Here is a 109036-nt window from a genome sequence, read left to right as displayed (position 1 = left end):
GCGCTCGTAAATATCTCGTCGCCCGATTGAAAGGTCGTGCACAGCTTGGGCGTGCCTGCTCGACCAGCTCGTGCACGACGCTTGCGAGGGGGTAGGGACGAGAGGAGGGCTGCCGCACCGGAGTTACGTACGGTGGCAATAAGCCATTGAAATTTGACCAACTATACGTTGTAAATGCTCATCTCTCACACGTCACGGTCAGGTTCGGGGGCCTGAGTCGAAATCAAAGTCCAAGCCGAAAGCGGGCATGAGGAGGACCATCTGATGAGCGACAGCAAGGCAACCACGGGATCGGCGAGCAATACCGGCAGGAAGGCATATCTGGTCGGCAGCGGCATCGCCTCGTTGGCGGCGGCCGCCTATCTCGTGAAGGAAGGCGGGCTTGCGGGCGAAAGCATTATTATCTTCGAGCAGGAAGAAAATTACGGCGGCAGCCTAGACGCGCGCGGCAATCCGCAGGATGGCTATTCGATGCGCGGCGGCCGCATGTTCGAAGAGAAGTTCAACTGCACCTACGACCTGCTGTCGTTCATTCCGGCCATCAGCGATCCCAAGAAATCCGCCAAGGACGAGCTGATGGAGTTCCATCAGGAGTTCTTCTGGAACGACAAGGCCAGGCTCGTTTCGGGCGGCGAAATCGTCGACGTTGCGGATCTGGGCTTCAGGGAGCGCGACCGGCTTGATCTCGTGGAGCTTTGCGCCACGCCCGAAGCGGTGCTCGGGACACGGACGATCGAGGAGTGGTTCAAGCCGGAATTCTTCGAAAGCAATTTCTGGTTCATCTGGTGCACCACCTTCGCCTTCGAACCATGGCACAGCGCGGTGGAGTTCAAGCGCTATTGCCTGCGCTTCACCCATCTGTTCTCGACCATCGACACGATGGCCGGCATCTACCGCACCCAGTTCAACCAGTATGACGCGATGGTGCGGCCCATCGTCGGCTGGCTGAAGGAGCACGGCGTCGTCTTTCGGGCAGGGGCCGAGGTCACCGATATCGACGTTGCGATCGACGGCAAGGAAAAGGTCGCTACCCGAATCCGCTATCTCGCCGACGGCAAGGAAGGTGACATCGATCTGTCACCGGACGATCTCGTCTTCGTCACCAATGGCAGCATGACCGCCGACACGACCTACGGTTCCTCGACCACCGTCCCGGCTTTGCAGACGGAAAAGCACGGCGGCGCCTGGAAACTGTGGCAGCGCCTCGCGGCGAAATCGCCGGACTTCGGACATCCGGCGGCTTTCTGCACGGATATTGCGAAGACCAAGTGGGAATCGATCACCGTCACGGCTCACGATTCGGCTTTCTTCGACCTGCTCGAGGCGTTTTCAGGTAGCGAGGCCGGCAAGGGCGGGCTCGTCACCATCAAGGATTCAAACTGGTTGCTGACCGTGGTGCTCAACCACCAGCCGCACTATTTCGAGCAGCCAAAGGGCACCTGGGTCTGGTGGGGCTATGGCCTGTTTCCCGACAAGGTCGGCAATTTCGTCCAGAAGAAAATGTCCGAGTGCACAGGACGCGAGATTCTCGAGGAAATCCTGCTTCACCTCCGCTTCGCGGAGAAGATGGAGCATATCCGCGACACTTCGATCGTCATTCCGGCGATGATGCCATACATCACCAGCCAGTTCATGCCACGCACCGGCACCGATAGGCCACAAGTGATCCCGGCCGGTTCGAAGAATCTGGCCTTCATCGGCCAGTATGCGGAAATCCCCGACGACGTGGTGTTCACCGTCGAATATTCGGTGCGTTCGGCGCAGACCGCCGTCTTCGGCCTGCTCGGTCTGGAGCGAAAGGTCTCACCTTTCTACAAGGGCCAGCATGATCCGCGCATCCTGTTCGACGCGCTCAAGATGCTCCATCGCGCGTAACGTTCCGCTTCGGCAGCTATCGGTCGTCGGAATGGACGCTTTTTGGGCTGGAAATAGGCGCTTGGCCGCCTATTTCGAAAGAGGGCGGATGCGAACAAGGCCGAAATCCTGGCTTCAAAGCGAGAGGAACACCGCAAATGGCAATCGCAAAGAACACGATTTGCGTCTGGTACGACAAGGACGCCGAGGCTGCCGCCCGTTTCTATGCCGAAACCTTTCCGGACAGCGCGGTGAATGCCGTGCATCGCGCACCCGGTAACTATCCATCCGGCAAGGAGGGCGATGTGTTGACGGTCGATTTCACGGTTGCAGGCATTCCTTGTATCGGCCTCAACGGAGGCCCCGTGTTCAAGCATAACGAAGCCTTCTCGTTCCAGATCGCCACCGACGATCAGGAGGAGACCGACCGCTACTGGAATGCCATTGTCGGCAATGGCGGCCAGGAGAGCGAGTGCGGCTGGTGCAAGGACAAGTGGGGAATTTCCTGGCAGATCACGCCACGCGTGCTGACTGACGCGATGGCGGCTGGCGGCGCCGAAGCAAAGCGCGCGTTTGATGCGATGATGACCATGAAGAAAATCGACGTGGCGAAGATTGAAGCGGCGCGGCGCGGCTGAAGCTCCGTGGCGTCTTGCGACATTCCCATCCGCACTGCGATCGCGTAGTTTCACCGCATGGCTGAAGTTCTCTTTTACCACCTGACCGAATCGACGCTGGAAGACGCGCTGCCCGGCCTGCTCGAAAAGAGCGTGCAGCGCGGCTGGCGGGCGGTCGTGCAGACCGGCACTGAGGAAAGGCGTGATGCGCTCGACGCGCATCTGTGGACGTTCCGCGACGATGCCTTTCTCGCCCACGCCACCGACCGCGAGGCTTTCCCGGAAGAGCAGCCGGTTCTGCTGACGACCGAACTCGACAACCGCAACGATTCAAAAATCCGCTTTCTGGTCGATGGCGCGTCACCGCCGGACATCACGCCTTACGAGCGTGCCGTGTTCATGTTCGACGGCCATGACGCAGCCCAGCTCGAGACCGCACGCGAGCATTGGAAGACGATGAAGGCTGCCGGCCACGCCGTCACCTACTGGCAGCAGACGCCCGACCGGCGCTGGGAGCGCAAGGCTTGAGCGTGCAGGCATCGGAAGCAAAGGACGATTTTCCGGGGATCATCGTCATTACCGGCGGCATGGGCGCGGGCAAGTCGACGGTTGCGCAGGCGCTGGCCGAAAGATTGCCCAAAAGCGTACATCTGCGCGGCGACCTTTTTCGCAGGCTGATCATCAAGGGGCGCGTCGAAATGAGCCCCGACCCGGTGCCGGAAGCGGTGAAACAGCTGCGGCTGCGCTACGACCTCGCCTGGGACGTCGCTGCAAAATACGCGGAGGCCGGTTTTACTGTCGTCTATCAGGACGTGATTCTGGGCGAATTCCTCGGCTGGACGGTGGAGCGGCTTCAGGCCTATCGCCCGGCAGTGATCGTGCTTGATCCGTCGGCCGAGACGCTGACCGCTCGCGACAAGGGGCGTACGAAGAACATCTATGGCGATCCCGTCCACGGATCGTGGACAGCCGAAATGATGCGGCAGGTGCTGCATGAGCAGACGCCGCGCGTCGGCCGGTGGATCGACACCTCCGCGCAGAGCGTGGACGAGACGGTGGATGCGATTCTAGCGGGATTTAAGGGAGCGGGCGCGGAACGAAGCGCCGGCTGATCGTTGAAGGCGTCCGGTTACCGCCGATCCGCATGGACAGCCGGCCCCGCCGCGTGGCAGAGAATGCCCGATTAGAGCATCGGACCGAAAAGTGGGTACCGGTTTTCGGAATTCCGATGCTCATTCAAAATGCTAGATCGTTCTTTGTGCGTTCGAATGGGCGCACGGCGATCTAGGGAGTTTTCGATGCGCTTCTTTTTTCTGCTTGTCCTGCTGGCCGGTGCGGCTCTTGGCGTCGTCTATCCCTGGGCGGTCAAGAATTTTTCCGGCCATGAGATCGGCACCTGGCGCGTCTATGAGCGCGCCTCCGGCTTCAAGACGGTCGACGTGACGCTTGCCGCGACCGATGCGCCGGTGCGCGTGCTGGTCGACATGACGGCAGTGGGCGGGGCGAGAACGGCGGGCAGGCAGGCGGTGCTGACCCTGACTGCGGCCACCGGCGGGCGCACCGTGCTGACGGATGTCCTCAACTTCGCCGACGGCGCCGTGCGGGAAAACGCGCCGCAGACCAGCCAGAAGATCTATCGCGACGATGGCGGCCTTCTCGATGACATTGCGGCTGGAACCTACACATTCACCGTCGGGCAGGGCGATGCCGAAGGCATCGACATCCAGACGGTCGATCTTATCCTGCGCAGCGATGCGGGCGCAACGGACGAGCGGGCGCAGCCGCTAGGTCTTTCGCTGCTGGCGATCGGCTTTATCGGGCTGGTCATTGCCTTGCGCCGCGGTGGAGGCGGTCGCCCCGGCAACCCGAATTCGCAGCCGCCAGCACCACGCTGGGGCAGGGGCGGCGAGAACCGCTGACGTGAACTATCGCCACGCCTACCACGCAGGAAACTTTGCCGATGTCGTCAAGCACGCCGTGCTGGCGCGGCTGGTCGAATATCTGAAGCAGAAGGACAAGGCGTTCCGGGTGATCGACACCCATGCCGGCATCGGCCTCTACGACCTTTCGTCCGAGGAAGCGCAGAAGACCGGCGAATGGCACGGCGGCATAGGCCGTCTGCTCGATGCGAAGATCGAGCCGAAGGCGGCAAAGCTGCTGGCGCCTTATCTCGATGCGGTGCGCTCCGCCGATCCCGATGGCGAATTTTTGGCCTATCCGGGCTCGCCGCTGATCGTGCGGCGGCTGCTGCGCAAGCAGGACCGGCTGTCGGCGATAGAGCTGCACCCGGCGGATTTCCAGCTATTGAAGGCGTTGTTCGCGGACGATTTCCAGGTGCGGGTGAACGAGCTCGACGGCTGGCTGGCGCTCGGCGCGCATCTGCCGCCAAAGGAAAAGCGCGGGCTGGTGCTGGTCGATCCGCCTTTCGAGCAGGAAGGCGAGTTCGAGCGGCTGGTCGATGGCCTGCAGCGTGCGCACAAGCGCTGGCCGGGCGGCATCTATGCTTTGTGGTATCCCATCAAGGACCGGCAGGCCGTGGCGGATTTCCGCGAGGCGCTGGCCGGTTGCGGCATCCCCAAGATACTCGACATCCGCTTTGAACTGAGAAAGCCATCGCGCGAGCCCCGGCTCGACGGCACCGGAATGATCGTGGTCAACCCGCCCTACACGCTGGAGGCGGAATTGCAGGCGATGCTGACGGCTTTGCATGCCCTGCTGGCGGAGGAGAAGGGCGCGCAGTGGTCGGTGGACTGGCTGGCGGGGGAAGACGAACGCCGGGGCGAGATATGACGCCTCAGCGCGCAAACCCGCTTCATCTCCTCGCCGCATTCGGCTCGGGCGGCCTCCTGACGCTGATGATCCACTTCAACGGCGAACTGGCGCGCTACGGCAACGCCTTGTTCGCTTCGTGGACCGCGCATGGTACAGGAACGGTCGCGGCCCTGATCTTTCTTGCGGTTCTTCGCCGCCGCGCGCCTGCCGGCGATGTCGCGAAAGCCCGCACCCCATTCTGGGCCTATCTTGGCGGCCTGTCCGGTGCGGCGACCGTCATGTTGGCGTCGGCTGCGGTCAATTCGCCGCTTGCGCTTTCCGGCACGCTTGCGCTCGGCCTCGTCGGCCAGATGATCTTCAGCCTTGCCGCTGACCGCTGGGGCCTGTTCGGCCTGCCGATGCGTCGTCCCGGTGCTCGCGATTTCGCCGCCCTCGGGCTGGTTCTGGCGGGCAGCGCCATCATAATCCTGTTCGGCAAAGGTGCCGCATGACGCTGTGGATCGTGCTGGCCAGCGTGGCGGGTGTGCTGGTGGGCGTCAGCCGGCAGATCAACGGGCGGCTCAGCCTCTCGACATCTCCGCTGCAAGCCTCGTTCTGGAACCATGCCGTTGGTTTCGGCGCGCTGACCGCGCTTGGCCTCGTTATCGGCGGATTGATCCCCGCCGGCGCTAGCGATGTACCGTGGCATGTCTATATCGGCGGGCCCATCGGGGTGGTTTTCGTTGCCGCCGGCAGCTGGCTCATCGCCCGCATCGGCGCCGTCAACACCGCGCTTCTGGTGATCGGCGGCCAGATGGTTTCGGGCGTCGCGCTGGACCTGTTGAGCGCCGCATCGCCGGCCATCTGGGCAAGCGCCCTTGGCGTGGCGCTGATCCTCGCGGGCATGGCGCTCACCCAGCGGCGGCGGTGATCGGCTTGCGGCGACCAGTGCGGGCACACGGCTTCTGAAGCGCCCGCACGGTCGATTGCTCTCTATGCTGCCCGACGCTTTACGCCGGGGTTCACGTTCTGGTTCATGCGGAAAAGGTTGAGCGGATCGTAGCGCTGCTTCGTCGCGACAAGCCGTTGATAGTTGCTTCCGTAAGCCGCTTCGATGCGGTCCACTTCGTCTTCAGGCATGAAGTTTATGTAGGCCGTTCCTGCGGCATGAGGTTTGATCGCCTCGAAGAGATTGCGCGCCCAGCCAATGCATGACTGGTCCATTTCCGGTTCGCGCCAGCGGGCGTGAACATTCATGACAAAATGCGAGCTTCTCTGCGGAAACGCGGTCGCTTCGACCCCGATCCGCCCGGCGGCGCCGCCGACATGGCCGAGAAATATCTCGCATTCCGGCCCAGGAAGCTCACGAACCGCTTTGAGCAGGATTTCGACCGTCGCATCCGAGAGCTTGGTGAGGTCATGGCTCTTCCAGTAATTGCGCGCGCCGGGAGTAAGCAGCGGATCGAATGCCTGCTGCCAGCCCGCGAATGGATTGGGACCGACGACGTCGGCGATCGGATTTCCAATCCCGCGCAGACGCGCTGTCGCCTTTTCTCCTTCCTGGATATCGCCGCAATAGCACATGGCAAGAACGAGCACTTCCTTGCCGTGCCACTCGACAGGCAGGAATGGAAGTGCCGGCGCCTGCCGCATGACCGCCCAGCAGGTGAGTTCATCCGGCGCTGTTTCGAGGGCTTCTCGATATCCTTTGAGAACTGCCTCGGCATCCGTGAACGGATGAACGACGAGCCCTGACAAGACCTGCGGCCCGAGGTCATGAAGCTGGAACTCGAAGGCCGTGACAACTCCGAAGTTTCCGCCGCCGCCGCGCAATGCCCAGAACAGGTCAGGGTTTTCCGTAAGACTTGCCCGCACCAGCTCGCCATCAGCGGTGACAACATCTGCCGAGACGAGATTGTCTATCGTCAAGCCGAATTTGCGCGTGGTCCAGCCGAAGCCGCCGCCAAGCGTAAGGCCAGCTATGCCGGTTGTAGAGTTTATGCCTGTTGGCACCACGAGGCCGAATGCCTGCGTTTCCTTGTCGACATCGGCAAGTGTCGCTCCCGGCTCGACCCAGGCTCGCTTCGCCGCTGCATCGACGCGCACCGACTTCATAGGGGACAGATCGATCATCATGCCGCCGTCGCAGACCGCGCTGCCGGCAATATTGTGCCCGCCGCCACGCACGGCAACGAGTAGCCTGTTGTCCCGCGCAAAGCGCACCGCGCTGATGACATCGGAAGCCCCGGCACATCGCACGATGAGGCCCGGCTTGCGGTCAATCATCGCATTCCAGATCGTTCGAGCTTCGTCATAAGATGCGTCTTTCTCAACAAGCAGGCTGCCGCGCAGTTGCGCCCTGAGCGCTTCAACGGTCTCGGCGCTGACCGTCGTCTTTCCTGATTCAAGGCCGGTGAGGCTTATGTCGTCCATGATATTTCTCCCGATTTGAGGTTGGACTTCCCTCCGCGAATAGAGGAGCCTGCGCTTGTGTATGAGGGTCAACAAGTTCAGAAACTGAACCTGCATATTCTTGGCTGTAATGGAAATGTACTTAAATCGGATGAGTAAAAATTGATCAACAACCATGGATTGAAATATGTTTATTGTTTTTCGGTAAGGTCATTCAAAAAGACGTACTTCAATGTGCTGGCATTCGGCCTGAGACCGCCCGTCGGCATGCGTGGGAGCAACGGAACGGCGGGCTGCATCCGTCGTGAAAAATCAAACCGAAACGCCGCCCGAAATTCCTCCCGCTTGACCGTTTCGCGGCCATTGCGCACAATCAACGCTCAAGCTTCGCCTTCGGCGATGATTCATGAGGTTTTTTGCTATGTCCCGTATTGCTCATTTCGTGATGGCCGCAGCCGTCGCCGCCGGTTCGCTGCTAACGGGGCCAAATCTTTCCTATGCCGCCGACGTGGTCGCGCGACAGGAAGAGGGCACCAGCCTCTGCTCTGACCAGCGCTATCTCAACAAGATCATTCATCGCTTCGGCTATCAGGTTAAGCACGTACCGAACCTGCCGGATGTGGCGATCACCGATTTCCAGAACATCTATCCGAAGCGTTACGAGCCGGTTGACGAGCGCCATCCGATCGCGCGGCTCTATTGCGGCGCGACCGCCAGCCTTTCCGATGGGCGCCAGCATGAAGTCTTTTATCTGATCGAGGGCCGCATGGGCTTTGCCGGCATCGGCGACAATGTCGAGTTCTGCGTGCCGGGCTTCGACCGCTGGATGGTCTATAACGGCCGCTGCCGCGTGCTGCGTTAATTCCGGGCAAACACATGTCTTGGGCGAGGGAGTGTCGCTGGCGTTTTGGTGCGGCGGTGCTCGGCCTTGCCGCGCTTGTTGCCGTTGCCGGCTGCAAGCCTTCCGGCGACAGCCAGCAGGCGGCGAACGCCCCGGCCTCAACGGCGACACCTACGACTTCCCAGCCAGCAGTCGCGCTGGGCAAGGGTTTCGATTTTTATGTTTTGTCGCTGTCATGGTCGCCGAGCTACTGCGAGGCGGAGGGCGGCGAGGCCAATCGCCAGCAATGCGCGATGGGCAGGCCCTACGCCTTCGTCGTCCACGGTCTTTGGCCGCAATATGAGCGCGGCTATCCGCAGGATTGCCGCACGAACCAACGCGATGTTCCCAACGACACGCTGCGCACCCTCTACGACATCATGCCGGCGTCGGGCCTCATCCGCCACGAATGGCGCAAGCACGGTTCTTGTGCCGGTCTATCTCAGGACAACTACTTCAAGGTTTTGCGGCAGGCGCGCGAGCGGGTGAAGATACCGGCCGAGTTCAACCGGCTCGATGGCTATCGCACGCTCGACCCGGACGATGCCGAGCGCGCCTTCCTGCAGGCCAACCAGAGCCTGCCGGCAGACGGCATCGCGGTGACCTGCGACCGGCGCTATCTGCGCGAGGTGCGCATCTGCATGAACAAGGACCTGTCTTTCCGCTCCTGCGACGAGGTCGATCGGGACTCGTGCCGCCGCGACAAGGTGGTGATGCCGCCGGTGCGTGGCGGATAGTTTTTTCGCGGCTGGTTGTTGCTTCGCCGGCTCGTCAAAACTACGGTCTCGCGCATTATCCAGGAGACACCGCCTTCATGCCGAAAATTCTTTATGCCCCTGCTTCGCCCTACAGTGCAAAGGTCAGGATGGCCGCAGCCTATGCCGGGATTGCGCTGGAAGGCGTGCTGACCGACACCAACGCCGAGCCCGCCGAACTGATCGCTGCAAACCCGCTTGGCAAGATACCTGCGCTGCTCACCGACGACGGCGAAGCCGTGTTCGACAGCCGGGCGATCACCCAGTATCTGAACCGCGTGTCGGGCAATGCGCTTTTCCCGCGCAATCCGGCCAAGCGCCTGGAGGCCGAACGGCTGGAAGCGTTGGCCGACGGCATGTGCGACTGCCTGCTTGCCCATGTCTATGAACGCCGCTTCCGGCCGGAGGAAAAGGTGCATGCGCCATGGCTCGACAAGCAGTGGTCGAAAGTCGTCCGCTCGCTCGATCTCCTGAACGCCAATCCGCCGAAGCTGCCCAAGAAGATCACCGCCGGGCAGATCGCGCTGCGGGCAACACTCGGCTATCTGGATCTTCGCTTTGGCGGAAAATGGGAGCGCGGCCATGCCAGGCTCAAGCGCTGGGCAGCACGCTTCGACGAGAAGTTTCCGGAATTGAAGCCGTATCTGTCGTCCTGAGTCAGGATGCAAAAAAGCCGGGCCTCTTTCGAGGCCCGGCTTTTGTCTAACTGCCTGTTGCGGCGAATTAGAACTTCATACCGACACCGAACTGGATACGATGATCCGTGGCATCGACATCGCGGGTACCGCTACCCGTGGTGAATTCCTTGCTGCCGTAGTCGGTGTAACGATATTCGACGCGGGCAAACACGTTGTCGGTGACCTTCATGTCGGCGCCGACGCCAGCGGTCCAGCCGAGCATCGTGTTCTTGTCGGAAATGCCGCCTTCGGTGAGCTTGACGCTCTGGGCTGCACCACCAGCGGTGATGTAAGGCAGGATATCCGGGGTGACGGCATAACCGAGACGGGCGCGAAGCGAGCCGCCGAGGCCGCCCTTCACTTCCGTACCGGCGTTGTCGCCCTTGAGACCGCCATAACCGATGTCGCCTTCGACGCCGGCCACCACGTTGTCGATCTGGTAGTTGTAACCGGCAAAGCCGCCACCGATGAAGCCATCAGTGTTGACGGTGTTGCCCGGCTCCTTGACACGGCCCGAGAAGCCGTAGCCCAGCGTCACACCGGCATAGGGGCCGGACCACGTGTTGAGCGGGGGCTGCTCCATCGGAGCTGCAGGTGCCGGCGGCTCTTCCTGAACGACGTCGGCTGCATTGGCAACGCCAGCGAAGGCCAACAGGCCGAACACAGCTGCCAAAGGCCGCGCGAATTTCAATTTGGCTTCCATTTTCTTACTCCTTAGCCACAGCACACAATGTTCTTCTGTGGGAGGCGCCCAGGCCGTCTGGGGGGAATAACGGCTCGGGTACCTGACAGTTCCCAATGTCGTGCCGAAATGCGGCTGCACCACACCCGAAATTGGGTCTTTGCCCGGCGCCAATAAGGCGGAAGAATGACGTTGCATCGCTGCAACAACATTGTCAGGAGAGTTCGGGTCGGAAGGCAAAAAGTGCCTTGGTTCAAGGGGTTGCGGACCCTATATTGAATCAGTTTCCGAACGTTCTCACTAAATTAGGCGGTTTGCATGAGGGCTTCGCCACAATGCCGCCAAAGGAACGAACGCGAATTAACCTGTGAGACGCCAAAATCGGCCAAACAGCCATTTGCGGTCGAAAAATTAGGGGTGGACAATGCGGAAATCGGGCAGGACGGCGCTGGTGACGGGTGGCGCCAGACGCATCGGCAGGGCCATCGTCGAGGACCTTGCAGCCCACGGATTCGCCGTCGCCATCCATTGCAACCGCTCGCGCAGAGAGGCCGAGGAATTGGCTGCAACAGTGGCCGCCAATGGCGGCGAGGCTGCGATCGTGACTGCCGATCTGACCGACATGCGCGCCGTCGACGGGCTGATTTCGCAGGCAGGCAAGGCGGTCGGCCCGATCTCGCTGCTGGTCAACAATGCCTCGCTCTTCGTCGACGATGATGTGACCGATTTCGAGTGGGCGACCTGGGATCGGCATTTCGCCGTTCATGTGAAGACGCCGGTTCTTCTGGCGCGCCGTTTCGCCGAAGCCCTGCCGGCCGGCAGCGAGGGCCTGGTCGTCAACATGATAGACCAGCGTGTCTGGAAGCCGACGCCGCGCTATTTCTCCTACGCGCTGTCGAAATCGGCGCTCTGGACGGCGACGCAGACCATGGCGCAGGCGCTGGCTCCCAGAATTCGCGTCAACGCGATCGGGCCGGGGCCGACGCTGGCCAACCCGAAACAGCAACCCGAGGATTTCGCCGCGCAGGTCGACGGGGTGATCCTGAAGCGGGGGCCTGATCTTTTGGAATTCGGCGCAACGATCCGCTATTTATGGGAGGCGCGCTCGGTCACCGGGCAGATGATCGCGCTCGATGGCGGCCAGCACCTTGCGTGGCAGACGCCGGATGTGACAGGCATGGTGGAATGAGTCCCAACGATCCGAACCTCAAATCGCTCCATCGGCCGCAGGCCGGCAGGGCCAGCGACGATGTCGCCGGCTACATGCCGGGCCATGAGGTCGAGGAAGATGAGGGGACGGAGGCCGAGGTGTTGCCGGCGGTGGCTGACGCCTCCTTCACCGCCATAGACTGGACCCCCCACGCTGGTGATGCCGACGGCATGGTCGGCGCTGAGGTGATCCAGACGCTGGTCAAGCGCCTGCCCAATGCGCCGGGTGTCTACCGCATGATGAATGCGGCGGGCGATGTGCTCTATGTCGGCAAGGCGCGCAGCCTGAAGAAGCGCGTGACCAACTACGCACAAGGGCGTTTCCACACCAATCGCATCGGCCGCATGGTGCGCGAGACGTCGACGATGGAGTTCGTCGTCACCCGCACCGAGATCGAAGCGCTACTGCTCGAAGCCAATCTTATCAAGCGCTTGCGGCCGCGATTCAACGTGCTTCTGCGCGATGACAAGTCATTTCCCTATATCATGCTGACCGGCGATCATCCGTCGCCGGGGATTTTCAAGCATCGCGGCGCGCGCTCGCGCAAGGGCGACTATTTCGGGCCGTTCGCCTCGGCGGGCGCGGTCGATCGCACCATCAATTCGCTGCAGCGCGCCTTCCTGCTGCGAAGCTGCACGGATTCGGTCTTCGAAAGCCGCACGCGGCCCTGCCTGCTCTATCAGATCAAGCGGTGCTCCGGCCCGTGCACGGGTGAGGTTTCGGCCGACGACTATGCCGAGCTGGTCTTCGAGGCCAAGGACTTCCTGTCGGGCCGCAGCCAGAAGGTGAAGACCGACATCTCCTCGGCCATGCAGAATGCCGCCGAGGAGCTCGATTTCGAGCGCGCCGCCATCTATCGCGACAGGCTGGCCGCGCTCTCGCACGTCCAGAGCCATCAGGGCATCAACCCGCAATCGGTCGAGGAAGCGGACGTTTTCGCCATCCATCAGGAAGGCGGGCAGGTCTGCATCCAGGTGTTCTTCTTCCGCACCGGGCAGAATTGGGGCAACCGCGCCTATTTCCCCAAGGCCGATCCGGCGCTCGAGGCGAAGGAAGTGCTCGGGTCTTTCCTGGCGCAGTTCTACGACGACAAGCCGTGCCCGAGGCTGCTTCTGCTTTCCAGTGAAGTGCCGGAACAGGAATTGCTGGGTGCGGCCCTTTCCACGCGCGCCGGTTACAAGGTGACGATCACTGCGCCGCAGCGCGGCGAGAAGAAGGATCTGGTCGACAACGCGGTCCAGAACGCCCGCGAGGCGCTGGGCCGGCGGCTGGCGGAAACCTCGACGCAGGCGCGGCTGCTGGCCGGCATGGTCGAGACGTTCGGGCTGGAAAAACCGCCGGTACGCATCGAGGTCTACGACAACTCGCACATCATGGGCACGAATGCCGTCGGCGCGATGATCGTCGCTGGACCGGAAGGCTTCGTGAAGAACCAGTACCGCAAGTTCAACATCCGCTCGACCGACATCACCCCGGGCGACGACTTCGGCATGATGCGCGAGGTGATGGAGCGGCGTTTTTCGCGGCTCATCAAGGAGCACGCCGCGCCGGAGGCGGGTGACGCGCGATCCGGCGAGGACGACGAAGCGGTTGGCTCGTCCTTTCCGGCCTGGCCCGACGTCATCCTGATCGACGGCGGTCAGGGACAGATGTCGGTTGTGCGCAAGATGCTGGCCGATCTCGGCATCGAGGACAAGGTGGCGGCGATCGGCGTCGCCAAGGGGCAGGACCGCGATGCAGGCCGCGAACGTTTTTTCGTCAAGGGCCGCGAATCTTTCTCGCTGCCGGTGCGTGACCCCGTGCTCTATTTCGTGCAAAGGCTGCGCGACGAGGCACACCGCTTTGCCATCGGCTCCCATCGCGCGCGGCGCAAGAAGGAAATGGTAAAGAACCCGCTGGACGAGATCAGCGGCATCGGGCCGGGACGCAAGCGCGCGCTGCTCTTGCATTTCGGCACGGCCAAGGCGGTGAGCCGCGCAGCGATGGAGGATTTGATGGTGGTTGATGGAATTTCGGAGTCGATTGCCAAGATCGTCTACAACCATTTTCACGAGAATTAATCATTTGCGGGCTAAATGTATCCTTGGGCCATCGATTTCCCGCAATTGACCCCCCACATCCGCATCTGATTTGAGTACGAAAGCTGAAAGAAATAACGGATTAGAGATGGCCAGGCGCGCATTCAACCTTCCAAACATGCTTACCTACGCGCGCATCCTTGCCGTGCCGCTGGTTGTCCTATGCTTTTTTCTCGAAGGAAGATTGCAGTCGAGCGACTTCGCGCGCTGGGCGGCGCTGATCATCTTCATCCTCGCCAGCGTCACCGATTATCTCGACGGCTACCTTGCCCGCGCATGGCAGCAGACTTCGAATATCGGCCGCATGCTCGATCCTATCGCCGACAAGCTTCTGGTCGCGACCTGCCTGCTGCTGCTTGCCGCCGATACCGATCAGCGCGGCGGCATTGCCGGCTGGTCGCTGTGGGCGGCGATCATCATCCTGTGCCGCGAAATACTGGTTTCGGGCCTGCGCGAATATCTGGCGGCGCTGAAGGTCAGTGTGCCGGTGACCCAGCTTGCCAAATGGAAGACGGCCATCCAGATGGTCGCCATCGCCTTCCTGCTTCTGGGGCCGACCGGAGACAAGATCGTGCCCTACTGGACGCAGATCGGCCTGACGCTGCTCTGGATTGCAGCCCTTGTTACGCTTTATACCGGTTATGACTATTTCCGGGCCGGCGTGAAGCATATCATCGACGAATGACACAGCATCCGACCAAACTCGTCTATTTCGCCTGGGTGCGCGAGCGCATCGGCCTGGCCGAAGAGGATGTGGCGCTTCCCGCAGAGGTGGAGACGGTGTCCGATCTTCTGCAATGGCTGAAGGGCCGCGGCGAGGAATATGAAAACGCGCTGCAATATCCCGACGTGATCCGCGTCGCCATCAACCACGAGCATGTCGAGCATCGGGAAAAGCTGGCTGGCGCGCGCGAAATCGCGCTGTTTCCGCCGATGACCGGAGGCTGAACGGCGATGCCGGCGAGCTTCAAACCCGATATCCGCATTCAGCGGGAGGATTTCGACGTCAACGCCGAGATCGCCCGGCTCTCGAAGGGGCGAGCCGACATCGGTGCGGTCGTGACGTTCTCCGGACTCTGCCGCGACGAGGCCGGCGCGCTTTCCGCCCTTGAACTCGAGCACTATCCCGGCATGGCCGAGGCCGAGATTACGCGCATCGCCACTGAGGCGATCGAGCGATGGCCGCTGCTCGGCCTGACCGCGATCCACCGCTTCGGCAAGATCGCTCCGGGCGAAAATATTGTCCTCGTCGCTGCCGCATCGGCACATCGACAGGCGGCATTTGAAGCGGCGAATTTCCTGATGGACTATCTGAAGTCGCGCGCGCCCTTCTGGAAGAAGGAGCATCGGGTCGATGGCTCGACCGGCGGCTGGGTCGACGCCAAGGAGACCGACGACCAGGCCGCCGCGCGCTGGAAAAGCCGGCAAACATAAGTATTGCGGCCTGAAATTTTCCGTCATCCTGTCACGGAACAACCGTATTCCTTCGCTCTAAAGGCAATGGTCGATAGAGGAGGTTTGATCATGCTGGACAGGCTCGCCGAATTTTTCGTTTTCGGTTTTGCTCCCCTGGTGATCGGCACTCTCATGATGCCGCTGCAATCATTTGCGCAGGAAAAGTCCGTCACCGGCGAGATTCTTTATCGCGAACGGATTGCCCTGCCGCCGAACGCGGTCGTCAAGGTTTGGCTGTCGGATGTGTCGCTGGCCGATGCTCCCGCAAAAATCGTCGGCGAGCAGACATTCAAGGAACCCGGCCAGGTGCCGATCAAGTTCGAGATCCGCTTCGATCCGGCGGTGATCCAGCCAAAACACACCTATTCCCTTCAGGCCCGTATCACGGTCGACGATACGATCTGGTTCATCAATGACGTGCGCTATCGCCTCGATCCGCTGAAGGCGGAGCCGCAATCCATGGTGCTGAGGATGGTCAAGCGCTCGATGGAAACCGAACCACCACCGATCTTCCGCACGACCTGGCTGGCCGAGGACATCGAGGGCGGCGGCGTGATCGACGATGCGCAGTCGACGCTGAAGTTCGATCCCGGCGGCAAGATCAGCGGGCGCGGCGCCTGCAACAGCTATTTCGGCAAGGCGACAATCGAAGGCAGCACGATCAAGCTCGGCGATATAGGCTCGACCTTCATGGCCTGCGCCCCGGCGATCATGGATCAGGAGAAGAAGCTTTTTGCGGCACTGAGCAAGGCATCCTCCTATCGCATCGACGCAGACGGCAAGCTGTTTCTGGTCGACGCGGAAGGGCGCGATGTGATCCGGTTTGCAAGTGCTGAGTGAACTCCTAGCGGGCGATAAACTCGTGCCCTTGTCAGCTTAACTCCTGCGTATTAACTTGTAATACAGTTTAATACGTAGGAGAAAAAGATGGCCACGCCACTTTCCGATCCGATTGCCGTCAGGTTGCCCGCCGATGTTCTTGAGGGAATTGACGAGGTGGCGGCGATTCTTGATCGCAAGCGAAGCTGGATCATTGTTCGCGCGCTGAAGAATTATCTCGCCGGCGAAGGCCAGTATCTTCGCGATCTCGCCGCAGCGCGGAAGGAAGCAGGGACGGGGAATGTCGTCGAGGGCGACCAACTGCTCAATGAACTCACGGATGGTCTGCCGCTCTACGGCACGATCGGCAGATGACGAAATTCACACCGACCGCAGCCGCATTCATTCGCAAGGAACGCAGTTATCTGATCGGAAACAGCCGAGCAGCGGCTCGACGTTTCGTTGAGGACATAGGCAGCGTGGTTCGCATGCTTAACGAATATCCGCAGGCCGGAGCGGAACTCGATTTACTGAAAGGCACGCCTTTGCAAGGTGTGCGGCGTTGGGTCAAAGGCAACTACACATTCGACTATGAACTCGACGCTGAAGGTGAGGCGGTCGTGATCCTTGTTCGGCATCACGCGCAGGATGATCCTTTTTTGACTTACGAGCCGGACGATAACGAGGATTGCGACCCGTAGAACAAACAAAAAAGCCGGGGCAAAACCCCGGCTTTTTCATTGCAATCAGGCAGTTATGCCCGAAAACTGAATCAGAAACTCAGCCGACGATCTCGGTGTCGGAGAACCAGTACCTGATTTCCTGGGCGGCGGTTTCCGGGGCGTCGGAGCCGTGGACGGAGTTTTCGCCGATCGACAGGGCGTGAACCTTGCGGATGGTGCCTTCATCGGCGTTGGCCGGGTTGGTGGCGCCCATCACTTCGCGGTTCTTGGCGATGGCGTTCTCGCCTTCCAGAACCTGCACGACGGTCGGAGCCGACGACATGAATTCGACCAGTTCGCCGAAGAAGGGGCGATCCTTGTGGACGGCGTAGAAGCCTTCCGCGTCGCGGCGGCTCATCCAGACGCGGCGCGATGCGACGACGCGCAGGCCGGCGTCTTCCAGCATCTTGGTGATGGCGCCGGTGAGGTTGCGGCGGGTCGCGTCGGGCTTGATCATCGAAAACGTGCGTTCGATCGCCATGGTATATCCTTTTGAGAATGGGGAAGGGCAGATGTGGCGGTCCCTATACAAGCCGTCCGCCGCATTGCCAAGGCCCCTGAGGCGTTTGCTAACTCTACCCTGCCGACCATCTGACGCAATTTTCTGCGCTTCCGGTGCTCATGGACTTGAATGTCCACTCCGCTCGTCGCCTGTGGCGACCCCGAAAACCACGCCATATGACCCGGCAGGACGAGTTATCAAACGCCTCAGGCCTAGCCCCGCTTCAGGCCGCGGCATCCACCGTGCGGCCTATGCCGTCGTGGAGGTCGAGGCAGCGCTCGAACCAGGCGCCTACCGGATCGTCGGCAGCAAGATACTGGAATGGCGACGTGACACGGACCCACTGCAAGGCGCCGAAGACGATGTAGTCGGGATAGAGCGGCGCATCGCCGCCGATGAAAGGCTGGTAAGTGAGCATGTTGCGCAATGGCTCAAGCGATGCGCGAAAGGCGGCGAGGCCGCTCTCGCGAACGGATGCGACATCCTCGAGCGACTTTCCGAAACGGGCTTCCCGGCTTTCGCGGAAATAGGCCTTGTTGGCTTCGTTCTGGCGTCCGTAGATATCCATCAGTGCGGCTGCACCCAGATAGGGATGAAGCGTCATCTGCGACCAGCGCTCGATGAAGCGGGCCATCGCCTCGCCGCCTTCGCCGCCGAAGAGGGTCGGACGTTCCGGATAGGCCTGATCGAGATAGAGCGCGATCTGGAAGGAGTCCGCCACGACGGCATTGCCGTCGCGGATCACCGGAATGGTCTTCGAAACGCCGCCCTCGACTGCCGGAACCTCGAGGAATGTGGTCGGCACGGTCTCGAAGTCGAGGCCCTTGTGCGCCAGCGACATCGCCGTCTTCCAGCAATGCGGGCTGTAGGGGCGCGTTTGATCGTGTCCGACAAGGTCGTAAAGCAGAATGGTCATTGGCGTGTCTCTTGCCGCGCGTTAGGAGTGGCGGACATATTCCTTGCTTTGCATGTCAAAAGGAAGTCCATGAGACAGCATTTCATGATGTTGGCCGCCTATAACGCTTGGGCCAATGGGCGCATTTACGACGTCGCCGCAACGTTCACCGAGGAGGAATTCTGCCGCGATACAGGCGCTTTCTTCAAGTCGATGATGGGCACGCTGAACCATCTTGTGGCCGCAGATCGCATCTGGATGAAGCGCTTCACAGGCCAGGGCGATGCGCCGGCAGCGCTCGACACGATCATCCATGCCAATTTCACCAAACTGCGTGCCGCCCGCGAAACCGAGGACAAGCGCATCTTCACCTGGATCGACGGGCTCGACGCGAAGGCTCTGGCCGGCCGCTTCAGCTACATGACCGTCAGCGACATGCGTACGATCTCGCAGCGTCTGGCACCGGCGCTCGACCATCTGTTCAACCACCAGACGCATCATCGCGGCCAGGCCCATATGATCCTGACCGTGCTCGGCAAACCATCCGTGCAACTGGATTTGATCGCCTTCCAGAGGACGGAAGAGGGGCGAGCCTACGCATGAATTGCGGGTTGCTGAAAATTTCCTTTGAAAATTATGGGTTAGTCGAGACTATCTAAACATCTAGTATAATTCGATCTATATCGAAGTAGATCAGAAACTATATTCATAGCTCTTTGAAACTAATCTCTCTGCTATTCGTAGTTGCATTGTTAGTCGGCGCGATTGTCGGCTGGCTCATGTCAACCACAGGAGAGAGTTATGGCTTCGATCATACGTAAAGTCGCCAAGACCTTGGCGAGTGGTGCAATCATTCTAGCATTCTGCATGCCGGTTCTGGCGCAGGACGCTCGCGGTGGCCTCGGTGGCTTAAGCAGCGTGAGCAACGGCCTTGGCCTCGGCGGCTCCAAGGGCGGCCTGAATGTCGGCGGCGCCAACGGCATCAGCGTCGGCGGCAGCAAGAACGGTGCCCTGGGCGTTGGCGTCAGTGTCGGCGGCGCCGGAGGCATCAACGCGGATGTCGGCGCGACTGTTGGCGGCAGCAAAGGGCTTGCGAATGTCGGCGTTGGCGCGACCGTAGGCGGCGCCAATGGCATTAACGCGAAAAGCAACACGTCGGTCGCCGGTCGCACCGGCCTGGTCGATTCCCGTACGGGTGCCACTATCGGCGGCGCCAACGGCGTGAGAGCCGGCGTCAACGCCAATGTCGGCGGCACGACGGGACTGGCGAGCGTCGGCATCGGTATCGGCATTGGCGGTGGAGCGTTGACACCCGGCAATCCTGGAACTCCGGGAAATCCTGGCACGCCTGGCAATCCCGGTACGCCCGGTAATCCCGGTACCCCTGGCAAGCCTGGCACTCCCGGCAATCCGGGCGTTACCCCCGGAACCCCCGGTGCTTCGGGCGTGGTTGCCGGCATGAGCTCCAAGGAATTGGCCCGCTACAAGCGCCGCTGCATCGAAATCCTGGGAAGCCCGTCCAGCTATGACGGCGACCTCGTAGCACTTTGCCGCTCAGTCCAGATGGCTGCGCGCTAACAGAGAACAGACGAGGAAAATGCCTCTAGAGATGTCGTGACATCCTGGAGCCCGTCATAGGCAAGAGAAAAGCGGCCCGCCACTGGCGGGCCGTTTTTCGTCCAGCTTCGATTTGCCCTACGGCGGAGGCCTTGCGAACTTCCGGCGTCCAGTGCAAAAGCCCGCAATGCTTATTATAAACGACCTTTCCCTCCGCATTGCCGGACGCCTGCTTCTCGACCACGCCTCGCTCACGCTGCCGGCGGGAACGAAGGCCGGGCTTGTCGGCCGCAACGGCACCGGCAAGACGACGCTGTTCAAGGCGATCACCGGCGACATGTCGGCCGAGACCGGCTCCGTCAGCCTGCCCAAGAACCTGCGCATCGGCCAGGTGGCGCAGGAAGCGCCGGGCACCGAGGAGCCGCTGATCGAGATCGTGCTAAAGGCCGATCTCGAGCGCGCAGCCCTTCTCGAAGAGGAGAAGACGGCGACCGACCCGCATCGCATCGCGGAAATCCACATAAGGCTGGCCGATATCGACGCGCATTCGGCCGAAGCGCGCGCCGCGACCATCCTTGCCGGCCTCGGTTTCGATGACGCGGCACAGAGGCGGCCGGCCTCGTCCTTCTCCGGCGGCTGGCGTATGCGCGTGGCGCTTGCGGCGGTGCTGTTTTCCGAGCCCGACCTGCTGCTGCTGGACGAACCGACCAACTATCTCGATCTTGAAGGCACGCTGTGGCTCGAAACCTATGTTTCGAAATACCCGCACACCGTGCTGCTGATCAGCCACGATCGCGACCTGCTCAACCGCGCCGTCAACTCGATCGTCCATCTCGACCAGAAGAAGCTGACCTTCTGGCGCGGCGGCTACGACCAGTTCGAGCGCCAGCTTTCCGAGCAGCGCGAATTGCAGGAGAAGGGCCGCGTCAAGCAGGAAGCGGCGCGCAAGCATCTGCAATCCTTCGTCGACCGCTTCCGCGCCAAGGCCTCGAAGGCGCGTCAGGCCCAGTCGCGCATCAAGGCGCTGGAGAAGATGAAGCCGATATCGGCCCTGCTGGAAGACAGGGTGCGGCCGTTCCATTTCCCCGAGCCGGTGAAGACGGTTGCCTCGCCGATCGTGGCGCTGGACGGTGTCGATGTCGGCTACCAGCCCGGCAGCCCGATCCTGAAAAAGATGACGCTGCGCATCGACGCGGACGACCGCATCGCGCTGCTTGGCGCCAACGGCAACGGCAAGTCGACCTTCGCCAAGCTGCTCGCTGGCCGGCTGAAGCAGGAAAAGGGCTCGATGACCATCGCGCCCGGCCTGAAGGTGTCGATCTTTGCACAGCATCAGCTCGACGATCTGCGGCCGGAGGAAAACGCCTACGAGCATGTGCGCCGGATGATGCCGGAAGCGCCGGAATCGAAGGTGAGGGCGCGTGTCGCCCAGTTCGGCCTTGCGACGGAAAAGATGAACACGCCGGCCAAGGATCTGTCCGGCGGCGAGAAGGCGCGTCTGCTGATGGGGCTGTCGGCCTTCGAGGGGCCAAACCTGCTCATCCTCGACGAACCGACCAACCATCTCGATATCGACAGCCGCGAGGCACTGATCCACGCGCTGAACGAGTTTCCGGGCGCGGTAATCCTGATCTCGCATGATCGCCATCTGCTTGAGGCCACCGCCGACCGGCTGTGGCTGGTCAAGGACGGGCATGTGAACCCCTATGACGGCGATCTCGACGATTACCGCCAGCAGGTCACCGGCGTCTCGGCCAACAGCCGCGAGAAGCGCGAAGCGGATAAGGCGTCCAAAGCCGACCGTCGCCGTGAGTCAGCGGCGCGTCGCGCCGCCATGGAACCGATCGCCAAGGAAATCCGCGCCACGGAAGCGCTGATGGACCGCATCCGCAAGCGCATCGACAGCATTGAGGACGAACTCGCCAACCCGGCAGTTTACGAGAAAGACCCCTCGACGGCGACGCAGCTCGCCAAGGAACGCTCGCAATTGAACGCCACGCTCAACGGCCACGAGGAGAAGTGGCTGAAGCTTTCGGCGGAATATGAGGAAGGCACGGCGGAGTAAGGTTTCTCTCTTCCTTCTTCCCGTTCATGGCCCTCGGGGAGATGGCTATAGAGTTCGACCCCCACTCCGTCTCGGCTTCGCCGAGCCACCTCTCCCCCGATCGACGGGGGAGAGGAAACGCCTCCATCGCCGCCGCGCCCTTCCTCTCCCCCGTCGAACGGGGGAGAGGTGTCACGCGAAGCGTGACGGAGTGGGGGTCGACCTGCGGCAATGGGCGATTGTCCTGCCATGCAACATTGCTACGAACAAAGAAAACCGCGCAATCCTGGCCCTACACCTTGCTTTCAAAACCCTGTAGTTTCGCCGCATGAACCAGCACGCCAAGCTCAGAATCGGCCATTCCGCCTGTCCGCATGACTGCCCGTCGACCTGCGCGTTGAATGTCGAGATCCTCGACGGCAACCGCATCGGCCGCCTGCATGGCGCCAAGGACAACAGCTACACGGCGGGCGTGATCTGCGCCAAGGTCGCGCGCTATGCCGACCGCATCCATCATCCCAACCGGCTTATGAAGCCGCTGGTGCGTGCGGGCGCCAAGGGCGAGGGCAGCTGGAAAGATTCGAGCTGGGAAGCCGCCCTCGATCTCGTGGCCGAAAAATTCATTCGCGCCGAGGAAAAGCTCGGCAGCGAGACGGTCTGGCCTTACTTCTATGCCGGCACCATGGGGCTGGTGCAGCGCGACGGCATCGACCGGCTGCGCCATGCGAAAAAATATTCGGGCTTCTTCGCCTCTATCTGCACCAATCTCGCCTGGACCGGCTATGTGCTGGGCACGGGCGCGCTGCGCGGCTCGGACCCGCGCGAGATCGCCAAGTCCGACTGCGTCGTGATCTGGGGCACCAATGCGGTGGTAACCCAGGTCAATGTGATGACCCATGCGGTGAAGGCCCGCAAGGAGCGCGGCACGAAGATCGTCGTGATCGACATCTACGAGACGGCGACGATGAAGCAGGCCGACATGGCGCTGGTGCTGAAACCGGGCACGGATGGCGCGCTGGCCTGCGCGGTGATGCATGTGCTGTTTCGCGACGGCTTCGCCGACCGCGACTATCTCGAAAAATACACCGACGATCCGAAGGGGCTGGAGGCGCATCTCGCCAGCCGCACGCCGCAATGGGCCGCCGCGATCACTGGCCTTTCCGTCGAGGAGATCGAAGACTTTGCCAGACTGGTCGGCACGACGAAGAAAACCTTCTTCCGCCTCGGCTACGGCTTCGCGCGCCAGCGCAACGGCTCGGTCAACATGCATGCGGCGCTGTCGATCCCGGCGGTCACCGGTGCCTGGCAGTATGAGGGCGGCGGCGCCTTCCACTCCAATTCCGGCATCTTCAAGCTCAACGGCGAATTGCTGGAAGGTACGAAGCTGCGCGACCCCAAAATCCGCTATCTTGATCACTCCCGCATCGGGCCGGTGCTGACCAATGCGGAGGACGCGCTTTACGGCGGCCCGCCGGTGACGGCGATGCTGATCCAGAACACCAACCCGGTGAATGTCGCGCCCGAGCAGCGGCTGGTGACGCAGGGTTTTCTGCGCGACGACCTGTTCACCTGCGTGCACGAGCAGTTCATGACCGACACGGCAAAGCTCGCCGATGTCGTGCTGCCGGCGACGATGTTTCTGGAGCATGACGACATCTACAAGGGCGGCGGCAACCAGCATATCACGCTTGGGCCGAAGCTGGTCGAACCGCCGGAAGGCCCGCGCACCAACCACTATGTCATCGAGGAACTGGCCAAGCGGCTGGGCGTCTCGCATTTGCCGGGCTTCGGGATGACCGAACGCGAGCATATCGACCACATGCTCTCAAAGCGCGGTTTAGGCGATTTTGATAGCCTCGAAGCCAGCCGCTGGGTCGACATGCAGCCCGAGTTCGAGGATGCGCATTTCCTGAATGGTTTTGGGCATCCCGACGGCAAGTTCCGTTTCAAGCCGCAATGGAACGGCGGCGCCGCACCCAACAGGCCGCCCAAGAGCATGGGCGTCTTCGGCCCGGTCGAGCAGCTTCCCGAATTCCCCGACCATGTCGACCTGATCGAGGTGGCCGACGCCGAGCATCCTTTCCGGCTGGCGACATCGCCGGCGCGCAATTTCCTCAACTCGACGTTTGCCGAAACGCCGGTGTCGCGCGAGAAGGAAGGGCGGCCGGAACTGCTGATCCACCCTGAGGACGCCACAGCACTCGGCGTTGCCACGGGCGACCGCGTCGAGATCGGCAACCCGCGCGGCGAGGTGGTCCTGCATGCCAGGCTGTTCGAGACGATCCGGCGCGGCGTGGTCATCGCGGAAGGCATCTGGCCGAACTCCGCTCACGAGCGCGGCGAGGGCATCAACGTCCTGACCGGCGCCGACGCGCCAGCACCCTATGGCGGTGCGGCCGTGCATGACAACAAGGTCTGGGTGCGGGTGGCGGGTAGCCTATAGCAATGCCGTCAAATCGCGTGCGCCGTGCACCACTCGGACGATCTCGATATGCGTTCCTATATGCCGGTACAGCACCAGATAGTTTCCGATTGTCAGCGCTCGCGCGTCAGGCGCGATGTCTGGCCTGAGCGGGCCAGACTCCGGAAACGTTGCAAGCTGTTTGATCTTGACAGCGATGCTGTCCAGAAAGCGGTCGGCCGCCGCGGGACTGTCCAGCGCAATCTCGCACCATATGTCGATGAGATCGTCTTCAGCCGCAGGACTTCGGACGATTCTTAACTCAGCCATTGCGCGATGGGCTCGAATTCTTCTCGAAGCGGCCCCGTGCTCGCTGCTTGATCTCTTCGATATCGAAAGGCTGGGCTTCGCCGCTGGCCATGCCGTCCGTCCAGGCCTTTCGTAGCCGCTCGACCTCCACCTGCCTCAAAGGCTGACGCAGCTTCCAGTCTCGCAGCGCTTCGCGTATCACTTCGCTCGCCGAGGCGTATTCTCCGGTCGCGACGGCCTTTTTGACCATTTCGAGCAGGTCCGACGAAATCGCGACGCTTACTTTTTCCACCGTAGGCATGAGAGAACTCCTTCGGTGAAATGGTAGCAAGAATTGCCACCACGGACAACAGGCGCATCGTGCGCGACGGCGTTGCCGGATTTTGTGGCCTTCCCATTTTTCCGGCATTTCCGCATTATGCAGGCGCGACGGACCATCGAGGAGCATGCCATGAGCGGCGATCATAACCATGGCGACATGCAGAACACGCCGGTGTCGCGGCTGTGGATGGCGTTGGGGCTGACCGGCGCCTTCATGGTGGCGGAGGTCATCGGCGGCGTTTTCACCGGCAGCCTGGCGCTGATTTCCGATGCCATGCACATGCTGACCGACACGATGGCGCTGGCGATCGCATTGCTGGCGATCCATGTCGGGCGCCGGCAGGCGGACCTGCTGCGCACCTATGGCTATGCCCGTTTCGAAATACTGGCCGCCGCCTTCAACGCGTTGCTGCTGCTTGGTGTCGCTTTCTACATTCTCTACGAGGCCTGGAAGCGGCTGTTCGAACCGCAGGATATCGCCTCGCTGGGCATGCTGGGCATTGCGGTCGTGGGGCTTGCCGTCAACTTCCTGTCGATGCGGCTCCTGAGCGGCCACAAGGACAACAGTCTCAATGTGAAGGGCGCCTATCTCGAGGTCTGGGCCGATATGCTGGGTTCGCTCGGCGTCATGGCGGGTGCAGCAATCATCTGGGTGACCGGCTGGCAGTGGGTCGATTCGCTGATTGCTGTCGGCATCGGCTTCATGGTTTTCCCGCGCACCTGGGTGCTGCTCAAGGAATGCGTCAACATCCTGCTGGAGGGCGTGCCGCCGGGCATGAAGATCGATGAGGTCGAGAGCGCTATTGCGGCAGTGCCCGGCGTGGCCTCGGTGCACGATCTGCATCTTTGGGCGATCACCCAGAGCAAGCCGTCGCTGACCGCGCATGCCGTGCTATCCGATGGCGCGGATGCAGAAACGGTGCGCCTCGCCATCGAGGCGCGCCTTCAGGCGGATTTCGACCTGCATCACACGACGCTGCAGATGGAACGGGTGCCGTGCAAACCCGTCGAACGGATTCACTGAGAGGTTCGTGCAGTCAGTCGAGATCTTTTGGCCGCAGGAAATGGCTGAGCCGCGCTGCTCCGGCACGCAGTTCGTCCCATCGGCCATCGAATTCCAGCCGTGCCAATCCGGCGGTCGGGAACTTCTTGCGCAGTTGCTGCATAGCGGTTTCGTCGGAACCTTCGCCGGCAATCAGCGTGGCGAAATCCTGCATGCCCGGATTGTGCCCGAGCAAAATGAGGGAGGTGATCTCCTCCGGCGCGTGGCGCACCTCGGCCAGCAACTGGCCCGCCGAGGCTTCGTAAAGCGTGTCGCGGAAGGTTGGCTCGATGAAGCGCGGCGATTGAGCGGCGACGATCCGCCAGGTTTCCCGCGTGCGGACCGACGGCGAAACCAGCGCCATCTGAGGCAGCCAGTTGCGCGCTGCAATTGCCTTGCCCATCAGCGGGGCGGCATCCAGGCCGCGGGGCGACAGCGGCCGATCGAAATCGTCGAGATCGGGGTCGCCCCAGCTCGACTTGGCGTGACGCAGGAGAAGCAGTTCCTTCATCGTGCGGCTCCAGCCAGTGGCTCTTGGCGGCTTACGGAGTGAAGCGCGCCAGCGCCTCGAGATCGACCGCCTCGCGAACAGCACTCGGCGAAGAGACAAACGCCGTTGCGATCTGCTCGACATGCTCGATGTCGGAAAACACCGTCTTGCCGTCCTGCATCGCGGCCTTGCCTTCGCAGACCATGCGCAGTGCCAGCGGGAAAAGGTGATGCTCGGCCTTCAGCACGCGCGTGGACAGCGTCTTTTCGTCATCGCCGATCAGAACGGGAACCGCAGACTGCGCGATGATCGGGCCGTCATCCATCTCCGGCGTCACGAAATGCACCGTGCAGCCATGGATGCGCGTGCCGGCGTCGAGAGCGCGCTGATGCGTGTCGAGCCCCTTGAAGGCGGGCAGCAGGGCAGGGTGGATGTTGATCATCTTTCCCTGCCATTTCGCGACGAAACCAGGCGTCAGAAGCCGCATATAGCCGGCGAGGCAGACGAGCTCGGCGCCGAAGCCCGCGAGTTCGTTGTCGATCGCCGCATCATGCGCGTCCTTGCTGGCGAAATCGCCGCGCGTAACGACGCGTGTCGGGATGCCCTTGGATGTTGCCAGTTGCAGCCCGCGCGCGTCCGCCTTGTCGGAGACCACGCCGACGATCTCGGCCGGAAAGGCGCGGTCGTCGGAGGCTTCGATCAGCGCGGCCATGTTGGAGCCGCGCCCGGAGATCATGATGACGATGCGTTTGCGGGTCATAGGGCGATGGCACCTCGATAGATGACGCCGCTATCGCGGCGCGGCACGATGCGGCCGATCGGCGAAACGGTTTCGCCGGCTTCCTGTAGCACGGCGGCGACCTGTGCCGCCTGTCCCGATGCGACGACCATGATCATGCCGACGCCGCAGTTGAAGGTGCGCATCATCTCGTTTGCAGCCACGCCGCCCGTCTTGGCAAGCCAGGAGAAGACCGGCGGCACTTCGATGGCGTCGAGGTCGAGTTCGGCGGAAAAATCCTGCGGCAGCACGCGCGGAATGTTTTCGGGGAAGCCGCCGCCGGTGATGTGCGCCAGCGCCTTGATGCCATGCGTGCCGCGGATCGCCTTGAGTACGGACTTCACATAGATGCGGGTCGGCTCGAGCAGCGCTTCGGCCAGCGTGCGGTCGTCGGCGAAGGGGGCAGGATCGTTCCAGTCGAGGCCGCTTGTCGCGACGATGCGGCGGACCAGCGAAAAGCCGTTGGAATGGATGCCCGACGAGGCGAGGCCAAGCAGCACGTCGCCTTCGACGATATCGTCGGTCGGCAGCAACTGGCCGCGTTCGGCCGCACCCACGGCGAAACCGGCGAGGTCGTAGTCCTTTTCCTGGTACATGCCGGGCATTTCGGCCGTCTCGCCGCCGATCAGCGCGCAGCCGGCCTGCCGGCAGCCTTCGGCGATGCCGCCGACGATGGAGGCGCCCTGTTCGGGGTCGAGTTTGCCGGTGGCGAAATAGTCGAGGAAGAACAGCGGTTCGGCACCCTGTACGACGATGTCGTTGACGCACATGGCGACGAGGTCGACGCCGATCGTGTCGTGCTTGCCGGCCTCGATGGCAATCTTCAGCTTGGTGCCGACGCCGTCATTGGCCGCGACCAGCACCGGATCGGAAAAGCCTGCGGCCTTCAGGTCGAACAGTCCGCCGAAGCCGCCGATCTCGCCATCGGCGCCGGGGCGGCGCGTCGAGCGCACCAGCGGCTTGATCTTCTCGACCATGAGGTTGCCGGCATCGATGTCGACGCCTGCCTGCGCATAGGTGAGCCCGTTCTTCTGGCCGCTCATGGCTGTTCCTTTGACTGTCGACGGTTCAAGGGCGGCTCTTCGCATGAACCGCCCCGCCCTGCAAGAAGTGGGGCAAAAGCGATGCGACTTTAGGCGGCAAAAATCGTGGACAGAAGTCTGTCGCGGTCTGGTATCTTGCAGGCAGAGTCGGGCTTGACCATGTATCAGGCTCGAGGTGTTGGGAGATCGCGGGGAGGTAATGACGTCGTGACCGTCGCGAATATGATCACGATTCTGCGGTTCGTGCTGGTGCCGGGCGTTATCTACGCGCTTTTGAGCAACCGAACCGACTGGGCCCTTGCCGGATTTGTCATCGCCGGCGTTTCGGACGGCGTCGACGGTTTTGTCGCGCGTCATTTCAACCAGCGCACGGAACTGGGCGCCTATCTCGACCCGATGGCCGATAAGCTGCTTCTCGTCAGCGTCTTTGTCATGCTCGGCTTCATGGGCGAACTGCCGCTCTGGCTGGTGGTGGCGGCGGTTTCGCGCGACGCGCTGATCATCTGCGCGGTCGTTCTGTCGACCGTGATGGCAAATCCCGTGGCGATGAAGCCGCTGATGGTTTCGAAGGCCAATACGGCAGTGCAGATCGTTCTTGCCGCCTTCGTGTTAGGCGAGCTTGCCTTTGGAACGAATTACGACCTCATTCGGTTCGGCCTGATATTCCTGTCCGGGCTCTTGACCGTCGCTTCGGCAGCGGCCTATCTCGTGGACTGGCTGAGGCACATGAATGGTTATGGCGAAAGCGAAAATCCAAACGGTTGAGGTGACTCAGGAGGATCCGTCGGCAGCGGCGTTCCGCCGGCAGATCCGTTTCTGGATCATTACGGCGCTCGTGCTCGCGCTGCTGATCTATCTGTTCAGCGACGTTCTGCTGCCTTTCGTGGCCGGCATGGTGCTGGCCTATTTCCTCGATCCGGTGGCCGACCGCCTGCAGCGGCTCGGATTGTCGCGCCTCATGGCGACGATCCTGATCCTGATCACGTTTCTCATTATCGTGGTGATTGGGCTCGTCATCCTGATACCGATACTGGCCTCGCAGCTTTCGGATTTCATCACCAAGCTGCCGGAATATCTGACGCAGTTGCAGGGCCTCATCACCAGCTTCGACCCGCAATGGATCGAGCAGCGCTTCGGCGTCAACGCCAACGATCTGCGCGAAGGGCTGAATTCGCTGGCGACCACCGGTTTCGGCTTCTTGACGACGGTGTTCAAGTCGATCTGGAGCTCCAGCATGGCGCTCTTTTCCATCGCCAGCCTGTTCGTGGTGACGCCGGTCGTCGCCTTCTACATGCTGCTCGACTGGGACCGGATGGTCGCAACCGTCGATCGCTGGGTGCCGCGCGACCACGTCAAGACCGTTCGCCAGATCGCAACCGACATCAATTCCGCCACCGCCGGCTTCGTGCGCGGGCAGGGCACACTGTGCCTCGTGCTCGGGCTTATGTATGCCGCCGGCTTGACGCTGACCGGCTTGAAATTCGGCGCGCTGATCGGCCTGTTTGCCGGCCTTATCAGCTTCATTCCCTATGTCGGCTCGCTGGTCGGGCTGGTGCTGTCGGTTGGCCTTGCCTTCGTGCAGTTCTGGCCGGACTGGATCATGGTGGTGGCCGTTGCCTGCGTGTTCTTCGCCGGCCAGTTCATCGAGGGCAACATCCTCCAGCCCCGGCTCGTCGGCAAAAGTGTCGGGCTGCACCCGGTCTGGCTGATGTTTGCGCTGTTCGCCTTCGGCGCGCTGTTCGGCTTCGTCGGCCTGCTTATCGCCGTGCCGGCGGCGGCAGCGATCGGCGTTCTGGTGCGCTTTGCGATATCGCAATATCTCGAGTCGCCGCTCTACAAGGGCCATCCCGAGATTGCCGAGGCAAAACCGGCCCGCACAGCCAGAGCTCCGCGCGCCGATGGCTAGGTTGTGATCTGCCATGCGTGAGCCGGAAAAACCGCGCCAGCTGCCGCTCGATCTCGGCCATACGCCGGGCTATTCGCGCGACGATCTCGTGGTGTCGCAGGCCAACGCACAGGCCGTTTCGCTGGTAGACCGGTGGCCGGACTGGCCATCGCCGGTGGTGGTTCTCGCGGGGCCGGCAGGCTCGGGAAAGTCGCATCTCGCGGCGATCTGGCGCGATGCTTCGCATGCGCTGCCCCTCAAGGCTTCCGATATCGAGAAGCACGTCGCTGAAATCGACGGCACGCGGCCGGTGGTGATCGATGATGCCGACGACCGGTTTCTCGACGAGAATGGCCTGTTTCACCTCATCAACCAGGTTCGCGCGACCGGCACGCAACTGCTTCTGACGTCCCGTCGCTTTCCAGCCGCATGGGGCGTGACCTTGCCGGACCTGGCATCGCGGCTGAAGGCTGCGGCGACCATCGAGATCGACGAGCCGGACGACTTGCTTCTGGCCGGCGTCATCACCAAGCTCTTCGCCGACCGCCAGATAGAGGTCGATCAGAATGTCGTGCAGTTTCTGGTCAGGCGCATAGAGCGCTCACTGTCCACCGCGATCCGCGTTGTCGACAGGCTCGACCGCGCCGCACTCGAACAGAAGACGCGCATCACCCGTGCGCTGGCCGCCGAAACGCTGAATGCGCTCGACCAGGGACAGGCAGAGTTCGAGATTTAAGGCTGCTTCAGCGGGCGAGGCGGCGATAGACCTGCTGCGCCGCCAGGAGCACTGCAAGAATCGTGGCGTTCGAAAACAGGCCGACAGCAATCGCGGTCACGGTATCCTGACCCTCCTTCGCGCCGAAGCTCGTCGGAATGAGCACAGCCACGAAGACCAGCCCGAGCGCGATCGGTATCCAGCGATTCAGCGCCTGGGCGGTATTGGCTGCGGTGAGCAAGAGCGCAATCAGCAGACCGATCCTGAAAATGTCGGTCAACTGGGCGAGATAGATATCGATAATTGGCATGCGTCCTCCCTGACTGCGCGCGATAATGTGCAGGCTGCAGCGCTATGTCGAGAGGCCTTGGCGCTCTTGTAGTGGCGCTTGCCGGTGAGCGCCATTTCTGGTCACCTTTGATTTTTAAAGGGGCAGGGATTCGGGCATGACCAACAACGGACTCCTACTCAAAGTCTTGGCTGCTGTGATCGGGTGTTTTGCCGGCGCTTACATTGGCCAGGAACTGCTGGGCGGCGCAGCGCTTGGATGGACCGTAACCGGCGCCATCGTGGCGGTATTCTGCTATCCGCTGTTCAAGACCTTGATGGAACGGCGCGCCCGTCCATAAGGGAGCGCTATATCGGGAGGCGTTGGCTCTTATCGCCTGCGCGTCAGTTTTCCTGAACCGATACGCCTGATTCATCGATCCGCAGTTCGACGCCGGACGGCTTCGATTCTTCGCGATAGACGTAGATGCCGAGCGCGATGACCGCGACGACGAGCGCACCGATTATGAGATAAAGTCTGTTTTGCTGCATGAAAGTGCCCCGTTCTTAACGTTCTGGAATAGGAAAAAGGCCGGTAAATCCGGCCTTTTGTTTTCGATCGAGACGATCAATACCAGCGACGGCGAGGTTCGCTGCTTGCCTGCCCGACGGCTATGCCAAGCAGGAAGCCGACAATGCCCACGAAGCCGAGCACAGCCGTCGTGGTTCCCGGATTCTCGCGGGCCACCTCGGAAACGGCCTGGGCCTGCGTGCGCAACTGCTGCGTTGCCTTGGACGCGCGATCCGATGCGCTTTCGTAAAAGCTGGATGCCTGATCGCGGGCGTCATCCATCAGTTCGGCGCTGCGTGCCGAGACGGTCTTGTTGATCTTCGTGATCTCCTTGCGAAGATCGGCGATCTGCTTTTCGAGCGCCTTCTGAATATCTTCTGAGCTGGGTGTGTCGGCCATAAAGGATTTCCTTGTATAGGGGAGGTTCAGGAACGGCCTTCGAGCCGGATCGTTCCCGAACTATTTTGTCGAAAACGTTTCCCGCGATCAAAACACTGCGAGATACTTCAGCAGCGAGATGATGCCGATGACGATGACGATAAGCTGGACGATCTGGCGCATGCGGCCGTCGATCGGAAGTCGCTGAACGAGATAGAGCACCAGTATGATTACAAGAAACGTAATCAGGATGCCGATGAGAACCGATGAAGCCATAACCCCTTCTCCATGATTGACGGCGTGGCCGTCGTCTGAACTAGGCATAAACTATGCACCGACTAACGCCCGGACACCGTACGGGTTCCATTCGAGATCATTCTTGAGACGCCAAATCGGGATTTTGTGTTTTCCGGGCTTGCCTTCCAAACCGGCAAACCCTATGGACTGCATCGTTCGGAGTGTAGCGCAGTCTGGTAGCGCATCTGGTTTGGGACCAGAGGGTCGGGAGTTCGAATCTCTCCACTCCGACCAAAACGATGAGGGAAACATGTCTGCGCGCATCTTCAGCCCCGCCAAGACGGCGATGCAGTCGGGTAAGGCCAAGACTGGTCTCTGGGTTCTCGAATTCGATCCGGCCATGCCGCGAAAGATCGACCCGCTGATGGGCTACACCACCTCGCGCGACATGAAGAGCCAGATTCGCCTCACCTTCGGCTCGAAGGAAGAGGCGGTCGCCTATGCCGAGAAGCATGGCCTCGATTTTCGCGTTCAGGAACCGAAGGAAGCCAAGCGGCGCCAGATTTCCTATGCGGAGAATTTCCGCTTCGACCGCAAGATTCCCTGGACACACTGAACCGCGCACGAGCCGGTTTGTGTGCTGAGGGGCGCGCGGTCCCGTAGCTCAGCTGGATAGAGCACCGGCCTTCTAAGCCGATGGTCACAGGTTCGAATCCTGTCGGGATCGCCAATAATTTCAATGGCTTAGGTTTCTGCCTTTCCTTTTGGATTTTTAAGTCGAGGTGGCAGGATTCATGCCGCTTTGTCGGCCGATTCGATGGTCATGTGCAGACCGAGCGCGCTCATCACTTTCATGATGGTGGCGAACTCCGGGTTTCCATCGACGCTGAGCGCCTTATACAGGCTTTCGCGGGAGACACCGGCGGTCTTGGCGATCTGGGTCATGCCATGTGAGCGGGCTACGTCACCAAGGGCTTTGGCGAAGAAAGCCGCGTCGTTCTCTTCGAGTGCGGCATCAAGGTAGGCGACGACATCCTCCCTGGTGTTGAGGAAGTTGACAACGTCCCATTTCTTCGTCTGCAGAGCCATTTATCCAACTCCTTTTGCCAGTTCCTTTGCGCGCTCGACATCGCGACTTTGAGAAGTCTTGTCGCCTCCGCACAGGAGGATCACGACCTTGTCGCCTTGTCGAACAAAATACACCCGGTAGCCGGGGCCGAAGACCAAACGTAGTTCGCCGATCCCGTCGAAGAATTTGTGGTCACCGAGATTGCCTTCTTTGACGCGCTCGATGCGCACCATAATTCGGCTTCGCGCCTGCCTGTCTCGTAAGCTATCCAGCCATTCCTCAAACTCGGTCGTATAGTGAACGGCAGTCACCAAAATAGTATCCTACAGGCTACAAAGCAACAAGATGCTATTTCATTCTAGCTAGGTGCCTCTGTTTCGTGAAGGATGCGTGTAGCCTGTTGTCGGGTTCTGCGCCCGTTGCAGAACTCTCGCGGCGAAATAGCGGACATATTACATCGGCAGGAAACGCTCATGACCTCGACGGATTCCGACCTTCCCATCGCTCACTGGTCCGATATCGAAAATCCTGACGGCGAGACGTTCAAGGGCACGGACGAGCAGCGCAGTATCAACGCTGCCTTCGGCGCGCATTTCGGCCTCGAGCGGCTCGGCATTCATCATGAGCGCTTGCTGCCGGGCCGGCGCACATCCTTTCCGCATGCCGAAAGCGCGGAAGAAGAATTCGTCTATGTGCTGGAAGGCGAACCCGATGTCTGGCTGGATGGCCGGCTGCATCGGCTCAAGCCGGGCGATGGCGTCGGCTTTCCGGCAGGCACGGGGCTCGCCCACAGTTTCCTGAACAACACCGAGACGGAAGTCCGGCTGCTGGTCGTGGGCGAGACGGCCAAGGCGGAGAACCGAATCGTCTACCCGGTCAACCTCGAACGCAAAGCGATGCGCGACGACTGGTGGGACGATCACCCCAGGCGCCCATTGGGCGACCACGATGGATTGCCCGACAGGGTGCGGGCATCAAGGGCGAAGTAGGGGAGAGGCGTTGCCGCCTCAATCCTCCACCGCCGCTGCGGCTGCCAGTCCCTTGGCGATATCGGCCTTGATGTCCTCTACGTTCTCCAGCCCGATCTGCAGCCGGAGGATCGGTCCTTCATACGGCCCCTTGGCGACGACGCGGTCGCCGAGGAAGACGTGCACCGCAAGGCTTTCATAGCCGCCCCAGGAATAGCCGAGGCCGAAGATTTCGAGCGCATCGAGGAAGGCATGCGCCTGCTTCTGGCCGCCACCGGCCAGCACGACCGAAAAGATGCCGCTGGAGCCTGAAAAGTCGCGCTTCCAGATGGCGTGGCCGGGGTGGCTCTCAAGGCCGGGGTGAAGGACGCGGGCGACGCCGGGCTGCTTTTCCAGCCAGCGGGCGATTTCAAGCGCGCTTTCCTGATGGCGCTCCAGCCGCACGCCCATGGTGCGCAGGCCGCGCAGCACCTGATAGACATCGTCGGGTGCCGCACAGCAGCCGAGCGTCAGGAAACCCTGATGCAGCCTTTCCCATGATGCGGCGTTGGCCGAGACGGTTCCCAGGAGAACGTCGGAATGCCCGGCGGGGTACTTGGTTGCTGCGTGGATCGAGACATCGACGCCGTGGTCGAGCGGCTTGAAATAGAGCGGCGTCGCCCAGGTATTGTCCATCATCACCACGGCGCCGCGTTCATGAGCCGCTTTGGCGATTGCTGGAATGTCCTGCATCTCGAACGTGTTGGAGGCCGGCGATTCGGTGAACACGACCTTGGTGTTCGGCTTCATCAGCTCGGCAATGCCCGCGCCGACATGGGGATCGTAATAGTCGACCTCGATGCCCAGCCGCTTCAGCATGGTGTCGGCGAAATTGCGGGTCGGATGGTAGACCGAATCGACGATCAGCACGTGGTCGCCGGCCGACAGGAAGGCAAGCAGCGGCACCGTGACGGCGGCCAGCCCCGACGGCACGAGGATGGTGCCGGCCGAGCCTTCCAGCTCGTCGATGGCGTTTGCGAGTGCGTCTGTGGTCGGGGTGCCGCGCGTGCCATAGGTGTATTTTTGCGCGCGGGCCGCCAGAGTGGCGGCGTTCGGAAACAGGACCGTGGAAGCATGCACGACCGGTGGGTTCACGAAGCCGAAATAGTCGCGCGGATCGTTGCCCGCATGCGCCAGGCGCGTGTTGATGCCCATGTCTGTGTAGTCTCGCTTGGCCATGTCTTCCCCGCTTCGATAAGAGGCTGACAGGCATAAAGCGGCGGGCCGAACGGCGCAACCGAGACGGGGCGTGGCCAGCCTCGAACTTTGTTGCTCCAGCGAAGTTCACGCGGCGGAAAAAGACCTGCCGCAAGGGCAATTCAAAGGCGGAAAATACCCTCTAAATGTCGGTTTTGGGCATATGGTTTTCAATTTCCCCTTCATCCGGTCATTGTGCTTGACCTCACGGACATAATCGCTTTCGATGCAGTTCGTGATTGTGATTGCTGCGAGCGCATCCTCTGCGATGCCGCGTTTCGGAAATGGGCCGGAATGCCAACGCTGCTTCCGCACGGGAAAAAAACGGGGCAAGTTCCCGAACAACAACAGAAAAGGGTCTGTGGGTTATGAAAAACTCCGTAAAAATCATTTTGGGCGCTGCCGCATTGGGGCTGCTGGCTTCGGCCGCATCTGCTGCAACGCTCGATGATGTCAAGAAGAAGGGCTTCGTGCAGTGCGGTGTCAGCACCGGACTGGCCGGCTTCTCCGCGCCGAACGACAAGGGCGACTGGACCGGCATCGATGCCGATTTCTGCCGCGCCGTGGCGGCTGCGGTCTTCGGTGACGGCACCAAGGTCAAGTTCACGCCGCTCAGCGCCAAGGAACGCTTCACCGCGCTCCAGTCGGGCGAAATCGACGTCCTGTCGCGCAACACGACCTGGACCATCAACCGCGATACCGCACTCGGCCTGAACTTCGCTGGCGTCACCTACTATGACGGCCAGGGCTTCATGATCAACGCCAAGAAGCTGCCGGGCGTGAATTCCGCGCTCCAGCTTTCGGGCGCTGCCGTCTGCGTGCAATCGGGCACGACCACCGAACTCAATCTCGCAGACTACTTCAAGGCGAACAAGATGGAGTACAACCCGGTCGTCTTCGAGAAGCTCGAAGAGGTCAATGCCGCTTATGACGCGGGCCGTTGCGACGCCTACACGACCGACCAGTCGGGCCTCTATGGCATCCGCCTGACGCTCGGCGCGCCGGACGATCACGTCGTTCTGCCCGAGATCATCTCGAAGGAGCCGCTTGGACCCGCCGTCCGCCAGGGCGACGACCAGTGGTACCACATCGTCAAGTGGACCTATTTCGCGCTGCTGTCGGCTGAAGAGCTCGGCATCACCCAGGCCAATGTCGACGAGATGAAGAACTCCGGCAGCCCCGAGATCAAGCGCGTGCTTGGCACCGAGGCAGACACCAAGATCGGCACCGATCTCGGTGTGTCGAACGACTGGGTCGTCAACATCGTCAAGGCAGTCGGCAACTACGGCGAAATGTTCGAGAAGAACGTTGGCGCCGGCAGCCCGCTGAAGATCGCGCGCGGCATCAACGCGCTGTGGACCAAGGGCGGCCTGCAGTACGCTCCGCCGATCCGCTGATCGAGAACTATCCGGAGGGCGGATTCTCCGCCTTCCGGTTTCTCACATCAGGGGACGGTTAAATGGCATCCCAGGAAATACTTGGCCGGGACGCAGGCAGCCGCGTCTCGCTTATGAACGATCCTAAAATCCGCGGCATATTCTTCCAGATTGTCGTGGTGGCCCTCCTTGCGGCAGCGATCTACTGGATCGTCGGCAACACCGTCGAAAACCTGCGTCGCGCCAACATCGCATCCGGCTTCAGCTTCCTGCGCGGGCGCGCCGGCTTCGACATCAGCGACAGCCTGATCGCGTATTCGTCCGATTCCACCTACGGCCGCGCGATCATCGTAGGTCTTCTGAACACCATCGTGGTCGCCGTCGCCGGCATCATCACGGCCTCCATTCTCGGCTTTCTGATCGGTATCGGCCGGTTGTCGCGGAACTGGCTGATCCGCAAGATCTCGACCGTCTATGTCGAAGTGTTCCGCAACATTCCGCCGCTGCTGGTCATCTTCTTCTGGTATTTCGGTGTGCTTTCGGTTCTGCCGCCGCCGCGCGACAGCATTCACTTGCCGTTCGGATCGTTTCTCAACGGCCGTGGCTTTTACTTTCCGAAGGCAATCTGGGGCGAGGGCTCCTGGCTGATACTGGTGGCCTTCCTGCTTGCGATCGCCATGTCATGGTTCGTCGCGCGCAAGGCCCGTCAGCGCCAGATGGCGACGGGACAACCGTTTCCGATCCTGTGGACTTCCATCGGCTTGATCGTCGGCCTGCCTCTGCTGGCATTCATCTTCAGCGGTTTTCCGCTGACCTTTGATTTTCCGAAGCAATCCACGTTCAATCTGACCGGTGGTTTCCAGGTGAAGCCGGAGTTTCTGGCGCTTTATCTTGCCCTGTCCTTCTACACGGCAGCCTTCATCGGCGAGATCGTTCGCGCCGGCATCATGGGGGTGAACAAGGGGCAGAGCGAGGCGTCCTTTGCTCTTGGCTTGCGGCCCGCGCAGACGCTGAGGCAGGTGGTGGTGCCGCAGGCCATGCGCATCGTCATACCGCCGCTCACCAGCCAGTATCTGAACCTGACCAAGAACTCGTCGCTTGCCATCGCGATCGGCTATCCCGATCTCGTTGCAACGGGCGGAACGGTGCTGAACCAGACCGGCCAGGCCATTGAAGTCGTGGTGATCTGGATGGTCGTCTATCTCGGCCTCAGCCTGGTGACGTCGGCCTTCATGAACTGGTTCAATGCCAAGATGGCTTTGGTGGAGAGGTAAGGTCATGCAAGAACACGATCTTTCCTATGTCCGCGCCGAAATGGCGGTATCCGAGCCGGCGCCGGCGGGTGTGAGCGGGCTTGGCGCATGGGTTCGCAAGAACCTGTTCGCCACGCCCTTCGATTCCGCGCTGACGCTCGTCGGATTGCTGGTGGTGGCCTACATCATCCCGCCGCTCATCAACTGGGCGTTCATCAGCGCCCAGTGGACCGGCACCGACCGTACTTTCTGCGCGACGGTGGCCCAGGGCGGTGTGCAACCCGACGGCTGGTCCGGCGCTTGCTGGGCCTTCGTCAACGCGAAGTTCGGACAGTTCATGTTCGGCCGGTATCCGGTCGAAGAGCACTGGCGCGTCATCCTCGTAGCCATCATGTTCGTGGTGCTGCTGGTGCCGATGATGGTTCCTCGCATTCCTCGCAAGGGCCTGAACGCGATCCTGCTTTTTGCCGTGTTTCCCATCGTCGCCTACTTCCTGCTCACCGGCGGCTGGTTCGGCCTGACGCATGTCGAGACCCCGCTGTGGGGTGGCCTGCTGGTGACGCTGGTTCTGTCCTTTGTCGGCATTGCCGTTTCGCTGCCGCTTGGCATCGTGCTTGCGCTCGGGCGGCGCTCGAAGATGCCGGTCGTCAAGATGATCTGCGTGATCTTCATCGAGGCGGTTCGCGGCGTTCCGCTGGTGACGGTGCTGTTCATGGCCAGTGTCATGTTCCCGCTGTTCCTGCCGGCCGGCATGACCTTCGACAAGCTGTTGCGGGCGCTTATCGGCGTTGCGCTGTTTGCTTCGGCCTATATGGCCGAAGTGGTGCGCGGCGGTCTGCAGGCGATCCCGAAAGGGCAGTATGAAGGTGCCGATTCGCTGGGCCTGAGCTATTGGCAGAAAACGGGACTGATCGTGCTGCCGCAGGCGCTCAAGCTGGTCATTCCAGGCATCGTCAATACCTTCATCGGCCTCTTCAAGGATACGAGCCTGGTCTACATCATCGGCATGTTCGATCTGCTCGGCGTGGTGCGCCAGAACTTTTCGGACGCCGCCTGGGCCTCACCGCAGACGCCGATTTCGGGGCTGGTCTTTGCCGGTTTCGTTTTCTGGCTGTTCTGTTTCGGCATGTCGCGCTATTCCATTTACATGGAACGACGCCTCGATACCGGCCACAAAAGATAAATAAAGGGGAAGGCCAATGGCCATAGAAAACGCAGTCAGCGCCGAGGAGATCAAGGTCGATCTCGGCAAGATGCAGATCTCGGATACCGACGTCGCCATCGATATCGTCAACATGCACAAATGGTATGGCGATTTCCACGTCCTGAAGGACATCAATCTCCGGGTCATGCGTGGCGAGCGCATCGTCATTTGCGGACCTTCCGGGTCCGGCAAATCGACGATGATCCGCTGCATCAACCGTCTGGAAGAGCACCAGAAGGGCAAGATCATCGTCGACGGCAAGGAACTGACCAACGATCTGAAGAAGATCGACGAGGTCCGCCGCGAAGTCGGCATGGTGTTCCAGCACTTCAACCTGTTTCCGCATCTGACGATCCTGGAAAACTGCACGCTGGCGCCGATCTGGGTGCGCAAGACGCCGAAGAAGCAGGCCGAAGAAATCGCCATGCACTTCCTGAAGCGCGTGAAGATCCCTGAGCAGGCCAACAAATATCCCGGCCAGCTCTCCGGCGGCCAGCAGCAGCGCGTGGCGATTGCCCGCTCGCTGTGCATGAATCCGCGCATCATGCTGTTCGATGAGCCGACCTCGGCGCTCGATCCGGAAATGATCAAGGAAGTGCTGGAAACCATGGTGGGCCTTGCCGAGGAAGGCATGACCATGCTGTGCGTGACCCACGAGATGGGTTTTGCGCGGAAAGTCGCCAACCGCGTGATCTTCATGGATCAGGGCCAGATCGTCGAACAGAATACCCCGGCGGAGTTCTTCGATCACCCGCAGCATGAACGTACCAAGCTGTTCCTGTCGCAAATCCTGCATTGATCTTTTGGTACGCGCATTCGGTGCGTGCGCTCTCGATCATGAAAGAAGCCCGGCTGAAACTCGGCCGGGCTTCTTTGCGTAAGCAAGTGCAATGGCCATCGAGGTCGCGCTCAGGATCGGTTCGGCTTCAATGAAACGACTTATTCGCTTCGCCGGTCTGGTGCTGCTCGCGGTTATCGTTGCGGTGGCCTTGGGAACACTGGTGCCGCGACCGCTGTTTCAATCCGGCGAGGCAGGGCAGGGGCCGCTCCGCCGCATCCTCGTGCTGACCAACCCGATCCACACCGACATCGCCGTTCCGATCGACGATGATTTGCTGGAACGCTTCGCCTTTTTGCGCGAGGCGGGTCTGCCCGTCGATCTGTCTGAAGCGCGCTATCTCATCTTCGGCTGGGGCAGCCGGGCTTTCTACATCGGCACGCCGGCCTGGTCGGAGCTTCGCGCCGGGCCGGTGTTCCGCGCGCTGACGCTCGACAATTCGGCCATGCATGTCGAAGTCGCCGGCGACATTCCGGAACCAAACCCGGCCGTTGCCGCCTATGAAATCGGTGAAGCTGGTTTCCAGCGCCTGCTGGCTTTTATTGAGCAGGGCTTTCGGCAGGGAGCGAACGGCCCCGAACTGATCGAAGGGGCGGCCTATGGCGACTACGACGCCTTCTTTGAAGCCAATGGCTATTTCAACGCTGTGGTGGGCTGCAACACCTGGACGGCGGGAGCATTGCGGGCGGGCGGCTTGCAGACGGGTTGGTGGAACCCACTGCCGGTCACGCTTGGTTACTCGCTTCGGCTGCACAATTGAGAGCTATCGACCGGACGGTTTCCAGCCATAGAGCCAGTCCATGTCGGCGGCGAGCTTTTCGGGCGGGCGCGTCTTCAGAACCAGATTGCGGGCCAGCGCGACCGGCCCTCTCGCATGCCAGGCGAAATGGTTGAAAGCGCCGCGGCGGGCGACCTTTTCGATCCGCGGGCGGCGCGATGCTTCCCAGGCGGCGAGGGCGCTCGACCAATCTTCCGGTGTGGCGGCCACGTATGCGGCAAGGGTTTCGGCGTCTTCGATGGCCATCGCCGCCCCTTGCGCCGCAAAAGGCGTCATCGCGTGCGCTGCGTCGCCGATGAGGGCGAGACCGGGAGCGATCCATGGCGCATTCGGGTCGACGGTGTGGATTGGCCATGCTGTCCATGGGCCGGCGTTTTCGGCCAATTGCGCAAGCGCTGGCGCTGTGTTGCGCATCGCCTGTTTCAGGATGGAAATGTCGGCCTTGCCCGACCATCCCTCAGCAATGCCTTTTCCCGGCGTGAAGGCGACGAGATTGAACGCGGCCCCGCTGCGTACCGGATAGGCGATGAGGTGAAAGCCCGAATGCAGGAAGGCCATCACCGAATCCGTCGAACCGATTTCGGCAAAGGCACGGCCTTGCGGGCTTTGGCTGTCGATCATCGTGCGCCAGGCGAGTTCGCCGGTAAAACGGCTCTTTGCATTCGCCCCACCGCGCAGCGCCGACCAGACGCCATCCGCGCCAACGACGAGGCGGGCGTCTGCCGGCTCGCTTTTTCCGGACTGATCGACTGAGACGGAAGCACCACCGTCACCCACAGTCACGCTGCGGACGGTAGCGCCTTTGACAAGCTGTATCGCCGGCTGCCGGGATATGGCTTCCAGCAATGCGCCTTGCAGATCGGCGCGATGCGCAACGACATAGGGGGCACCCCAGCGTTTCTGAGCCATTGCGCCAAGCGGTACGCGGGCGAGTTCTCTCAGGGTTTTGGCGTCGCGCAGGATGACTGCTTCAGGCTGCACCGCCTTGGGAAGCAAAAATTGCAGCACACCGAGATCATCGAGGATGCGGGTGGCGTTGGGCGAAAGCTGGATGCCCGCGCCGGCTTCCTCGAGCTTTTCCGAGCGCTCGAAGATTTCCACGGCAAAGCCGCGGCTGGCAAAGGCGAGAGCCGCCGTCAGCCCGGCAATGCCGGCGCCCGCGATGACGATCTTTCCGGGGTGAGAAATATCCACCGGATCAATCGCCGCAAGCAGCGCCGGTCAGGCGGCGCGAACGACGTAGAGGCAGTTTTCCGGACGCGTCTCGCTGGCCTTCAGCGTGCCGTTGAACCGGTACAGCGTCGAGCAATAGGGGCAGACCTTTTCCGAGTCGGCGCCCATGTCGAGAAAGACATGCGGATGGTCGAAGGGCGGGTTTGCGCCCACGCACATGAATTCCTTCACGCCGATTTCAATCACGGCATGACCTGCATCGTTCTGGAAGTGGGGAATGGAACCGCCAGCCATGGCTTTCTCCTGTCGATTACATCTCGCTCTTAGCAAGCGTTTGAAGCATAGCCAACCTCTTTGCAAGCCATGTGAAATCAAACTGTCGCAAAACCCTGTCAGGAGATAAGCTGAGCCGAATAAGCGGCTGTGGTCGCATAAAGGATAAAGAGGGACATGAACGAGCTAAGACCGGTCCAGGCCGAATTCACCACCGTCAGCACCGCCGACGGCGATGCGTCCGCAGGCAATCCGGACCGTTTCGTCAATCGTGAGTTCTCATGGCTCCAGTTCAACCGCCGCGTTCTTGAGGAATCGCAGAACCCGAACCATCCGCTGCTGGAGCGCGTTCGCTTCCTGTCGATATCGGCCGCCAATCTCGACGAATTCTTCATGGTGCGCGTTGCCGGCCTTGCCGGGCAGATACGCGAAAACATCTCCATCAAAAGCCCCGACGGGCGCACGCCCGAGCAGCAGCTCGAACAGCTTCTTGTCGAGGTCGGCCGTCTGCAGGAAGACCAGCAGACGAGCCTTTCCGGCCTGATCGGTTTGCTCAAGAAGGAAGGTATCGAGAGCATCACCGGTGATGCGCTGACCAAGGATGAGAAGACCTGGCTCGAAAACCACTTTCAGGAGCAGGTTTTCCCCGTCCTGACGCCGCTATCCATCGACCCGGCGCATCCATTCCCATTTATTCCCAATCTGGGCTTCTCGATTGCGCTGCAATTGCGTCACCGCAAGAACGGCGAGGAAATGACGGCGCTGCTGCGCCTGCCGACCGCGCTGAGGCGGTATATCCGTCTGCCGGATCGCAAGAACTGCGTGCGCTTTATCCCGATCGAAGAGACGGTGAACATCTTCATCGGCAAGCTTTTCCCCGGTTACGAAGTCAAAGGCTCCGGCACGTTCCGGATCATCCGAGACAGCGATATCGAGGTCGAGGAAGAGGCCGAAGATCTGGTGCGGCTGTTCGAGACGGCGCTGAAGCGCCGGCGTCGCGGTTCGGTGATCCGCATCGAGTTCGACGGTCAGATGCCGGATGAATTGCGGGAATTCGTTGCCACGGAACTTGGCGTATCCTCCTCGCGCATCAGCGTGCTGACCGGGCCGTTGGCGCTGAACCAGATTTCCGAACTTGTCGCCGTGCCGCGCGACGACCTGAAATTCACGCCCTACAATCCGCGCTTTCCCGAGCGCGTCCGCGACCATCGCGGCGATTGCTTCGCCGCCATCCGCGAAAAGGATTTCATCGTCCACCACCCTTACGAATCCTTCGACGTGGTGGTGCAGTTCCTGCGCCAGGCTGCTGCCGATCCCGATGTCGTGGCGATCAAGCAGACGCTCTACCGCACCTCGAACGACAGCCCGATCGTGCGCGCGCTGGTCGATGCGGCGGAGGCCGGCAAGTCGGTCACGGCGCTGGTCGAGTTGAAGGCGCGCTTCGACGAGGAGGCCAATATCCGCTGGGCGCGCGATCTGGAGCGTGCCGGCGTGCAGGTCGTGTTCGGCTTCATCGAGCTGAAAACGCACGCCAAGATGTCGCTGGTGGTGCGCCGTGAGGACAACCGCCTGCGCAATTATGTCCATCTCGGCACCGGCAATTATCATCCGATCACCGCCCGCATCTACACCGATCTGTCCTTCTTCACGACCGATTCGCACATCGCCCACGATGTCGCGCAGCTTTTCAACTTCATTACCGGTTATGCCGAACCGGCCGACGAGATGCATCTGGCGATGTCGCCGCTGACGCTGCGCAGCCGGATTCTGAAACACATTTCCGATGAGGTTTCTCACGCCCTGGAAGGCCGGCCGGCGCAGATCTGGCTGAAGATGAATTCGCTGGTCGATCCGATGATCATCGATGCGCTCTACGACGCCAGCAGGGCGGGGGTGGAGATCGACCTGGTCGTGCGCGGCATATGCTGCCTAAGGCCGCAGGTTCCGGGACTTTCTGAAAACATCCGGGTGAAATCGATCATCGGCCGCTTCCTCGAACACAGCCGGATTTATTGCTTCGGCAACGGCCATGGCCTGCCTTCGGACGACGCCATCGTCTACATCAGTTCGGCCGATTTGATGCCGCGCAACCTCGACCGCCGCGTCGAAACCATGGTTCCGATCACCAATCCAACTGTGCATGAACAGGTGCTTGGCCAGATCATGCTCGGAAACATCATGGACAACCAGCAAAGTTTCGAAGTATTGGCTGACGGTACCTCGCGGCGCATAGTGCTGGACGAGGGGGAAGAGCCGTTCAACGCGCAGGAATATTTCATGACGAATCCGAGCCTGTCTGGGCGGGGAGATGCACTGAAATCGCATGCGCCCAAGCGCATCGCGCAGTTCAAGCGGCGCAAGAAGTCCAGCGCAACCGGTAGCTGATGATTGCACAATCCCAGGGTCGGCTTCAGGATCGCCGACCGATTTCCATCATCGACATTGGGTCGAACTCGATCCGTCTTGTCGTGTATGAAGGCATATCCCGTTCTCCGACGGTTCTGTTCAACGAAAAGATGCTGGCCGGCCTTGGTCGCGGCATCGTTTCGACGGGCAAGCTCGATCCGGAGGGCGTAACCCGCGCCGTGGAGGAGTTCCGGCGGTTTCGCGCCCTGTCCGATCAGGCAGGCGCGGAGGAGTTGCACGTGATCGCCACGGCTGCGGCGCGTGAGGCCGAGAACGGACCGGACTTCATTCACCGGGCGCAACAGATTCTCGGCACCGAAATACGGGTGCTCACCGGGCGCGAGGAAGCACATTACTCGGCGCTGGGGGTTATTTCAGGCTTCCATCCCGCAAACGGCATCGCCGGCGACCTTGGCGGCGGCAGCCTGGAACTGGTCGGCGTCGATGGCGAAAAGATCGGTCAGGGCATAACGCTGCCACTCGGTGGCCTGCGTCTGCAGGATATGTCGAAGAATTCGCCGGTGGCCGCAGCCAAGATCGCGCGGGACGAACTTGCGCGTGCCAAGCTTCTGAAAGCCGGGCAGGGCCAGGTTTTCTATGCCGTGGGCGGCACGTGGCGAAATCTCGCCCGCCTCCACATGAACACGATCAACTATCCGCTCAACGTGATGCACCATTACGAGATGGGCATCGAAAGCTCGCTACCGTTCCTGCGGCAGGTCGCCAAGGGCGACATCGACAAGATGAAGGGCATCGAGGGTATTTCGAAGAACCGTCGCGCACTGCTGCCCTATGGCGCGGCGGTGCTGCTCGAGATCATCGCGGCGATGAAGCCGTCGAAGATCGTGGTATCTGCGCTCGGCGTGCGGGAAGGTTTCCTCTATTCGTTGCTGTCGCGTAGCGAACAGCGCACGGACCCGCTCATTTCGGCCTCCGAGGAACTGGCGCGGCTACGCGCACGGTCGGTCATGCATGCGCATGAGCTGGTGCAATGGACCGGCCAGTCCTTCGCGGCCTTTGGCATCGACGAGACCGAGGACGAGGTGCGTTATCGCCATGCCGCCTGCCTTCTCGCCGATATCGGCTGGCGAGCGCATCCCGAATATCGCGGCAAGCAGTCGCTGAACATCATTGCGCATGCCTCCTTCATCGGCGTCGACCATCCCGGCCGCGTGTTCCTGGCGCTGGCCAATCTTTACCGGCATGAAGGCATCTTCAACGATGGAGCGGCAGCCGAACTGCTTGCGCTGGTGCCGCCGCGCTACATCGAGCGTGCGAGGCTGCTCGGCGCGATGCTGCGCGTCGTCTATCTGTTCTCGGCTTCCATGCCGGGCGTGATCCCGCAGCTTCGATGGGAAAATCGCGACAATGGCGCGCTGGCGCTGGTCATTCCGAAGTCGCATGCCGGCCTGACCGGCGAACGGCCGGCCGGGCGTCTGGCGCAGCTTGCCCGGCTTACGGGACGCAGGCTGGAACTGATGATCGAGGGCGAGCAGCCCTTCGTTCCGGTGAAGTAGCCCGGGGCAATTCCAGGAAAAGTGTGCAGCGGTTTTCCGTCCGGAATTGCGTCAAAACAAAACGCTTTTCAGCCGCGTTTGGCATCGATCGAAAATGCGCCGGCGCCTGCAACCGAGAGCGCCAGAAAGCCGCCGGCTATGGCGATATCCTTCATCAGCGCCTGCGAATGCATGAAGGCGAGCGCCGGATCGCCGCCACCCTGGCCGTAATGGCCGATTATGCCGGCAGCCGCTGAAAAGGCTGCAAGCAGCAGTGATACCGGGCGGGTCTGGAAGCCGACGAGGATCAGCAGGCCGGCGATGAGCTCGAAAAGCCCGACACCCCAGGCAACGAGGGTGGGCAGGGGAAAGCCAAGCCCGCCGAAATAGCTGGCCGTGCCTGCGATGTTAGCGAGTGCGCCATAGCCGCCCGGGATAAACAGGGCAGCAAGCAAAAGCCTGGCGATTAGCAATACGATATTGGTCGGCATGGGCCTGTCCGCGTCGATTGCCAAGAATGCGCTCAGACGCGAAAAATGTCACCCAATGATGCCGCGAAAGAAAAAGGCCCGGATCGCTCCGGGCCTTTGGCAGTTCAGGAAGCCGGTTTAGCGGCCACGTCCGTCGATCGAATAAGCGCCGGCACCGATGACGGCGAGGAAAAGAAAGCCGCCGACGAGGCCGAGGTTCTTCTGCAGCATCAGCGCGTTGCCGGCCTGCGAGAAGTCGAGATGGGCAACGGCAGTTGCGCCCAGCGTGAAGACGGCGAGCAGGATCGCGGCGATACGGGTCTTGAAGCCGACCAGAACGGCGAGGCCGCCGAAGAATTCGACGAGACCGACGACGACGGCAGTAACCGTCGGCATCGGCAGGCCGAGGCTTTCGAAGAAGCCGGCAGTGCCGCCGATCGCAGTCAACTTGCCGAAGCCGGCGAGGATGAACAGGATGGATATCAGCACACGCCCAACCAGAATGGCGGCCGAGGCGTTAGCAGCAATGCCGGAGTCGGCAGCGGAAGAGTTGGTGGACATGGGAGTCTCCATAAGGGTTTATGCCCTTAAGATAGACGATCCCGGCTGTTCACCAAAGCCTCGAATTTGTCGACACATCGTTCACGATAGGAAAGATTTTGCGCTCTATCCCGGCCGCGTCATGTCTTCCGGCCGCACCAGGCGGTCGAAGTCGGCATCGCTGACATAACCGCCGCCGACGGCTTCCTCGCGCAGCGTGGTGCCGTTCTTGTGCGCGGTCTTGGCGATCTTGGCGGCGTTGTCGTAGCCGATCGTCGGGGCAAGTGCCGTCACCAGCATCAGCGACCGGTCGAGTGCCGCCTTGATGTTCTCCTCGCGCGCTTCGATGCCGACGACGCAGTTGTCGGTAAACGAGATCGCCGCATCGGCCATGAGCTGGACGGACTGCAGGAAGTTGTAGGCCATCAAAGGATTGTAGACGTTGAGCTCAAAATGGCCCTGGCTGCCGGCGAAGGTCAGGGCGGCGTTGTTACCGAACACCTGCACGCAGACCTGCGTTAGCGCCTCGGACTGTGTCGGATTGACCTTGCCCGGCATAATCGACGAGCCGGGCTCGTTCTCTGGCAGCGACAGTTCGCCGAGACCAGAGCGCGGGCCTGAACCGAGGAAGCGGATGTCATTGGCGATCTTGAACAGGGCCGCAGCCGCCGAATTGATGGCGCCGTGCGAGAACACCATCGAGTCATGGGCTGCCAGCGCCTCGAATTTGTTGGGAGCGGTGACAAAGTCGATGCCGGTGATCGCGGCGATGCGCTCGGCAACCTTTTCGGCAAAGCCGACCGGGGCGTTGAGCCCGGTGCCGACCGCCGTGCCGCCCTGGGCCAGTTCGCACAGGCCCGGCAGGGTCAATTCGATGCGCTTGATCGAGGAGGCGACCTGCGCGGCATAGCCGCCGAACTCCTGGCCGAGCGTCAGCGGGGTTGCATCCTGCGTGTGCGTGCGGCCGATCTTGATGATGTGGTCGAATTCCTTCGCCTTGGCGTCGAGTGCGGCATGAAGGTGCTTCAGCGCCGGCAGCAGGTCGTGAACGATGCGCTCGGCGCAGGCGATGTGCATGGCCGTGGGGTAGGTGTCGTTCGACGACTGGCTCATATTGACGTGGTCGTTGGGATGGACCGGCTTCTTTGAGCCCATCACGCCGCCCAGCATCTCGATGGCGCGGTTGGAGATCACCTCATTGGCGTTCATGTTCGACTGGGTGCCCGAGCCGGTCTGCCAGACGACGAGCGGGAAGTGATCGTTGAGCTTGCCGTCGATGACTTCCTGCGCTGCCTTGACGATCGTCTCGCCGACCGCGGGGTCGAGGCGCTTCAGATCCATATTGGCTTCGGCGGCTGCCCGCTTGACGATGCCGAGCGCACGCACGACGGAAAGCGGCTGCTTTTCCCAGCCGATCTTGAAGTTGCCGAGCGAGCGCTGGGCCTGCGCGCCCCAGTAGCGATCGCTCGCCACTTCGATCGGTCCGAACGTGTCGGTTTCGGTTCTTGTCTTGCCTGCGCTCACGGACCAGTCTCCCGGAAATTTTTCAATGCCGGCAACGGCCTACCGCTTTGCACAATGGGCTTCAAGTGAAGAATGGAGGCAAGGCCAATCCTAATCGGTTCAAAGCAGCGAACGCTCGGTCGGCACGAGGCGAAGCCGTTGTACAGGTCCGGAAAAATGACCCAGAAGCCGGGGCAGCAGGCTATCAGCCCATGATGGGTCTGAATTCAATGCAGCCTCATAAAGAGCATGCGCTTTCGCGCTCTCGAAAATCTGGAAAGCGATGAAGACGTTCTCGCTGCTCCTGACCGGCAGGCGTGGAAAGGTGTTTTCAGCATGCTCCGTGACAAACCCGGCAAGGAGCGGAGCGCCAAGACGAGCGAGGAGAGGGATCGTTTCGCTTTCGAACAGTGCAATGAACTCGGCTTCGGATGCCGGCGTGATGTGGCAGATCGTGGCAGTGATCAATGTTTCCGCTTGCGCCTTTCCAGGCAGATCGCGCACCTTGCCCGAGAGATCGAAGCCGCTGGCCGGCCACGCCGGCTTGAGCAGCAGCACATCGTCGGAATCGATCATGGTGGCGTTGGCTGCATCCTTGTGAGCAGCCCAGACGGGGCCGCCATAAAAGGCCTCGAGCGCCGCCTTGCGAGCGGCCATCTCTTCGAACCCGCGCAACCAGACGAAATGGTCGGGCCGGTCGAGATCGCGGAACTGAGCGATGACCTTCATGCCGGTCGCTTCCTGGGTTTCGACCAGATGCGTGTCGAAAAGGTCGATCAATTCGTCACGCCTGCCCGGATGCAGCATGTATTGCCGCAGTTCGACGACTGGCGAGAATAGTTCGCTGGCGGTTGCGAGCGTTACGCTTGGGTGCTCGGACATCTTTCCCTCTTTAAAACAGACCGGTTGACCTGTTTTAATAACAAACCGGTTGCCCGGTTTTGTCAATCTGGTATTTTGCAGCCGGTTTCCCGTGGCCAGAGAAAGTCGAATGGCAAAAGCTGTACGAACCAGAACCCGCACCAACGACCCCGAAGGCATGCGCCAGAAGGTGCTGGATGTTGCGGAAGAAGCGTTTCAGGCGCGTGGCTACAACGCAACGAGCCTGGGCGACCTGATACAGGCGGCAGGCGTGTCGGGCGGGGCACTGCATCACCATTTCCCAACCAAGAAGGCGCTCGGGCTGGCCGTGATCAACGAAAGGGTTGCGACGGCGGTTGCGGAAACCTGGATCGGGCCGGTCGAGGCGGCGAACACGGCGCGGGAAGGGGTACGGCAGGTTTTTGTCGCAGTGGCGGGGGAACTTGAGCAGCAGGGTTTCGTGCGCGGCTGCCCGCTCAACAATCTTGCGCATGAATTGTCGCTGGCCGATCCGGAATTTCGCGCGGCACTGGCGAAAATTTTCGACGCATGGCAGCAGGCCATCGCCGAAAAGATCAAGCGCGACCAGCAAAGCGGCGTGGAAGACCGGCAAACCGATCCAGAGCGCTTTGCTGCTTTCACTGTTGCTTCTTATTCCGGCGCCATGTCGATGGCCAAGGCGGCGCAGAATGCAGGCGTGTTGAAGCTGTGTATGGAAGGTTTTGAACTGATGCAGTGAGGCGCTTGGAGGTACTGTTGTTCAAGCGCGATGACGTCCTCCATTGGCCCGGCATCACTTTACCAAGCGAGCCCCAGACGTGGAAAAGGCGGCGCTGGGCGCCGCCTTTTCCCAAAGGGCGCTCGTGAAGGAGATCAGAGCGCGCCCTTGATCTTTTCCTTTGCGTCGCCGTAGCCCTTCTGGACCTTGCCGGCGATTTTTTCAGCCGTGCCTTCGGCCTGGGTCTTCTTGTTGCCGGTTACCTTGCCGGCGGCTTCCTTGACGGCGCCGCTGGCCTGTTTGGCAACGCCCTTGATCTGATCCTTGTTCACCATGGCCGCATCTCCTGTTTAGGGTTTGTTTGCCCTCGACAACGAGACTGTTCCGGATTGGTTGCGAAAAAATCGAAAAATTACATGAAATCAAAATGATGGCGGAAAACAAAAACGCTCCCCGCATCTCGTTTGAGGATGGGGGAGCGCTTTTTTGTCTTGGCTTTTCCTTGTGGATTTCTCCATTTTGGATAGCTTTCGACACCCGTAAAATGCACGGCCGCAAAGATGGTTCCATCGGTTGCGAATTTTTTTGAATCTTTTTTCCAAAGCAAAAAGGGCGCCCGAGGGCGCCCTTTCCGTAGATGTTGCCTGAGAAACAGGTGCTTTATGGACTTCTTAGAAGTCCATGCCGCCACTCAAGCCCGCTTGCGGGCTTGAGCAGTGTTAGCTCATGGGCGTGCTTTATGGACTTCTTAGAAGTCCATGCCGCCCATGCCGCCCATGCCGCCGCCAGGCATACCGCCCGGCATGCCGCCAGCGGATTCCTTCTTCGGAGCTTCGGCGATCATGGCTTCGGTGGTGACCAGAAGGCCGGCAACCGAGGCAGCGTCCTGCAGAGCCGTGCGAACGACCTTGACCGGATCGACGATACCCATGGCGATCATGTCGCCATATTCGCCGGTCTGGGCGTTGTAGCCGTAGGTCGCGCCCTTGTTGTCGAGGATTTTGCCTGCAACGATCGAAGCTTCAGCACCGGCGTTCGTGGCGATCTGGCGGGCCGGAGCCTGCAGAGCGCGACGGACGATGTTGATGCCAGCCTGCTGATCGGCGTTGACGCCGGTAGCCTTGATGGCGAGCGAAGCACGCAGCAGCGCAACGCCACCGCCAGGAACGATGCCTTCTTCAACGGCTGCACGCGTTGCGTTCAGCGCGTCGTCGACGCGGTCCTTCTTTTCCTTCACTTCCACTTCGGTCGCACCGCCGACGCGGATGACGGCAACGCCGCCTGCCAGCTTGGCGAGACGTTCCTGCAGCTTTTCCTTGTCGTAGTCCGAGGTGGTTTCCTCGATCTGCTGCTTGATCTGGGCAACGCGGCCCTGGATCTCGGCCTTCTTGCCGGCGCCGTCGACGATCGTGGTGTTTTCCTTGGAGATCGACACCTTCTTGGCGCGGCCGAGCATGTTCAGGCCGACGTTTTCGAGCTTGATGCCGAGGTCTTCGGAGATGACCTGGCCGCCCGTGAGGATGGCGATGTCTTCCAGCATGGCCTTGCGGCGATCACCGAAGCCCGGAGCCTTGACGGCAGCGATCTTCAGGCCGCCACGCAGCTTGTTGACGACGAGCGTGGCCAGAGCCTCGCCTTCGACGTCTTCCGAGATGATGACGAGCGGCTTGGAGGTCTGCACGACGGCTTCGAGAACCGGCAGCATGGCCTGGAGGTTGGAGAGCTTCTTCTCGTGGAGAAGGATGTAGGCGTCTTCCAGCTCGGCAACCATCTTGTCCGGGTTGGTGACGAAGTAGGGCGAGAGGTAACCGCGGTCGAACTGCATGCCTTCGACGACTTCGAGTTCGGTCTCGGCGGTCTTGGCTTCCTCGACGGTGATAACACCCTCGTTGCCGACCTTCTGCATGGCTTCGGCGATCATCGAGCCGATTTCCGTCTCGCCGTTAGCCGAGATGGTGCCGACCTGGGCAACTTCTTCCGAGGTCTTGATCTTCTTCGACGACTTGACGAGGTGGGTGACGACTTCAGCCACGGCCAGATCGATGCCGCGCTTCAGGTCCATCGGGTTCATGCCGGCGGCAACGGCCTTGTGGCCTTCCTGAACGATCGACTGTGCGAGAACGGTCGCGGTCGTGGTGCCGTCGCCGGCGATGTCGTTGGTCTTCGAAGCAACTTCGCGGACCATCTGGGCGCCCATGTTCTCGAACTTGTCTTCAAGTTCGATTTCCTTGGCGACGGTGACGCCGTCCTTGGTGATGCGCGGTGCGCCGAACGACTTGTCGATGACGACATTGCGGCCCTTGGGGCCGAGCGTGACCTTCACCGCGTCGGCGAGGATGTTGACGCCGCGGAGCATACGCTCGCGGGCATCACGGGAGAATTTTACTTCTTTAGCAGCCATTTTTGTGCTCCTGGGCCTTCAGCCCGTAATTCTGAGTGGATGGTGCGGTTACCGGGAAATCAGCCGATGATGCCCATGATGTCGGATTCCTTCATGATCAGAAGGTCTTCGCCATTGAGCTTCACTTCGGTGCCGGACCACTTGCCGAACAGCACGCGGTCGCCAGCCTTGACGTCCAGCGGAACCAGCTTGCCAGCTTCGTCGCGAGCGCCCGAACCGACGGCGACGATTTCGCCTTCCTGCGGCTTTTCCTTGGCCGTATCGGGGATGATGATCCCGCCGGCGGTCTTTGCTTCGGATTCGACGCGGCGAACGACCACTCGGTCATGCAGCGGCCGGAATTTCGACTTTGCCATTTTGAATATCCTTGGTGCGGATGTTGAAACTAGTCCTCCGTCCGGATCACCGGACCGTAGTTAGCACTCATCTTGGGTGAGTGCTAACGTGCCGGTGAGATAGGCCCGCATGGTTTTGGAGTCAAGGAGTTGGGGAGGGCAGATGCGGCAAAAATTTGCTTTGGTTGCCGGTGGACCGTTGGAACCTCATGCCAATAGACGAGGGTGGTTAAGCAAATGTCGCCATCGTACCCTTCAATCTTCCCTTCGCCGACAGACCGCCGGCTCAATCGTCGTCATAGGTCTTGATGTCGCCGAAGGCATAGCCGCGCTGGCGCAGAAGCCGGATCAGGGTTCGCAAATTGCTGTCGCCCTGAAAGACGTCCTGGAACATCTGGTCGTGCATCAGGAGCACCAATTTGTTCTTCTTGACCAAGCGGCCATAGCCGAAGAGGTGATCTATTTCGCTGACGAGACTGGTGACGCTCTGAACCGGCTTGCCGTCATTATAATGGACCCATTCATGGTCCCAGCCGTAGAGATAGTAGCCATAGGCAGAGACGAATTCGAAGCTCACCATCTCCCGGTCTTCCTCGTCCGAACGGATGGCGACGTCGTTGCGCGAGACTTCAGGCAGGCGAAAAACGTCGCGGCCGGGCAGGCGGGCATAGATCGGCGGACCTTTCAGGCCCAGCACCTTGTCGGCGCGCGCCAGATCTTCGAGCACCTGGTCGGTATTCGAATAGAAATGCCGGTAGTGGTTGTTGGCGTGGCTGTAGCTGTGGTTGCCGACCGTCACCAGCGGCAGTGATTTTGCCTTGGCGACCAGCGCGCCGCGCTCTGGGGTGAGTTCGGCATGGGAGCCGACCATGAAAAGTGTGGCGGGGACAGCTTCGTCCGTGAGCACCTTGAGGATCGTTTCCGTGCCGGGCAGGGGGCCGTCGTCGAAGGTCAGATAGACGGTGCGCTGGGCAGCCATGGCCGAAGCGATGGTGAAGATCAGCCCGGCGGCCATGCACATTAGCGTGAGCGCCAGCGCTTTCCTCATGACATCCCCTCCAAATGCCGAATTTCGATGGCAGCGTAGGGTTGAACTGGATCGAGTCAAGCCAGGGCGGCGGCATGTTGACAGCACTCTGTCAGGATCATTGTGCACTGCATCACAAATTTGCGAGGACGGTGGTTTGCCACCTTGAATCATGAGCATGCTCATAATATATCCCGCTCATGATTTTGGACGGCACAGAAAAACTCGGCTTCCTCATCCATGATGCAGCACGGCTTATGCGCAAGCGTTTCGAAACGCTCGGCAGAGGCCTTGGGCTCTCGGCGGCGCAATGGCGTCTGCTGGTAAGGGTGGTGAAAAGCGAAGGAATTGCGCAGGCGCGCCTGGCTGAACTGCTCGAAATCGAGCCGATCAGCGTTTCGCGTCTGCTCGACCGCATGGAAGAGAGTGGCTGGATTGAACGCCGCCCGGACGCAGCAGACCGGCGCGTCCGCATGATCTTCCCGACCGAAAAGAGCCGGGAGGCTTTCGGGGCGGTCAAAGGAGTTGCCGGTGAAGTTTTCGAGCAGGCCCTCGAGGGCCTCTCGCAGGAAGAGCGCCAGACCTTGGTTCACGGCCTGACGACGGTTGTAAGTAATCTCTCGGACGACGAAGGGTCGTGCGAGACTATGCCAAAGGGTGCAGCAGCATGAACGCCGTGTCTAAAGTTAAAGACAAAGAAGAAGTGACGGAGATCGAGGCCGAAAAGCTCACCCCGCCCGTAACCATTCCCCAGACGCTGAACGTCGAGCCGGTGCCTGCGCCGGCTCGCAAGAAGCGCCGTTTCGGCCGCCTGTTCCTTATGGCGGCCCTGCCGCTGGTGCTCGTCGTCGGCGGTGGCTACGTCTGGGTCACCGGTGGCCGTTATCAGGAAACTGAGAACGCCAATCTGCGCCAGGCCAAGGTGACGATCGCTTCCGAGATCGCCGGCCGCATCGTCGGGGTCGACGTTTCCGACAACCAGCTGGTCAAGGCAGGCGACACTCTGTTCGTGGTCGATCCGGAGCCTTACAGGATAAAGCTCGCGCAGGCCGACGCAGCCCTTGCTGCCGCCCGCCTCGATGTCGAGCGGCTTCGCGCCTCTTACAGCCAGGCCCTGTCGCAGGAACGTGTGACGGCAAACGATATCGTCTTCCTGCAGTCGCAGTTCGACCGCGCTGCCGATCTCTCCAAGAAGGGCATCAACGCCAAATCTTCGCTGGACGAGGCGCGCCGCGACCTGACCAAGGCGCAGGACGAGCATGCGGCTGCCGTTCAGGGCATTGCCAGTGCGCGTGCAGCGCTTGGTGGTGATCCGGATATCCAGACCGACAAGCACCCGACCGTGCTTTCGGCAATCGCTGCCCGCGATCAGGCTGCCTATTCGCTGGCCCAGACCACGGTCCGCGCTCCGGCAGACGGCATCGTTGCGCAGGCTTCGTCCTTCAAGCTCGGCCAGTTCGTTGGCGCCGGCACGGCGCTGTTCAGCCTGGTCGAGACGGGTGACACCTGGGTAGACGCCAATTTCAAGGAAACGCAGCTGACCAACATGAAGCCGGGCCAGGAAGCCGACATCACGCTCGACACCTATCCGGGCCGTCCGCTGAAGGCGACCGTGCAGGCGATCGGCGCGGGCACCGGTGCCGAGTTCTCGCTGCTGCCCGCCCAGAACGCCACCGGCAACTGGGTCAAGGTCACGCAGCGCATTCCCGTCCGGCTGAAGGTCAACACCGATGGCCTCGACGTCGCGCTGCGCACCGGCATGAGCGCCTCGGTTTCGGTCGACACCGGCGTCAGCCGCGGCTTTGCCGGCCTGTTGCCGACCGCGCACGCGGCCGACGGCAAGGCACAGTAAATATCACGGCGGGAAATCCGCCGGCCTAACCACATTCTCCGCGTCCGCTCTCCGGCGGACGCGTGACATTCAGGTCCACGTCCAATGAGTGCGACATCCCACACCGAAGTCCCGCATCGCGGGCTGATTACGGTGTCGATCATGCTGGCCACGGTGATGCAGGTGCTCGACACCACCATCGCCAACGTCGCGTTGCCGTCAATGACCGGCGATCTCGGCGCTTCGGCCGACACGATCAACTGGGTTCTCACGTCCTATATCGTCGCCGCCGCCATCATGACGCCGGTGACCGGCTGGGTCGCGGATCGCGTCGGCCGCAAGGAACTGTTCCTCGCATCGGTTGTCGGCTTCACCATTTCGTCCATGCTCTGCGGCATCGCCTGGAGTCTGGAAAGCATGGTGCTGTTCCGCCTGATGCAGGGCGTTTTCGGCGCGGCCATCGTGCCGTTGTCGCAAACCTTTCTGCTCGACATCAACCCGAAGGAACGCCACGGCCAGGCCATGGCACTCTGGGGCGCCGGCATCATGGTTGGCCCGATCATCGGCCCGACGCTCGGCGGCTGGCTTACCGACAGCTTCAACTGGCGTTGGGTGTTCTTCATCAACCTGCCGGTCGGCATCATCGCTTTTCTCGGTTCGGCCGCCTATCTGCCGTCCATCGCCAAGCGCCTGCGCGGCTTTGATTTCTTCGGCTTCGCCATGCTTTCGCTCGGCGTCGGTGCGCTCCAGCTCATGCTCGACCGCGGCGCCGAGGTCGACTGGTTCTCTTCCATCGAGATCTGGATCGAGCTCGGACTGTCGCTCGTCGGCTTCTGGGTGTTCATCATTCACCTGACGACCGGCAGGGATACCTTCATCGATCCCAAGATATTCGCCGACCGCAACTTCGCGATCGGCCTGGTCTTCATCTTTTTCGTTGGTGTCATCCTGCTGGCCTCGATGGCGCTGCTGCCGCCCATGCTGTCCAACATCTTCGGCTATCCGACGGTGACGACGGGGCTTGTGATGGCGCCGCGCGGTGTCGGCACGATGATCTCGATGATTCTCGTCGGTCGTCTGGTGCGGCTGGTCGATGCCCGGATTCTGGTCGTCGCCGGGCTGCTGCTGGTCGCGCAGTCGCTTTACACCATGTCCGGTTTCACGCCGCAGATGGACAATTACCTGATCATCGAATCCGGTGTCATCCAGGGCCTCGGCCTCGGGCTGGTGTTCGTGCCGCTGTCGACGGTGGCCTTCGCAACGCTCGCTCCCGGCTTCCGCACCGACGCGACGGCCTTGTTCAGCCTCGTCCGCAACCTCGGTTCTTCGATCGGCATTTCAGCGGTGTCCGTTATTCTGACCCGCAACATTCAGGTCAACCACGCCGAGCTTTCGGCCAACATTACGCCGTTCAACCAGACGCTGAAGGCTCTGTCGCCTGCTGCTGCCGCCGGCGATCCCACCGCGTTGTCCCAGATCGACAACATCGTCAACCAGCAGGCGGCGATGATCTCCTATGTCAACGACTTCAAGCTGATGATGATCGTTTCGCTCTGCGCCATCCCGCTGGCATTTCTGCTGCGCAAGCCGAAGGTAGCGCCGGCAGGTGGAGCTCCCGCCGCCGCCCACATGGACTGAGAGACCGTTTGATAATGGGGCGCAGTGTTATCGCTGCGCTTCGGTCGCCATCTTGAGTGCCAGCGCGGCGAGCACGGTGCCCATCATCCAGCGCTGAATGACAACCCACACAGGGCGTCCGGCCAGGAAGGTCGCGATCGAACCAGCCATGATCGCGATGATGGAGTTGATGGTCACGCTGATGCTTATCTGCACGGAACCCAGCACCAAAAGCTGCGTGAAGACGCTGCCGGCCTTCGGATCGATGAACTGCGGCAGCAGCGACAGATAGAGAACTGCCACCTTCGGGTTGAGCAGGTTGGTCATCAACCCCATCATGAACAGCTTGCGCGGACTGTCCTTGGGCAGTTCGCGCACCTGGAAAGGCGAGCGCCCGCCGGGTTTGAGAGCCTGCCACGCCAGCCACAGCAGATAGAGCGCGCCGGCAAAGCGCAGCGCGTCATAGGCATAGGGCACGGCGAGCACCAAGGCCGTGATGCCGAAGGCAGCGCAGAGAATGTAGAAGACGAAACCGAGCGCCACGCCGCCAAGTGAGATCAATCCCGCAACTGGCCCTTGGCTTAGCGAACGCGAGATCAGGTAGATCATGTTCGGGCCTGGCGTCAGCACCATGCCGAGCGCGAGGAGGGCAAAGGTCGCGATATTGGAAAATTCGGGCATGGCTGGCCTCGCTGCAACAAAGCATGCCCGCTTCTGCGAGCAATGCAGGCTCTAGGCCTCCCGAAGCCGTGCGGCAAGGTCCTCCCCGGCGAAGGGATTACGCCAGTATCTCAGACGTCAAAGATGAGCGGAGCGGGTCACGTTCGGTGCCGTTCCGCCCTTGATGCGGCGCGGACCCGAAAAGCGCGGGCCGGTCATCAGCACGATGCCGAGATCGATGAGGCCGACGGCATCGTCATCGAGCGCCACTTCCGTCGCGATGACGGAAATGCCGGTCGCGCCGGCCTGCTCCCGCAGCGCCTCGATTTTCTGAAAATTCACCGGGTCGAGCAGTTCGCTGGCCGAAAGCTTGATGAAAGCGATCTTGCCTCGGGCGCTCTGTTCGAGGCTTTCGGCATTTCCCGACCAGCCCTCGACTGCAATTCGAACGCCGCTCTGCGCCAGCAGCCCAAGCGCCTGCGCATGATTGTTGTCTCCCTCCACAACGGTGGCCGGGATCGACAGCACGATCGAGCGCACATCGTCGGCATGCTGCGAAAACAGGGTCAGCACCGTGGCCAGTTCCGCGCTGTCTTCAAGCAACGCTTCCGAAATCGCCACATGCAGGGGGGTAGCTTCGCTGGCCTCGCCAAGATGGCGTATCGCGGTCTGGACGGAAGATGCAACCAGCAGGCGCTCGAAGGCGGCCATCGGCAAGCCGGATGAGGGATTTTCCGGACGGCGCAGTTCGAGCTGCCGATCGCAGTGCTGGGGCAAATGGGCGAACACGTCGAAGCCGGCAGCTTCGCCGCGCGCGATCGAGATGATGGGCTGCAGGCTGAGTTCGATCCTGCCCGCGCTCAAGGCATCATGTATCGCCGCCGCTGCATCGTCCATGGCCTCGGCCGGCTTGTCGTCCTGAGCCGAGCGCAGCAGGGCAGGGTGCGTGATGATGGTGGCGCTTGGCGCCGCCTGTTCGACGGGCGCCGGTTGACTGATCGGCTCGATCCGTGCGGCTGCCGGCACGGCTTCGATCTTGCGCGAAACGCTGGCAACTCGTTTGGTATTGCTCGCCAGGCCGGGTTTTTCGCGCGAGGACAGTTCACGGATCGCAGCGTCGACCGACAAAGCGAGCCGGGTGATCTCGGTGGAGGCGCTGCTGGAGCGACGATAGGCGAGCAGGCCGAAGATCGCGCCGCAAAGCGCTAGCACCAATGCCGCGGCGGCTGTCATCAGAACGACCTGGGCTTCCGGCATGCCGCCGGCGACCAGACCGCTCAAGAGAAAATAAAAGCCCCCGCAGACGACCGCGGCGGCAACGAGGAACGACAAACCACGCTGCATCACAAAACCCTTTCGGAAAACCCGCCTTCGCGGCTCTCCCGTACGCAAACACATCCGACCCCGCGTCCTGATGCAGCGACCATTTTCTCACGATGCGGGCATTCTGTTAAGCGAAAGCTGGTGACACGGTGAAGAGGTTCGGTTAATTCCCATGCGCCCGGATCATTCATCCATGGCAACTCCACGACAGCGGATAGTGAAGGAAAAACCATGACGGGTTCGCCCGAAACGATCGGATCGCTGGACGCCGTCACCGGCCGCTATGGCGTGATCCTGTGCGATGTCTGGGGCGTGCTCCACAATGGTGAGGATGCCTTTCCGGAAGCCGCTGCCGCGCTGACGCGAGCGCGCGAAAAGGGCCTGGCGGTGGTGCTGATCACCAATTCGCCGCGCCCCCATGACGGCGTCGAGGAGCAGCTTGCTGCGATCGGCGTGCCGCAAAGCGCCTGGGACCGCGTCGTTACCTCAGGTGACGTGACGCGCGACCTGATCCGCGAAGCACCGCGTAAGCTCTTCCATCTCGGCGCAGATCGCGACATGCCGATCTATGACGGCATCGATTGCGAGCTGGTCGAGGAATTCGAGGCGGATGCCGTGGTTTGCACCGGCCTGTTCGACGATGAAGTCGAGACGCCGGAAGATTATGCCGACATGCTGCGGCGCTTCCGTTCACGCAACCTGCCGTTCATCTGTGCCAATCCCGATATCGTTGTGGAACGTGGCGAGAGGCTGATCTGGTGCGCCGGCGCGCTGGCGCGTGATTATTCGCAGCTTGGCGGCCGCACGCTGATCTCCGGCAAGCCGCACAAGCCGATCTATGACGTGGCCCTGAAGGCTGCCGCCGAGGTGCTCGGCCGCGATGTTACCCGCGAGGAGACACTCGGCATCGGCGATGGCATGCTGACCGACATCAAGGGCGCTGCCGACAACGGTCTCGACGTGCTCTATGTTTCGGGCGGCATCCACGCCCGCGACTATGGCGACCCGCTCAATCCAGATCTGGAGCGCCTGTCGGCCTTTCTCGAAAAGCACGGGCATCGCCCGGTGGCGGTGATCCCCCGGCTCCGGTAGATAGACGACCATGACGCAATCGTTTCAGCGCATAAACGGCACCGAAATGCTGCCCGAAAGGCTGCGCGGCGGCGTGGTGGCGATCGGCAATTTCGACGGCGTGCATCGCGGCCATCAGGCCGTTCTGGAGCGCGCGCTGGACGAGGCGCGCCGCCGTGACGTGCCGGCGCTGGTGCTGACCTTCGAGCCGCATCCGCGCACGGTGTTCCAGCCAAACACGCCGCTTTTCATCCTGACGCCCGCGCCGATGAAGGCACGGCTTCTGGCCGAACTAGGCTTCGCGGCAGTCGTGGAACAGTGTTTTGACCGCGATTTCGCCGAACTCAGCGCCGAAGAGTTCGTGACGCAGATACTCGAAACCAATCTCGGCATCAGCCATGTCGTGACCGGCTTCGACTTCCATTTCGGCAAAAGCAGGCGCGGCGGCCCGGCCTTCCTGATGGAGGCCGGCGAGCGCCATGGCTTTGGCGTCACGCTGGTCGATGCCTTTCGCGACGAGGGCACCGAGATCGTGTCGTCCAGCCGCATTCGCGAGCTCCTGTCGGAAGGCGAGCCGACGGAAGCCGCAGGCCTGCTCGGCTACCGCTATACCGTCGAGGCCGAGGTGACGCATGGCAAGCAGCTTGGCCGCACGCTCGGCTTCCCGACCGCCAATATGGCGCTGCCGGAAAGCACGATGCTGAAACACGGCATCTACGCGGTACGGTTCCGCCGCGCCGACGGCTCGCTGCATGACGGCGTTGCCAGCTTTGGCCGCCGCCCGACCGTGGACGACAACGGCGCGCCGCTGCTCGAAACCTTCCTGTTCGACTACTCCGGCGATCTCTACGGGCAGACCTGCCGGGTCTCGCTGTTTGGCTATCTGCGCGGCGAGGTAAAGTTCGACGGGCTCGACGCGCTGGTCGTGCAGATGAAGCGCGACGAGGAAGAGGCGCGCGCGCTTCTTGCCGGCGTCCGGCCGCTGTCCGAATTGGATAGCGCGATAGCGTTCTAAAGCACGCCGACTGTCATCCCGGAAGCCGAGAGCAGCGAAGGCTTTCCGGGACCCATTCCGTGACGTTGAGCAGAATGGGTCCCGGCTCTTTCCCTCGCTTCGCTCGGCCGGCCGGGATGACGGCGGAGATTATCGCCGATGATAGCGAAAGAGGCTATTTCCTCAGCGCCAGCCCAAACGCGATAAAAGTCCAGCCCTGAAAGATCAGGTCGATCGCCAGGAACATGCCGAGCACCCAAAGGCTGTTCACCGGCCAGCCGAGCGCGATGATGAGGCCGGCGAGTGCCGTGACCACACCAGCCGCGACGAGCCAGCCCCAGCCGGCGGCAGGTCTGCTCTTGAAGCCCAGCCATAGCCGCAGGATGCCGGAAGCAACCAGGCTGACGGCAAGCAGGAAGGTCAGCACGGCAGACGCCAGCAGCGGGTTGTAGAAGGCGAGGAAGCCGGCGATCGCATAAAGCAGGCCGCTGCCCAGCCACCAGAAGAAATTGCCCCAGCTTTTGACGCCAAAGGCATGCGCGATCTCGATGACGCCGGCCATCAGCATCAGCGAGCCAACCACATAGACCGAAGCCACGGTGGCGATGAAAAGATTGCCGAAGGCGATGCCGCCGAAGATCAGAAGCAGGACCCCGAGCGCGACGAACCATCCCCATTTGGACCGCGCATCGCCGATGGCGTCTTTCAGAACTTCCGGCATTTCAGAAGGTAAGGTCATCGCCGTCATCTCCATGCTTGGATAAACGTTGCCACAATCCCGCCACGATTAAAGTAGCGCCGCCCGCACGAGTCGTCCAGCGGGAGCGCGTGGCGCCGGTTGAGGCAACCTTACGAAATTAAATCAAATTTTACGCAAAGCCCTCAAAAGCTTGTGGCAACGATTGGTTGTGTGTGCGTGCGTGGGGCTGTTGATGATATCTTTCAATCGGATGTCGGTTGGTTGTTCGGTTGCCCTCTTGCTGGGGCTGTCGCAGAGCGCTGCCGCCGAAGGCGGTTTCTTCGACTGGGTTCACGGCGACTGGTACCTGACCGTCGGCGCATCGGGCATCGTGGCGCCGCGGTTCGAAGGCTCGAGCAGCCGCATATTCACCGCCTCGCCCATCATCTCGCTCGGCAAGGCCGGCGCTCCTGCCCGGTTCGTCTCGCGCAACGACAACATCTCGATGTCATTGCTCGATGATGGTCCCGTGCGCGCGGGTCTGACCGGAAAGTTCCTGTTTGCGCGCGACAACGACATAAATGACCTCAAAGGCCTCGATCCCGTCCGCTGGGGCGGCGAGGTCGGCGGCTTCTTCGAGATCTATCCGACCGACTGGATGCGCATGCGCGGCGAGGTACGCCACGGCATCAGGGCGCACAATGGCATCGTCGCCGACATTTCCGCCGACGCCTTCTACGACGTCACGCCGACGATACGCGTTTCCGGCGGGCCGCGGGCATCCTTTGCCACAGCCAAATATTTCGACGCCTATTACGGCGTCTCGGCCTCCGAATCCGCAGCGTCCGGCCTGAGCCGATACGATCCCGGTAGCGGGTTGAAGTCTGTTGGCGTCGGCGGCGCGGTGAACTGGAAAGCCACCGACAAGATCACGGCCACCCTGTTCAGCGAATATTCGCGGCTCAAGGGCCCGGCGGCGGATTCCAGCCTGGTGAAGGAGCGTGGCTCGCGCGACCAGCTGATGTTCGGTGTCTCGGCGACGTATCGCTTCGATTTCCAGATGTAGCGTTTGCGCATTTATCCGCTTTATTCTCGCGGCTGCCTCCGCTAAAAGCGCGCCATGAGATGTCTCGCGCCCGTCTTCGCGATTGCTATACGAATTACGGGCCCGGCTTTCCGGGTGGCTTGAGGCTGCCTGAAAGTCCGGGACTTTTTGCCTGCGCGCTTTCCCGCGCATTTTCCATTAAATGACAGTTGAACGCCCGAGGCGCATTTCGCCGGGCAACCTGATGGCAAGACAATGACCGATACGTCCGAGAAACTCGATTACTCCAAGACCCTCTATCTGCCGCAGACGGAATTTCCGATGCGCGCCGGCCTGCCTGAGAAGGAGCCGGTAGCGGTCGCGCGCTGGCAGAAGATGGACCTCTACAAGCGCCTGCGCGAAAGTGCGGCCGGCCGCGAGAAGTTCGTGCTGCATGACGGCCCGCCCTATGCCAACGGCAACATCCATATCGGCCATGCGCTGAACAAGGTGCTGAAGGACGTCATCACCCGCTCGTTCCAGATGCGGGGTTTCGACTCGAACTACGTGCCGGGCTGGGACTGCCACGGCCTGCCGATCGAATGGAAGATCGAGGAAGAGAACTATCGCGCCAAGGGCAAGGCCAAGCCTGACCTGTCCGAACCCAAGGCGATGATCGAGTTCCGCCAAGAATGCCGCGCCTATGCCGAAAAATGGATCAAGGTGCAGGGCGACGAATTCCAGCGGCTCGGCGTCATCGGCGATTTCAAGGATCCCTACCTGACGATGAGCTATCACGCCGAGGCGCGCATCGCCGGCGAACTGTTGAAGTTCGCAGCATCCGGCCAACTCTATCGCGGCTCCAAGCCGGTGATGTGGAGCGTGGTCGAGCGCACGGCGCTGGCCGAGGCCGAGGTCGAGTATCAGGATTACGAGAGCGACACAATCTGGGTGAAGTTCCCGGTTTTGAATCGGACTTTCCATCGTGATTTGAGCGGTAATGATGAGCACGTTACAGCACTCAATGACTCTGAATTTGCGATCCCACCAGAGCATCAAATGTATGTCGTCATTTGGACGACTACGCCGTGGACCATTCCCGGCAACCGCGCAGTCAGTTTCTCACCGCGTATCAGCTATGGGCTGTACGAGGTAATCTCCGCTGATAATGCCTTTGGCCCTCAGCCGGGTGAGAAACTGATCTTTGCCGACGCACTGGCAGAGGAGTCTGCAACAAAAGCAAAAGTAGCTTTCAAGCGGCTTGCCTCGATCCCTGCCGACTACTTAAACGATATGGTGCTCGCTCACCCATTTAGAAATCTAGGTGGTGGATATGAGTTTGCTGTACCGATGATCCCAGGAGATCACGTAACCGACGACGCGGGAACGGGGTTTGTCCATACTGCTCCAGGACATGGCCGGGAGGATTTCGAGGCGTGGTCCGACTTTACTGGAAAGCTGCTGAAGCAGTTCGCAAGCCATCAGGCCGAGAAAGAATATCCCTTCCTCTTTGATGCGAATTCGGAGAGTTTTCGATATGCGGGGCTGCTATTCTCATCTAGCATCCCCTTTACCGTCGACGACGCCGGTTATTTCACCAAGGACGCGCCCGGCTTCGGCCCGGATCGCGAGGGCGGGCCTGCGCGCGTCATCGACGACAACGGCAAGAAGGGCGATGCCAACAAGGCCGTCATCGAGGAGCTGATCAAACGCAATGCGCTGTTCGCGCGCGGCCGCCTCAAGCACAGCTACCCGCATTCGTGGCGGTCGAAGAAGCCGATCATCTTCCGCAACACGCCGCAATGGTTCGTCTATATGGACAAGGAACTGGGTGACGGCACCACGCTGCGTTCGCGCGCACTGCAGGCCATCGACGACACTCGCTTCGTGCCCGGCGCCGGCCAGACGCGCCTGCGCTCGATGATCGAAGAGCGCCCGGATTGGGTGCTGTCGCGCCAGCGCGCCTGGGGCGTGCCGATCGCCGTCTTTGCCGATGCCGACGGCACCGTGCTCGTGGACGACGCCGTCAACCAGCGCATCGTTGATGCCTTCGAGGCTGAAGGGGCCGATGCCTGGTTCGCGGAAGGCGCGCGCGAGCGTTTCCTTGGCTCCCGCGCCAACGAGCCGTGGGTGCAGGTCATGGACATCCTTGATGTCTGGTTCGATTCGGGCTCCAGCCACACATTTACGCTGGAAGACCGCCCGGACATGAAGTGGCCGGCCGACGTCTATCTCGAAGGTTCGGACCAGCATCGCGGGTGGTTCCACTCGTCGCTGCTGGAAAGCTGCGGCACGCGCGGCCGTGCGCCTTACAACACCGTCGTCACCCATGGCTTCACCATGGATGAGGAGGGCCGCAAGATGTCGAAGTCGCTCGGCAACACGGTGGTGCCGCAGGACGTCATCAAGCAATCCGGCGCCGATATCCTGCGCCTGTGGGTGGTGACGACCGATTATTGGGAAGACCAGCGCCTCGGCAAGAACGTGCTGCAGACCAATATCGACGCCTATCGCAAGCTGCGCAACACCATCCGCTGGATGCTCGGCACGCTCGCCCATGACGAGGGCGACGTGGTGCCGGTGAAAGAGATGCCGGAACTGGAGCAACTGATGCTGCACCGGCTGGCCGAACTCGATGAACTGGTTCGCGCCGGCTACGACGCCTTCGAGTTCAAGCGCGTCACGCGCGCGCTGATCGATTTCATGGTGGTGGAGCTTTCCGCCTTCTATTTCGACATCCGCAAGGACGCGCTCTATTGTGAGGCGCCTTCCAGCAGCAAGCGCAAGGCGGCAGTGCAGGTGGTGCGCCATCTGTTCGACCATCTGGTGACGTGGCTGGCGCCGATGCTGCCCTTCACCACCGAAGAGGCGTGGCTCGAGCGCTATCCGTCGTCCGAATCGGTGCATCTCGAACAGTTCCCGGCGGTGCCCGCGGACTGGAAAAACGATGCGCTGGCGGAAAAGTGGAAAAAAATCCGTCAGGTCCGCAGCGTCGTTACCGGCGCGCTGGAACTGGAGCGGGCCAAGAAGACCATCGGTTCGTCGCTGGAAGCCGTGCCGGTCGTCCACATGAACGATGCTGCGCTCGAGGCGGCATTGTCGGGCATCGACCTGGCCGAAATCAGCATCACCAGCGATCTAGCGGTTTCGCATCAGGGTGCACCCGCAGACGCCTTTGTGCTGCGCGAAGTGCCGGGCGTGGCGGTTGTGGTGGAAAAGGCCGACGACAAGGGCCTGCGCAAATGCGCGCGCTCCTGGCGCTATACCGACGACGTCGGTTCGGACCCGGAGTTCCCGGAAGTGTCTGCCCGCGACGCCAAGGCTCTTCATGAATTGAAAGCTTTAGGCCGTATTTAGAGTACATGTCGGGGAGGGCGCGGCGGCGGTCGTTGCCCTTCCTGACCGCTTGGGTTACAAGCGCGGGGCTCCGGGCGACAAAATCTCGCCGGATTCCCATCGGATGAGGGTTGCGGGAAATATCCGGATTGCGGTCCGATATAGAGCGAGAGGCGGTTTGCAGTGAAATTTTCTGGCCTGACTGAAATGACGCGTGCGCGCTGGATGGTGTTTGCGCCGCTCGTGGCTTCCAGCCTCGCGGTTTCGGGTTGCATGAGCGGCCCTACTTACGGCACCGACAAGACCTCGACCGAGCAGCTCGTCGGCGACGTCACCGGCATCCTTTCCATGGCGCCGAAAAATCGTGGCGACATCGAATACAAGCCGCGGCCCGATCTGGTTAAGCCAAAGCCGGGCGAAAAGCTGAATCTCCCTGCACCGCAGGAAAGCATCGTCAACGCCGATGCCAGCCAGTGGCCGGAATCGCCCGAGCAGAAGCGTGCGCGGCTGCGTGCCGACGCAACGGAAAATCGCGACACCCCCGGCTGGCGTCCGCAGATCCTGGGTGATCTCGGCGCACCATCGTCGTCCTCGATTTCTCGGCCAGGCGTGACCGAGCGCACCATGGATTCGGGCGTCGAGAAGGTTGGCAAGCAGGCGGAACAGCGCACCCTGTTCAACCAGCGTCTTGCCGAAACCAAGCAGGGCAGCCCGACGACTCGCAAGTTCCTGAGCGAGCCGCCGCTGGTCTATCGCGAGCCGTCCGCAACCGCGCCTGTCGGCGATGTCGGTGAGGACGAGGTCAAGAAAGAGCGGCGCCTGAAGGCCCAGGCGACAAAGAAGACCGGCAATAGCTGGCGCGACGTTCTGCCCTGGTAAGTGTTGCGCCCTGGCCGATGGTCAGGGTTCGCGGCGGGCCTGAAAGAAATCCTTGAGAATCGTCGAAGCGCTTGTCTCGGCTATGCCGGGATAGACCTCCGGCACATGATGGCAGGTCGGCGAGGTGAAGAAACGCACACCGTTGACCACCGCGCCGCCTTTTTCGTCGCCCGCTCCAAAATAAAGGCGGCGAATGCGGGCGAATGAAATGGCGCCCGCGCACATGGCGCAAGGCTCCAGCGTCACGTAAAGATCGAGATCGTTCAGGCGTTCAGCGGAGAGCTTTTGCGAGGCTTCGCGGATCGCCAGCATTTCGGCATGGGCGGTCGGATCGTTGAGTTCGCGGGTGCGATTGCCGGCGCTGGCGACGACCTGGTCGCCTCTGGCTATCACCGCGCCGACCGGCACTTCGCCACGCTTTGCCGCCGCTTCGGCCTCTGCAAGCGCCAGCGCCATGAAATCCGGGCGTTTCAATCCGTTATTCCCCTCGCAAGTGCAGGATGTTCCTGTTATCTACCGCCCCTGAAAGGCAAAGGCCACATGGACGACGATCGAAAAAAATTCCCGCGTAAAGGCGGTCCGCGCAAGGGCGGCAAACCCGATTTCTCGGCAAAGCCGCGCTTCGAGGGCGGCAAGCCGTTCGTGAAGCGCGAAGGGGCGGCAAAGCCACCCTACGCCAAGCGCCGGGACGATGCGACAGCAGGCGCAGAGCGCCCCAAGCGCGATTTCAAGCGTGACGATCGCCCGCGCGAAGGCGGCGAGGCGAAAGCCGAGCGCAGTGGCGCGCCGTTCCGCAAGGGGCCGCGGCCCGAGGGCAAGTCCGGCTTTGCGGCAAAGCCGCGCTTCGAGGGCGGCAAGCCGTTCGAAAAGCGCGACGGCGCCGCCAAGCCCTATGCCAAGCGCCGCGACGATGCGGCAGGTGGTGCGGAGCGTCCCAAGCGCGATTTCAAACGCGACGATCGTCCGCGTGACGGTGCTGCGACGCGGCCTGAACGCAGCGACAAGCCTTACCGCGCTGGTCCCCGGCCCGAAGGAAAGCCATTCGTTCGTCGGCCCGATCGCGAAGGCGATGCCGGCGGAGAGCGCCCGGCACGGCGTTTCGACCGGCCGCAAGGTGCGCGTGAAGGCGGTTTCGAAAAGCGCCCGCGGCCAGAAGGTTTCAAGCCGGACGGCGAGCGCAAGCCGTTTGCCCGGCCGCGCGTTGCCGAGGAAGCGGAGGAGGGCGAGCGCATTGCCAAGCGGCTGGCCCGCGTCGGCATTGCTTCGCGCCGCGACGCCGAGGAACTGATCGCGGCTGGCCGCGTCAAGGTCAACGGCAAGATTCTGGCTTCGCCGGCCTTCAACGTCATGCCGAGCGATACGATCGAGCTTGACGGCGAGACCATTCCGCCGATCGAGCGCACGCGGATGTTCCTGTTCCACAAGCCGTCCGGTGTCGTCACGACGAATCGCGATCCGGAAGGCCGCAAGACGGTTTTCGACCTCCTGCCGGCAGAACTGCCGCGCCTGATGACCATCGGCCGCCTCGACATCAACACCGAGGGCCTGCTGCTGCTCACCAATGATGGCGGCCTGTCGCGCGTGCTGGAACTGCCGGCGACCGGCTGGCTGCGCCGCTACCGCGTGCGCGTGCATGGAAAGGTCGACGAGAAGCAGTTGGCCGGGCTCAAAGACGGCATCGCCGTCGACGGGGTGTTCTACGGCGCGATCGAAGCCTCGCTGGACCGCGAGCAGGGCACCAATGCCTGGCTGACGATCGGCTTGCGCGAAGGCAAGAACCGCGAGGTGAAGAACATCCTCGGTGCGCTCGGGCTCGACGTGACGCGGCTGATCCGCATTTCCTATGGACCGTTCCAGCTTGGCGAACTGCCCGAGGGTCATGTCCAGGAAATGGCCGGACGCACGCTGCGTGACCAGCTCGGCGAGCGGCTCATCGAGGAATCGGGCGCGAATTTCGACGCCGATATCGTAAAGCCGTTCTCCAACAAGCCGGTGCGGCGCGAATTCGGGAAGCCGGCTGCCGCAGCAGCCGTGCCCGAAAGGGCGCCGCGTCAGGCGCGCCCGGTGCATATAGGCGAAGGCGGGCTGATCAAGAACCGCAAGCGCGACAATGAACGCCATCGCGAGGACGTGCTCGGCCGCTTGCAGACCAAGCCCGATCGCGGCTTCAAGAGTGATCGCGGCCCCAAATCCGATTTTGGCGACAAGCCGGCTCGCGGGCCCAAGCCCGATTTTGGTGACAGGCCCGCGCGCGGACCCAAGCCGGCGCGTGGCGGCAAGTCCGAGCGCGAATCGCGCCCGATCGAACCGCCGGGTGTCCGCAAGGCCAATGTCTGGATGGCTCCGGGCGCACGGCCGATCGGCAAGGGCAGAGCAGCCGCTGAAAAGGCGGAAGTGGACGCCCGCAAGGCCAGCAAGGCGCAGCATCACGGCAAGCCGTTCTTCGACAAGCCGGGCGGTGGCAAGACCGGTTTCGGCAAGCCGCGCCGCGAAGGCGATGAGGGCGGCAAGGGACCACGCGGCGGCGGCGATAGGCCGCGCGGCCCGCGCAAGGATCGCGGCTGATGCGCATAGTCGGCGGCGAGCTTCGCGGCCGGCCGCTGGCCACGCCGCGCACCAACGCCATACGCCCGACCACGGACCGCACCCGCGAAGCGCTGTTCAATGTGCTTGCACACCGGTTTTCCGACCGGCTTGAGGGCGCGCGCGTGCTCGACCTCTTCGCCGGCACCGGCGCGCTTGGGCTTGAAGCGCTGTCGCGTGGGGCGTCGTTCTGCATGTTCATCGAGGAGTCGGCTGAAGGGCGCGGCTTGATCCGCACCAATGTCGAAACCTTCAGTTTGAATGGCCGCACCAAGATTTTCCGGCGCGATGCGACCGGCCTTGGCCCGGCCGGCACCGTGCAGCCTTTCGGTCTCGTTTTCGCCGACCCGCCCTATGGCAAAGGTCTGGGCGAGGCAGCACTTAAATCCGCCCGCGACGGGGGCTGGCTAACGCCCGATGCGCTGTGCGTGGTCGAGGAATCGGCCGCCGCCGCTTTCGATCCGGGAACAGGCTTTTCGGTCATTGACGAACGCAGTTATGGCGAAACCATCATACGCCTGATCGAACTTTCCTGATCTTTTCAGGCACTTCGTCTAGCTTCGGCCTCTTTTTCGGGGACACATGACGGAGAATTCATTTTTCCAGCCGTCATGTGGCTGCCATACCGCTCATGACAATTGCAGTGATGCCGAGGAGCCGTTGATGATTTTTGAAGCCGGGTGGGCAATACGGCGGGGAGGACGCTTCGTTGCGGCGTCCCTGATGTTGCTGACGGTAACCGCCGCGCCTGCCTTGATGGCCCCAGCGCAAGCCGCCCAGGGCGACCAGGAGGTTTCCGATTTCTTCCTCGGCAACGGCATGGAAGTGGTGGTCATACCCGACCATCGTGCACCGATCGTTACGCATATGGTCTGGTACAAGATCGGCAGCGCCGACGAACCACCCGGCAAATCCGGCATTGCCCACTTCTTCGAGCATCTGATGTTCAAGGGCACGACGAACCACCGGGCTGGCGAGTTCGGCACCAGGATCGCTGAGATCGGTGGCAGCGAAAACGCTTTCACATCATATGATTACACGGCTTTCTTCCAGACCGTGACGCCCGACGCTCTCGAAACCATGATGAGTTTCGAGTCAGACCGTATGCGCAACCTGATTCTCACCGATGCCGTGATCGGGCCTGAGCGCGACGTCATCCTCGAGGAGCGTCGTTCGCGGATCGAGGGTAGCCCGGACGCGCTGCTGAGCGAAGAGGTTCAGGCAACGCTGTTCCAGAACCATCCCTATCGCATTCCTGTAATCGGCTGGATGCATGAGATGGAAAAGCTGAACCGCCCCGATGCTGTCGATTTCTACAACCGCTACTATGCGCCGAACAATGCCGTGCTGGTCGTGGCCGGCGACGTCGATGCCGCAACCGTGCGGGCGATGGCCGAAAAGACCTATGGCCGGGTGGCGCGCGGCCCGGACCTGCCGCCGCGCATCCGCCCGACCGAGCCGGAGCAGAACACCAAGCGCACCGTGACACTGACGGACGCGCGCGTCAGCGTGCCGAGCTTCTCCAAGGGATGGGTCGTGCCGTCCTATAATCGCGCCCAGCCGGGTGAGGCCGAAGCACTCGACCTGCTGTCGGAAATTCTCGGTGGCGGCACCCAGAGCCGGCTTTATCAGGCGCTTGTCGTCAAGGCTCGCATTGCCTCGGGCGCCGGCGCCTATTTCGACGGCACGGCATTGGATGACACCAGTTTCACCGTCTACGGCTCGCCGCTCGGCGAGACCGGGCTGGAGAAGCTGGAGGCAGCGGTCGATGCCGAGATCGTCAGCGTCGCTACCAAGGGCGTCACCGATGCGGAGCTGGAGAAGGCCAAGAACCGCTATGTCCGCAGCATGATCTTTGCGCGCGACAACCAGTCCAGCATGGCCAATATGTATGGCAGCACGCTGACCACCGGCGGGACAGTCCAGGAAATACAGCAGTGGCCGGACAAGATCAGGGCCGTAACAGCTGACCAGGTGCGCGCGGTGGCCGCCAAATACCTCAAGCCTGAGATTTCGGTGACGGGCTACCTGCTGCCGGTTTCAGCCGCGGCCAAGCCGGACGAAACGCAGGTTCCGCCGGCCGATGTGGGCGCAACTGACGGCGAGACGGGCAAGCCCGGTCCTGCCGAGGCCGCCCCCGCCAAGACACCGCCTGCGAATTGATCCGGATGGTTACCATGAGAACGACATTCGACATACGCGCCCGGGCGATCTCCTCGATCGTCACGCTGGCGATGGCGCTTTTCTTCCTTGTCCTGCCCTGCGTGGTTTCGGCCCGGGCAGCGATGAACATCCAGGAAGTGAAATCCTCCAGCGGCGTCACGGCCTGGCTTGTTGAGGATTATTCGGTTCCGATCATCGCGATACGCTTCGCCTTCGAGGGCGGCGGCACACAGGACCCGAAAGGCAAGGAGGGTCTCGCCAACCTCATGACTGGCCTGTTCGATGAGGGTGCCGGCGATCTCGATAGCGAGACGTACCAGTCGCGGCTTGACGATGCCGGCGCCGAGATGAGTTTCACCGCACGGCGCGATAGCATCTACGGTTCGATGCGGCTGCTTGCCGACCAGCGCGAAGAGGCTTTCGACCTCTTGCGCATGGCGATCACCGCGCCGCGGTTCGACCAGGCGCCGATCGACCGCATCCGCGCGCAAATTGTGTCCGGCATCGTGTCCGGCGCGCGCGATCCGGAAGTCGCCGCACGGCTGAAATGGGCTTCGGCGCTCTACGGCAACCACCCCTATGCGCGTCGCGACGAAGGCAACGAGCAGTCGCTCGCAACCATAACCGCAGACGATCTGCGCGCTTTTCACAAGGCGATCTTCGCCCGGGAGAAGCTCAAGGTCTCCGTTGTCGGTGCGATCGATGCCGAAACGCTGAAGGCCGATCTCGACAAGCTCTTCGGCAGCCTGCCGGAAAAGCCGACGCTTACGCCCATCGCCGATGTGCAGCCGAAACTCGGCCAGGAAGTCCGTGTCGAATACGATTTGCCGCAGACGATGATCCAGCTTGCCTATCCGGGCGTCGAGCGCACGGCACCGGATTTCTTCGGCGCGGTGCTGATGAACCACATTCTCGGCGGTGGCACGTTTACCTCGCGGCTGTTCGACGAGGTGCGCGAGAAGCGCGGCCTGACCTACGGCATTTCCTCGTCGCTGGTGAATTACGAGCATGCCAATGCCTTGACGATCGGTACGTCCACCCGCGCCGACAAGGCGGCCGAGGCGCTGGCGCTGATCCGCGACGTGATACGCAAGATGGCCGATGAAGGGCCGACGCAGGCAGAACTGGACGCGGCGAAGAAATACCTGATCGGCGCCTACGCCATCAACAATCTCGACTCCTCGAGCGCCATAGCCAGCACGCTGGTGGAGCTGCAACTGCAGGATCTCGGCATCGACTACATGAATCGACGCGCCGGATTGATCAACGCAGTGACCTTGGAAGACACCAAGGCGGCTGCGAAGAAACTGCTGACCGTCGATCCGGCGATACTGATCGTCGGGCCTTCGCTGGTGGCGGGGAGCAAGTGATGAGCCCGACCTTCGCCATCGCATTCGGTGGCGGTGGTGCGCGCGGGCTCGCGCATATCCATGTCATCGAGGCGCTGGACGAACTCGGCATCAGTCCGGTGGCGATAGCCGGCTCCTCGATCGGCGCCATCATGGGCGCAGGCATGGCGGCCGGCATGAGCGGCCGCGACATTCACGAATATGCGCGTTCGGTGCTGGGCAAGCGCTCCGAAGTGGCGTCGCGCATGTGGCGGGCGCGGCCGGGAACCTTCGCGGAGATGATGGAAGGCGGCCTGCGCGTCAGCCAGTTCAACATCGAGCGTATTTTGCAGGTGTTCCTGCCGTCCCAAATTCCCGAAACCTTCGCCGAGTTGAAAATCCCGTTGCGGGTGACGGCGACCGACTTTTTCGGTCACCAGATGACGGTGTTCGACGAGGGCGAATTGAATTCGGCACTCGCTGCCTCCGCTGCCATTCCGGCGGTGTTCCGCCCGGTGCGGCGTGACGGCAAGATCCTGATCGACGGCGGCATCTACAATCCGGTGCCGTTCGATCTGGTCGAGAAGGATGCGGACATCGTGATTGCCATCGATGTCGTCGGCACCCCGACGGATGGCGGTCGCAAGAGGCCGAACTCCATCGACCTGATGTTCGGCGCAACCCAGCTGATGATGCAGTCGATCATCGCCAGCAAGGTCAAGCAGGGCAGGCCGGAAATTTTCCTGCGCCCGCCGGTATCCCAGTTTCGTGCTCTGGATTTCCTGAAGATCGACGCGGTGATGGGCGAAACAGCTGCCATCAAGGACGAGCTGAAGCGCGCTGTAGACGTAGCGTTGCGGAACGCCGAGCGCCGCCGCTCGGCTTAACCTCACTGCAGCGTTGCTGCCTTGCCGGTTGAAAACGGCGACTGCGCCGAAGGTGGCGGCGATGGCATGGTCTCGTCGGGCACGGGCTGGCCGGCGATGCCGCGCACGACGCGGAAGCAGACAAGCATCGAGACCACGCCGAAGACCACTGCGCCCAGGCCCCAGCCGGCGATGACACCCTGGGCGCCGTAGAAATGCGCGCCGGCCCAGACGAAGGGGATAACGCCCAGCGTCGAGCGGCCCCAGTTGAACACTGTCGAATAGGTCGGGTAGCCGAGATTGTTGAAGGCCGCGCTCGAAACGAAGATCGCGCCGTTGAACAGGAAGCTGCCGGCGGCGAACAGGCAGAAGAACTCGATCAGTTCACGCGAAAGCCCACTCGCACCGAAGATCGAGGCGATCGGGTGGGCGAATATCGCCAGCAGCGCCCACATCACCAAGACATAGCCGACGGTGAAGAAGAGTGCGTTGCGCATCGTGCTCATGAGGCGATCATATCTGCGCGCGCCGTAATTCTGCCCGAGGATCGGCCCGACAGCGCCCGAAAGCGCAAAGATGACGCCGAATGCGACCGGCACGATACGCCCGATGATCGCCCAGCCGGCCACGGCCTGATCACCGAAGGCCGCAATCTCGGTGGTGACGAAGGCGTTACCGACCGGGGTCGCGATCTGCGTCAGCACGGCAGGCAGGCCGATGGCGAAGAAGGGCCGGAACGCGGCGGCAAGCCTTTCGCGGTCGGGCAATCTGATAAGATGATGGACGCGGTGTGCGCCATGGATGCCGACGGCGAGCATGACGATGCGCGAAAGCACGGTAGAGATCGCAGCACCATCGATGCCGAGGCCAAGGCCGAAAATGAGGATCGGGTCGAAGATCGCGGCGGCAATGGCGGCGGCGAGCGTCACATACATTGCACGCTTGGCGTCTCCGACACCGCGCAAGATGCCAGTGGTGCACATGCCGAGCGCCAGCAGCGGCGTCGAAAACAGCACCATCTGCAAAAAGCGCGTGGAAAGATCCAATGTATTGCCGGTCGCGCCGAGCATCGCGGTGAGTTCGCGCAGGAAGGGAAAGACGGCAATGCTGAGCAGCACCGTCGTAATCCCCATGAACACCATCGAGGCCCCGCCCATGCGGGCCGCATCCTCGCGGCTGCCGCGCCCCAGCGCACGGGAAACCAGCGCGCCGCAGGCGATCGTCAGGCCGATGGCGATCGAAACCGTGAAGAACAGCAGCGTCGAGGCAAAGCCAATCGCTGCCGCCAGTTCCTGAACGCCGAGCAGCGAAATGTAGAAGAGGTTCAGCGCATCAACGATAAAGACCGCAATCAGGCCCACCGATCCCGTCGCCGTCATCGTGATGACATGGCGCATGGTCGAGCCGGTGGTGAATTTGGCCGTCTGGGCAGGTTGCGACTTTTCGTTCATGCGGTCTGCTTTCGGCCTCGGATCGGCGATCAGTGCGCGAAGACTTGCTCGAGCGACCGGAAGCCCTTGAACTCAAGCGCGTTGCCGGAAGGGTCGCGGATGAACAGCGTCGCCTGTTCGCCAGGCTCGCCGGTAAAGCGGATCATCGGCCGCTCCAGCCAGTCGATGCCGTCCTGGGCTTCAAGACGGTCGGCCAGCGCCTGCCAGTCATCCATCAGCAACACTGCGCCGAAATGCGGGATCGGCACCAGCTTGCCGCCGACCTGTCCGTCATTGGCCGCCGAGGCCGTCTCCGGGCGCAGATGTGCCGACATCTGATGGCCGAAAAGATCGAAATCGACCCAGGTATCGGACGAGCGCCCGATCGCGCAGCCGAGGACGTCACGGTAGAAAGCGCGGGTTTCCTCGAGATCGCGGACGGGGAATGCGAGGTGAAAAGGGGTCATGTTCGGGGTCCGGTTATTCTGCGTGAGGCGATATGCCCGGTTGCTATTGGCGCTATGGTGGTCGACTCCTAGACTAGAGTCGGATCGTTTCCAAAGGAATTGGTTCGGCACGGGTCTTTCTGCTGGACCACGCCCATTGCACAAGCGGGATGGGAACAATAGATGGTGCAGCAAGCCTGCGAGCCAACTGATTTGGGAAAATCCGCATGAATGACACCCTCGATGCCGTCAAGGACGCCGGAAAGCTGACCGATCGCGTCGCGGCTCTCGTCGAAGCGGCAAAGCGAGCCGGTGCGGATGCGGCCGATGCCGTTGCCGTACGTGGCCGCTCGGCTGGCGTTTCCGTGCGGCTTGGCAAGGTTGAAGCAACTGAGGCGTCGGAGAGCGAGGATGTGTCGCTGCGCGTCTTCGTTGGCCAGCGCGTCGCCAGCGTATCTGCGACGGCGGCATCCGACCCGAATCAACTGGCCGAGCGTGCCGTCGCCATGGCGAAGGTTTCGCCGGAGGATCCTTATCAGGGTCTGGCCGATCCTGCGCTGCTCGCCAAGACTGTTCGCGACCTCGACCTCTATGACAGCACCGTGGTTTCCGCCGAGCAGCTGAAGGCCGATGCGCTGGCAGCCGAGGAGGCCGCTCTCGCAGTTCCCGGCGTCACTAATTCCGGCGGCAGCGGCGCGAGTGCTGGTCTCGGTGGCATGGTGCTTGCCACCTCGCACGGCTTTCTCGGCCATTATGTCGGCACGCGCTTTTCGCGCTCGGCCAGCGTGATTGCCGGCGAGGGCACCGGTATGGAGCGCGACTATGATTTCTCCTCGCGCCAGCATTTCGCCGATCTGGATGCGCCCGACGCGATCGGACGCTCCGCCGGCGAGCGGGCGGTGCGTCGGCTCAATGCCCGCAAGGCCAAGACCGGCCCGGTCGACGTGGTGTTCGACCCGCGCGTCTCGCGCGGCATTGCCAGCCATCTTGCCGGGGCCATCAACGGCGCCTCGGTCGCGCGCAAGACGAGCTTCCTGCGCGATATGATGGGCAAGCAGGTGGCAAACGGGATCATCACCGTCATCGACGAACCGCTGCGCCGGCGCGGCCCGGCCTCGCGGCCCTTCGACGGTGAAGGCATCGAAGGCGAGAAACTGGTGATGGTCGACAAGGGCATCCTGAACCACTGGTTCCTCTCGACCTCTGCCGCCAAGGAACTCGGCCTGCAGACCAACGGCCGCGGCGCGCGCAGCGGCTCGTCCGTCTCGCCGACCTCGACCAACCTGTCCATCGAGCCGGGCGACCGCTCGCCCGAAGACCTCATCAAGTCGCTGAAGAGCGGCTTCTATGTCACGGAAGTGTTCGGCCAGGGCGTCAACATGATCACCGGCGAATATAGCCGCGGAGCCTCCGGATTCTGGATCGAGAACGGCGAACTCGCCTATCCCGTTTCGGAAGTCACCATCGCCTCGAATCTCAGGGACATGTTCCTGAACATGGTCCCCGCGAGCGATATCGACCGCAATTTCGGCACGGCCGCACCAACGCTACTCATCGAAGGAATGACGCTTGCCGGAAGCTGAGACAGCCAGCATATCGACCGCCGCCGAAGATCTGTCGCTGCTGCTGGATGCTGCGCGCGAGGCTGGGGATATCGCGATGCGCTACTTCAGGAAAAGCCCGGAAGTCTGGATGAAGACCGGGCAATCGCCGGTCAGTGAGGCAGATTATGCCGTCGATAAATTCCTGCGCGAGACGCTGACGGCGGCACGGCCCGATTATGGCTGGCTGTCGGAAGAGACCGCCGACACCGATGCACGGCTGTCTGCCCGCCGCACCTTCGTCGTCGACCCCATCGACGGCACGCGCGGCTTCATCGACGGGCAGGATGCGTGGTGCGTCAGCGTCGCGGTCGTCGAAGCGGGACAGCCGATAGCCGGCGTTCTCGATTGCCCGGCGCGGCACGAAATCTTTTCGGCAATACCGGGAGAGGGCGCGCGCAAGAACGGCTCGATCATCAGCGTTCGTGAAATCGGCGAGGAAATCGAGATCGGCGGCCCGAAGCCGTTTTTCGATCTCATGCCTGAGGAATGGCTGCAGCGGGCGCATCGCGTCGCGCATGTTCCCTCGCTTGCCTATCGCCTGGCGCTGATTGCCGAAGGCTCGCTCGACGCCACCTTCGTCAAGCCCAACTCGCATGATTGGGACATCGCCGCTGCCGACCTGATCCTGCGCGAAGCAGGTGGAAAGCTTGTGGATGCGGCAGGCAACCTGCCGTCTTATGCCGGTGCCGTCACCGCGCACGGCGCGCTGGTTGCGGGCAGTGGTCATCTTCTCGCCGCCATTGCCGGGGTAATAGCGGGTGCCGGGCGCTGAAAGCGCGTCGAGGCGGTTTCAAAACAATCCGTTTTCATCTAGACAATGGCAGCTTTGCCAATCACGATTCAGGAATTCCCATGTCCGAGGAAGACGGAAAAAAGCAGCTTTTGCATCTGGTTTTCGGTGGCGAGCTGAAGAAGCTCGGCTCCACCGAATTTCGCGATCTGGACGCGCTCGACATTGTCGGCGTATTCCCCGACTACCAGTCCGCACATACGGCCTGGAAAGCGAAAGCCCAGGCGAGCGTCGATAACGCGCATATGCGCTATTTCGTGGTTCACCTGCACCGGCTGCTTGATCCGGAAGCCAAGGCGACCGGTCAGAGCTGATGGACGAAAGACGAGTGGCGTCGCCGGTCGTTCAGGCCGCGGCCCCGAAGAAACGCAAACCGGGCGGCGCGAAGGGTTTCTGGCGCAAGATCCGCAAGCCGCTGGCGCAGTCGAGTTTTGCCAAGGGCCTGATTGCGAGCCTTCTTGCCTACGGCCTGCGCTTCGTGCGCCTTACCAATCCGCTCGCCAAGGGATCGACCGACGTCAAGCAGGCTCAGGCCGAAATGACCCCGGCCATCATCGCGCTCTGGCACGGCCAGCATCTTCTTGCGCCGGTCATGTTGCCGAGGCGGCAGAAGATGCTCGCCATGGTCTCGCGCAGCGCTGATGCCGAACTCAACGCGCTTGTGCTGGAAAAATTCGGCTTCGAAGCCGTGCGGGGGTCCGGTGGCCGTGAAGACAAGCGCCATGCGGAAAAAGGCGGCGCGCGGGCGTTGATCGTCCTGAAAAAGGCGCTCGATGCCGGCAAGAACGTCGCCATGATTGCAGACATTCCCCACGGAACGCCGCGTGAAGCCGGTCTCGGCATCATCACGCTGGCGCGCCTTTCGGGCAAGCCGGTGATTCCGCTGGCCGTCGCCACCAGCCGCCGCAAGGTGCTGGAACGAAGCTGGGACAAGACCACCATCAACCTGCCTTTCGGCCGCTGCGGCGTCATCGTCGGCGAGCCGGTCCATGTGCCGGCAGGCGCCAGCGAGGCGATGATGGAGTTCAAGCGCCAGGAATTGACCGCTTCGCTCAACCGCGCGACGGCACAGGCCTATCTTATCGCCGACGGTGGCCGCTTATGAGCGAACGCTGGGCGCGCAGGCTGCTTTCGGGTTACCGCCTTGCCGGCTCGGTCGCGTTTCCCGTCATGGGCGCCTATGTCGCCTGGCGTTCAAGCCGCGGCAAGGAAGATCACGCAAGGCGCCGCGAGCGTTACGGCCGGGCAAGCCAGCCCCGGCCGGAGGGCCCGCTGATCTGGGTTCATGCCGCGAGCGTGGGCGAGACGATCGCGGTTGTGCCGCTGGTGGAAAGCATACTCGGCTACGGCATCAACATCGTGCTGACGACAGGCACCGTGACCTCCGCGCAGGTCGCCGATGAGCGGCTCGGCGGGCGCGTCATTCATCAATATGTGCCGCTTGATATGAAGCCGGCGGTAAGCCGTTTTCTCGATCATTGGCAACCTGACCTCGCCATCATCGCCGAATCGGAGATATGGCCGATGACGATTCTGGAATTGGGCCGCCGTCGCGTGCCTCAGGTCCTGGTCAACGGCCGCCTGTCCGACCGCTCGTTCAAGAACTGGAAGAAGCGGCCCTTCATCGCTGAAGCGCTGTTCGAGAACCTCGCCCATGTGGTTGCGCAATCCGATGTCGACGGCCAGCGCTTCGCGGCACTCGGCGCGCGACCGGTCAGCGTTTCCGGCAACCTGAAGGTCGACACCGCGCCGCCACCGGTCGATGAGAAGGTGCTCAACGCGCTTCAGCGCCAGATCGGCAAGCGCAAGACCTGGGCGGCGATTTCGACGCATGACGGCGAAGAGGCTGTCGCAGCCGAAGTCCATACCATGCTGCACAAGCGCCACCCCGGCCTGCTCACCATCATCGTGCCGCGTCATCCTGACCGGGCGGCCGCACTTGCCGAGGAGTTTACAGCACTCGGGCTTTCGGTTGCGCGGCGCAGCGCCGGCGACAAGGTTACCGCAGATACCGACATCCTGCTTGGCGACACCATCGGCGAGATGGGGCTTTACCTGCGCCTGACCGAGATTGCATTCGTCGGCCGTTCCCTGACCTCCGAGGGAGGGCAGAACCCGCTGGAGCCGGCGATGCTGGAAACGGCCGTGCTTGCAGGCCGCAACGTGCAGAATTTCCGCGAAACCTATCAGCGCCTGATCGATCGCGGTGGGGCCAAGCTGGTGCGCGACCGCGACATGCTTGCGGGTGCCGTCAACTTCCTGCTGGTCAACGAGGTCGCGCGCCACGACATGATGGCGGCCGGCGTGGTGACGGTGGACGAGATGCGCGGCGCATTGGCCAAGACCTTGAGGGCGCTCGAACCGTACATCCAGCCGCTTGTCGTCAAATCGCGGCTCAAGGGACCGGGCGGACGGTAGCGGTGGCGAGCGAGGCGCCTCCTTTCTGGTGGGAGCGGCCCGACTGGCGGGCTTATGCGCTGTCGCCGCTTTCAGGGCTCTACGGAATGGTGGCCGCGCGCCGCATGGCGAGTGCGAAGCGCGAGACGGTCGACCTGCCCGTGCTTTGCATCGGCAACTTCACGGTCGGCGGAACCGGCAAGACGCCGGTGGCAATCGCGCTCGCCCGGCAGGCGCGGGCGATGAACCTGACGCCCGGCATCCTGTCGCGCGGGCATGGCGGCGGCTTTTCGCAGCCGCATATCGTGGATGTGCATCACGACAGCGCCAAGCATGTCGGCGACGAGCCGCTGCTTCTGGCCGAGCATGCATCCGTGGCCGTAACCCCCAACCGGCCCGCCGGCGCCAAGCTGCTGCTGGAACAGGGCTGCGATTTCCTGATCATGGACGACGGCTTCCAGAGCGCGCGCATCCATATCGACTACGCACTGGTGGTCGTCGATGCGCGCTATGGCATCGGCAATGGCCATGTCATCCCCGGCGGACCGCTGCGCGCGCCTCTGCTGGAGCAGCTTCGCTTCGCCGATGCGGTGCTGAAGATGGGCGAGGGAAGTGCCGGCGATGGCATCGTGCGCAAGGCCTCACGCGCCGGCAAGCCGGTGTTCGAGGCGACCGTGCGCCCGCGCAATGCCGAGGCACTGGCCGGCCGCCGGTTTCTCGCTTTTGCCGGCATCGGCCACCCCGACAAGTTCTTCGATACGATCGTGAAGGCCGGCGGCACCGTGGCGTTGTCGCGGTCCTTCCCGGATCATCACGTCTTTGCCGATGACGAGCTGGCCGAACTGCACGCCACGGCGCGAGCCGGGCAGCTGGAGATGATGACGACAGCCAAGGACGCAGCAAGGCTGCGCCATGGTGCTGCGCCCCAGGATTTTGTCGATCAGCTCAATGTGCTGGAAATAGATGCCGTGTTCGAACTGGAGCAGGTTCCGGCGCGGATCATCGAGGAAACGCTGGAAGCCTGGCGCCGGCGGCGATCTGGTAATTAGCGCCTGACGCGTAATTCCGGATTGGATTCGATCTCGCGCGCGAGCGACACCGAGGCGTTCACATAGGGTTCCTGGCGCGCGACGCTCCAGTATTTCAGCTCGTCCAGCGGGATCGATTCACTGGTGACCGCGCAGCGCACGAACGCGCCAGGGCTGGTGACCTGGAAATCACCATCGAGATAGCGGATGCGGGCTTCCCTTGCGCCGGGGCCCTCGAAACGGTTCATCATCAGTGCGTGCTCAAAGCTTGTTTGAGATTGTTCCGCCACAAAATGCGGGCGAGGTCAAGCGGCAGGCTGCGGCAGGGCGAGACGAGGCTCTTCGCGATGGGCCGCGCGCGCGTGCTGAAGGAACAGATCGGCGCAGGCCGACCAGCTATATTGCATCGCCTTGGCGCGCGCATCTGTACGGCTGACATCGAGTGCTGAGAGCGAGGCCTGGCGCAGATCTTCCGAAAGCACGCCGCCGACGCCATCGGCCAGAACGTCGCGCGGACCGGTGACCGGAAAGGCCGCGACCGGCACGCCGCTGGCCAGCGCTTCCAGAAGCACGATGCCGAATGTGTCGGTGCGGCTCGGAAAAACGAAGACATCGGCGCTGGCGTAGATATCTGCCAGCTCATCGCCCGTTTTCACGCCGAGGAAGGTGACATCGGGATAGACCTCGCGAAACCGGTCCAGTGCCGGCCCGTCGCCGACGACGACCTTGCTGCCCGGCAGATCGAGATCGAGGAAGGCGGGCAGGTTCTTTTCCACCGCCACGCGCCCGACCGACAGGAAAACGGGACCGGGGCGCGCAGTCTTGCGCCGGCGATCGGGGCGGAACATGGCCGTGTCGACGCCGCGCGTCCATGGCCGCACATTGGTGAAGCCGCGCCCGGTAAGTTCGCCGGCAAGCGACGGCGTGGCGACCAGCGTGCCGCAGCCGGCATTGTGGAAGCGGCGCAGCCAGGCATAGCTCCAGCTTTCCGGGATCGGTGCGCGGGCGCTGAGATATTCAGGAAAGCGGGTGTGATAGCTGGTGGTGAAGGACAGGTCGCGCTTCACGCAGAAACGGCGGGCGAGAATGCCGAGCGGGCCTTCGGTGGCGATGTGGATATGGTCAGGCGCAGCTTCTTGGATGCGCCGGGCGATCTGGCCGGGTGTGGCCAATGCGAGGCGAATATCGGCGTAGGAGGGCAGGGGAATGGTCGAAAAGCCCTGGGGCGTCAGCATCTCGACGGTGCAGCCCCGCGCGCGCAGCCCTTCGCAAACCCGTTCCAAGGTGCGCACGACGCCGTTGATTTGCGGATGCCAGGCGTCGGAGACGATCAGGATGCGCATGGGCGGCGTCCAGTGCGACGTGGTTTTGTGCAGAGTTGCCCCTCACCCTTACCCTCTCCCCGTGAAGAACGGGGAGAGGGGGGCGTCAGCGTTGGAGCTTCCCCCTTCTCCCCGTTTACGGGGAGAAGGTCCCGGCAGGGGGATGAGGGGCTATTCCATTGAGCAAACGGCGCGAAGGACGCCGAAATCCCGTCGGAAAACAATTTGGTCGAATCAAATATGCCGCCGCTTTGCATGGCGGGTTTTCATCATGTTTCGATGACAGGTGCGTGACGCGCTACTTCCGGCCGAACAGCCGCTCGATATCGGCAAGCTTCAGCTCGATATAGGTCGGGCGGCCGTGGTTGCAGGTGCCGGAACCGGGCGTCGCTTCCATCTGGCGCAGCAGCGCATTCATTTCTTCGGGCCGCAGGCGCCGGCCGGAGCGGACCGAACCGTGGCAGGCCATGGTCGCCGCGATCTTGTCGAGGCGCTCTTTCAGCGTCTCGGTGGTGTCGTTGTCGGCGATCTCATCGGCAAGATCGCGCACCAACTGGGCGACATTCGTTTCACCGAGCATTGATGGCGTCTCGCGCACGGCGATCGCGCCGGGGCCAAAGCGCTCGACGCCGAGGCCGAAGCGGCGCAGCATGTCGGAATGCGCTGCAAGGCGCGACACGTCATCCTCCGGCAGGTCTACGATTTCGGGCAGAAGCAGCATCTGCGCCGGCACCGGACGGGCATGGAGCGCGTTCTTAAGCGCCTCATAGACCAGCCGCTCGTGGGCGGCATGCTGGTCGACGATGATCAGCGAATCCTGCGTCTGCGCGACGATGTAGTTTTCATGCACCTGCGCACGCGCGGCACCGAGCTGCGCCTGAAGCAGTTCTTCCGGCAGCTCGGCCTGCCCCGCGCGGGCATCCGCGCTCGCGATCGGACCGGTGTCGAAGGCGGATTGCGGACTTTCGCCAAAGCCGCCGTCGAGCGGACGATAGGGCGAACGCGCCGCATCGAACCCTGCCGTCGCCGAAGCGCGGAAGCCCGGATTGAAACTGCGGTGGCCGTTTGCCGGACCAGGATGGGCATAGGCGGACGCACCCGGCCGGAAGGCTCCCATCATTGCCGCCGCACCGGATGTTGCGGAGCGCACGCCGGCATCGGCAAGCGCCTGGCGGATCGAGCCGACGATCAGCCCGCGCACCAGCCCGGGGTCGCGGAAGCGCACATCGGCCTTGGCGGGATGGACATTAACGTCGACGGTTGCCGGGTCGAGCGTCAGGAACAGCACTGTCACCGCGTTGCGATCGCGCGGCAGGACATCGGCATAGGCACCGCGAATGGCCGAGGCGATCAGCTTGTCGCGCACCGGGCGGCCGTTGACATAGGCATATTGCTGCAGCGCGTTGGCGCGCGAATAGGACGGGATCGAGACGTGGCCGGTGAGCCGCACGCTTTCGCGCACGGCATCGATGGCGATCGAATTCTCGGGAAATTCTCCGCCCATAACCTGCGCGATGCGGGTGAGCTGCCCGTCCGGGCTGTCATCGCTGGCCGGCAGCTCCAGCGTCGTGCGGTCAGGCCCGGAGACCGTGAAGCGCACCGCTGGAAAAGCAATCGCGATGCGCTTGACGATGTCGCTGATCGCGGTCGTCTCGGCGCGCTCGCCCTTCATGAATTTCAGCCGGGCAGGGGTGGCGAAGAACAGGTCGCGCACTTCCACCGAGGTGCCCTTGTTGGCGGCGGCAGGTCGCACGGCGGAAACGTCGCCACCCTCGATGCCGATTTCGGCGGCTGCATCGGAGGCAGCCGTGCGCGAGCGGATCGTCAGCCGCGACACCGAGCCGATCGAGGGCAGGGCCTCGCCGCGAAAGCCGAGCGAGCGAATGTCGTGAATGTCGGTCGAGAGCTTGGAGGTGCAGTGCCGAGAAACGGCAAGCTCCAGCTCGCTCTCCGATATGCCCGAGCCGTCGTCCCCGACGCGAATGAGGTTCAGCCCGCCGCCAGCGGTCACGACCTCCACGCGCGAGGCGCCTGCGTCGAGGGCGTTCTCGACCAGTTCCTTGACCACGCTGGCCGGTCGCTCGATGACCTCGCCGGCTGCGATCTGGTTGATCATCGTTTCTGAAAGCTGGCGAATGGGCATGGCATCCATATAGCGGATTCGAATGTGGCGGCGATAGCGGCAAGCTGTCAGTTTGCGCCATGCAAAGGCGCAAGGTTGGCTTTTCTTTGGTGTTGTTCCGGGGATAGTCTCGTAGCGTAATCGGGAGGCCCGCATGGAACCCACCGTTATCGAGCAAGCGCCCGACGCCGCGCGCAAACGTGGCGGACGCGTCGCCCGGCGCGAGTTGCGCTCGCATGGCCAGCAGGGGCATGGCCGGCCCTATATTCTGCGCGGCATCCCGACCTACGACATCATGTCGGAAGAAAATCTCCTGCGCATCGAGGCGACGGCCAATCGCATCCTTGCCGAGATCGGCATCGAATTCCGCGACGATCCGGCAGCGCTCGATCATTGGAAGCGCGCCGGCGCGAAGATCGAGGGCGACCTGGTGAAATTCGAGCCGGGCATGCTGCGCGAAATCCTGAAGACCGCGCCTGCCCAATTCACCCAGCACGCGCGCAACCCGGAAAACTCGGTGCTGATCGGCGGCAAAAGCGTGGTGTTTTCACCGGCTTACGGCTCGCCCTTCGTCATGGATATCGACAAGGGCCGCCGCTACGGCACGATCGAGGATTTTCAGAATTTCGTGAAGCTGGCGCAGTCCTCGCCCTGGCTGCACCATTCCGGCGGCACGATCTGCGAGCCGGTCGACGTGCCGGTCAACAAGCGCCATCTCGACATGGTCTACAGCCACATCAAATATTCCGATCGCGGCTTCATGGGCTCGGTGACGGCGGAAAGCCGCGCCGAAGATTCCATCGACATGGCACGCATCGTCTTCGGCGAGAGTTTCGTCGACGAGAACTGCGTCATCCTCGGCAATGTCAACGTCAACTCGCCGCTGGTCTGGGACGCGACCATGACGACCGCGCTGCGCGCCTATGCGCGCGCCAACCAGGCGGCGGTCATCGTGCCCTTCATCCTCGGCGGCGCCATGGGGCCGGTGACCAATGCCGGCGCGATTGCGCAATCGCTGGCCGAAACCATGGCCGGCTGCGCGCTGACCCAGCTTGAGCGGCCCGGCGCGCCGGTCATCTTCGGCAATTTCCTGTCGTCCATGTCGTTGCGCTCCGGTTCGCCGACCTTCGGCACGCCGGAACCGGCGATCGGTTCGATGGTGATCGGCCAGCTTGCGCGGCGGCTGAACCTGCCGCTGAGATGCTCCGGCAATTTCACCACCTCGAAACTGCCCGACGCGCAGGCGATGAACGAAGGCACCATGTCGATGCTAGCGGCGGTCCATTGCGGTGCGAATTTCATCCTGCATTCGGCAGGCTTCCTCGATGGGCTCTTGTCGATGTCCTACGAAAAGTTCGTCATGGACATGGATTTCTGCGGCGCGCTGCACACCTATCTCGACGGCGTGAAGGTGGACGACAATCAGCTTGCGCTGGAGGCCTTTCAGGAGGTCGGGCCGGGCAGCCACTTCTTCGGCTGCGGCCACACCATGGCGAATTACGAGACGGCATTCTGGGACACTGAGGTCGCTGACAACGAACCTTTCGAGAAGTGGGAGGCTGCCGGATCGGAGGATGCGGCCATCCGCGCGAACAAGCGCTGGAAGAAGATGCTGGCCGAATATCAACCGCCGCCGCTGGATGAAGGCATAGACGAAGCGTTGCGCGATTTCATGGACCGGAAAAAAGCCGCGATGGCGGACGCGTGGTATTGACCATCGATATGCCCGCTTCCGAGGTCGTCATGAAATACGAGGTCTTGATTGCCGCCTTTGCCATGGTTTCGCCGACAGCCGCTTCCGCCGGTGAGGCACTGGATACGGTGAAACCGTTCTACGATCACATCGGAACAGAGCTGGACTCTGCCGAGCGGGGCCGCTTCGTCGATCCGGCAAAATCGGTTCTCGACGCCCGCGACCGGCTGGTGAAATCGGGACAGGGCGATTGCCTGGACGACAACATGGCGCTCGACAACGCTGCCTACGACAAGGCCGAGTTCGACAAGAGCCTCAAGCTGGCTGAATCCGAGAATGGCGACACCGCCGTGGTGGTCGCAGCCTTCATGGCGTCGAAGGAGCCGCATCGGATGCAATGGAAACTGAAAAAGGTCGACGGCCAATGGAAGATCGCCGACCTGTTGTCAGTCACCAACGAATGGGCGCTCAGTCAGTACCAATGCGAATGAATGTCACCGCCGCTGTTCGCCGCTCAGCCCCTGCCGCGATAGGGCGCGACGCCGGTTTCGGGCAGCCAGGCGCCTTCGGGCGGGGTGCCCGTCTGCCAGAACACATCGATGGGAATGCCGCCGCGCGGATACCAGTAGCCGGCGATGCGCAGCCACAGCGGCTTCGTCGCTTCCACGACGCGCCGGCCGATCATCACCGTGCAGTCTTCGTGGAACGCGCCGTGATTGCGGAAGGATGTCAGGAAAAGCTTCAGCGATTTCGATTCGACGAGTGCTGCGTCCGGGGCGTAGTCGATGACGATGTGGGCGAAATCGGGCTGGCCGGTGACCGGACAGAGCGAGGTGAATTCCGGGCAGGTGAAGCGCACGATCGCCGGCGCGCCGTCGCCGCGCGTGAAGGGCACGGTCTCCAGGGTGGCGGCTTCCGGCGAGGCGGGCGTTTCGGCTTTCGCACCGAGCTGGGTGAGGTTGTCGGTAATGGTCATTTTTTCATCCTTTAGGCCGGCGTTATAGAGAACATTGGGGAACAAAAAAGGCCATGACGAGCAACGACCCGCTGCTGCAGCCCTACCAGCTCAAGCATCTGACGCTGAAGAACCGCGTCATGTCGACCAGCCATGAGCCGGCCTATTCTGATGACGGGCTGCCCAAGGAGCGCTACCGGCTCTATCACGCCGAAAAGGCCAAGGGCGGCATGGCGCTGACGATGACGGCGGGCTCGGCGATCGTGTCGCGCGACAGCCCGGCCGCCTTCGGCAATCTCCAGGCTTACCGCGACGAGATCGTGCCGTGGATGCGCGAACTGGTCGATTCCTGCCATGAGCATGATTGCAAGGTGATGATCCAGATCACCCATCTCGGCCGTCGCACGGGTTGGAACAAGGCCGACTGGCTGCCGGTGCTCTCGGCCTCGCCGGTGCGGGAGCCGGCGCATCGTTCCTTTCCCAAGATCGCCGAAGACTGGGATCTCGACCGCATCGTCGCCGACTACGCCTCTGCGGCGCAGCGCATGCAGGCAGCCGGGCTCGACGGCATCGAGTTCGAAGCCTACGGCCATCTGATGGACGGCTTCTGGTCGCCGGCGACCAACCATCGCGACGACGATTATGGCGGCTCGCTCGACAACCGGCTGCGCTTCACCTGGCGTGTCATCGACGCGGTGCGCAAGGCGGTCGGCGAGAAGTTCATCGTCGGCATCCGCATGGTTGCGGACGAGGATTTTGAGAAGGGGCTATCGAAGGACGAAGGCGTCGAGATCGCGCGGCGGCTGGCGGCGTCGGGGAAGTTCGATTTCCTCAACATCATTCGCGGCCATATCGATACGGATGCAGCACTCACCGGCGTCATCCCGATCCAGGGCATGCGTGCTTCGCCGCATCTGGATTTTGCCGGCGAGGTGAGGGCGGCGACGAAGTTTCCGGTGTTTCATGCCGCGCGTATCTCGGACGTGGCGACGGCGCGCCACGCGATTGCCGAGGGCAAGCTCGACATGGTCGGCATGACGCGCGCGCACATCGCCGACCCGCATATCATCAGGAAGGTGATGGAAGGCCGCGAGCACGAAATCCGCCCCTGCGTCGGCGCGACCTACTGCCTCGACCGCATTTATGAAGGTGGCGAGGCGCTGTGCATCCACAATGCTGCCACCGGGCGCGAGGCGACCATTCCACATGTTATCCAGAAGGCAGATGGACCGCGCAAGGCTATCATTGTCGTCGGCGCGGGTGCAGCTGGTCTGGAGGCTGCGCGGGTGGCGGCCGAGCGCGGCCACAAGGTTACGGTGCTGGAGGCGTCAGGTCAGGCCGGCGGGCAGGTGCGGCTAGCAGCGCAGAATCCGCGCCGCAAAGAACTGATTGGCATCGTCGACTGGCGGCTCGCAGAACTCGAACGGCTGGGCGTTGAAATCCGCTACGACACTTGGGCGGAAGCCGACGACGTGCTGGCGCTTAAGCCGGACGCGGTGGTGATCGCCACCGGCGGCCTGCCGCAGAACCCGCCGCTGGAGGCAGGCGATAATCTGGTCACATCGAGCTGGGACATCATCGCCGGCGCGGTCAAGCCAGCCGAAAACGTGCTGGTCTATGACGACAATGGCGGCCATCAGGGCATGACGGCGGCCGAACTGATCGCCAATGCCGGTGCGAGGCTGGAACTCGTTTCGCCCGAGCGCTTCTTTGCGCCGGAAATGGGCGGCATGAACCATGTGCCTTACATGCGCGCCTTTCAGGAGAAGGGTGTGAGGATCACCATCAACACGCGACTGGTCGCGGTGCGGCGCGAGGGAAATCAGCTGGTTGCGACCCTTGGCTCGGACTTTGCCGAAGGCTGGCGCGACGAGCGCCTGGTCGATCAGGTCGTGGTCGAGCACGGCACATTGCCCATCGACGATCTCTATCTGGCGCTGAAACCGCTATCGAAGAATGGCGGCGCTGTTGATTATGAGCGCCTGGTCAATGGCGGCGATATCTTTCCGGATATCCACCCGGAGAGGGATTTTACGCTGTTCCGGATCGGCGATGCAGTCGCGGCGAGAAACATTCACGCGGCAATCTATGACGGCATCCGCTTCACGATGCGGATTTAGGCGCGCCGTCAGACATGCACCGTACCGTGCGACAGCTCGCCGGGGCGGACGGTCGGGCGCAGGCTGGCATAGGCGATCCAGGCATAGAACGCCGCGACGAGCGCAATGATGATCCAGCCGGGGACGGGCCCCAAGGCGGCATTGCGCACGATTTCTCCCAGCGACGTCGCCGTATCATGGCTGATGCCGAAATCCTGCAGTTTCGGCGAGGAAATCTTCAGGATCCACGCCAGCAGCAGAAGCAGGAACATCCACGAATAGTTTCTCTGCAGCCGGCGTGAGACGGCCGCGTTGAGGCTCAGCAGGAATTTCGGCTCGCGCAGGTCGCTTCCCAGTATCTTTGCCCAATCATTGTCGATCGAACCTGAGCCGCTAAACAACGGCGCGAAATAGTTGCGTTCGATCAGGCGTACGCGGTTTCGGTACACGTCGAAGAAGCGGTATCGCCGCGCCTCTATGACCAGCAGCAACAACATAAGCAGCATGGCGAAAAGCAGCACGCCATGGTGCGAGGCTGAGGTGGATAACGAAAGCGACAACATCGCGGCGGCGGCAGTGATGGCCCAGTTGCTGGTGCGGTCGATGCGGTCGCGCCAGCCGGCCATCCGGGCGATTTCGGCGCGGTGATAGTGGGCGAGAACGGTGATGAATTCGGTCGAGGTCGCCGGCATTGGCGGAACGGCGAACCCGCTGATGAACTCCTCGCTCAGTTGCTGCTGCTTGACGCTTTCCATGGTCTCCTCCCACAGGCAAAGCCGCACCGTGGGAGTATACGCCAGTCCGTTCGTTGCGTCCGGGCGAAACGTCGAAAAGCCTAGAGTGAGATGACGTTTCCTAGAATTGTCATCTCACTCTAGGCTATTTATTTCGAAGCATGATCTTGTCCGAAAAGTCTGTAACTTTTCGGGATCATGCTCTAAATTTCCAAGCGCTTGTAATTGGCGATGTCAGCGCGGATTCCGAGCCGCGACATCATTTCGTGGCGGTCGAAGCCGGTCTCGGCATGGAGTTTCGCCACGGCGGCGGTCGCACGCTCGATGACATCCGGCGTTTCCCATTCAACCATCGTCACGAAGTTGAACTCGCCTGGACCCGACTGCTGTTCCAGGATGATGTCGTTTACGAAACCTTCCTGCTTTCGCAGCAAAGCGTGCGTTGCCGCCACCCTGGCGAGGAACTCGTCGCGGCCTGCCTCAGGAACCGCAAACTTGTCGACGCGGTAAAACGGTCTGCGCTCAAGGGAACTTCTGTCTTCAATCATTTGATTTTCCTTTTTGAATTGTTGGAAGAATTCAAAACAGCCGCGCGATCGCCATGCAGATGACGGTAAGCACGAGTAGCCGCGCCGCGATGCGCTCGCCCTTGGCCATTCGGTCGCGAAGTGCTGCTTCATCTTCGCCGTTGACGCCTGCGAGCTTGCGGCGGGCAGGGCCGACCATGATGCCGAGCACGCCGGCGGCGGAGAGGGCGGCGACGATGCCAAGCGCCAGAACCTGTTCCATCGAGCCGAAGTAAGCGCCATGGAAGAAATACCAGAGCAGGGCGCCGCTCAGCATGGCGACAGCCGCCGCTCCCATTTGCGGACCGAAGAACCTTTCCACCCTGATCTCGGGATCGCGAGCGAGCGTGTATGTCGTGCCGGCCCAGAAGACACCGGCCATGACATGCAGGCCGAGGGTGACGATGTAGACATATTGCATGACGAACTCCTCGTTTCGTTCCCCGCGCACCATCAGATTTCATAAACAGATAGATATCGAACGATTAGAAGTCAATGATTATGCTTCAGGAAAATTCATGCTATCGTCGGCTCATGCCTTCGCCCTTTCGCCCTCCCATTGGTCTCACGCTTCATCGGATATCGCGCCAGGCGAGCCGTGCTTTTGACGAGGCGCTGGGGGAGGTTGGGGGCAGCCTGCCGGTCTGGCTGACCTTGCTGACCATGAAGACGCACAAGAGCGCCAACCAGCGCGAACTTGCCGCGGCAATTGGCATTCAGGGCGCGACGCTGACGCATCATCTGAACGGGATGGAAACGGACGGGCTGCTCACGCGCCGCCGCGATCCCGCCAACCGGCGGGTTCATCTCGTGGAACTGACGGCTGCGGGTGAGGCCACGTTCCTGCGCCTGCGCGACGCGGCGGTAGCTTTCGACAAGAAGCTGCGCGCCGGTTTCTCGGATGACGAGATCGCTGCTTTGGAACAGGCGCTGGCAAAGCTGGGCGCTAATGTCGGCGAGCGGGTTTGATCCCCGGTCAGCCCATCGCCTTCTCAAGCACCGAAAAGACGCGCTGATCCTGACATTGCGAAACGTTGAAGCGCAGGAAGCCCTGGGCAGATTGCGACAGGCTGAAAGCGTTGCCGGGCGCGAGCACGACATTGTCGGCCAGCGCGCGCTTCGCAATTTCGGCGGCATCGAGACCCTCCGGCAGGCTGCACCAAAGCAACATGCCGGCACGCGGCTCGATCCACGGTGTCAGGCCGAGCGCTTTCAGGCGCAGCGTGGTTTCGCCCATGGCACGGGCAAGGCGCTCACGCAGCGCGTCGAGATGCTTCCTGTAGCTTCCATCTCGAAGCATGTTGAAAACAAGCTCGGCCGAGAAAGGCGCTCCGCCGAAGGTGGTTGCGATTTTCAGGTCCGCCAGCCCGTCGATCCAGTCGCCGCGTGCAGCGATAAAGCCGCAGCGCACCGCGGCCGACAAAGTCTTGGAGAAGCTGCCGATATGGATGACGCGCTGCAGCCCGTCGAATGTGGCAAGCCTGGGCGCGGGTTCCCGCTCGAAGTCGGCGAAAATGTCGTCCTCGATGATGGTGAGGTCATGGAGGTCGGTAAGCTTGAGCAGGCGGTGGGCCGTGACCGGTGACAGGACCGCGCCGGTCGGGTTGTGGATCGCGGAATTGGTGATGTAGAGCCGCGGGCGATGCTCGCTCAGCGCCTGCGCGAACAGGTCGATGTCCGGCCCGTTCGGCCTGTAGGGCACGCTGACGACCTTCGCGCGATGCGCGCGCAGCATGGCGTGAAAATTGAAATAGCAGGGATCGTCGACCAGCACCGTGTCGCCGGGCTCGAGCAGGAAGCGGCAGATGAGATCGATCGCCTGGGTTCCCGATTCCGTCAGCATGATCTGGCCGGCCGGTGCTTCAATGCCGTGCGCGGCCAGCCGACGCGACAGAAGCTGGCGCAGCCCCGGCAGGCCAAGCGGCGTTCCGTAGTCGGTGAGCGTTGCCTGATCCGCGCGGGCGAGGGTGCGAAGCGCGCGGCGAATGCCGGCATCGGGCATCCATGAAGCGGGCAACCAGCCGCAGCCCGGCTTGAGAACATGGTCGCCGGCCTCCAGTGACTGGCGCGACACCCAGAGCGGGTCGACGGCGCGGTCGAGCCGCGGGCTGATTTCGGCGAGCGACAGCGGTATCGGGTGGCCCGCAACGTAAAAGCCCGCGCCACGCCGCGACTGGATAATGCCCTCGGCGCTGAGCCGATCATAGGCTTCGACCACCGTTGATTTCGAAACCTGCATGGTCTCGGCGAAGCCGCGGATGGAGGGAAGCTTCGCCCCTGGGGCCAGCGAACGGCCGGCGATCCGCTTGCGGATTGCTTGCATGACACGCTCGACAAGCGTGCCGCCTTGCTCTGTCGGTAGATTATGGACAGTCATCTGTGCTGGCTCCGTCATCAGTACAGTTTGTAAATATTGTACTGCCCTGTCTATGGAAATACCAGCGGCTGCGAACGATACCCGCCTGCAAACGGAGCAGGCGAAATGGACAGGGTCACGAGCGGCTGGATCAACGGGTTTGTCGGCGTGCTGATTTTCAGCGGCTCGCTGCCGGCCACGCGTGCGGCGGTGGCGGATTTCGATCCGGTGTTCCTGACCGTTGCGCGGGCGACGATCGCGGCTGTCCTTGCGCTCGCCTTCCTCCTCATCTTCCGCGAAAAGCGGCCCGCGCGCGCCGACCTCGTTTCGCTGGTGGTCGTGGCGCTCGGCGTGGTGGTTGGATTTCCGTTGCTGACGGCGCTTGCGCTCCAATATGTAACGTCGGCCCATTCCATCGTCTTCGTCGGCCTGTTGCCGCTGGCTACTGCTGTCTTCGGGGTTCTACGCGGCGGCGAGCGGCCGAAACCGGCCTTCTGGCTGTTCTCCTGCATCGGCAGCGCGCTGGTTGCCGGCTTTGCGCTGATGCAGGGCGTCGATGCCTCGCCGATCGGCGATCTTCTGATGCTCGCCGCCATTGTCCTCTGCGGTCTGGGCTATGCTGAGGGCGCAAAACTGTCGCGCAGGCTCGGCGGCTGGCAGGTAATTTCATGGGCGCTGGTGCTGTCGCTGCCGATCATGGTTCCGCTGGCGGTCTTCACATTGCCTGGATCGTGGGCCGGCGTCGGTCCGCATGCCTGGCTCGGGCTGGGCTATGTGTCCGTCTTCAGCATGCTGGTCGGCTTCGTCTTCTGGTATCGCGGCCTGGCGCTTGGCGGCATCGCGGCGGTCGGGCAGTTGCAGTTGCTTCAGCCGTTTTTCGGGCTGGTTCTTGCCGCGACCTTGCTGCACGAGACGGTCGGCTGGTCGATGATTGCGGTCACCGGCGCGGTCGTGCTGTGCGTGGCGGGAGCGAAACGCTTCGCCTGATGCAGTTTGGGCGGAAGGCTACGCCCTGTTTCCCTGCAGAACCGTCAGTTTCGGCTTCCTGGCGCCCCGCGCGATCATCCATTCGCGCGCCGTCTCGTCCGGCATCGGGAAGGCGATGGAATAACCCTGAACCTGATCGCAGCCGACGGACAGGAGCGACTTCAGTTCCTCGTCCGTCTCCGCGCCCTCTGCGATGATCGAGATTCCGAGGCCGCGGGCGAGTTCGGTAATGGCGCGCACGATCTTGGAATTGTCGCCGTTCGCGTCGATGTTCTGGACGAAGCGGCGATCGATCTTCAGCCGGTCGATCTCGTTCGGATTGACGTGGCTGAGCGAAGCGTAGCCGGTGCCGAAATCGTCCAGTTCGAGATGAACGCCGGCGGAGCGGATATGGCGCAGCTTGGCGGCTATGCCGGTCTGTTCGTCGTCGAGGATGACGGATTCGACGATTTCCAGCGACAGCTTGTCTGCCGGCAGGCCGGCTTTTTCCAGAGTCTCGAACAGGAAGGCGTCGAAGTCGATTTCGCGCAATTCGGCCCCGGACACATTGACGGCGAGGCGGCCGAAATCGATGCCGTCGCGATGCCACTCGGCTGCCGCGTGAATGGCCTTGGTGATGACGATGCGCCCGATGGCTACCATCAGGCCTGATTTTTCCGCCGCCGGAATGAACTCGCCCGGCGAAACCATGCCGCGTTCCGGGTGCTTCCATCGCACCAGGGCTTCGATGCCGGTGATGTTGTTCTTGGACATCGATATTTGCGGCTGGAAGAACACGTTGAAGGATTCGTCTGCAATTGCCTGCTTGAGGTCGCTTTCAAGCAGACGGCGGTGTTCCAGTTCGTGCCGCAGCTCCTCCGAGAAGAAGGAAACGCCGCCGCCGCCGAGCTTCTTGGCCGAATAGAGCGCGAGGTCGGCATGCACGATCAGGTCTTCGGCATTGTCGGCGTCGACCGGATAGACGGCGATGCCGGCGCTGGCGCCCGGATTGATCAGCTTGCCCTGATAGACGATCGGATCGTTGATGCGATCGAGGATGCGCCGGGCAACCATGTGGATGTCTTCCGTGGTGCCGGCGCCGTTCAGCAGCATCACGAATTCATCGCCGCCGAGGCGCGCGCAGAGATCCGAAGCGCGGCAGGAATCGCGCATCCGCTGCGCCGTGACCACCAGCACATAGTCGCCGGCGGCATGGCCGAGCGTGTCGTTGATCTGCTTGAAGCGGTCGAGATCGAGCTGAATCACGGCCAGACGCTCGCTGCGCCGATGCGCACCTTTGATCAGTGCGTCGAAATGATCCGTCAGGAATGTGCGATTGTGCAGGCCGGTCAATCCGTCATGCACGGCTATGAAGGCCATGGAGTTGCGCGCATCGACGAGCTCAAGCGTCCTGCGGCGGATCATGTTCGACATCGGCTGGAAGATGAACAGCGCCACCATGATGATTACGCCGATGATTGCGTAGTACAGCATGCGATGGAGATCGAGCAGGCTGGTAAGGCGCTGGTTGGCGAAGGCTTCGATGCGGTCGCCAAGCGCGCTGTACCCGGCCAGCGTTGCGCTTGCCACGGTCTCGTCCAGCGAGGCGCGCCCGGTGTCCAGCTTGTATTGAACGACACCGCCGCCCATGCCGAGCTGGGATTCGAAGGCCGAGATGAAGCGCCAGCCATTGGCGGCAAGCCCGACCGAAAAGAAATCGAGATGATGAGGTTTGGCAAACAGCACGCTTTCGATCGTGTTGGGGTCCAGGCGTGCTTCGGATACAGCGCTTGCGCCCGTCCGCTCGAGAAGGAGATCGTAATTCTGCTCGAATTCGGTTGTTGCCTCCCTCAGCGCTTTGACCAGCGCGGGCTGCTGTTCGCGCGCGGCGCTGTTGACCGCGCTTGCGAGGAAAACGACGCGTTGCGAGAGGGCTTTCTGGGTGTTTGCGAGTATCAGCAGGCTCTGGTCGCGCACCTGAGCGGCCATCATCTGCTGCAGCATGATGAACGACGCCGTTGCCATCGCCGCGATAATGATCAACGCGACCCAGTATGCGCCCTTGATAAGCAGGATAAGCCGGTCAGAACCGGCATTGATCTGCGGCTGCGACATGTCCCGGATAGCCCCTTAAACCCGCGATGTCAGTTGTGCGGTGGGATCATCCGCACAAAAAAGTTAACGACAGGACAAGCCTTTGTGAAAGTTTTCGTTTATTCACACAAAATACGGGGGCGCACAGAGAGTTTTTGCGATCGGCGATCGCATTTGATTGGTGTGGGAACCAAAAGTTTTTGCCCTTGCAAGCGATCTGCGGTAGAGTAATATTTCAAGCTTCAAATAAATCTGGGAAACGCCATGAACGTCGAAAAAAAGGTGGGGAGCGCGGCCTCCTTCGTTTGGAACGATCCGTTCCTTCTGGAGGATCAGCTTTCGGAGGACGAACGCATGATCCGCGATGCGGCAGCAGCCTTTGCCGCCGACAAACTCGCGCCCCGCATCGAGGAAGCCTATCTCGACGAAAAAACCGATCCGGCGATTTTCCGCGAAATGGGTGATGCAGGCCTGCTCGGCATCACCATCCCGGAAGAATATGGCGGCCTCGGCGCCGGCTATGTCACCTACGGGCTGGTTGCCCGCGAGGTCGAGCGCGTCGATTCCGGCTATCGCTCGATGATGAGCGTGCAATCGTCGCTGGTCATGTTTCCGATCCATGCCTACGGCTCGGAGGAGCAGCGCAAGAAGTTTCTGCCCAAACTCGCTTCGGGCGAGTGGATCGGCTGTTTCGGCCTGACCGAGCCGGATGCCGGCTCCGATCCGGGCGGCATGAAGACCCGCGCCGAGAAGACGGCCAACGGCTACAGGATTTCCGGCTCGAAGATGTGGATTTCCAACGCCCCCATCGCCGACGTGTTCGTCGTCTGGGCGAAGTCGGCGGCCCATGACAACCAGATCCGCGGCTTTGTGCTTGAGAAGGGCATGAAGGGCCTTTCAGCGCCCAAGATCGACGGCAAGCTGTCGCTGCGCGCCTCGATCACCGGCGAAATCGTCATGGAAAATGTCGAAGTCGGCGAAGATGCGCTTTTGCCGAATGTGTCGGGCCTGAAAGGTCCGTTCGGCTGCCTCAACCGCGCCCGCTACGGCATTTCCTGGGGCGCGATGGGTGCCGCCGAGGATTGCTGGCACCGCGCGCGCCAGTATGGCCTTGACCGCAAGCAGTTCGGCAAGCCGCTGGCGCAGACGCAGCTTTTCCAGAAGAAGCTGGCCGACATGCAGACCGAAATCGCGCTCGGCCTTCAGGGCTCGTTGCGCGTCGGCCGCTTGATGGACGAACACAAATTTGCGCCGGAGATGATCTCGATCGTCAAGCGCAACAATTGCGGCAAGGCGCTCGACATCGCCCGCCAGGCCCGCGACATGCACGGCGGCAACGGCATCCAGATCGGCTATCACGTCATGCGCCACGCGCAGAACCTGGAGACGGTCAACACCTATGAGGGCACGCATGACGTCCACGCGCTGATCCTCGGGCGGGCGCAGACGGGACTTCAGGCGTTCTTCTGAGAAAAGCGAAGACGTTTGATATTCAATCAGCCGGGCCAAGTGCCCGGCTGAATTTTTTGGCCCTCAGGCGCTGCAGGCGAAGATCGGCTCGCCAAGTGCCTCCACATCGACTTCGATCCCCAAGCCGGGACCGTCAGGCAAAGTCATCGTGCCATCGGCGATCCGGAAATCGGCCCGCGCATTGGCAACCGTTACCCAATTGTGGAAATCGACCGTGTGCTGCCGTAGCCCTTCCGGCGTCGAAAGCAGCAGGCCTGAATAGGCGGCCGTATCGATCTGCGCGCCGCCGGTGTCCTCGATCGTGATCTTGAGATTTTTCGCGATGGCGATGTCGCGCAGCAGCTTGGCCTTGGTCAGCCCGCCGACGCGGGCAAGTTTTATCGTTATGCCGTCGACCAGCCCGTCCGCAATTGCCCGCAACAGCACGTCGACGCTGTCTATCGTTTCGTCCAGCACCAGTGGGCGCTCGCAAAGGCGGCGGATGGCGAGGTTCTCGTCGTAGTTCGCGCAGGGTTGTTCCAGTGCGTAGTCGATGTCGCGGGTCGCCATCAGGAAACGGCGCGTCTCGGCCGTGCCCCAACTGCCATTGGCATCGCAAAAGAGCACGGTGCCGGCGGGCACCGCGCCGCGAACCGCTTCCAGCCGCGCAATATCCTCGTCCACATCGAGGCCGACCTTGACCTGAAGCCGGTGATAACCCTCGGCAATGTATTTCCGCGCCCGAGCCGCCATGGCGTCTGGCGCTTCCTGCGCCAGCGAGCGGTAGAGAGGCAGGCTTGAACCTTCTGCTCCGCCAGTCATCGATGCGAGCGACAGGCCGCTGCGCCGCCCGGCCAGATCCCACAGCGCCATGTCGATGGCCGACTTCGCGTAAGGGTGTCCCTTGAGCAGCAGGTCCATGCGCCGGTTCAGCGCTTCGATGCCCGCGGCGTCCTGGTCGAGCAAAGTGGGCGCAAGCTCGCGCATCGCCGCGCGTGCGCCTTCGGCAAAGGCCGGATCGTAAAAACTGCCGAGCGGCGCCATCTCGCCATAGCCGACAAAACCGTCCCGCGAACTGATCTCGACGATCGTCGAATCGAACCCTTCCGCGCTGCGCCCGCCCGAGCAGCGATAGGTGCCGTCGCGAAAGGGCTGCCATTGGCGGTAAAGGCGGATGCTTGAAATGGCTGTAGCCGGCGGCATGCGTTTCCCTGCGTGCTGGAGGTGACTTTGCACGCAGTCTAGCGTCGACCGCGCCCGCCTGACGCGAAGGATGCGCCGGATAACCAAGTCGCTTTTGTGACAACGGCCACTCTCTCGCCGTGGCGCGAGCTATTTCGTCGTCGCCTGGAACTTGCTCATCAGATACGGCCCGGAACGCACTGGAGCGTATTTCGGCGCTTCGCCGGGCGCGAGGCACTGCTCCAGGCAGACGATCTCGGCATTCCAATTGGGCTGGTGGAAGAAGGCCAGCGACTGCCGTCGCGCCATGCCGCCATCTTCGGGCGAGGGATTGACCACGCGGTGCATGGTCGAGACCCAGCGGTCGTTCGTCCACAGCGCCATCAGGTCGCCGATATTGATGACGAAGGCGCCCGGAACCGGCGGCACCGGCGTCCAGTTGCCGTCAGGCGTGATGAGTTCAAGGCCCTTTGATCCTTCCTGCGGCAGCAGGATGGTGAGGCTGCCATAGTCGGTATGTGCGCCGGCGCGAAGCTGGCCGGGTTTTGGCGGTGTGGTTTGTTCGGGATAGTTCAGCGCACGCAGCGCACTGATCGGCGCATCGATGAAGGCGTCGAAATAATCTTCCGGCAGTTTCAGGCCGACCGCAAACAGCCGCATGATGCGCGCGGCGAGATCTTCGAGTGCTGAGTAGTAGGCCTTCCACGCCGGCACGAAACCGTCCGGCTCGTCGGGCCAGATCGTCGCTGCATAGCAGAAGGCGAGTGCCTGTTCGTCGGTCATGCCGGCCGGCACGCTCAGCGGCCCGCCATTGAAGCTTTCCTTGAGGTCGGGCGGGCTGTCGACATCGCGCGACTTTGCCAACGCTTCCAGTTCAGGGCCGAGATAGCCGTAAGGATAACCCTTGTAAGGTGCTTTGGCCTTCTGTTTCTCATCAGGCGACAGGTCGAAGAAATCATGCGCCTTGCTCCACACGGCGTCGATCACCTGCTGCGGCACGCCATGGTTGGCGATGGCCAGAAAACCCGTCGAGCGGCAGATCGCGTCGACCTCGACGCCTAGCCGCTGGCGCTCCCCAGCGTCCGCTTTTTCGAAACGTCCGAGATCGAAGACGGGAAACTGCGCGGCCATGGTTAACTCCAGATCTAGACTGATACGCGATCCTAGCCAGCCGCCAAACCGGCTTCCAGAGCCGGGCGAAGGATTCTATTGGACGAATGACTGCCTGCGGTCGTATTTCCGATAGAACGGAGACACGCCCGACGGCAGAGTCGGTCCATACAAAGAGGCGACCCGGTATGAGCAAGACATTCCTTTCCCATCTCGAAACCGAGATTTCCGGGCTCAAATCGGCCGGGCTGTACAAATCCGAACGTGTGATCACCTCGCCGCAATCGGCCGAGATCGCGGTCGGCGGCAAGAAGCTCTTGAATTTCTGCGCCAACAACTATCTCGGCCTGGCCGACAGCACCGAACTGCGCGATGCCGCCAAGGCCGCACTCGATCGCTATGGCTATGGCATGGCCTCTGTGCGCTTCATCTGCGGCACGCAGGAGGAGCACAAGGAGCTTGAGGCAAAGATTTCTGGCTTTCTCGGCATGGAGGACACGATCCTCTATTCCTCCTGCTTCGATGCCAATGGCGGGCTGTTCGAGACATTGCTGGGCGAAGAAGACGCCATCATTTCCGATGCGCTCAACCACGCCTCGATCATCGACGGCGTGCGGCTCTCCAAGGCAAAACGCTTCCGCTATGCCAACAACGATATGGCAGCCCTTGAGGAAGAGCTGAAGAAGGCCGAAGGCAGCCGCTTCAAGCTCATCGCCACAGACGGCGTCTTTTCGATGGACGGCATCATCGCCAACCTGAAGGGCGTCTGCGATCTCGCCGAAAAATACGGCGCGATGGTGATGGTCGACGACAGCCACGCCGTCGGCTTCGTCGGCAAGCATGGGCGCGGCTCGGCCGAACATTGCGGCGTCGAGGGCAGGGTGGACATCATCACCGGCACCCTCGGCAAGGCGCTCGGCGGCGCTTCCGGCGGTTACACCTCGGGCAAGGCCGTGGTGGTGGACTGGCTGCGCCAGCGCTCGCGGCCCTATCTGTTTTCCAACACGCTGGCGCCTTCGATCGCCGGCGGTTCGATCAAGGTGCTGGAACTGGTCGCGAGCGGCGGGGCTTTGCGCGAAAAGCTCTACGCCAACGCCGCGCGCTTCCGCGCCGGCATGTCGAAGCTCGGCTTCACGCTGGCCGGTGCTGACCACCCGATCATCCCGGTGATGCTGGGCGATGCCACACTGGCGCAGGAAATGGCGCAAAGACTGCTCGACCACGGCATCTACGTCATCGGCTTTTCCTTCCCCGTCGTGCCGAAGGGCCAGGCACGCATCCGCACGCAGATGTCGGCGGCGCATTCGCCGGAAGACATTGACCGGGCGGTTGAGGCGTTTGGAGCGGTCGGTCGCGAATTGGGCGTTATTGCCTGAGCAAGACTCTTTCTAAAAACGATTCTGGATCAAGAGATTCGAGGAACAAGATCATGTCCAACATGATGCGCGCGCTGGTGAAGGCCAAGGCCGAACCGGGTATCTGGATGGAAGAGGTTCCGGTGCCGGAGATCGGCCCCAACGACGTGCTGATCAAGGTGCGAAAATCGGCGATCTGCGGCACTGACGTCCATATCTACAATTGGGACCAGTGGGCGCAGAAGACCGTGCCCGTTCCCATGGTGACCGGCCATGAGTTCGTCGGCGAGGTGGTCGATTTCGGTGCCGCGGTGAAGGACTATCATGTCGGCCAGCGCGTCTCGGGCGAGGGACACATCGTCTGCGGCCACTGCCGCAACTGCCGGGCGGGCAGGGGGCACCTGTGCCGCAACACGCTGGGCGTCGGTGTCAACCGGCCGGGCTCATTCGCCGAGTATCTGGCAATCCCGCAGCACAATGTCGTGCCGATCCCCGATGACGTGCCCGACGAGATCGCTGCGATCTTCGACCCGCTCGGCAATGCGGTGCATACGGCGCTGTCATTCGATCTGGTTGGCGAGGACGTGCTGGTCACCGGCGCCGGGCCGATCGGCATCATGGGCGCGCTGGTGGCGCAATGCGTCGGCGCGCGCAAGGTGGTCATCACCGACATCAACCCGGTTCGCCTCGAGCTTGCGCGCAAGCTCGGCGTGCATCACGTGGTCGACGCCTCGAAGGAAAAGCTGCGCGACGTCATGCGCGAGGAAGGCATGACCGAGGGTTTTGACATCGGCCTCGAAATGTCGGGCTCGGCGGTCGCCTTCCGCGACATGATCGATACCATGAACAATGGCGGCAAGATCGCCATCCTCGGCATTGCGCCCACCGGCTTCGAGATCGACTGGAACAAGGTCATCTTCAAGATGCTGACCCTGAAGGGCATCTACGGCCGCGAAATGTTCGAGACCTGGTACAAGATGATCGCGCTGGTGCAGGGGCCGCTGGACGTGTCCGGCCTGATCACCCACCGCATCGGCATCGACGACTACCAGCAAGGTTTCGATGCGATGCGCAGCGGCAATTCCGGCAAGGTGGTGATGGACTGGTGAGGGCGACCTGGCGCCTCACACAGAATCGTCGGTACTCGGCGTTTGTCCACCTGGTCGGCTCATGATGCGGTCGAACGCGTCGAAATCTGCCCGGTTCTTGCGGTATGCCGATTCCAGTCCGGTCAAAGCAACCATTAGGGCGTTCCGTTCAGTCTCGTGCATTCTTTCGAGTAGCGTTCTTTCAAACGCCTTCGCCAGCGGCACCATCTCGGCGTAGACGGCTCCGCCCGCTTTCGTCAGCGTCAGGTGCTCGACGCGGCGGTCGGCTTCGTCGGGGGTGCGCGTCAGCCAGCGCCGGCGTTCAAGCTCGGCCACGGCGCGCGACACCTTGGTCTTGTGCATGGCCGACTGTTCCCCGATCGCTTTTGCCGTCATCTCTCCGTGCTGGCCGAGGCCTGCAAGGACGCGCCATTCGGGGCGGGTAAGGCCGAGTCTGTCCTTGTAGATCCTCGCAAATTCGCGGCTGACCAGATCGGCGATATGATAGAGCCGATATGGGAGGAAACTTTCTAGTTCCAGCTTATCATTGGGCATTTGCTGCACACCTTAAAGTGCGTCCTTCGAGGCTCCCCTTCGACAAGCTCAGGGTCGCACCTCAGGATGAGGGAGGTTGGTGCTTTACCCAAGTTCTGAAACGCTAGTTCAACTGGGCGCAGGTGAGAAACGGCGCTTACCTCCCTCATCCTGAGGTGCGAGCGAAGCGAGCCTCGAAGGACGCACCGACCACCATTGATAGTTACATTTTCAATGGTTACATCTGTAACCAATTCAGGTCAATCATGGGAGGAAGCCATGGTCTTTTCCTACATGCCGGGTTTCGGCAACGATTTTGAGACCGAAAGCCTGCCCGGCGCGCTGCCGCAGGGCCGCAATTCGCCGCAGCGTCCGGCCTACGGGCTTTATGCCGAACAGCTTTCCGGCTCGCCCTTCACCGCGCCGCGCGGCACCAATGAGCGCTCCTGGCTCTATCGTATCCGGCCGAGCGTGAAGCATACGGGGCGGTTCAAGGCGGCTGACTACCCGCTTTGGAAGAGTGCGCCGAATGTCGGCGATCATGAGCTTGCTCTTGGCCAGTATCGTTGGAACCCGGTGCCGATGCCGAAGGAGCCGACGGACTTCATCGCCGGCATGCGTACCATGACCACGGCCGGCGACACGCTGGGGCAGTCGGGCATGGCGGCGCATGTCTATGTCGCCAACCGCTCGATGGTGGACGATCATTTCTTCAACGCCGACGGCGAGCTTCTGGTCGTGCCGCAGATCGGCCGGTTGAATTTCGTCACCGAAATGGGCGTGATCGAGCTGAAGCCGGGCGAGATTGCAGTGCTTCCGCGCGGGCTGGTGTTCAAGGTTGAGCTGATTGATGCGGAAGCGCGCGGCTATGTCTGCGAGAACTACGGCGCAAAGTTCACCATGCCGGATCGCGGGCCGATCGGCGCCAACTGCCTCGCCAACCCGCGCGACTTCAAGACACCCTGCGCGTGGTTCGAGGAAAAGGAGACACCGTGCCGGCTGATCGTCAAATGGTGCGGTTCCTTCCACGTAACCAAACTCGACCATTCGCCGCTCGACGTGGTCGCATGGCATGGCAACTACGCGCCCTACAAATATGATCTTGCGACGTTTTCGCCGGTCGGCGCGATCCTGTTCGACCATCCCGATCCGTCGATCTTCACCGTGCTGACCGCGCCCTCGGGCGAGGAAGGAACGGCCAATGTCGACTTCGTCATCTTCCCGCCGCGCTGGCTTGTGGCGGAAGACACGTTCCGCCCGCCCTGGTATCACCGCAACATCATGAGCGAGTTCATGGGGCTGATCCATGGCCAGTACGATGCCAAGGAAGAGGGGTTCGTGCCCGGCGGCATCAGCCTGCACAACATGATGCTGGCCCATGGGCCGGACGCGCCTGGCTTCGAAAAGGCCTCGAAAGTGGAACTGAAGCCGCATAAGCTCGAAAACACGATGGCCTTCATGTTCGAGACGCGCTTTCCCCAGATGCTGACGCGCTACGGCGCCGAACTGCCGACCTTGCAGCAGGACTATATCGATTGCTGGAAGGATCTCAGGAAGCGCTTCAACGGCACGCCGGAGGGCGACTGGTCTTGAGTAACAGACTGGTTCTGCTCGGCACCAAGGGCGGCCCGGCGATCAGACCGGGCGGGCCGTGGCCGACATCGTCGCTGCTCGAACTCGGCGGGCGAACGATCGTCGTCGATTGCGCGCTCGGCGTTACGCGCGGCCTGACCGACGCCGGCATCAGCCTGAAACAGCTAGATCTCATTTTCATCACGCACCTGCATTCCGACCATATTCTGGAACTCGGGCCGCTGATCCACACCGCCTGGACGGCCGGACTGGCGATGCCGGTAAAAGTCTTCGGCCCGGTCGGCACCGCCGACTACTGGCGCGGCTTCCTGCAATCCATGGCTTTCGACATCGACATTCGCATCGTTGACGAGGGCCGGCCCGACATCCGCGATCTGGTGAAGGTGGTGGAATTCGGCGAAGGGTCGGTACTTGCGGACGATGGGCTGAGCGTCACCGCGTTGCGCGTCGATCATCCGCCGGTGACGGAGTGCTTTGCGCTGCGCTTCGAGCATGGCGGCAAAAGCGTCGTGTTCTCAGCCGACACTGCCTACTTTCCGCCGCTCGCAGATTTCGCCAGGGGTGCCGACATCCTTGTCCACGAGGCGATGCTGGAGGAGGGCGTCGAGCGGCTGGTCGCACGGACGGGTAATGGCGCAAGGCTGCGCGAGCATCTCATGGCGAGCCACACCCTGGCCGCCGATGCCGGACTGATCGCCAAGGCGGCAAATGTCGGCCGGCTCGTGCTCAATCATCTCATTCCGGCGGACGATCCCGAATTCGACGAGGCTGATTGGATTGCTGCTGTCAGGAAAACATGGGCTGGCGGCTTGACGATCGGCCGCGATGGCCTTGTTGTGGAATTCGCGGACGAACATGCCGCATAAAGGGAGGACTGCATGAAACTGGCTACGCTGAAGAACGGCTCGCGAGACGGAAAACTCGTGGTCGTGTCGCGCGACCTGACGCGCTACACCGACGCATCCTTCCTCGTCCCGACCTTGCAGGCGGCGCTGGATGACTGGCAGCGCATCGCGCCGCATCTGGCGGCATTGGCGGAATCGCTTGAAACGGGTGCGGTTCCATCGCAGCGCTTTCATGAGCACGACGCGCATTCGCCGCTGCCGCGCGCCTATCAATGGGCGGATGGCTCGGCCTACGTCAATCACGTCGAATTGGTACGCAAGGCGCGCGGTGCCACGCTGCCGGAAAGTTTCCTGACTGATCCGCTGATGTACCAGGGCGGCTCGGATTCCTTCATAGGCCCGCGCGATCCTATCCTGCTCGCCGACGAAGCCTATGGCGCGGATATGGAAGGCGAAGTGGCCGTCATCATTGGCGACGTGCCTGCGGGTGCCAGCGTCGAGACGGCGCGTGACGCGATCCGCCTTGTCATGCTGGTCAATGATGTCTCCCTGCGCGGGCTGATCCCGGACGAACTCGCCAAGGGGTTCGGGTTCTTCCAGTCCAAACCTTCGTCTGCTTTCTCGCCGGTGGCTGTCACGCCCGACGAACTCGGCGACGCCTGGGACGGCGGCAAGGTTACCCTGCCGCTTCAGGTCGACCTCAACGGAAAGCCGTTCGGCCGCGCCAATGCCGGCGTCGACATGACGTTCGACTTTCCGCAACTGGTTGCCCATGCGGCAAAGACCCGGCCGCTGGTTGCCGGCTCGGTCATCGGTTCGGGCACCGTCTCGAACAAGCTCGACGGCGGCCCCGGCAAGCCGGTTTCCGAAGGCGGCGCCGGCTATTCCTGCATTGCCGAAATCCGCATGATCGAGACGATCGACGGCGGCGCACCGAAAACACCGTTCATGCGCTTCGGCGACGCGGTGCGCATCGAAATGAAGGATTCCGATGGCCGTTCGATCTTCGGCGCGATCGAGCAGACCGTGCAGCGCTACGAGGGCTGAGAGGACTAGTCTGTTCAGGGAGGAGGCGATGGACCTTCTGAGCCATAACCGCCAGATGGCGCGCAACAACCTCTGGTCCAACGACCGGCTTTATCGGGCGGCGGTCGCGCTTCAACCGGGCGAGTTCGAAGCGCCGCGCATCAGCTTCTTCCCCTCGATCAAGGAGACGCTGAATCACATCTACGCGGTCGATCTGTTCTATTTCGACATGCTCGAAGAGGTGGGCGAGGGGTTGGCGATCTTCGGCCGCCTCACGGACTTCGAAGATGCCGGCAAGCTTGCTGCCGCGCAGGCCGATTTCGATCGCCAGCTTGTCGCCTATTGCGACGCGCTTACAAGAAACGATCTTGAGCGGCGGGTGATAACCGACCGGGACGAGGCGGGTCAAATCCCCGAGCGCATCGGCGACCTGCTCGCGCATCTCTTCCTGCACCAGATCCACCATCGCGGCCAGGTCCATGCGATGCTGTCGGGCACATCGGTCAAGCCGCCGCAACTCGACGAGTTCTTTCTCGATTACGATCTGCGCTTTCGGAGGGAAGAGGTGGAACGGCTGGGACTCGACTGATCAGACGATAGCGACGTCGTAGCTGGCAAAATGCCTGTCGGCGGTCACCAGGGTCAGACCCTCAAGCTGTGCCTGAGCTATCAACAAGCGGTCGAATGGATCACCATGATGGCGCGGCAAAGTGGCCGTATGCAGGACATGCTGCGAAAGAATGGGTAACAGCATGACGTCGCTTGCCTGAATTGTTTCCAGCAAATCGCCCGGCATGGAAAGTTTGCCGGCAGCCGATTTGATCGCGATCTCCCAAAGTGAGGCGACGCTGATGTATTTTGGTGCTCCGCCCAGCAATATTTCGTCATGCGCCTTGGAGATACGCTTGTCGTCCGCGAGATCCCAGAGAACGATGTGCGTGTCGATAAGATAGCCTCGATCACTCACGAAACGTATTCATCCCATTCCGGACCGAGCAGGTCGAAGTCCTCGGCGATCCAGATTTGGCCTTTCATGGCGCCGCGTAGCGACTTTTTTGGCAGTGCATCTGCACTTGCCGCGATTTCGACAATAGGCTTTCCATGACGGGTCACGACAAACCGTTCGCCAGCTTCAGCGCGCTTCAGAATTTCTGAAAATTTTGCCTTCGCCTCGGCGGCGCTGAAGGTTGTAGACTTGCGCTCAATATTCATGGGCTGATCCTTTATGACCATAATTTAGGTCATAATTGACCGGCCCGCAATGCCGATCCTACTCCGCCGCATCCATCTTGATCACGCCGCGGCGGATCTGGTCTTCCTCGATCGATTCGAACAGCGCGCGGAAATTGCCTTCGCCGAAGCCTTCATCGCCCTTGCGCTGGATGAATTCGAAGAAGATCGGGCCGATGACGGTTTTCGAGAAGATCTGCAGCAGGATCTTGGTCATGCCGCCGTCGATCACGCCTTCGCCGTCGATGAGGATGCCGTGGGTTTTCATCCGCTCGATCGGCTCGTCATGGCCGTTCACGCGGTCGAACGACATGTCGTAATAGGTCTCGGGCGGACCGGGCATGAACTTCAGCCCGTTGCCGGCCAGCCTGTCGGTGGCCTCGTAGATTGCGTCCG

The 109036-nt window shown here is 62.0% G+C and carries 117 protein-coding genes and 2 tRNA genes (2 of these 119 cut by a window edge); 72 read left to right on the top strand and 47 right to left on the bottom strand.

All coding sequences use genetic code 11. The features are described 5' to 3' along the window. The 9 genes from BM413_RS08265 to BM413_RS08225 all read left to right on the top strand — a co-directional run. Window positions 1-30 carry the 3' end of a hypothetical protein gene (locus BM413_RS08265; protein ID WP_139238566.1) on the top strand. Its footprint begins 465 nt before the window's first position, so only the last 30 of its 495 coding nucleotides appear in the window; its start codon lies off the left edge, out of view; it ends in the stop codon at window positions 28-30. 234 nt (window positions 31-264) lie between these two features. After that, window positions 265-1875, top strand: coding sequence for an oleate hydratase (locus BM413_RS08260; protein WP_091912186.1), 1611 nt, complete (start codon window positions 265-267; stop codon window positions 1873-1875). 143 nt (window positions 1876-2018) lie between these two features. Further along, on the top strand, window positions 2019-2492 hold the full coding sequence (locus BM413_RS08255; RefSeq protein WP_091912293.1) for a VOC family protein: 474 nt from the start codon (window positions 2019-2021) through the stop codon (window positions 2490-2492). A 57-nt stretch (window positions 2493-2549) separates the two neighbouring features. Beyond that, window positions 2550-2999, top strand: coding sequence for a DNA polymerase III subunit chi (locus BM413_RS08250; RefSeq protein WP_091912184.1), 450 nt, complete (start codon window positions 2550-2552; stop codon window positions 2997-2999). Window positions 3000-3001: 2 nt separating this feature from the next. After that, complete coding sequence (locus BM413_RS08245) at window positions 3002-3583, top strand: P-loop nucleotide/nucleoside kinase family protein (protein WP_244537805.1); 582 nt, start codon at window positions 3002-3004, stop codon at window positions 3581-3583. 186 nt (window positions 3584-3769) lie between these two features. After that, window positions 3770-4390 carry a hypothetical protein gene (locus BM413_RS08240; protein WP_091912183.1) on the top strand — a complete coding sequence of 207 codons (621 nt, stop codon included), beginning with the start codon at window positions 3770-3772 and terminating at the stop codon, window positions 4388-4390. A gap of 1 nt (window position 4391) precedes the next feature. Further along, window positions 4392-5261 (top strand): 23S rRNA (adenine(2030)-N(6))-methyltransferase RlmJ, encoded by an 870-nt coding sequence (locus BM413_RS08235; RefSeq protein ID WP_091912182.1) that lies wholly within the window; start codon window positions 4392-4394, stop codon window positions 5259-5261. Then, window positions 5258-5734: a DMT family transporter gene (locus BM413_RS08230; protein ID WP_091912180.1), complete on the top strand. Its 477-nt coding sequence runs from the start codon at window positions 5258-5260 to the stop codon at window positions 5732-5734. Before BM413_RS08235 ends, BM413_RS08230 begins: the two co-directional genes overlap by 4 nt. Beyond that, window positions 5731-6153, top strand: a complete 423-nt coding sequence (locus tag BM413_RS08225; protein WP_091912179.1) for a DMT family transporter — start codon at window positions 5731-5733, stop codon at window positions 6151-6153. The genes BM413_RS08230 and BM413_RS08225 overlap by 4 nt, the downstream gene beginning before the upstream one ends. A gap of 62 nt (window positions 6154-6215) precedes the next feature. Here the strand turns inward: BM413_RS08225 and BM413_RS08220 are convergent, their stop codons facing one another. Then, window positions 6216-7655: an FAD-binding oxidoreductase gene (locus BM413_RS08220; protein ID WP_091912177.1), complete on the bottom strand. Its 1440-nt coding sequence runs from the start codon at window positions 7653-7655 to the stop codon at window positions 6216-6218. A gap of 400 nt (window positions 7656-8055) precedes the next feature. On the opposite strand from BM413_RS08220, the gene BM413_RS08215 reads away from it, so the two are divergent. From BM413_RS08215 to BM413_RS08205, 3 genes are all read left to right on the top strand, one after another. Next, window positions 8056-8496, top strand: a complete 441-nt coding sequence (locus tag BM413_RS08215; RefSeq protein ID WP_091912175.1) for a hypothetical protein — start codon at window positions 8056-8058, stop codon at window positions 8494-8496. A 14-nt stretch (window positions 8497-8510) separates the two neighbouring features. Then, on the top strand, window positions 8511-9251 hold the full coding sequence (locus BM413_RS08210; RefSeq protein ID WP_091912174.1) for a ribonuclease T2 family protein: 741 nt from the start codon (window positions 8511-8513) through the stop codon (window positions 9249-9251). A gap of 77 nt (window positions 9252-9328) precedes the next feature. Beyond that, a complete protein-coding gene (locus BM413_RS08205; RefSeq protein WP_091912172.1) occupies window positions 9329-9925 on the top strand; it encodes a glutathione S-transferase in 597 nt (198 codons plus the stop codon). 67 nt (window positions 9926-9992) lie between these two features. On the opposite strand, the gene BM413_RS08200 is transcribed toward BM413_RS08205, so the two are convergent. Continuing rightward, window positions 9993-10649, bottom strand: a complete 657-nt coding sequence (locus BM413_RS08200) for an outer membrane protein (protein WP_091912170.1) — start codon at window positions 10647-10649, stop codon at window positions 9993-9995. Between the two features lie 403 nt (window positions 10650-11052). Here BM413_RS08200 and BM413_RS08195 point away from each other — a divergent pair, with 403 nt between their 5' ends. The 8 genes from BM413_RS08195 to BM413_RS08160 all read left to right on the top strand — a co-directional run bounded on the left by BM413_RS08195 (window position 11053) and on the right by BM413_RS08160 (window position 16891). After that, window positions 11053-11817, top strand: a complete 765-nt coding sequence (locus BM413_RS08195) for an SDR family oxidoreductase (protein WP_091912168.1) — start codon at window positions 11053-11055, stop codon at window positions 11815-11817. Beyond that, on the top strand, window positions 11814-13898 hold the full coding sequence (gene uvrC, locus BM413_RS08190) for an excinuclease ABC subunit UvrC (protein WP_175544278.1): 2085 nt from the start codon (window positions 11814-11816) through the stop codon (window positions 13896-13898). The genes BM413_RS08195 and uvrC overlap by 4 nt, the downstream gene beginning before the upstream one ends. 106 nt (window positions 13899-14004) lie before the next feature. Continuing rightward, the gene (gene pgsA / locus BM413_RS08185) at window positions 14005-14601 is read left to right on the top strand and encodes a CDP-diacylglycerol--glycerol-3-phosphate 3-phosphatidyltransferase (RefSeq protein WP_091912167.1); all 597 of its coding nucleotides are present in this window, start codon (window positions 14005-14007) and stop codon (window positions 14599-14601) included. After that, window positions 14598-14864 carry a molybdopterin converting factor subunit 1 gene (moaD, locus tag BM413_RS08180; RefSeq protein ID WP_091912165.1) on the top strand — a complete coding sequence of 89 codons (267 nt, stop codon included), beginning with the start codon at window positions 14598-14600 and terminating at the stop codon, window positions 14862-14864. The genes pgsA and moaD overlap by 4 nt, the downstream gene beginning before the upstream one ends. 6 nt (window positions 14865-14870) lie before the next feature. Then, window positions 14871-15350, top strand: a complete 480-nt coding sequence (locus tag BM413_RS08175; RefSeq protein ID WP_091912164.1) for a molybdenum cofactor biosynthesis protein MoaE — start codon at window positions 14871-14873, stop codon at window positions 15348-15350. Window positions 15351-15440: 90 nt separating this feature from the next. After that, window positions 15441-16211, top strand: a complete 771-nt coding sequence (locus BM413_RS08170; RefSeq protein ID WP_091912162.1) for a YbaY family lipoprotein — start codon at window positions 15441-15443, stop codon at window positions 16209-16211. Between the two features lie 87 nt (window positions 16212-16298). Beyond that, a complete protein-coding gene (locus BM413_RS08165; RefSeq protein WP_091912160.1) occupies window positions 16299-16565 on the top strand; it encodes a CopG family ribbon-helix-helix protein in 267 nt (88 codons plus the stop codon). Then, a complete protein-coding gene (locus BM413_RS08160) occupies window positions 16562-16891 on the top strand; it encodes a type II toxin-antitoxin system RelE/ParE family toxin (protein ID WP_091912158.1) in 330 nt (109 codons plus the stop codon). Before BM413_RS08165 ends, BM413_RS08160 begins: the two co-directional genes overlap by 4 nt. 79 nt (window positions 16892-16970) lie before the next feature. On the opposite strand, the gene ndk is transcribed toward BM413_RS08160, so the two are convergent. Then, window positions 16971-17393, bottom strand: a complete 423-nt coding sequence (gene ndk, locus BM413_RS08155; RefSeq protein WP_091912154.1) for a nucleoside-diphosphate kinase — start codon at window positions 17391-17393, stop codon at window positions 16971-16973. A 244-nt stretch (window positions 17394-17637) separates the two neighbouring features. Beyond that, window positions 17638-18330: a glutathione S-transferase family protein gene (locus tag BM413_RS08150; RefSeq protein WP_091912152.1), complete on the bottom strand. Its 693-nt coding sequence runs from the start codon at window positions 18328-18330 to the stop codon at window positions 17638-17640. 69 nt (window positions 18331-18399) lie between these two features. On the opposite strand from BM413_RS08150, the gene BM413_RS08145 reads away from it, so the two are divergent. The 4 genes from BM413_RS08145 (at window position 18400) to BM413_RS08130 (ending at window position 24353) form a co-directional block, all read left to right on the top strand. Further along, entirely contained in the window at window positions 18400-18912 is a 513-nt protein-coding gene (locus tag BM413_RS08145; RefSeq protein ID WP_091912150.1) for a DinB family protein, read from the top strand. Between the two features lie 198 nt (window positions 18913-19110). Beyond that, a complete protein-coding gene (locus BM413_RS08140; protein ID WP_091912148.1) occupies window positions 19111-19887 on the top strand; it encodes a collagen-like triple helix repeat-containing protein in 777 nt (258 codons plus the stop codon). A gap of 166 nt (window positions 19888-20053) precedes the next feature. Then, complete coding sequence (locus BM413_RS08135) at window positions 20054-21931, top strand: ABC-F family ATP-binding cassette domain-containing protein (RefSeq protein ID WP_091912147.1); 1878 nt, start codon at window positions 20054-20056, stop codon at window positions 21929-21931. A 307-nt stretch (window positions 21932-22238) separates the two neighbouring features. Further along, complete coding sequence (locus BM413_RS08130; RefSeq protein ID WP_091912145.1) at window positions 22239-24353, top strand: molybdopterin-containing oxidoreductase family protein; 2115 nt, start codon at window positions 22239-22241, stop codon at window positions 24351-24353. On the opposite strand, the gene BM413_RS08125 is transcribed toward BM413_RS08130, so the two are convergent. Next, on the bottom strand, window positions 24348-24641 hold the full coding sequence (locus tag BM413_RS08125) for a type II toxin-antitoxin system RelE/ParE family toxin (RefSeq protein WP_091912143.1): 294 nt from the start codon (window positions 24639-24641) through the stop codon (window positions 24348-24350). The two genes, BM413_RS08130 and BM413_RS08125, sit on opposite strands and share 6 nt — an antisense overlap. Then, a complete protein-coding gene (locus BM413_RS08120; RefSeq protein WP_091912141.1) occupies window positions 24634-24921 on the bottom strand; it encodes a type II toxin-antitoxin system ParD family antitoxin in 288 nt (95 codons plus the stop codon). Before BM413_RS08120 ends, BM413_RS08125 begins: the two co-directional genes overlap by 8 nt. Window positions 24922-25071: 150 nt before the next feature. Here BM413_RS08120 and BM413_RS08115 point away from each other — a divergent pair, with 150 nt between their 5' ends. Next, window positions 25072-25965 (top strand): cation diffusion facilitator family transporter, encoded by an 894-nt coding sequence (locus BM413_RS08115; protein WP_091912287.1) that lies wholly within the window; start codon window positions 25072-25074, stop codon window positions 25963-25965. Between the two features lie 13 nt (window positions 25966-25978). On the opposite strand, the gene BM413_RS08110 is transcribed toward BM413_RS08115, so the two are convergent. Genes BM413_RS08110 through purM form a run of 3 tightly spaced genes read right to left on the bottom strand, consistent with a single transcriptional unit; the run spans window position 25979 to window position 28294 of the window. Next, window positions 25979-26494, bottom strand: a complete 516-nt coding sequence (locus BM413_RS08110; RefSeq protein ID WP_091912139.1) for a SixA phosphatase family protein — start codon at window positions 26492-26494, stop codon at window positions 25979-25981. Window positions 26495-26525: 31 nt separating this feature from the next. Further along, window positions 26526-27233 (bottom strand): phosphoribosylglycinamide formyltransferase, encoded by a 708-nt coding sequence (gene purN / locus BM413_RS08105; protein WP_091912137.1) that lies wholly within the window; start codon window positions 27231-27233, stop codon window positions 26526-26528. Next, the gene (purM, locus tag BM413_RS08100) at window positions 27230-28294 is read right to left on the bottom strand and encodes a phosphoribosylformylglycinamidine cyclo-ligase (RefSeq protein ID WP_091912135.1); all 1065 of its coding nucleotides are present in this window, start codon (window positions 28292-28294) and stop codon (window positions 27230-27232) included. The genes purN and purM overlap by 4 nt, the downstream gene beginning before the upstream one ends. Window positions 28295-28501: 207 nt before the next feature. On the opposite strand from purM, the gene BM413_RS08095 reads away from it, so the two are divergent. From BM413_RS08095 to hdaA, 3 genes are read left to right on the top strand one after another with little or no spacing between them, the layout of a single operon-like run. Then, window positions 28502-29059, top strand: coding sequence for a CDP-alcohol phosphatidyltransferase family protein (locus BM413_RS08095; protein WP_091912133.1), 558 nt, complete (start codon window positions 28502-28504; stop codon window positions 29057-29059). Further along, window positions 29031-30200, top strand: coding sequence for an AI-2E family transporter (locus BM413_RS08090; protein WP_162931756.1), 1170 nt, complete (start codon window positions 29031-29033; stop codon window positions 30198-30200). Before BM413_RS08095 ends, BM413_RS08090 begins: the two co-directional genes overlap by 29 nt. A 13-nt stretch (window positions 30201-30213) precedes the next feature. Beyond that, entirely contained in the window at window positions 30214-30915 is a 702-nt protein-coding gene (hdaA, locus tag BM413_RS08085; RefSeq protein WP_091912129.1) for a DnaA regulatory inactivator HdaA, read from the top strand. 7 nt (window positions 30916-30922) lie between these two features. Here the strand turns inward: hdaA and BM413_RS08080 are convergent, their stop codons facing one another. Continuing rightward, window positions 30923-31204, bottom strand: coding sequence for a hypothetical protein (locus BM413_RS08080; protein ID WP_091912127.1), 282 nt, complete (start codon window positions 31202-31204; stop codon window positions 30923-30925). A 136-nt stretch (window positions 31205-31340) separates the two neighbouring features. On the opposite strand from BM413_RS08080, the gene BM413_RS08075 reads away from it, so the two are divergent. Further along, window positions 31341-31523: a hypothetical protein gene (locus BM413_RS08075; RefSeq protein WP_091912125.1), complete on the top strand. Its 183-nt coding sequence runs from the start codon at window positions 31341-31343 to the stop codon at window positions 31521-31523. A 43-nt stretch (window positions 31524-31566) separates the two neighbouring features. Here BM413_RS08075 and BM413_RS33055 read toward each other — a convergent pair whose 3' ends face one another. The 3 genes from BM413_RS33055 to BM413_RS08060 all read right to left on the bottom strand — a co-directional run bounded on the left by BM413_RS33055 (window position 31567) and on the right by BM413_RS08060 (window position 32386). Beyond that, on the bottom strand, window positions 31567-31713 hold the full coding sequence (locus BM413_RS33055) for a hypothetical protein (protein ID WP_091912124.1): 147 nt from the start codon (window positions 31711-31713) through the stop codon (window positions 31567-31569). A gap of 76 nt (window positions 31714-31789) precedes the next feature. Continuing rightward, the gene (locus BM413_RS08065) at window positions 31790-32131 is read right to left on the bottom strand and encodes a hypothetical protein (protein WP_091912122.1); all 342 of its coding nucleotides are present in this window, start codon (window positions 32129-32131) and stop codon (window positions 31790-31792) included. A gap of 87 nt (window positions 32132-32218) precedes the next feature. Further along, complete coding sequence (locus tag BM413_RS08060; RefSeq protein ID WP_091912120.1) at window positions 32219-32386, bottom strand: Thivi_2564 family membrane protein; 168 nt, start codon at window positions 32384-32386, stop codon at window positions 32219-32221. Between the two features lie 178 nt (window positions 32387-32564). Here BM413_RS08060 and BM413_RS08055 point away from each other — a divergent pair. From BM413_RS08055 to BM413_RS08045, 3 genes are all read left to right on the top strand, one after another. Next, window positions 32565-32641 (top strand) — tRNA-Pro (locus tag BM413_RS08055). 16 nt (window positions 32642-32657) lie between these two features. Continuing rightward, window positions 32658-32963, top strand: coding sequence for an ETC complex I subunit (locus tag BM413_RS08050; protein WP_091912119.1), 306 nt, complete (start codon window positions 32658-32660; stop codon window positions 32961-32963). A 37-nt stretch (window positions 32964-33000) separates the two neighbouring features. Continuing rightward, window positions 33001-33077: transfer RNA gene (locus BM413_RS08045), tRNA-Arg, on the top strand. A 62-nt stretch (window positions 33078-33139) separates the two neighbouring features. Here the strand turns inward: BM413_RS08045 and BM413_RS08040 are convergent. Continuing rightward, on the bottom strand, window positions 33140-33436 hold the full coding sequence (locus tag BM413_RS08040; RefSeq protein WP_091912118.1) for an addiction module antidote protein: 297 nt from the start codon (window positions 33434-33436) through the stop codon (window positions 33140-33142). Then, the gene (locus BM413_RS08035; protein ID WP_210188921.1) at window positions 33437-33727 is read right to left on the bottom strand and encodes a type II toxin-antitoxin system RelE/ParE family toxin; all 291 of its coding nucleotides are present in this window, start codon (window positions 33725-33727) and stop codon (window positions 33437-33439) included. A gap of 162 nt (window positions 33728-33889) precedes the next feature. Between BM413_RS08035 and BM413_RS08030 the strand changes: the two genes are divergently transcribed. Next, window positions 33890-34405, top strand: coding sequence for a cupin domain-containing protein (locus BM413_RS08030; protein WP_091912115.1), 516 nt, complete (start codon window positions 33890-33892; stop codon window positions 34403-34405). 18 nt (window positions 34406-34423) lie between these two features. On the opposite strand, the gene BM413_RS08025 is transcribed toward BM413_RS08030, so the two are convergent. After that, window positions 34424-35602 (bottom strand): cystathionine beta-lyase, encoded by a 1179-nt coding sequence (locus BM413_RS08025; protein WP_091912113.1) that lies wholly within the window; start codon window positions 35600-35602, stop codon window positions 34424-34426. A gap of 386 nt (window positions 35603-35988) precedes the next feature. On the opposite strand from BM413_RS08025, the gene BM413_RS08020 reads away from it, so the two are divergent. From BM413_RS08020 to BM413_RS08000, 5 genes are all read left to right on the top strand, one after another. After that, window positions 35989-37017 (top strand): amino acid ABC transporter substrate-binding protein, encoded by a 1029-nt coding sequence (locus tag BM413_RS08020; RefSeq protein ID WP_091912111.1) that lies wholly within the window; start codon window positions 35989-35991, stop codon window positions 37015-37017. Window positions 37018-37079: 62 nt separating this feature from the next. Next, window positions 37080-38270 (top strand): amino acid ABC transporter permease, encoded by a 1191-nt coding sequence (locus BM413_RS08015; RefSeq protein WP_091912109.1) that lies wholly within the window; start codon window positions 37080-37082, stop codon window positions 38268-38270. A 4-nt stretch (window positions 38271-38274) separates the two neighbouring features. Further along, window positions 38275-39432, top strand: a complete 1158-nt coding sequence (locus BM413_RS08010; RefSeq protein ID WP_091912107.1) for an amino acid ABC transporter permease — start codon at window positions 38275-38277, stop codon at window positions 39430-39432. A gap of 16 nt (window positions 39433-39448) precedes the next feature. After that, window positions 39449-40252 (top strand): amino acid ABC transporter ATP-binding protein, encoded by an 804-nt coding sequence (locus BM413_RS08005; RefSeq protein ID WP_091912106.1) that lies wholly within the window; start codon window positions 39449-39451, stop codon window positions 40250-40252. A gap of 130 nt (window positions 40253-40382) precedes the next feature. Continuing rightward, window positions 40383-41051, top strand: coding sequence for a TIGR02117 family protein (locus tag BM413_RS08000; RefSeq protein ID WP_091912285.1), 669 nt, complete (start codon window positions 40383-40385; stop codon window positions 41049-41051). Window positions 41052-41054: 3 nt separating this feature from the next. Here BM413_RS08000 and BM413_RS07995 read toward each other — a convergent pair whose 3' ends face one another. Then, the gene (locus BM413_RS07995) at window positions 41055-42263 is read right to left on the bottom strand and encodes an FAD-dependent monooxygenase (RefSeq protein ID WP_091912104.1); all 1209 of its coding nucleotides are present in this window, start codon (window positions 42261-42263) and stop codon (window positions 41055-41057) included. A 27-nt stretch (window positions 42264-42290) separates the two neighbouring features. Then, window positions 42291-42536: a zinc-finger domain-containing protein gene (locus tag BM413_RS07990; RefSeq protein WP_091912102.1), complete on the bottom strand. Its 246-nt coding sequence runs from the start codon at window positions 42534-42536 to the stop codon at window positions 42291-42293. A gap of 156 nt (window positions 42537-42692) precedes the next feature. On the opposite strand from BM413_RS07990, the gene BM413_RS07985 reads away from it, so the two are divergent. Both BM413_RS07985 and ppx read left to right on the top strand, forming a co-directional pair. Next, window positions 42693-44900: an RNA degradosome polyphosphate kinase gene (locus BM413_RS07985; RefSeq protein ID WP_091912100.1), complete on the top strand. Its 2208-nt coding sequence runs from the start codon at window positions 42693-42695 to the stop codon at window positions 44898-44900. Beyond that, window positions 44900-46438 (top strand): exopolyphosphatase, encoded by a 1539-nt coding sequence (gene ppx, locus BM413_RS07980; RefSeq protein ID WP_091912097.1) that lies wholly within the window; start codon window positions 44900-44902, stop codon window positions 46436-46438. Before BM413_RS07985 ends, ppx begins: the two co-directional genes overlap by 1 nt. Window positions 46439-46506: 68 nt before the next feature. Here the strand turns inward: ppx and BM413_RS07975 are convergent, their stop codons facing one another. From BM413_RS07975 to BM413_RS07960, 4 genes are all read right to left on the bottom strand, one after another. Next, the gene (locus BM413_RS07975) at window positions 46507-46908 is read right to left on the bottom strand and encodes a DoxX family protein (RefSeq protein ID WP_091912095.1); all 402 of its coding nucleotides are present in this window, start codon (window positions 46906-46908) and stop codon (window positions 46507-46509) included. Between the two features lie 117 nt (window positions 46909-47025). Continuing rightward, on the bottom strand, window positions 47026-47448 hold the full coding sequence (locus BM413_RS07970) for a DoxX family protein (RefSeq protein ID WP_091912094.1): 423 nt from the start codon (window positions 47446-47448) through the stop codon (window positions 47026-47028). 105 nt (window positions 47449-47553) lie between these two features. After that, window positions 47554-48951, bottom strand: coding sequence for a class II fumarate hydratase (gene fumC, locus BM413_RS07965; RefSeq protein ID WP_091912092.1), 1398 nt, complete (start codon window positions 48949-48951; stop codon window positions 47554-47556). 99 nt (window positions 48952-49050) lie between these two features. Then, on the bottom strand, window positions 49051-49953 hold the full coding sequence (locus BM413_RS07960) for an NIPSNAP family protein (RefSeq protein ID WP_348272895.1): 903 nt from the start codon (window positions 49951-49953) through the stop codon (window positions 49051-49053). Here BM413_RS07960 and BM413_RS07955 point away from each other — a divergent pair. Next, on the top strand, window positions 49922-50530 hold the full coding sequence (locus BM413_RS07955) for a TetR/AcrR family transcriptional regulator (RefSeq protein ID WP_244537800.1): 609 nt from the start codon (window positions 49922-49924) through the stop codon (window positions 50528-50530). The genes BM413_RS07960 and BM413_RS07955 overlap by 32 nt on opposite strands. 134 nt (window positions 50531-50664) lie before the next feature. Here the strand turns inward: BM413_RS07955 and BM413_RS07950 are convergent, their stop codons facing one another. The 4 genes from BM413_RS07950 to BM413_RS07935 all read right to left on the bottom strand — a co-directional run bounded on the left by BM413_RS07950 (window position 50665) and on the right by BM413_RS07935 (window position 54293). Then, window positions 50665-50844, bottom strand: coding sequence for a CsbD family protein (locus BM413_RS07950; protein WP_175544277.1), 180 nt, complete (start codon window positions 50842-50844; stop codon window positions 50665-50667). Window positions 50845-51257: 413 nt separating this feature from the next. Next, entirely contained in the window at window positions 51258-52910 is a 1653-nt protein-coding gene (gene groL / locus BM413_RS07945) for a chaperonin GroEL (protein ID WP_091912087.1), read from the bottom strand. A 59-nt stretch (window positions 52911-52969) separates the two neighbouring features. Further along, window positions 52970-53266: a co-chaperone GroES gene (gene groES / locus BM413_RS07940; RefSeq protein WP_056100728.1), complete on the bottom strand. Its 297-nt coding sequence runs from the start codon at window positions 53264-53266 to the stop codon at window positions 52970-52972. A gap of 265 nt (window positions 53267-53531) precedes the next feature. Continuing rightward, window positions 53532-54293, bottom strand: a complete 762-nt coding sequence (locus tag BM413_RS07935; protein WP_244537799.1) for a polysaccharide deacetylase family protein — start codon at window positions 54291-54293, stop codon at window positions 53532-53534. Between the two features lie 179 nt (window positions 54294-54472). Between BM413_RS07935 and BM413_RS07930 the strand changes: the two genes are divergently transcribed. The 3 genes from BM413_RS07930 (at window position 54473) to BM413_RS07920 (ending at window position 57741) form a co-directional block, all read left to right on the top strand. Beyond that, entirely contained in the window at window positions 54473-54943 is a 471-nt protein-coding gene (locus tag BM413_RS07930) for a MarR family winged helix-turn-helix transcriptional regulator (protein WP_091912083.1), read from the top strand. Beyond that, entirely contained in the window at window positions 54940-56124 is a 1185-nt protein-coding gene (locus BM413_RS07925) for an HlyD family secretion protein (protein ID WP_091912082.1), read from the top strand. Before BM413_RS07930 ends, BM413_RS07925 begins: the two co-directional genes overlap by 4 nt. A gap of 84 nt (window positions 56125-56208) precedes the next feature. Beyond that, window positions 56209-57741, top strand: coding sequence for a DHA2 family efflux MFS transporter permease subunit (locus tag BM413_RS07920; protein WP_091912081.1), 1533 nt, complete (start codon window positions 56209-56211; stop codon window positions 57739-57741). 27 nt (window positions 57742-57768) lie between these two features. Here the strand turns inward: BM413_RS07920 and BM413_RS07915 are convergent, their stop codons facing one another. Then, window positions 57769-58401 carry a LysE family translocator gene (locus BM413_RS07915; RefSeq protein WP_091912079.1) on the bottom strand — a complete coding sequence of 211 codons (633 nt, stop codon included), beginning with the start codon at window positions 58399-58401 and terminating at the stop codon, window positions 57769-57771. 117 nt (window positions 58402-58518) lie between these two features. Beyond that, complete coding sequence (locus tag BM413_RS07910) at window positions 58519-59724, bottom strand: EAL domain-containing protein (RefSeq protein ID WP_175544275.1); 1206 nt, start codon at window positions 59722-59724, stop codon at window positions 58519-58521. A gap of 210 nt (window positions 59725-59934) precedes the next feature. On the opposite strand from BM413_RS07910, the gene BM413_RS07905 reads away from it, so the two are divergent. Both BM413_RS07905 and BM413_RS07900 read left to right on the top strand, forming a co-directional pair. After that, window positions 59935-60795: a TIGR01459 family HAD-type hydrolase gene (locus BM413_RS07905; RefSeq protein WP_091912076.1), complete on the top strand. Its 861-nt coding sequence runs from the start codon at window positions 59935-59937 to the stop codon at window positions 60793-60795. Window positions 60796-60805: 10 nt separating this feature from the next. Further along, window positions 60806-61789, top strand: coding sequence for a bifunctional riboflavin kinase/FAD synthetase (locus tag BM413_RS07900; protein ID WP_091912075.1), 984 nt, complete (start codon window positions 60806-60808; stop codon window positions 61787-61789). A gap of 154 nt (window positions 61790-61943) precedes the next feature. On the opposite strand, the gene BM413_RS07895 is transcribed toward BM413_RS07900, so the two are convergent. Beyond that, window positions 61944-62507, bottom strand: a complete 564-nt coding sequence (locus tag BM413_RS07895) for an HdeD family acid-resistance protein (protein ID WP_091912282.1) — start codon at window positions 62505-62507, stop codon at window positions 61944-61946. Window positions 62508-62700: 193 nt separating this feature from the next. On the opposite strand from BM413_RS07895, the gene BM413_RS07890 reads away from it, so the two are divergent. The 3 genes from BM413_RS07890 (at window position 62701) to BM413_RS07880 (ending at window position 67686) form a co-directional block, all read left to right on the top strand. Further along, entirely contained in the window at window positions 62701-63513 is an 813-nt protein-coding gene (locus BM413_RS07890; RefSeq protein ID WP_091912073.1) for a MipA/OmpV family protein, read from the top strand. A gap of 234 nt (window positions 63514-63747) precedes the next feature. Next, complete coding sequence (gene ileS, locus BM413_RS07885) at window positions 63748-66828, top strand: isoleucine--tRNA ligase (protein ID WP_091912071.1); 3081 nt, start codon at window positions 63748-63750, stop codon at window positions 66826-66828. 162 nt (window positions 66829-66990) lie between these two features. Further along, window positions 66991-67686 (top strand): hypothetical protein, encoded by a 696-nt coding sequence (locus BM413_RS07880; RefSeq protein WP_348272894.1) that lies wholly within the window; start codon window positions 66991-66993, stop codon window positions 67684-67686. 21 nt (window positions 67687-67707) lie between these two features. Here BM413_RS07880 and BM413_RS07875 read toward each other — a convergent pair whose 3' ends face one another. Then, a complete protein-coding gene (locus BM413_RS07875; protein WP_091912070.1) occupies window positions 67708-68160 on the bottom strand; it encodes a nucleoside deaminase in 453 nt (150 codons plus the stop codon). A 66-nt stretch (window positions 68161-68226) separates the two neighbouring features. Between BM413_RS07875 and BM413_RS07870 the strand changes: the two genes are divergently transcribed. The 5 genes from BM413_RS07870 (at window position 68227) to BM413_RS07850 (ending at window position 74647) form a co-directional block, all read left to right on the top strand. After that, entirely contained in the window at window positions 68227-70251 is a 2025-nt protein-coding gene (locus BM413_RS07870) for a pseudouridine synthase (protein WP_091912068.1), read from the top strand. Beyond that, window positions 70251-70805 carry a 16S rRNA (guanine(966)-N(2))-methyltransferase RsmD gene (gene rsmD / locus BM413_RS07865; protein ID WP_091912067.1) on the top strand — a complete coding sequence of 185 codons (555 nt, stop codon included), beginning with the start codon at window positions 70251-70253 and terminating at the stop codon, window positions 70803-70805. Before BM413_RS07870 ends, rsmD begins: the two co-directional genes overlap by 1 nt. 220 nt (window positions 70806-71025) lie before the next feature. After that, entirely contained in the window at window positions 71026-72432 is a 1407-nt protein-coding gene (locus BM413_RS07860) for a M16 family metallopeptidase (protein WP_244537804.1), read from the top strand. Between the two features lie 14 nt (window positions 72433-72446). Beyond that, window positions 72447-73802, top strand: coding sequence for a M16 family metallopeptidase (locus BM413_RS07855; RefSeq protein WP_244537798.1), 1356 nt, complete (start codon window positions 72447-72449; stop codon window positions 73800-73802). Continuing rightward, on the top strand, window positions 73802-74647 hold the full coding sequence (locus BM413_RS07850; RefSeq protein WP_091912061.1) for a patatin-like phospholipase family protein: 846 nt from the start codon (window positions 73802-73804) through the stop codon (window positions 74645-74647). The genes BM413_RS07855 and BM413_RS07850 overlap by 1 nt, the downstream gene beginning before the upstream one ends. Before the next feature lie 2 nt (window positions 74648-74649). On the opposite strand, the gene BM413_RS07845 is transcribed toward BM413_RS07850, so the two are convergent. Beyond that, entirely contained in the window at window positions 74650-76077 is a 1428-nt protein-coding gene (locus BM413_RS07845; RefSeq protein ID WP_197716865.1) for an MATE family efflux transporter, read from the bottom strand. Window positions 76078-76106: 29 nt separating this feature from the next. Further along, window positions 76107-76523, bottom strand: a complete 417-nt coding sequence (locus BM413_RS07840) for a VOC family protein (protein ID WP_091912059.1) — start codon at window positions 76521-76523, stop codon at window positions 76107-76109. Window positions 76524-76729: 206 nt separating this feature from the next. Between BM413_RS07840 and BM413_RS07835 the strand changes: the two genes are divergently transcribed. The 6 genes from BM413_RS07835 to lpxK all read left to right on the top strand — a co-directional run bounded on the left by BM413_RS07835 (window position 76730) and on the right by lpxK (window position 82342). Continuing rightward, window positions 76730-78085, top strand: a complete 1356-nt coding sequence (locus BM413_RS07835; protein ID WP_091912057.1) for a TldD/PmbA family protein — start codon at window positions 76730-76732, stop codon at window positions 78083-78085. Beyond that, window positions 78072-78878 (top strand): 3'(2'),5'-bisphosphate nucleotidase CysQ, encoded by an 807-nt coding sequence (locus BM413_RS07830; protein ID WP_091912055.1) that lies wholly within the window; start codon window positions 78072-78074, stop codon window positions 78876-78878. The genes BM413_RS07835 and BM413_RS07830 overlap by 14 nt, the downstream gene beginning before the upstream one ends. 80 nt (window positions 78879-78958) lie before the next feature. After that, a complete protein-coding gene (locus BM413_RS07825) occupies window positions 78959-79210 on the top strand; it encodes a DUF4170 domain-containing protein (protein ID WP_091912053.1) in 252 nt (83 codons plus the stop codon). Then, window positions 79210-80001, top strand: a complete 792-nt coding sequence (locus BM413_RS07820; RefSeq protein WP_091912051.1) for a lysophospholipid acyltransferase family protein — start codon at window positions 79210-79212, stop codon at window positions 79999-80001. Before BM413_RS07825 ends, BM413_RS07820 begins: the two co-directional genes overlap by 1 nt. After that, window positions 79998-81314, top strand: a complete 1317-nt coding sequence (gene waaA / locus BM413_RS07815; RefSeq protein WP_091912049.1) for a lipid IV(A) 3-deoxy-D-manno-octulosonic acid transferase — start codon at window positions 79998-80000, stop codon at window positions 81312-81314. The genes BM413_RS07820 and waaA overlap by 4 nt, the downstream gene beginning before the upstream one ends. Window positions 81315-81316: 2 nt before the next feature. Further along, a complete protein-coding gene (lpxK, locus tag BM413_RS07810) occupies window positions 81317-82342 on the top strand; it encodes a tetraacyldisaccharide 4'-kinase (protein ID WP_091912047.1) in 1026 nt (341 codons plus the stop codon). Here the strand turns inward: lpxK and BM413_RS07805 are convergent. The 3 genes from BM413_RS07805 to mutL form a co-directional block, all read right to left on the bottom strand. Beyond that, on the bottom strand, window positions 82339-82572 hold the full coding sequence (locus tag BM413_RS07805) for a DUF2093 domain-containing protein (protein ID WP_091912045.1): 234 nt from the start codon (window positions 82570-82572) through the stop codon (window positions 82339-82341). The genes lpxK and BM413_RS07805 overlap by 4 nt on opposite strands. A gap of 54 nt (window positions 82573-82626) precedes the next feature. Then, window positions 82627-83664, bottom strand: a complete 1038-nt coding sequence (locus BM413_RS07800; RefSeq protein ID WP_091912044.1) for a glycosyltransferase family 4 protein — start codon at window positions 83662-83664, stop codon at window positions 82627-82629. 277 nt (window positions 83665-83941) lie between these two features. After that, window positions 83942-85786 (bottom strand): DNA mismatch repair endonuclease MutL, encoded by a 1845-nt coding sequence (gene mutL / locus BM413_RS07795; protein ID WP_091912277.1) that lies wholly within the window; start codon window positions 85784-85786, stop codon window positions 83942-83944. Window positions 85787-85919: 133 nt separating this feature from the next. Here mutL and BM413_RS07790 point away from each other — a divergent pair, with 133 nt between their 5' ends. Continuing rightward, complete coding sequence (locus tag BM413_RS07790; protein ID WP_091912042.1) at window positions 85920-87479, top strand: trimethylamine methyltransferase family protein; 1560 nt, start codon at window positions 85920-85922, stop codon at window positions 87477-87479. Next, the gene (locus BM413_RS07785) at window positions 87476-87949 is read left to right on the top strand and encodes a hypothetical protein (RefSeq protein ID WP_175544274.1); all 474 of its coding nucleotides are present in this window, start codon (window positions 87476-87478) and stop codon (window positions 87947-87949) included. Before BM413_RS07790 ends, BM413_RS07785 begins: the two co-directional genes overlap by 4 nt. 23 nt (window positions 87950-87972) lie before the next feature. On the opposite strand, the gene queF is transcribed toward BM413_RS07785, so the two are convergent. Then, window positions 87973-88434: a preQ(1) synthase gene (queF, locus tag BM413_RS07780; RefSeq protein WP_091912041.1), complete on the bottom strand. Its 462-nt coding sequence runs from the start codon at window positions 88432-88434 to the stop codon at window positions 87973-87975. Between the two features lie 53 nt (window positions 88435-88487). Between queF and BM413_RS07775 the strand changes: the two genes are divergently transcribed. Next, window positions 88488-90533, top strand: coding sequence for an NADH:flavin oxidoreductase (locus BM413_RS07775; protein ID WP_091912039.1), 2046 nt, complete (start codon window positions 88488-88490; stop codon window positions 90531-90533). Between the two features lie 8 nt (window positions 90534-90541). Here BM413_RS07775 and BM413_RS07770 read toward each other — a convergent pair whose 3' ends face one another. The 3 genes from BM413_RS07770 to BM413_RS07760 all read right to left on the bottom strand — a co-directional run bounded on the left by BM413_RS07770 (window position 90542) and on the right by BM413_RS07760 (window position 92233). Further along, the gene (locus tag BM413_RS07770; RefSeq protein ID WP_091912037.1) at window positions 90542-91267 is read right to left on the bottom strand and encodes a DUF2270 domain-containing protein; all 726 of its coding nucleotides are present in this window, start codon (window positions 91265-91267) and stop codon (window positions 90542-90544) included. A gap of 182 nt (window positions 91268-91449) precedes the next feature. Beyond that, window positions 91450-91794 carry an antibiotic biosynthesis monooxygenase family protein gene (locus tag BM413_RS07765; protein WP_091912036.1) on the bottom strand — a complete coding sequence of 115 codons (345 nt, stop codon included), beginning with the start codon at window positions 91792-91794 and terminating at the stop codon, window positions 91450-91452. Between the two features lie 31 nt (window positions 91795-91825). Then, window positions 91826-92233, bottom strand: a complete 408-nt coding sequence (locus tag BM413_RS07760; protein WP_091912275.1) for a hypothetical protein — start codon at window positions 92231-92233, stop codon at window positions 91826-91828. A 113-nt stretch (window positions 92234-92346) separates the two neighbouring features. On the opposite strand from BM413_RS07760, the gene BM413_RS07755 reads away from it, so the two are divergent. Next, window positions 92347-92781, top strand: coding sequence for a MarR family winged helix-turn-helix transcriptional regulator (locus tag BM413_RS07755; RefSeq protein WP_091912034.1), 435 nt, complete (start codon window positions 92347-92349; stop codon window positions 92779-92781). Between the two features lie 7 nt (window positions 92782-92788). Here the strand turns inward: BM413_RS07755 and BM413_RS07750 are convergent, their stop codons facing one another. Further along, complete coding sequence (locus BM413_RS07750; RefSeq protein WP_091912033.1) at window positions 92789-94189, bottom strand: aminotransferase-like domain-containing protein; 1401 nt, start codon at window positions 94187-94189, stop codon at window positions 92789-92791. Between the two features lie 105 nt (window positions 94190-94294). Between BM413_RS07750 and BM413_RS07745 the strand changes: the two genes are divergently transcribed. Beyond that, window positions 94295-95155, top strand: coding sequence for a DMT family transporter (locus tag BM413_RS07745; RefSeq protein WP_091912032.1), 861 nt, complete (start codon window positions 94295-94297; stop codon window positions 95153-95155). Window positions 95156-95173: 18 nt separating this feature from the next. Here BM413_RS07745 and BM413_RS07740 read toward each other — a convergent pair whose 3' ends face one another. Continuing rightward, window positions 95174-97249, bottom strand: a complete 2076-nt coding sequence (locus BM413_RS07740; RefSeq protein WP_091912030.1) for a putative bifunctional diguanylate cyclase/phosphodiesterase — start codon at window positions 97247-97249, stop codon at window positions 95174-95176. Window positions 97250-97492: 243 nt separating this feature from the next. Between BM413_RS07740 and BM413_RS07735 the strand changes: the two genes are divergently transcribed. Continuing rightward, a complete protein-coding gene (locus BM413_RS07735) occupies window positions 97493-98698 on the top strand; it encodes an acyl-CoA dehydrogenase (protein ID WP_091912028.1) in 1206 nt (401 codons plus the stop codon). A 63-nt stretch (window positions 98699-98761) separates the two neighbouring features. Here the strand turns inward: BM413_RS07735 and BM413_RS07730 are convergent, their stop codons facing one another. Beyond that, window positions 98762-99880 (bottom strand): mandelate racemase/muconate lactonizing enzyme family protein, encoded by a 1119-nt coding sequence (locus BM413_RS07730; protein ID WP_091912026.1) that lies wholly within the window; start codon window positions 99878-99880, stop codon window positions 98762-98764. Between the two features lie 129 nt (window positions 99881-100009). Next, window positions 100010-100990, bottom strand: a complete 981-nt coding sequence (locus BM413_RS07725) for an isopenicillin N synthase family dioxygenase (RefSeq protein ID WP_091912024.1) — start codon at window positions 100988-100990, stop codon at window positions 100010-100012. A gap of 167 nt (window positions 100991-101157) precedes the next feature. Between BM413_RS07725 and BM413_RS07720 the strand changes: the two genes are divergently transcribed. Then, window positions 101158-102345: a glycine C-acetyltransferase gene (locus tag BM413_RS07720; protein WP_091912022.1), complete on the top strand. Its 1188-nt coding sequence runs from the start codon at window positions 101158-101160 to the stop codon at window positions 102343-102345. Between the two features lie 53 nt (window positions 102346-102398). Then, window positions 102399-103433 carry an L-threonine 3-dehydrogenase gene (tdh, locus tag BM413_RS07715; RefSeq protein WP_091912020.1) on the top strand — a complete coding sequence of 345 codons (1035 nt, stop codon included), beginning with the start codon at window positions 102399-102401 and terminating at the stop codon, window positions 103431-103433. 15 nt (window positions 103434-103448) lie between these two features. Here the strand turns inward: tdh and BM413_RS07710 are convergent, their stop codons facing one another. Beyond that, window positions 103449-103967: a MarR family winged helix-turn-helix transcriptional regulator gene (locus BM413_RS07710; protein ID WP_091912018.1), complete on the bottom strand. Its 519-nt coding sequence runs from the start codon at window positions 103965-103967 to the stop codon at window positions 103449-103451. A gap of 258 nt (window positions 103968-104225) precedes the next feature. Here BM413_RS07710 and hmgA point away from each other — a divergent pair, with 258 nt between their 5' ends. From hmgA to BM413_RS07690, 4 genes are read left to right on the top strand one after another with little or no spacing between them, the layout of a single operon-like run. Continuing rightward, window positions 104226-105539 (top strand): homogentisate 1,2-dioxygenase, encoded by a 1314-nt coding sequence (gene hmgA, locus BM413_RS07705; protein WP_091912016.1) that lies wholly within the window; start codon window positions 104226-104228, stop codon window positions 105537-105539. Further along, entirely contained in the window at window positions 105536-106405 is an 870-nt protein-coding gene (locus BM413_RS07700) for an MBL fold metallo-hydrolase (RefSeq protein WP_091912014.1), read from the top strand. Before hmgA ends, BM413_RS07700 begins: the two co-directional genes overlap by 4 nt. Before the next feature lie 12 nt (window positions 106406-106417). Next, a complete protein-coding gene (locus tag BM413_RS07695) occupies window positions 106418-107431 on the top strand; it encodes a fumarylacetoacetate hydrolase family protein (protein ID WP_091912013.1) in 1014 nt (337 codons plus the stop codon). Window positions 107432-107459: 28 nt separating this feature from the next. Continuing rightward, window positions 107460-107999: a DinB family protein gene (locus BM413_RS07690; RefSeq protein WP_091912011.1), complete on the top strand. Its 540-nt coding sequence runs from the start codon at window positions 107460-107462 to the stop codon at window positions 107997-107999. Here the strand turns inward: BM413_RS07690 and BM413_RS07685 are convergent, their stop codons facing one another. The 3 genes in view from BM413_RS07685 to hppD are tightly spaced (at most 58 nt apart) and all read right to left on the bottom strand, a layout consistent with a single transcriptional unit that may run on beyond the window. Beyond that, the gene (locus tag BM413_RS07685) at window positions 108000-108377 is read right to left on the bottom strand and encodes a type II toxin-antitoxin system VapC family toxin (RefSeq protein WP_091912009.1); all 378 of its coding nucleotides are present in this window, start codon (window positions 108375-108377) and stop codon (window positions 108000-108002) included. It abuts the gene before it with no gap. Further along, window positions 108374-108622, bottom strand: a complete 249-nt coding sequence (locus tag BM413_RS07680; protein WP_091912273.1) for a type II toxin-antitoxin system Phd/YefM family antitoxin — start codon at window positions 108620-108622, stop codon at window positions 108374-108376. Before BM413_RS07680 ends, BM413_RS07685 begins: the two co-directional genes overlap by 4 nt. Window positions 108623-108680: 58 nt before the next feature. Beyond that, window positions 108681-109036, bottom strand: partial view of a 4-hydroxyphenylpyruvate dioxygenase gene (gene hppD / locus BM413_RS07675; RefSeq protein WP_091912008.1) — the 3' end only. 757 nt of this gene lie beyond the right edge of the window; the window shows 356 of its 1113 coding nt (coding positions 758-1113); the start codon falls outside the window, past its right edge; it ends in the stop codon at window positions 108681-108683.

It is taken from the genome of Mesorhizobium sp. YR577 (assembly GCF_900116595.1).
Lineage (GTDB): Bacteria > Pseudomonadota > Alphaproteobacteria > Rhizobiales > Rhizobiaceae > Mesorhizobium_M.
Note: the sequence above shows the minus strand (reverse complement) of the source record. Positions and strands in the feature narration are given on the sequence as shown.

Excerpts from the sequence above, each read along its gene's own strand:
- BM413_RS08260 (WP_091912186.1), top strand. The coding sequence starts at position 265 with ATGAGCGACAGCAAGGCAACCACGGGATCGGCGAGCAATACCGGCAGG.
- BM413_RS08250 (WP_091912184.1), top strand. The coding sequence starts at position 2,550 with ATGGCTGAAGTTCTCTTTTACCACCTGACCGAATCGACGCTGGAAGAC.
- BM413_RS08240 (WP_091912183.1), top strand. The coding sequence starts at position 3,770 with ATGCGCTTCTTTTTTCTGCTTGTCCTGCTGGCCGGTGCGGCTCTTGGC.
- BM413_RS08230 (WP_091912180.1), top strand. The coding sequence starts at position 5,258 with ATGACGCCTCAGCGCGCAAACCCGCTTCATCTCCTCGCCGCATTCGGC.
- BM413_RS08225 (WP_091912179.1), top strand. The coding sequence starts at position 5,731 with ATGACGCTGTGGATCGTGCTGGCCAGCGTGGCGGGTGTGCTGGTGGGC.
- BM413_RS08220 (WP_091912177.1), bottom strand. The coding sequence starts at position 7,655 with ATGGACGACATAAGCCTCACCGGCCTTGAATCAGGAAAGACGACGGTC.
- BM413_RS08215 (WP_091912175.1), top strand. The coding sequence starts at position 8,056 with ATGTCCCGTATTGCTCATTTCGTGATGGCCGCAGCCGTCGCCGCCGGT.
- BM413_RS08210 (WP_091912174.1), top strand. The coding sequence starts at position 8,511 with ATGTCTTGGGCGAGGGAGTGTCGCTGGCGTTTTGGTGCGGCGGTGCTC.
- BM413_RS08205 (WP_091912172.1), top strand. The coding sequence starts at position 9,329 with ATGCCGAAAATTCTTTATGCCCCTGCTTCGCCCTACAGTGCAAAGGTC.
- BM413_RS08200 (WP_091912170.1), bottom strand. The coding sequence starts at position 10,649 with ATGGAAGCCAAATTGAAATTCGCGCGGCCTTTGGCAGCTGTGTTCGGC.
- BM413_RS08195 (WP_091912168.1), top strand. The coding sequence starts at position 11,053 with ATGCGGAAATCGGGCAGGACGGCGCTGGTGACGGGTGGCGCCAGACGC.
- uvrC (WP_175544278.1), top strand. The coding sequence starts at position 11,814 with ATGAGTCCCAACGATCCGAACCTCAAATCGCTCCATCGGCCGCAGGCC.
- pgsA (WP_091912167.1), top strand. The coding sequence starts at position 14,005 with ATGGCCAGGCGCGCATTCAACCTTCCAAACATGCTTACCTACGCGCGC.
- moaD (WP_091912165.1), top strand. The coding sequence starts at position 14,598 with ATGACACAGCATCCGACCAAACTCGTCTATTTCGCCTGGGTGCGCGAG.
- BM413_RS08175 (WP_091912164.1), top strand. The coding sequence starts at position 14,871 with ATGCCGGCGAGCTTCAAACCCGATATCCGCATTCAGCGGGAGGATTTC.
- BM413_RS08170 (WP_091912162.1), top strand. The coding sequence starts at position 15,441 with ATGCTGGACAGGCTCGCCGAATTTTTCGTTTTCGGTTTTGCTCCCCTG.
- BM413_RS08165 (WP_091912160.1), top strand. The coding sequence starts at position 16,299 with ATGGCCACGCCACTTTCCGATCCGATTGCCGTCAGGTTGCCCGCCGAT.
- BM413_RS08160 (WP_091912158.1), top strand. The coding sequence starts at position 16,562 with ATGACGAAATTCACACCGACCGCAGCCGCATTCATTCGCAAGGAACGC.
- ndk (WP_091912154.1), bottom strand. The coding sequence starts at position 17,393 with ATGGCGATCGAACGCACGTTTTCGATGATCAAGCCCGACGCGACCCGC.
- BM413_RS08150 (WP_091912152.1), bottom strand. The coding sequence starts at position 18,330 with ATGACCATTCTGCTTTACGACCTTGTCGGACACGATCAAACGCGCCCC.
- BM413_RS08145 (WP_091912150.1), top strand. The coding sequence starts at position 18,400 with ATGAGACAGCATTTCATGATGTTGGCCGCCTATAACGCTTGGGCCAAT.
- BM413_RS08140 (WP_091912148.1), top strand. The coding sequence starts at position 19,111 with ATGGCTTCGATCATACGTAAAGTCGCCAAGACCTTGGCGAGTGGTGCA.
- BM413_RS08135 (WP_091912147.1), top strand. The coding sequence starts at position 20,054 with ATGCTTATTATAAACGACCTTTCCCTCCGCATTGCCGGACGCCTGCTT.
- BM413_RS08130 (WP_091912145.1), top strand. The coding sequence starts at position 22,239 with ATGAACCAGCACGCCAAGCTCAGAATCGGCCATTCCGCCTGTCCGCAT.
- BM413_RS08125 (WP_091912143.1), bottom strand. The coding sequence starts at position 24,641 with ATGGCTGAGTTAAGAATCGTCCGAAGTCCTGCGGCTGAAGACGATCTC.
- BM413_RS08120 (WP_091912141.1), bottom strand. The coding sequence starts at position 24,921 with ATGCCTACGGTGGAAAAAGTAAGCGTCGCGATTTCGTCGGACCTGCTC.
- BM413_RS08115 (WP_091912287.1), top strand. The coding sequence starts at position 25,072 with ATGAGCGGCGATCATAACCATGGCGACATGCAGAACACGCCGGTGTCG.
- BM413_RS08110 (WP_091912139.1), bottom strand. The coding sequence starts at position 26,494 with ATGAAGGAACTGCTTCTCCTGCGTCACGCCAAGTCGAGCTGGGGCGAC.
- purN (WP_091912137.1), bottom strand. The coding sequence starts at position 27,233 with ATGACCCGCAAACGCATCGTCATCATGATCTCCGGGCGCGGCTCCAAC.
- purM (WP_091912135.1), bottom strand. The coding sequence starts at position 28,294 with ATGAGCGGCCAGAAGAACGGGCTCACCTATGCGCAGGCAGGCGTCGAC.
- BM413_RS08090 (WP_162931756.1), top strand. The coding sequence starts at position 29,031 with ATGGCGAAAGCGAAAATCCAAACGGTTGAGGTGACTCAGGAGGATCCG.
- hdaA (WP_091912129.1), top strand. The coding sequence starts at position 30,214 with ATGCGTGAGCCGGAAAAACCGCGCCAGCTGCCGCTCGATCTCGGCCAT.
- BM413_RS08080 (WP_091912127.1), bottom strand. The coding sequence starts at position 31,204 with ATGCCAATTATCGATATCTATCTCGCCCAGTTGACCGACATTTTCAGG.
- BM413_RS08075 (WP_091912125.1), top strand. The coding sequence starts at position 31,341 with ATGACCAACAACGGACTCCTACTCAAAGTCTTGGCTGCTGTGATCGGG.
- BM413_RS33055 (WP_091912124.1), bottom strand. The coding sequence starts at position 31,713 with ATGCAGCAAAACAGACTTTATCTCATAATCGGTGCGCTCGTCGTCGCG.
- BM413_RS08065 (WP_091912122.1), bottom strand. The coding sequence starts at position 32,131 with ATGGCCGACACACCCAGCTCAGAAGATATTCAGAAGGCGCTCGAAAAG.
- BM413_RS08060 (WP_091912120.1), bottom strand. The coding sequence starts at position 32,386 with ATGGCTTCATCGGTTCTCATCGGCATCCTGATTACGTTTCTTGTAATC.
- BM413_RS08050 (WP_091912119.1), top strand. The coding sequence starts at position 32,658 with ATGTCTGCGCGCATCTTCAGCCCCGCCAAGACGGCGATGCAGTCGGGT.
- BM413_RS08040 (WP_091912118.1), bottom strand. The coding sequence starts at position 33,436 with ATGGCTCTGCAGACGAAGAAATGGGACGTTGTCAACTTCCTCAACACC.
- BM413_RS08030 (WP_091912115.1), top strand. The coding sequence starts at position 33,890 with ATGACCTCGACGGATTCCGACCTTCCCATCGCTCACTGGTCCGATATC.
- BM413_RS08025 (WP_091912113.1), bottom strand. The coding sequence starts at position 35,602 with ATGGCCAAGCGAGACTACACAGACATGGGCATCAACACGCGCCTGGCG.
- BM413_RS08020 (WP_091912111.1), top strand. The coding sequence starts at position 35,989 with ATGAAAAACTCCGTAAAAATCATTTTGGGCGCTGCCGCATTGGGGCTG.
- BM413_RS08015 (WP_091912109.1), top strand. The coding sequence starts at position 37,080 with ATGGCATCCCAGGAAATACTTGGCCGGGACGCAGGCAGCCGCGTCTCG.
- BM413_RS08010 (WP_091912107.1), top strand. The coding sequence starts at position 38,275 with ATGCAAGAACACGATCTTTCCTATGTCCGCGCCGAAATGGCGGTATCC.
- BM413_RS08005 (WP_091912106.1), top strand. The coding sequence starts at position 39,449 with ATGGCCATAGAAAACGCAGTCAGCGCCGAGGAGATCAAGGTCGATCTC.
- BM413_RS08000 (WP_091912285.1), top strand. The coding sequence starts at position 40,383 with ATGAAACGACTTATTCGCTTCGCCGGTCTGGTGCTGCTCGCGGTTATC.
- BM413_RS07990 (WP_091912102.1), bottom strand. The coding sequence starts at position 42,536 with ATGGCTGGCGGTTCCATTCCCCACTTCCAGAACGATGCAGGTCATGCC.
- BM413_RS07985 (WP_091912100.1), top strand. The coding sequence starts at position 42,693 with ATGAACGAGCTAAGACCGGTCCAGGCCGAATTCACCACCGTCAGCACC.
- ppx (WP_091912097.1), top strand. The coding sequence starts at position 44,900 with ATGATTGCACAATCCCAGGGTCGGCTTCAGGATCGCCGACCGATTTCC.
- BM413_RS07975 (WP_091912095.1), bottom strand. The coding sequence starts at position 46,908 with ATGCCGACCAATATCGTATTGCTAATCGCCAGGCTTTTGCTTGCTGCC.
- BM413_RS07970 (WP_091912094.1), bottom strand. The coding sequence starts at position 47,448 with ATGTCCACCAACTCTTCCGCTGCCGACTCCGGCATTGCTGCTAACGCC.
- BM413_RS07955 (WP_244537800.1), top strand. The coding sequence starts at position 49,922 with ATGGCAAAAGCTGTACGAACCAGAACCCGCACCAACGACCCCGAAGGC.
- BM413_RS07950 (WP_175544277.1), bottom strand. The coding sequence starts at position 50,844 with ATGGTGAACAAGGATCAGATCAAGGGCGTTGCCAAACAGGCCAGCGGC.
- groL (WP_091912087.1), bottom strand. The coding sequence starts at position 52,910 with ATGGCTGCTAAAGAAGTAAAATTCTCCCGTGATGCCCGCGAGCGTATG.
- groES (WP_056100728.1), bottom strand. The coding sequence starts at position 53,266 with ATGGCAAAGTCGAAATTCCGGCCGCTGCATGACCGAGTGGTCGTTCGC.
- BM413_RS07935 (WP_244537799.1), bottom strand. The coding sequence starts at position 54,293 with ATGAGGAAAGCGCTGGCGCTCACGCTAATGTGCATGGCCGCCGGGCTG.
- BM413_RS07930 (WP_091912083.1), top strand. The coding sequence starts at position 54,473 with ATGATTTTGGACGGCACAGAAAAACTCGGCTTCCTCATCCATGATGCA.
- BM413_RS07925 (WP_091912082.1), top strand. The coding sequence starts at position 54,940 with ATGAACGCCGTGTCTAAAGTTAAAGACAAAGAAGAAGTGACGGAGATC.
- BM413_RS07920 (WP_091912081.1), top strand. The coding sequence starts at position 56,209 with ATGAGTGCGACATCCCACACCGAAGTCCCGCATCGCGGGCTGATTACG.
- BM413_RS07915 (WP_091912079.1), bottom strand. The coding sequence starts at position 58,401 with ATGCCCGAATTTTCCAATATCGCGACCTTTGCCCTCCTCGCGCTCGGC.
- BM413_RS07910 (WP_175544275.1), bottom strand. The coding sequence starts at position 59,724 with ATGCAGCGTGGTTTGTCGTTCCTCGTTGCCGCCGCGGTCGTCTGCGGG.
- BM413_RS07905 (WP_091912076.1), top strand. The coding sequence starts at position 59,935 with ATGACGGGTTCGCCCGAAACGATCGGATCGCTGGACGCCGTCACCGGC.
- BM413_RS07900 (WP_091912075.1), top strand. The coding sequence starts at position 60,806 with ATGACGCAATCGTTTCAGCGCATAAACGGCACCGAAATGCTGCCCGAA.
- BM413_RS07895 (WP_091912282.1), bottom strand. The coding sequence starts at position 62,507 with ATGACCTTACCTTCTGAAATGCCGGAAGTTCTGAAAGACGCCATCGGC.
- BM413_RS07890 (WP_091912073.1), top strand. The coding sequence starts at position 62,701 with ATGATATCTTTCAATCGGATGTCGGTTGGTTGTTCGGTTGCCCTCTTG.
- ileS (WP_091912071.1), top strand. The coding sequence starts at position 63,748 with ATGACCGATACGTCCGAGAAACTCGATTACTCCAAGACCCTCTATCTG.
- BM413_RS07870 (WP_091912068.1), top strand. The coding sequence starts at position 68,227 with ATGGACGACGATCGAAAAAAATTCCCGCGTAAAGGCGGTCCGCGCAAG.
- rsmD (WP_091912067.1), top strand. The coding sequence starts at position 70,251 with ATGCGCATAGTCGGCGGCGAGCTTCGCGGCCGGCCGCTGGCCACGCCG.
- BM413_RS07860 (WP_244537804.1), top strand. The coding sequence starts at position 71,026 with ATGGCCCCAGCGCAAGCCGCCCAGGGCGACCAGGAGGTTTCCGATTTC.
- BM413_RS07855 (WP_244537798.1), top strand. The coding sequence starts at position 72,447 with ATGAGAACGACATTCGACATACGCGCCCGGGCGATCTCCTCGATCGTC.
- BM413_RS07850 (WP_091912061.1), top strand. The coding sequence starts at position 73,802 with ATGAGCCCGACCTTCGCCATCGCATTCGGTGGCGGTGGTGCGCGCGGG.
- BM413_RS07845 (WP_197716865.1), bottom strand. The coding sequence starts at position 76,077 with ATGAACGAAAAGTCGCAACCTGCCCAGACGGCCAAATTCACCACCGGC.
- BM413_RS07840 (WP_091912059.1), bottom strand. The coding sequence starts at position 76,523 with ATGACCCCTTTTCACCTCGCATTCCCCGTCCGCGATCTCGAGGAAACC.
- BM413_RS07835 (WP_091912057.1), top strand. The coding sequence starts at position 76,730 with ATGAATGACACCCTCGATGCCGTCAAGGACGCCGGAAAGCTGACCGAT.
- BM413_RS07825 (WP_091912053.1), top strand. The coding sequence starts at position 78,959 with ATGTCCGAGGAAGACGGAAAAAAGCAGCTTTTGCATCTGGTTTTCGGT.
- BM413_RS07820 (WP_091912051.1), top strand. The coding sequence starts at position 79,210 with ATGGACGAAAGACGAGTGGCGTCGCCGGTCGTTCAGGCCGCGGCCCCG.
- waaA (WP_091912049.1), top strand. The coding sequence starts at position 79,998 with ATGAGCGAACGCTGGGCGCGCAGGCTGCTTTCGGGTTACCGCCTTGCC.
- BM413_RS07805 (WP_091912045.1), bottom strand. The coding sequence starts at position 82,572 with ATGATGAACCGTTTCGAGGGCCCCGGCGCAAGGGAAGCCCGCATCCGC.
- BM413_RS07800 (WP_091912044.1), bottom strand. The coding sequence starts at position 83,664 with ATGCGCATCCTGATCGTCTCCGACGCCTGGCATCCGCAAATCAACGGC.
- mutL (WP_091912277.1), bottom strand. The coding sequence starts at position 85,786 with ATGCCCATTCGCCAGCTTTCAGAAACGATGATCAACCAGATCGCAGCC.
- BM413_RS07790 (WP_091912042.1), top strand. The coding sequence starts at position 85,920 with ATGGAACCCACCGTTATCGAGCAAGCGCCCGACGCCGCGCGCAAACGT.
- queF (WP_091912041.1), bottom strand. The coding sequence starts at position 88,434 with ATGACCATTACCGACAACCTCACCCAGCTCGGTGCGAAAGCCGAAACG.
- BM413_RS07775 (WP_091912039.1), top strand. The coding sequence starts at position 88,488 with ATGACGAGCAACGACCCGCTGCTGCAGCCCTACCAGCTCAAGCATCTG.
- BM413_RS07770 (WP_091912037.1), bottom strand. The coding sequence starts at position 91,267 with ATGGAAAGCGTCAAGCAGCAGCAACTGAGCGAGGAGTTCATCAGCGGG.
- BM413_RS07765 (WP_091912036.1), bottom strand. The coding sequence starts at position 91,794 with ATGATTGAAGACAGAAGTTCCCTTGAGCGCAGACCGTTTTACCGCGTC.
- BM413_RS07760 (WP_091912275.1), bottom strand. The coding sequence starts at position 92,233 with ATGCAATATGTCTACATCGTCACCCTCGGCCTGCATGTCATGGCCGGT.
- BM413_RS07755 (WP_091912034.1), top strand. The coding sequence starts at position 92,347 with ATGCCTTCGCCCTTTCGCCCTCCCATTGGTCTCACGCTTCATCGGATA.
- BM413_RS07750 (WP_091912033.1), bottom strand. The coding sequence starts at position 94,189 with ATGACTGTCCATAATCTACCGACAGAGCAAGGCGGCACGCTTGTCGAG.
- BM413_RS07745 (WP_091912032.1), top strand. The coding sequence starts at position 94,295 with ATGGACAGGGTCACGAGCGGCTGGATCAACGGGTTTGTCGGCGTGCTG.
- BM413_RS07740 (WP_091912030.1), bottom strand. The coding sequence starts at position 97,249 with ATGTCGCAGCCGCAGATCAATGCCGGTTCTGACCGGCTTATCCTGCTT.
- BM413_RS07735 (WP_091912028.1), top strand. The coding sequence starts at position 97,493 with ATGAACGTCGAAAAAAAGGTGGGGAGCGCGGCCTCCTTCGTTTGGAAC.
- BM413_RS07730 (WP_091912026.1), bottom strand. The coding sequence starts at position 99,880 with ATGCCGCCGGCTACAGCCATTTCAAGCATCCGCCTTTACCGCCAATGG.
- BM413_RS07725 (WP_091912024.1), bottom strand. The coding sequence starts at position 100,990 with ATGGCCGCGCAGTTTCCCGTCTTCGATCTCGGACGTTTCGAAAAAGCG.
- BM413_RS07720 (WP_091912022.1), top strand. The coding sequence starts at position 101,158 with ATGAGCAAGACATTCCTTTCCCATCTCGAAACCGAGATTTCCGGGCTC.
- tdh (WP_091912020.1), top strand. The coding sequence starts at position 102,399 with ATGTCCAACATGATGCGCGCGCTGGTGAAGGCCAAGGCCGAACCGGGT.
- BM413_RS07710 (WP_091912018.1), bottom strand. The coding sequence starts at position 103,967 with ATGCCCAATGATAAGCTGGAACTAGAAAGTTTCCTCCCATATCGGCTC.
- hmgA (WP_091912016.1), top strand. The coding sequence starts at position 104,226 with ATGGTCTTTTCCTACATGCCGGGTTTCGGCAACGATTTTGAGACCGAA.
- BM413_RS07695 (WP_091912013.1), top strand. The coding sequence starts at position 106,418 with ATGAAACTGGCTACGCTGAAGAACGGCTCGCGAGACGGAAAACTCGTG.
- BM413_RS07690 (WP_091912011.1), top strand. The coding sequence starts at position 107,460 with ATGGACCTTCTGAGCCATAACCGCCAGATGGCGCGCAACAACCTCTGG.
- BM413_RS07680 (WP_091912273.1), bottom strand. The coding sequence starts at position 108,622 with ATGAATATTGAGCGCAAGTCTACAACCTTCAGCGCCGCCGAGGCGAAG.